The 113794-nt window shown below is 71.7% G+C and carries 102 protein-coding genes, 2 tRNA genes, 1 other RNA gene and 1 riboswitch (1 of these 106 only partly in view); of the genes, 64 read left to right on the top strand and 41 right to left on the bottom strand.

What is annotated here, in order from left to right; translation table 11 throughout:
- Window positions 1-366: 366 nt before the first annotated feature.
- Window positions 367-5349 carry an NAD-glutamate dehydrogenase gene (locus tag OG247_RS16730; protein ID WP_327253004.1) on the top strand — a complete coding sequence of 1661 codons (4983 nt, stop codon included), beginning with the start codon at window positions 367-369 and terminating at the stop codon, window positions 5347-5349.
- A 184-nt stretch (window positions 5350-5533) separates the two neighbouring features.
- Here the strand turns inward: OG247_RS16730 and OG247_RS16725 are convergent, their stop codons facing one another.
- The gene (locus OG247_RS16725; protein WP_327253003.1) at window positions 5534-6316 is read right to left on the bottom strand and encodes an ABC transporter ATP-binding protein; all 783 of its coding nucleotides are present in this window, start codon (window positions 6314-6316) and stop codon (window positions 5534-5536) included.
- Window positions 6309-7268, bottom strand: a complete 960-nt coding sequence (locus OG247_RS16720) for an ABC transporter permease (RefSeq protein WP_442813307.1) — start codon at window positions 7266-7268, stop codon at window positions 6309-6311. Before OG247_RS16720 ends, OG247_RS16725 begins: the two co-directional genes overlap by 8 nt.
- Before the next feature lie 128 nt (window positions 7269-7396).
- On the opposite strand from OG247_RS16720, the gene OG247_RS16715 reads away from it, so the two are divergent.
- Complete coding sequence (locus OG247_RS16715) at window positions 7397-8029, top strand: TetR/AcrR family transcriptional regulator (protein WP_327253002.1); 633 nt, start codon at window positions 7397-7399, stop codon at window positions 8027-8029.
- A 208-nt stretch (window positions 8030-8237) separates the two neighbouring features.
- Here the strand turns inward: OG247_RS16715 and OG247_RS16710 are convergent, their stop codons facing one another.
- The 5 genes from OG247_RS16710 to OG247_RS16690 form a co-directional block, all read right to left on the bottom strand.
- Entirely contained in the window at window positions 8238-10487 is a 2250-nt protein-coding gene (locus tag OG247_RS16710) for a bifunctional glycosyltransferase/CDP-glycerol:glycerophosphate glycerophosphotransferase (RefSeq protein WP_327253001.1), read from the bottom strand.
- 168 nt (window positions 10488-10655) lie between these two features.
- The gene (locus tag OG247_RS16705) at window positions 10656-11588 is read right to left on the bottom strand and encodes a carbohydrate ABC transporter permease (protein WP_327253000.1); all 933 of its coding nucleotides are present in this window, start codon (window positions 11586-11588) and stop codon (window positions 10656-10658) included.
- Entirely contained in the window at window positions 11585-13036 is a 1452-nt protein-coding gene (locus OG247_RS16700; RefSeq protein ID WP_442813306.1) for a carbohydrate ABC transporter permease, read from the bottom strand. Before OG247_RS16700 ends, OG247_RS16705 begins: the two co-directional genes overlap by 4 nt.
- Window positions 12940-14352, bottom strand: coding sequence for an ABC transporter substrate-binding protein (locus OG247_RS16695; protein ID WP_327252999.1), 1413 nt, complete (start codon window positions 14350-14352; stop codon window positions 12940-12942). The genes OG247_RS16700 and OG247_RS16695 overlap by 97 nt, the downstream gene beginning before the upstream one ends.
- A 161-nt stretch (window positions 14353-14513) precedes the next feature.
- The gene (locus tag OG247_RS16690; protein WP_442813624.1) at window positions 14514-18332 is read right to left on the bottom strand and encodes an FHA domain-containing protein; all 3819 of its coding nucleotides are present in this window, start codon (window positions 18330-18332) and stop codon (window positions 14514-14516) included.
- Between the two features lie 505 nt (window positions 18333-18837).
- Between OG247_RS16690 and OG247_RS16685 the strand changes: the two genes are divergently transcribed.
- Both OG247_RS16685 and OG247_RS16680 read left to right on the top strand, forming a co-directional pair.
- A complete protein-coding gene (locus OG247_RS16685; RefSeq protein WP_327252997.1) occupies window positions 18838-20610 on the top strand; it encodes a serine/threonine-protein kinase in 1773 nt (590 codons plus the stop codon).
- Window positions 20611-20806: 196 nt separating this feature from the next.
- Window positions 20807-22051, top strand: a complete 1245-nt coding sequence (locus OG247_RS16680) for a serine/threonine-protein kinase (RefSeq protein WP_327252996.1) — start codon at window positions 20807-20809, stop codon at window positions 22049-22051.
- Between the two features lie 351 nt (window positions 22052-22402).
- On the opposite strand, the gene OG247_RS16675 is transcribed toward OG247_RS16680, so the two are convergent.
- Window positions 22403-23485, bottom strand: coding sequence for an isopenicillin N synthase family dioxygenase (locus OG247_RS16675; protein ID WP_327252995.1), 1083 nt, complete (start codon window positions 23483-23485; stop codon window positions 22403-22405).
- 313 nt (window positions 23486-23798) lie between these two features.
- Between OG247_RS16675 and prfB the strand changes: the two genes are divergently transcribed.
- Window positions 23799-24908 (top strand): peptide chain release factor 2, encoded by a 1110-nt coding sequence (prfB, locus tag OG247_RS16670; RefSeq protein ID WP_327252994.1) that lies wholly within the window; start codon window positions 23799-23801, stop codon window positions 24906-24908.
- A gap of 124 nt (window positions 24909-25032) precedes the next feature.
- Here prfB and OG247_RS16665 read toward each other — a convergent pair whose 3' ends face one another.
- Window positions 25033-25227, bottom strand: coding sequence for a hypothetical protein (locus OG247_RS16665; protein WP_327252993.1), 195 nt, complete (start codon window positions 25225-25227; stop codon window positions 25033-25035).
- A gap of 225 nt (window positions 25228-25452) precedes the next feature.
- On the opposite strand from OG247_RS16665, the gene ftsE reads away from it, so the two are divergent.
- The 5 genes from ftsE to ssrA all read left to right on the top strand — a co-directional run bounded on the left by ftsE (window position 25453) and on the right by ssrA (window position 29406).
- Window positions 25453-26142, top strand: a complete 690-nt coding sequence (gene ftsE, locus OG247_RS16660; protein WP_243337359.1) for a cell division ATP-binding protein FtsE — start codon at window positions 25453-25455, stop codon at window positions 26140-26142.
- 17 nt (window positions 26143-26159) lie between these two features.
- Complete coding sequence (ftsX, locus tag OG247_RS16655) at window positions 26160-27083, top strand: permease-like cell division protein FtsX (protein ID WP_327252992.1); 924 nt, start codon at window positions 26160-26162, stop codon at window positions 27081-27083.
- A 67-nt stretch (window positions 27084-27150) separates the two neighbouring features.
- On the top strand, window positions 27151-28386 hold the full coding sequence (locus OG247_RS16650; protein WP_327252991.1) for a S41 family peptidase: 1236 nt from the start codon (window positions 27151-27153) through the stop codon (window positions 28384-28386).
- A gap of 18 nt (window positions 28387-28404) precedes the next feature.
- On the top strand, window positions 28405-28890 hold the full coding sequence (gene smpB / locus OG247_RS16645) for an SsrA-binding protein SmpB (protein ID WP_266908355.1): 486 nt from the start codon (window positions 28405-28407) through the stop codon (window positions 28888-28890).
- A 127-nt stretch (window positions 28891-29017) separates the two neighbouring features.
- Window positions 29018-29406, top strand: a transfer-messenger RNA (tmRNA) gene (ssrA, locus tag OG247_RS16640).
- A gap of 58 nt (window positions 29407-29464) precedes the next feature.
- Here ssrA and OG247_RS16635 read toward each other — a convergent pair.
- The 3 genes from OG247_RS16635 to OG247_RS16625 are packed head-to-tail and all read right to left on the bottom strand — an operon-like array spanning window position 29465 to window position 31283.
- On the bottom strand, window positions 29465-29722 hold the full coding sequence (locus tag OG247_RS16635) for a Txe/YoeB family addiction module toxin (protein ID WP_327252990.1): 258 nt from the start codon (window positions 29720-29722) through the stop codon (window positions 29465-29467).
- A complete protein-coding gene (locus tag OG247_RS16630) occupies window positions 29719-29994 on the bottom strand; it encodes a type II toxin-antitoxin system Phd/YefM family antitoxin (RefSeq protein ID WP_327252989.1) in 276 nt (91 codons plus the stop codon). Before OG247_RS16630 ends, OG247_RS16635 begins: the two co-directional genes overlap by 4 nt.
- Before the next feature lie 29 nt (window positions 29995-30023).
- Window positions 30024-31283 (bottom strand): MFS transporter, encoded by a 1260-nt coding sequence (locus OG247_RS16625; RefSeq protein ID WP_442813623.1) that lies wholly within the window; start codon window positions 31281-31283, stop codon window positions 30024-30026.
- A gap of 240 nt (window positions 31284-31523) precedes the next feature.
- On the opposite strand from OG247_RS16625, the gene OG247_RS16620 reads away from it, so the two are divergent.
- The 8 genes from OG247_RS16620 (at window position 31524) to OG247_RS16585 (ending at window position 41544) form a co-directional block, all read left to right on the top strand.
- Window positions 31524-32486 (top strand): LysR family transcriptional regulator, encoded by a 963-nt coding sequence (locus tag OG247_RS16620; protein WP_327252987.1) that lies wholly within the window; start codon window positions 31524-31526, stop codon window positions 32484-32486.
- Between the two features lie 166 nt (window positions 32487-32652).
- The gene (locus tag OG247_RS16615; protein ID WP_327252986.1) at window positions 32653-34023 is read left to right on the top strand and encodes a nitrate/nitrite transporter; all 1371 of its coding nucleotides are present in this window, start codon (window positions 32653-32655) and stop codon (window positions 34021-34023) included.
- Window positions 34024-34175: 152 nt separating this feature from the next.
- Complete coding sequence (locus OG247_RS16610; protein ID WP_327257496.1) at window positions 34176-35330, top strand: uroporphyrinogen-III synthase; 1155 nt, start codon at window positions 34176-34178, stop codon at window positions 35328-35330.
- A gap of 72 nt (window positions 35331-35402) precedes the next feature.
- Window positions 35403-35945: a GNAT family N-acetyltransferase gene (locus OG247_RS16605; protein ID WP_327252985.1), complete on the top strand. Its 543-nt coding sequence runs from the start codon at window positions 35403-35405 to the stop codon at window positions 35943-35945.
- A 106-nt stretch (window positions 35946-36051) separates the two neighbouring features.
- Complete coding sequence (locus tag OG247_RS16600) at window positions 36052-36621, top strand: CGNR zinc finger domain-containing protein (protein WP_327257495.1); 570 nt, start codon at window positions 36052-36054, stop codon at window positions 36619-36621.
- Window positions 36622-36749: 128 nt separating this feature from the next.
- Window positions 36750-39083: a HelD family protein gene (locus OG247_RS16595; protein WP_327252984.1), complete on the top strand. Its 2334-nt coding sequence runs from the start codon at window positions 36750-36752 to the stop codon at window positions 39081-39083.
- A 434-nt stretch (window positions 39084-39517) separates the two neighbouring features.
- Window positions 39518-40942 (top strand): NAD-dependent malic enzyme, encoded by a 1425-nt coding sequence (locus OG247_RS16590; protein WP_327252983.1) that lies wholly within the window; start codon window positions 39518-39520, stop codon window positions 40940-40942.
- Window positions 40943-41262: 320 nt separating this feature from the next.
- Complete coding sequence (locus OG247_RS16585) at window positions 41263-41544, top strand: HU family DNA-binding protein (RefSeq protein ID WP_007264399.1); 282 nt, start codon at window positions 41263-41265, stop codon at window positions 41542-41544.
- Window positions 41545-41783: 239 nt separating this feature from the next.
- Here the strand turns inward: OG247_RS16585 and murA are convergent, their stop codons facing one another.
- Window positions 41784-43127 (bottom strand): UDP-N-acetylglucosamine 1-carboxyvinyltransferase, encoded by a 1344-nt coding sequence (gene murA, locus OG247_RS16580; RefSeq protein WP_327252982.1) that lies wholly within the window; start codon window positions 43125-43127, stop codon window positions 41784-41786.
- A gap of 275 nt (window positions 43128-43402) precedes the next feature.
- Between murA and OG247_RS16575 the strand changes: the two genes are divergently transcribed.
- The 9 genes from OG247_RS16575 (at window position 43403) to mycP (ending at window position 55052) form a co-directional block, all read left to right on the top strand.
- Window positions 43403-43963 carry a YqgE/AlgH family protein gene (locus OG247_RS16575; protein ID WP_266908372.1) on the top strand — a complete coding sequence of 187 codons (561 nt, stop codon included), beginning with the start codon at window positions 43403-43405 and terminating at the stop codon, window positions 43961-43963.
- 63 nt (window positions 43964-44026) lie between these two features.
- Complete coding sequence (locus tag OG247_RS16570) at window positions 44027-44314, top strand: DUF3039 domain-containing protein (RefSeq protein ID WP_243337322.1); 288 nt, start codon at window positions 44027-44029, stop codon at window positions 44312-44314.
- A gap of 154 nt (window positions 44315-44468) precedes the next feature.
- A complete protein-coding gene (locus tag OG247_RS16565) occupies window positions 44469-46118 on the top strand; it encodes a beta-N-acetylhexosaminidase (protein ID WP_327252981.1) in 1650 nt (549 codons plus the stop codon).
- A gap of 414 nt (window positions 46119-46532) precedes the next feature.
- Window positions 46533-47465, top strand: a complete 933-nt coding sequence (locus OG247_RS16560) for an FAD binding domain-containing protein (RefSeq protein ID WP_374323622.1) — start codon at window positions 46533-46535, stop codon at window positions 47463-47465.
- On the top strand, window positions 47462-49516 hold the full coding sequence (locus OG247_RS16555; RefSeq protein ID WP_327252980.1) for a (2Fe-2S)-binding protein: 2055 nt from the start codon (window positions 47462-47464) through the stop codon (window positions 49514-49516). The genes OG247_RS16560 and OG247_RS16555 overlap by 4 nt, the downstream gene beginning before the upstream one ends.
- A gap of 44 nt (window positions 49517-49560) precedes the next feature.
- Window positions 49561-51846: a xanthine dehydrogenase family protein molybdopterin-binding subunit gene (locus tag OG247_RS16550; protein ID WP_327257494.1), complete on the top strand. Its 2286-nt coding sequence runs from the start codon at window positions 49561-49563 to the stop codon at window positions 51844-51846.
- Between the two features lie 132 nt (window positions 51847-51978).
- Complete coding sequence (locus OG247_RS16545; RefSeq protein WP_327252979.1) at window positions 51979-52479, top strand: hypothetical protein; 501 nt, start codon at window positions 51979-51981, stop codon at window positions 52477-52479.
- Window positions 52479-53861: a WXG100 family type VII secretion target gene (locus OG247_RS16540; protein ID WP_327252978.1), complete on the top strand. Its 1383-nt coding sequence runs from the start codon at window positions 52479-52481 to the stop codon at window positions 53859-53861. Before OG247_RS16545 ends, OG247_RS16540 begins: the two co-directional genes overlap by 1 nt.
- Window positions 53862-53993: 132 nt before the next feature.
- Window positions 53994-55052 (top strand): type VII secretion-associated serine protease mycosin, encoded by a 1059-nt coding sequence (gene mycP / locus OG247_RS16535; RefSeq protein WP_327252977.1) that lies wholly within the window; start codon window positions 53994-53996, stop codon window positions 55050-55052.
- 159 nt (window positions 55053-55211) lie between these two features.
- Here the strand turns inward: mycP and OG247_RS16530 are convergent, their stop codons facing one another.
- Both OG247_RS16530 and OG247_RS16525 read right to left on the bottom strand, forming a co-directional pair.
- Window positions 55212-56507, bottom strand: a complete 1296-nt coding sequence (locus tag OG247_RS16530; protein ID WP_327252976.1) for a hypothetical protein — start codon at window positions 56505-56507, stop codon at window positions 55212-55214.
- 211 nt (window positions 56508-56718) lie between these two features.
- Window positions 56719-56793 (bottom strand) — tRNA-Cys (locus OG247_RS16525).
- Window positions 56794-57031: 238 nt separating this feature from the next.
- Between OG247_RS16525 and OG247_RS16520 the strand changes: the two genes are divergently transcribed.
- The 6 genes from OG247_RS16520 to OG247_RS16495 all read left to right on the top strand — a co-directional run bounded on the left by OG247_RS16520 (window position 57032) and on the right by OG247_RS16495 (window position 63111).
- On the top strand, window positions 57032-58447 hold the full coding sequence (locus tag OG247_RS16520; protein WP_327257493.1) for an MFS transporter: 1416 nt from the start codon (window positions 57032-57034) through the stop codon (window positions 58445-58447).
- A 163-nt stretch (window positions 58448-58610) separates the two neighbouring features.
- Window positions 58611-58811, top strand: coding sequence for a hypothetical protein (locus OG247_RS16515; RefSeq protein ID WP_327252975.1), 201 nt, complete (start codon window positions 58611-58613; stop codon window positions 58809-58811).
- Window positions 58808-59215, top strand: coding sequence for a type II toxin-antitoxin system death-on-curing family toxin (locus OG247_RS16510; RefSeq protein ID WP_327252974.1), 408 nt, complete (start codon window positions 58808-58810; stop codon window positions 59213-59215). The genes OG247_RS16515 and OG247_RS16510 overlap by 4 nt, the downstream gene beginning before the upstream one ends.
- 172 nt (window positions 59216-59387) lie before the next feature.
- Entirely contained in the window at window positions 59388-61172 is a 1785-nt protein-coding gene (locus tag OG247_RS16505) for a DEAD/DEAH box helicase (RefSeq protein WP_327252973.1), read from the top strand.
- A 404-nt stretch (window positions 61173-61576) separates the two neighbouring features.
- Window positions 61577-62218 (top strand): IclR family transcriptional regulator, encoded by a 642-nt coding sequence (locus OG247_RS16500; protein WP_054222485.1) that lies wholly within the window; start codon window positions 61577-61579, stop codon window positions 62216-62218.
- Between the two features lie 95 nt (window positions 62219-62313).
- Window positions 62314-63111: a YlbL family protein gene (locus OG247_RS16495; RefSeq protein WP_327252972.1), complete on the top strand. Its 798-nt coding sequence runs from the start codon at window positions 62314-62316 to the stop codon at window positions 63109-63111.
- Here OG247_RS16495 and OG247_RS16490 read toward each other — a convergent pair.
- The 8 genes from OG247_RS16490 to OG247_RS16455 all read right to left on the bottom strand — a co-directional run bounded on the left by OG247_RS16490 (window position 63041) and on the right by OG247_RS16455 (window position 69639).
- Complete coding sequence (locus OG247_RS16490) at window positions 63041-64336, bottom strand: MFS transporter (RefSeq protein ID WP_327252971.1); 1296 nt, start codon at window positions 64334-64336, stop codon at window positions 63041-63043. The two genes, OG247_RS16495 and OG247_RS16490, sit on opposite strands and share 71 nt — an antisense overlap.
- The gene (locus OG247_RS16485) at window positions 64333-64578 is read right to left on the bottom strand and encodes a hypothetical protein (RefSeq protein WP_327252970.1); all 246 of its coding nucleotides are present in this window, start codon (window positions 64576-64578) and stop codon (window positions 64333-64335) included. The genes OG247_RS16490 and OG247_RS16485 overlap by 4 nt, the downstream gene beginning before the upstream one ends.
- A 64-nt stretch (window positions 64579-64642) precedes the next feature.
- Window positions 64643-65254, bottom strand: coding sequence for a helix-turn-helix domain-containing protein (locus tag OG247_RS16480; RefSeq protein WP_327252969.1), 612 nt, complete (start codon window positions 65252-65254; stop codon window positions 64643-64645).
- 85 nt (window positions 65255-65339) lie between these two features.
- Window positions 65340-66332 carry a glycine betaine ABC transporter substrate-binding protein gene (locus OG247_RS16475; RefSeq protein ID WP_327252968.1) on the bottom strand — a complete coding sequence of 331 codons (993 nt, stop codon included), beginning with the start codon at window positions 66330-66332 and terminating at the stop codon, window positions 65340-65342.
- Window positions 66333-67199, bottom strand: a complete 867-nt coding sequence (locus OG247_RS16470) for an ABC transporter permease (protein ID WP_327252967.1) — start codon at window positions 67197-67199, stop codon at window positions 66333-66335. It abuts the gene before it with no gap.
- Window positions 67196-68407 (bottom strand): betaine/proline/choline family ABC transporter ATP-binding protein, encoded by a 1212-nt coding sequence (locus OG247_RS16465; protein WP_327257492.1) that lies wholly within the window; start codon window positions 68405-68407, stop codon window positions 67196-67198. The genes OG247_RS16470 and OG247_RS16465 overlap by 4 nt, the downstream gene beginning before the upstream one ends.
- Before the next feature lie 73 nt (window positions 68408-68480).
- The gene (locus tag OG247_RS16460) at window positions 68481-69128 is read right to left on the bottom strand and encodes an ABC transporter permease (RefSeq protein ID WP_327252966.1); all 648 of its coding nucleotides are present in this window, start codon (window positions 69126-69128) and stop codon (window positions 68481-68483) included.
- Between the two features lie 40 nt (window positions 69129-69168).
- On the bottom strand, window positions 69169-69639 hold the full coding sequence (locus OG247_RS16455; protein ID WP_327252965.1) for an Lrp/AsnC family transcriptional regulator: 471 nt from the start codon (window positions 69637-69639) through the stop codon (window positions 69169-69171).
- A gap of 133 nt (window positions 69640-69772) precedes the next feature.
- Between OG247_RS16455 and hppD the strand changes: the two genes are divergently transcribed.
- A complete protein-coding gene (gene hppD / locus OG247_RS16450; RefSeq protein ID WP_327252964.1) occupies window positions 69773-70924 on the top strand; it encodes a 4-hydroxyphenylpyruvate dioxygenase in 1152 nt (383 codons plus the stop codon).
- A 95-nt stretch (window positions 70925-71019) separates the two neighbouring features.
- Here hppD and OG247_RS16445 read toward each other — a convergent pair whose 3' ends face one another.
- Window positions 71020-72510 (bottom strand): tetratricopeptide repeat protein, encoded by a 1491-nt coding sequence (locus tag OG247_RS16445; protein WP_327252963.1) that lies wholly within the window; start codon window positions 72508-72510, stop codon window positions 71020-71022.
- Window positions 72511-72606: 96 nt separating this feature from the next.
- Between OG247_RS16445 and OG247_RS16440 the strand changes: the two genes are divergently transcribed.
- On the top strand, window positions 72607-74058 hold the full coding sequence (locus OG247_RS16440; RefSeq protein WP_327252962.1) for an FAD-binding oxidoreductase: 1452 nt from the start codon (window positions 72607-72609) through the stop codon (window positions 74056-74058).
- Window position 74059: 1 nt separating this feature from the next.
- Here OG247_RS16440 and OG247_RS16435 read toward each other — a convergent pair whose 3' ends face one another.
- Entirely contained in the window at window positions 74060-74539 is a 480-nt protein-coding gene (locus OG247_RS16435; RefSeq protein WP_327252961.1) for an SsgA family sporulation/cell division regulator, read from the bottom strand.
- Between the two features lie 297 nt (window positions 74540-74836).
- Here OG247_RS16435 and OG247_RS16430 point away from each other — a divergent pair, with 297 nt between their 5' ends.
- Window positions 74837-76321: an RDD family protein gene (locus OG247_RS16430; RefSeq protein WP_327252960.1), complete on the top strand. Its 1485-nt coding sequence runs from the start codon at window positions 74837-74839 to the stop codon at window positions 76319-76321.
- Window positions 76322-76444: 123 nt separating this feature from the next.
- Window positions 76445-77218, top strand: a complete 774-nt coding sequence (locus OG247_RS16425; RefSeq protein ID WP_327252959.1) for an RDD family protein — start codon at window positions 76445-76447, stop codon at window positions 77216-77218.
- Between the two features lie 98 nt (window positions 77219-77316).
- Here OG247_RS16425 and OG247_RS16420 read toward each other — a convergent pair whose 3' ends face one another.
- A complete protein-coding gene (locus tag OG247_RS16420) occupies window positions 77317-77616 on the bottom strand; it encodes a hypothetical protein (RefSeq protein ID WP_327252958.1) in 300 nt (99 codons plus the stop codon).
- 526 nt (window positions 77617-78142) lie between these two features.
- Here OG247_RS16420 and OG247_RS16415 point away from each other — a divergent pair.
- Together OG247_RS16415 and OG247_RS16410 are read left to right on the top strand one after the other, a co-directional pair.
- A complete protein-coding gene (locus OG247_RS16415; RefSeq protein WP_327252957.1) occupies window positions 78143-80548 on the top strand; it encodes an immune inhibitor A domain-containing protein in 2406 nt (801 codons plus the stop codon).
- A gap of 111 nt (window positions 80549-80659) precedes the next feature.
- Window positions 80660-80995: a hypothetical protein gene (locus OG247_RS16410; protein WP_327252956.1), complete on the top strand. Its 336-nt coding sequence runs from the start codon at window positions 80660-80662 to the stop codon at window positions 80993-80995.
- A gap of 70 nt (window positions 80996-81065) precedes the next feature.
- Here the strand turns inward: OG247_RS16410 and OG247_RS16405 are convergent, their stop codons facing one another.
- On the bottom strand, window positions 81066-81665 hold the full coding sequence (locus tag OG247_RS16405; RefSeq protein ID WP_327252955.1) for a nicotinamidase: 600 nt from the start codon (window positions 81663-81665) through the stop codon (window positions 81066-81068).
- A gap of 257 nt (window positions 81666-81922) precedes the next feature.
- Complete coding sequence (locus tag OG247_RS16400; RefSeq protein ID WP_327252954.1) at window positions 81923-83251, bottom strand: nicotinate phosphoribosyltransferase; 1329 nt, start codon at window positions 83249-83251, stop codon at window positions 81923-81925.
- Between the two features lie 81 nt (window positions 83252-83332).
- Between OG247_RS16400 and clpS the strand changes: the two genes are divergently transcribed.
- The 7 genes from clpS (at window position 83333) to OG247_RS16365 (ending at window position 88103) form a co-directional block, all read left to right on the top strand.
- A complete protein-coding gene (gene clpS / locus OG247_RS16395; protein WP_254383268.1) occupies window positions 83333-83647 on the top strand; it encodes an ATP-dependent Clp protease adapter ClpS in 315 nt (104 codons plus the stop codon).
- Window positions 83647-84261 (top strand): DUF2017 domain-containing protein, encoded by a 615-nt coding sequence (locus OG247_RS16390; protein WP_327252953.1) that lies wholly within the window; start codon window positions 83647-83649, stop codon window positions 84259-84261. Before clpS ends, OG247_RS16390 begins: the two co-directional genes overlap by 1 nt.
- A 366-nt stretch (window positions 84262-84627) precedes the next feature.
- Window positions 84628-86049: an amino acid permease gene (locus tag OG247_RS16385; RefSeq protein ID WP_327252952.1), complete on the top strand. Its 1422-nt coding sequence runs from the start codon at window positions 84628-84630 to the stop codon at window positions 86047-86049.
- 100 nt (window positions 86050-86149) lie between these two features.
- A complete protein-coding gene (locus OG247_RS16380; RefSeq protein WP_327252951.1) occupies window positions 86150-86572 on the top strand; it encodes a M67 family metallopeptidase in 423 nt (140 codons plus the stop codon).
- Between the two features lie 99 nt (window positions 86573-86671).
- On the top strand, window positions 86672-86779 hold the full coding sequence (locus tag OG247_RS16375; protein ID WP_323182362.1) for a putative leader peptide: 108 nt from the start codon (window positions 86672-86674) through the stop codon (window positions 86777-86779).
- 86 nt (window positions 86780-86865) lie between these two features.
- Window positions 86866-87153, top strand: coding sequence for a MoaD/ThiS family protein (locus tag OG247_RS16370; protein WP_243337269.1), 288 nt, complete (start codon window positions 86866-86868; stop codon window positions 87151-87153).
- Window positions 87153-88103 carry a PLP-dependent cysteine synthase family protein gene (locus tag OG247_RS16365; RefSeq protein WP_327252950.1) on the top strand — a complete coding sequence of 317 codons (951 nt, stop codon included), beginning with the start codon at window positions 87153-87155 and terminating at the stop codon, window positions 88101-88103. Before OG247_RS16370 ends, OG247_RS16365 begins: the two co-directional genes overlap by 1 nt.
- A 464-nt stretch (window positions 88104-88567) precedes the next feature.
- Here OG247_RS16365 and OG247_RS16360 read toward each other — a convergent pair whose 3' ends face one another.
- Window positions 88568-88861, bottom strand: coding sequence for a DUF488 domain-containing protein (locus OG247_RS16360; RefSeq protein WP_442813621.1), 294 nt, complete (start codon window positions 88859-88861; stop codon window positions 88568-88570).
- A gap of 50 nt (window positions 88862-88911) precedes the next feature.
- Complete coding sequence (locus OG247_RS16355; protein ID WP_327252948.1) at window positions 88912-89331, bottom strand: hypothetical protein; 420 nt, start codon at window positions 89329-89331, stop codon at window positions 88912-88914.
- A 228-nt stretch (window positions 89332-89559) separates the two neighbouring features.
- Here OG247_RS16355 and OG247_RS16350 point away from each other — a divergent pair, with 228 nt between their 5' ends.
- Complete coding sequence (locus tag OG247_RS16350; RefSeq protein WP_327252947.1) at window positions 89560-90312, top strand: MBL fold metallo-hydrolase; 753 nt, start codon at window positions 89560-89562, stop codon at window positions 90310-90312.
- Window positions 90313-90393: 81 nt separating this feature from the next.
- Here OG247_RS16350 and OG247_RS16345 read toward each other — a convergent pair whose 3' ends face one another.
- Both OG247_RS16345 and OG247_RS16340 read right to left on the bottom strand, forming a co-directional pair.
- Window positions 90394-91665, bottom strand: a complete 1272-nt coding sequence (locus tag OG247_RS16345; RefSeq protein WP_327252946.1) for a PTS transporter subunit EIIC — start codon at window positions 91663-91665, stop codon at window positions 90394-90396.
- Window positions 91666-92066: 401 nt separating this feature from the next.
- Window positions 92067-93368 (bottom strand): PTS transporter subunit EIIC, encoded by a 1302-nt coding sequence (locus OG247_RS16340; RefSeq protein ID WP_327252945.1) that lies wholly within the window; start codon window positions 93366-93368, stop codon window positions 92067-92069.
- 174 nt (window positions 93369-93542) lie between these two features.
- Between OG247_RS16340 and OG247_RS16335 the strand changes: the two genes are divergently transcribed.
- The 4 genes from OG247_RS16335 (at window position 93543) to rdgB (ending at window position 95927) form a co-directional block, all read left to right on the top strand.
- A complete protein-coding gene (locus tag OG247_RS16335) occupies window positions 93543-93887 on the top strand; it encodes a PTS glucose/sucrose transporter subunit IIB (RefSeq protein WP_327252944.1) in 345 nt (114 codons plus the stop codon).
- A 132-nt stretch (window positions 93888-94019) separates the two neighbouring features.
- The gene (rph, locus tag OG247_RS16330; RefSeq protein WP_243337256.1) at window positions 94020-94751 is read left to right on the top strand and encodes a ribonuclease PH; all 732 of its coding nucleotides are present in this window, start codon (window positions 94020-94022) and stop codon (window positions 94749-94751) included.
- A gap of 92 nt (window positions 94752-94843) precedes the next feature.
- On the top strand, window positions 94844-95266 hold the full coding sequence (locus OG247_RS16325) for a hypothetical protein (RefSeq protein ID WP_327252943.1): 423 nt from the start codon (window positions 94844-94846) through the stop codon (window positions 95264-95266).
- Between the two features lie 43 nt (window positions 95267-95309).
- Window positions 95310-95927, top strand: a complete 618-nt coding sequence (gene rdgB, locus OG247_RS16320; RefSeq protein WP_327252942.1) for an RdgB/HAM1 family non-canonical purine NTP pyrophosphatase — start codon at window positions 95310-95312, stop codon at window positions 95925-95927.
- A gap of 57 nt (window positions 95928-95984) precedes the next feature.
- On the opposite strand, the gene OG247_RS16315 is transcribed toward rdgB, so the two are convergent.
- The 4 genes from OG247_RS16315 to bcp form a co-directional block, all read right to left on the bottom strand.
- Window positions 95985-96059, bottom strand: a tRNA-Leu gene (locus OG247_RS16315).
- A gap of 11 nt (window positions 96060-96070) precedes the next feature.
- Window positions 96071-96940 carry an HNH endonuclease gene (locus OG247_RS16310; RefSeq protein ID WP_327252941.1) on the bottom strand — a complete coding sequence of 290 codons (870 nt, stop codon included), beginning with the start codon at window positions 96938-96940 and terminating at the stop codon, window positions 96071-96073.
- On the bottom strand, window positions 96937-97560 hold the full coding sequence (locus tag OG247_RS16305) for an HNH endonuclease (RefSeq protein WP_327252940.1): 624 nt from the start codon (window positions 97558-97560) through the stop codon (window positions 96937-96939). The genes OG247_RS16310 and OG247_RS16305 overlap by 4 nt, the downstream gene beginning before the upstream one ends.
- A gap of 141 nt (window positions 97561-97701) precedes the next feature.
- A complete protein-coding gene (bcp, locus tag OG247_RS16300; protein ID WP_327252939.1) occupies window positions 97702-98169 on the bottom strand; it encodes a thioredoxin-dependent thiol peroxidase in 468 nt (155 codons plus the stop codon).
- Window positions 98170-98233: 64 nt separating this feature from the next.
- On the opposite strand from bcp, the gene OG247_RS16295 reads away from it, so the two are divergent.
- From OG247_RS16295 to OG247_RS16285, 3 genes are all read left to right on the top strand, one after another.
- On the top strand, window positions 98234-98602 hold the full coding sequence (locus tag OG247_RS16295) for a DUF3618 domain-containing protein (RefSeq protein ID WP_327252938.1): 369 nt from the start codon (window positions 98234-98236) through the stop codon (window positions 98600-98602).
- Between the two features lie 46 nt (window positions 98603-98648).
- Window positions 98649-98990, top strand: a complete 342-nt coding sequence (locus OG247_RS16290) for a GroES family chaperonin (protein WP_250741151.1) — start codon at window positions 98649-98651, stop codon at window positions 98988-98990.
- A gap of 58 nt (window positions 98991-99048) precedes the next feature.
- Window positions 99049-99142, top strand: a riboswitch (guanidine-III (ykkC-III) riboswitch).
- A gap of 31 nt (window positions 99143-99173) precedes the next feature.
- Entirely contained in the window at window positions 99174-99494 is a 321-nt protein-coding gene (locus tag OG247_RS16285; RefSeq protein ID WP_327252937.1) for a DMT family transporter, read from the top strand.
- 33 nt (window positions 99495-99527) lie between these two features.
- Here OG247_RS16285 and OG247_RS16280 read toward each other — a convergent pair whose 3' ends face one another.
- Window positions 99528-101987: a transglycosylase domain-containing protein gene (locus OG247_RS16280; protein WP_327252936.1), complete on the bottom strand. Its 2460-nt coding sequence runs from the start codon at window positions 101985-101987 to the stop codon at window positions 99528-99530.
- 186 nt (window positions 101988-102173) lie between these two features.
- Here OG247_RS16280 and OG247_RS16275 point away from each other — a divergent pair, with 186 nt between their 5' ends.
- The 5 genes from OG247_RS16275 to OG247_RS16255 all read left to right on the top strand — a co-directional run bounded on the left by OG247_RS16275 (window position 102174) and on the right by OG247_RS16255 (window position 107352).
- Window positions 102174-103010 (top strand): ABC transporter permease, encoded by an 837-nt coding sequence (locus tag OG247_RS16275; RefSeq protein ID WP_327252935.1) that lies wholly within the window; start codon window positions 102174-102176, stop codon window positions 103008-103010.
- 43 nt (window positions 103011-103053) lie between these two features.
- Window positions 103054-103920, top strand: coding sequence for an ABC transporter permease (locus OG247_RS16270; protein WP_327252934.1), 867 nt, complete (start codon window positions 103054-103056; stop codon window positions 103918-103920).
- Entirely contained in the window at window positions 103878-104900 is a 1023-nt protein-coding gene (locus OG247_RS16265) for an ABC transporter ATP-binding protein (RefSeq protein ID WP_327252933.1), read from the top strand. Before OG247_RS16270 ends, OG247_RS16265 begins: the two co-directional genes overlap by 43 nt.
- A gap of 74 nt (window positions 104901-104974) precedes the next feature.
- Window positions 104975-105802, top strand: coding sequence for a DUF1707 SHOCT-like domain-containing protein (locus OG247_RS16260; protein ID WP_327252932.1), 828 nt, complete (start codon window positions 104975-104977; stop codon window positions 105800-105802).
- A 125-nt stretch (window positions 105803-105927) separates the two neighbouring features.
- On the top strand, window positions 105928-107352 hold the full coding sequence (locus OG247_RS16255) for a DUF445 domain-containing protein (RefSeq protein ID WP_327252931.1): 1425 nt from the start codon (window positions 105928-105930) through the stop codon (window positions 107350-107352).
- 72 nt (window positions 107353-107424) lie between these two features.
- Here OG247_RS16255 and OG247_RS16250 read toward each other — a convergent pair whose 3' ends face one another.
- The 3 genes from OG247_RS16250 to OG247_RS16240 form a co-directional block, all read right to left on the bottom strand.
- Entirely contained in the window at window positions 107425-108192 is a 768-nt protein-coding gene (locus OG247_RS16250) for a class I SAM-dependent methyltransferase (RefSeq protein WP_327252930.1), read from the bottom strand.
- 147 nt (window positions 108193-108339) lie between these two features.
- Window positions 108340-108639 (bottom strand): hypothetical protein, encoded by a 300-nt coding sequence (locus tag OG247_RS16245; protein ID WP_267821242.1) that lies wholly within the window; start codon window positions 108637-108639, stop codon window positions 108340-108342.
- Between the two features lie 65 nt (window positions 108640-108704).
- Window positions 108705-108881, bottom strand: coding sequence for a hypothetical protein (locus OG247_RS16240; protein WP_327252929.1), 177 nt, complete (start codon window positions 108879-108881; stop codon window positions 108705-108707).
- A 193-nt stretch (window positions 108882-109074) separates the two neighbouring features.
- On the opposite strand from OG247_RS16240, the gene OG247_RS16235 reads away from it, so the two are divergent.
- The 3 genes from OG247_RS16235 to OG247_RS16225 all read left to right on the top strand — a co-directional run bounded on the left by OG247_RS16235 (window position 109075) and on the right by OG247_RS16225 (window position 111682).
- Window positions 109075-109617, top strand: a complete 543-nt coding sequence (locus tag OG247_RS16235) for a GNAT family N-acetyltransferase (RefSeq protein ID WP_327252928.1) — start codon at window positions 109075-109077, stop codon at window positions 109615-109617.
- A 450-nt stretch (window positions 109618-110067) separates the two neighbouring features.
- A complete protein-coding gene (locus tag OG247_RS16230) occupies window positions 110068-111201 on the top strand; it encodes a hypothetical protein (protein WP_327252927.1) in 1134 nt (377 codons plus the stop codon).
- A gap of 49 nt (window positions 111202-111250) precedes the next feature.
- A complete protein-coding gene (locus tag OG247_RS16225) occupies window positions 111251-111682 on the top strand; it encodes a very short patch repair endonuclease (protein ID WP_327252926.1) in 432 nt (143 codons plus the stop codon).
- Here OG247_RS16225 and OG247_RS16220 read toward each other — a convergent pair.
- A complete protein-coding gene (locus tag OG247_RS16220) occupies window positions 111655-112656 on the bottom strand; it encodes an SEC-C metal-binding domain-containing protein (RefSeq protein ID WP_327252925.1) in 1002 nt (333 codons plus the stop codon). The two genes, OG247_RS16225 and OG247_RS16220, sit on opposite strands and share 28 nt — an antisense overlap.
- A 56-nt stretch (window positions 112657-112712) precedes the next feature.
- Between OG247_RS16220 and OG247_RS16215 the strand changes: the two genes are divergently transcribed.
- Both OG247_RS16215 and OG247_RS16210 read left to right on the top strand, forming a co-directional pair.
- A complete protein-coding gene (locus OG247_RS16215; protein WP_327252924.1) occupies window positions 112713-113528 on the top strand; it encodes a class E sortase in 816 nt (271 codons plus the stop codon).
- Between the two features lie 76 nt (window positions 113529-113604).
- Window positions 113605-113794: the 5' portion of a DUF3311 domain-containing protein gene (locus OG247_RS16210; protein WP_327252923.1), read on the top strand. Its footprint extends 8 nt past the window's final position; the window shows 190 of its 198 coding nt (coding positions 1-190); the start codon lies at window positions 113605-113607; the stop codon falls past the right edge of the window.

The following is a 113794-nucleotide window of genomic DNA, read 5'->3' as shown; positions in this document are numbered from 1 at the left end:
CCTGGCACGCCCGGCCGGGCCCGGCCCTGTCCAGAGTGTCAAAGTTACCCCCCCTCTTTTGTACACATACAGCTCATGACGAGCCGGGGGTGGACCGAGATAGCCTGGTACCCGTGATCAGCGCGATAGTTCTCGGAGGCACTGAAGCCTCCGCCCGGCGCCCGGCGCACCAACGTGCCCGGGCCGTCGCTGATCCCCGCCCCCGGTCCCTGGACATCCTGCCGATCATGGCCGATTTCCTCCCGGTGGGCTTTCTCGACGGCATAGCGTCGATCCCGAACGGACACCGACACCCCGCCTCGCGGTGCTATGCCATTCCTTCCTTCACCTACGTCACGCAATGGCGCGCGACAGGAGCCAGAGGACATGCAGACCAAGCTGGACGAAGCAAAGGCCGAGCTGCTCGCGCGGGCGGCACGGGTAGCTGAGAACAGCCCGGCCGGGGGGCTACTTCCGACTGGGTCCGAGCAGGGGGAGCGTCCCGACCGGGACACGACTCTCGCCTACCTCCAGCGCTACTACCTGCACACCGCCCCGGAGGACCTGCTCGACCGGGACCCGGTCGACGTGTTCGGGGGCGCGCTTTCGCACTACAGGCTCGCGGCGAACCGTCCGCAGGGCACGGCGAACGTGCGGGTGCACACGCCCACGGTGGAGGAGAACGGCTGGACCTCCAGCCACTCCGTCGTCGAGGTGGTCACCGACGACATGCCGTTCCTCGTGGACTCCGTGACGAACGAGCTGTCCCGCCACGGGCGCGGCATCCACGTCGTGATCCACCCGCAGGTCGTCGTCCGCCGCGACGTCACCGGCAAGCTGATCGAGATCCTCGGCCCCGACTGCGACGCGCACGGTCCGCGCACCGCGCGCCCCCACGACTCCCTCGTCGAGTCCTGGATTCACGTCGAGATCGACCGCGAGACCGACAAGGCCGACCTCAAGCAGATCACCGCCGATCTGCAGCGCGTCCTGTCCGACGTACGCGAGTCCGTCGAGGACTGGGAGAAGATGCGCGACGCGGCGCTGCGCATCGCGCAGGAGCTGCCCGAGGAGCCGACCGCCCCGGACCTGCGCGAGTACGAGCTCGAAGAGGCCCGGGAGCTGCTGCGCTGGCTCGCCGACGACCACTTCACCTTCCTCGGCTACCGCGAGTACAACCTCGTCGACGGCGACGCCCTGGCCGCCGTGCCCGGCACCGGCCTCGGCATCCTGCGTTCCGACCCGCTGCACCACGGACAGGACGAGGCGCACCCCGTCTCCCCGTCCTTCAACCGGCTGCCGGCCGACGCCCGCGCCAAGGCCCGCGAGCACCGCCTGCTGGTGCTGACCAAGGCCAACAGCCGCTCCACCGTGCACCGCCCCTCGTACCTCGACTACGTGGGCGTGAAGAAGTTCGACGCCGAGGGCAACGTCGTCGGGGAGCGCCGCTTCCTCGGCCTGTTCTCCTCCGCCGCCTACACCGAGTCGGTGCGCCGGGTCCCGGTCATCCGCCGCAAGGTCGCCGAGGTCCTCGAAGGCGCCGGCTTCGCCCCGTCCAGCCACGACGGCCGCGACCTGCTCCAGATCCTGGAGACCTACCCGCGCGACGAGCTGTTCCAGACCCCGGTCGACCAGCTCCAGGCCATCGCCACCTCCGTCCTGTACCTCCAGGAACGCCGCCGGCTGCGGCTGTACCTGCGCCAGGACGAGTACGGCCGCTACTACTCCGCGCTGGTCTACCTGCCGCGTGACCGCTACACCACCGGCGTGCGGCTGCGACTCATCGCGATCCTGCAGGAGGAGCTCGACGGCATCAGCGTCGACTTCACCGCCTGGAACACCGAGTCGATCCTCTCCCGCATCCACTTCGTCGTCCGCGTCCCGCAGGGCACCGAGCTGCCCGTGCTCACCGACGCCGACGTCGAGCGGATCGAGGGCCGGCTGGTCGAGGCCGCCCGTTCCTGGGCCGACGGCTTCGGCGAGGCGCTCGTCGCGGAGCTGGGCGAGGAGCGCGCCGCCGAGCTGCTGCGCAAGTACGCGAACTCCTTCCCCGAGGGCTACAAGGCCGACCACTCGCCGCGCTCGGCCGTGGCCGACCTGTGCCACCTGGAGCGGCTGTCCGCCAGCGACCGCGAGTTCGCGCTGTCGCTGTACGAGCCCGTCGGCGCGGGTCCCGGCGAACGCCGGTTCAAGATCTACCGGACGGGCGAGCAGGTCTCGCTCTCCGCGGTCCTGCCGGTCCTGCAGCGCCTGGGCGTCGAGGTCACCGACGAGCGGCCGTACGAGCTGCGCTGCACCGACCGCACCAACGCGTGGATCTACGACTTCGGTCTGCGGATGCCGCTTCCGAGCGGCAACGGGGACTCCGCCGGGACCGCCAACTACCTCGGCGACGACGCCCGCGAGCGGTTCCAGGACGCCTTCTCGGCGGTCTGGCAGGGCGACGCCGAGAACGACAACTTCAACACCCTGGTGCTGGGCGCCGGACTGACCTGGCGCCAGGCCGTGGTCCTGCGCGCGTACGCCAAGTACCTGCGCCAGGCCGGTGCCACCTTCAGCCAGGACTACATGGAGGACACCCTCCGCAACAACGTCCACACCACCCGGCTGCTGGTCTCCCTCTTCGAGGCCCGGATGTCGCCGGGCCGCCAGTCCGCGGGCACCGAGCTCGTCGACGCGATGCTGGAGGAGCTGGACGGGGCCCTGGACCAGGTCGCCTCGCTGGACGAGGACCGGATCCTGCGGTCCTTCCTCACCCTCATCAAGGCGACGCTGCGCACGAACTTCTTCCAGCTCGACTCCGCGGGCGAGCAGCACTCCTACGTGTCGATGAAGTTCGACCCGCAGGCCATCCCGGACCTGCCGGCCCCGCGCCCGGCCTTCGAGATCTGGGTGTACTCCCCGCGCGTCGAGGGCGTCCACCTGCGCTTCGGCAAGGTCGCCCGCGGCGGCCTGCGCTGGTCCGACCGCCGCGAGGACTTCCGTACGGAGATCCTCGGCCTGGTCAAGGCGCAGATGGTCAAGAACACCGTCATCGTGCCCGTGGGCGCCAAGGGCGGCTTCGTCGCCAAGAACCTCCCCGACCCGTCGGTGGACCGCGACGCGTGGCTCGCCGAAGGCATCGCCTCGTACAAGATCTTCATCTCGGCGCTGCTCGACATCACCGACAACATGGTCGGCGGCGAGGTCGTGCGGCCCAAGGGCGTGGTCCGCCACGACGAGGACGACACCTACCTCGTCGTCGCCGCAGACAAGGGCACCGCGACCTTCTCCGACATCGCCAACGGGGTCGCCGAGTCCTACGGGTTCTGGCTGGGCGACGCCTTCGCCTCCGGCGGCTCGGCCGGCTACGACCACAAGGGCATGGGCATCACCGCCCGCGGCGCCTGGGAGTCCGTCAAGCGGCACTTCCGCGAGCTCGGGCACGACACCCAGACGCAGGACTTCACCGTCGTCGGCGTCGGCGACATGTCCGGCGACGTCTTCGGCAACGGCATGCTGCTCTCCGAGCACATCCGCCTGGTCGCGGCCTTCGACCACCGGCACATCTTCATCGACCCGAACCCGGACGCGGCGACCTCCTACGCCGAGCGCCGGCGCCTCTTCGAGCTGCCGCGCTCCTCGTGGGCGGACTACGACAGCTCCCTGCTGTCCGCCGGCGGCGGGATCCACCCGCGCAGCGCGAAGGCCATCCCGGTCAACGCGCAGGTCCGTGAGGCCCTCGGCATCGAGGCCGGCGTCACCAAGATGACCCCGGCCGACCTGATGAAGGCGATCCTCCAGTCCCCGGTGGACCTGCTGTGGAACGGCGGCATCGGCACGTACGTCAAGGCGACGGCCGAGACGCACGCCGACGTCGGCGACAAGGCCAACGACGCCATCCGCGTCAACGGCTCCGACGTGCGGGCCAAGGTCATCGGCGAGGGCGGCAACCTGGGCCTGACCCAGCTCGGCCGCATCGAGTTCGCGCGCGGCGGCGCCGGCGGCGAGGGCGGCAAGGTCAACACCGACGCCATCGACAACAGCGCGGGCGTGGACACCTCCGACCACGAGGTGAACATCAAGATCCTGCTGAACTCGGTGGTCACCGACGGGGACCTGACCGTCAAGCAGCGCAACAAGTTCCTCGCCGCGATGACCGACGAGGTCGGCCGACTGGTGCTGCGCAACAACTACGCGCAGAACGTGGCGCTGGCGAACGGCGCCGCCCAGGCCCCCAGCCTGCTCCACGCCCAGCAGCGCTTCATGCGCCGCCTGGGCCGTGACGGCCTGCTGGACCGCCAGCTGGAATTCCTGCCCAACGACCGGCAGCTGCGCGAGCTGCTGAACAACGGCAAGGGCCTGACCCAGCCGGAGCTGGCCGTCCTGTTCGCCTACACCAAGATCACGGTGGCGGACGAGCTCATCCACACCGAGCTCCCGGACGACCCGTACCTCGCCCGCCTGCTGCACGCCTACTTCCCGGGCGCGCTGCTCGCGAAGTTCCCCGAGCAGGTCGACGGGCACGCGCTGCGCCGCGAGATCATCACCACGGTGCTGGTCAACGACACCGTCAACAGCGGTGGCTCGACCTTCCTGCACCGCCTGCGCGAGGAGACCGGAGCCTCCCTGGAGGAGATCGTCCGGGCGCAGCTCGCGGCCCGCGAGATCTTCGGCCTGGCCGGCGTCTGGGACGCGGTGGAGTCCCTCGACAACGAGGTCGCCGCCGACGTCCAGACCCGGATCCGGCTGCACTCGCGGCGCCTGGTCGAGCGCGGTACGCGCTGGCTGCTGAACAACCGGCCGCAGCCGCTCCAGATCACCGAGACCATCGAGTTCTTCGCCGAGCGGGTGGAGCGGGTCTGGTCGGACGTGCCGAAGCTGGTGCGCGGCGCGGACCTGGAGTGGTACGAGGCGGTCATGGCCGAACTGATCGGCGAGGGCGTGCCGGAGGAACTGGCGGCCAAGGTGGCCGGGTTCTCCTCCGCCTTCCCGACGCTCGACATCGTCGCGATCTCGGACCGTACGGGCGTCGAGCCGCTGGCCGTCGCCGAGGTGTACTACGACCTCGCCGACCGGCTCGACATCACCCAGCTGATGGACCGGATCATCGAACTGCCGCGGGCCGACCGCTGGCAGTCGATGGCCCGCGCGTCCATCCGCGAGGACCTGTTCTCGGCGCACGCGGCGCTGACCGCGGACGTGCTGGCGGTCGGGAACGGGACCTCGACTCCCGAGGAGCGCTTCAAGGCGTGGGAGGAGAAGAACGCGGCGATCATCGGTCGGGCGCGGACGACTCTGGACGAGATCCAGGGGTCGGACGACTTCGATCTGGCGAACCTGTCCGTCGCCATGCGGACGATGCGCTCGCTGCTTCGGGCGCATGCGTAGCCCTGGCGGGCCGGCTTGATGGAACGGGCCGGGCCCGGGACCCCCTGTGGGGTTCCGGGCCCGGCCCGTTCGTGTTCCGGTCCGTGGTGGGCGGGTGCGGCGCCGTTGCCGGGGGCGCTGCCCCCGGACCCCCGCTCCTCAAACGCCGGAGGGGCTGGATTTTGGCTGGCGCCGCTGGATTTGGTCAGCGGCGGTTGGTGAATTCTTCGTACGCGTCGCAGACCTCTTGCGAGGGGCCGTCCATGCGCAGGACGCCCGATTCGAGCCAGATCGCGCGGTCGCAGGTTTCGCGGACCGTGCCGATGCCGTGGCTGACGAGGAAGACGGTGCCGGCCCGCTCGCGGAGTTCCTCGATGCGGGCCTTGCTGCGGCGCTGGAAGGCGGCGTCGCCGGTGGCCAGGGCCTCGTCGATCATCAGGACGTCGTGGTCCTTGGCGGCGGCGATGGAGAAGCGCAGCCGGGCGCCCATGCCGGAGGAGTAGGTGCGCATGGGCAGGGAGATGAAGTCGCCCTTCTCGTTGATGCCGGAGAAGTCGACGATCTCCCGGTAGCGCTCGCGGATCTGCCGCTTGGACATCCCCATGGCGAGGCCGCCGAGGACCACGTTGCGTTCGCCGGTCAGGTCGTTCATCAGGGCGGCGTTCACGCCGAGCAGGGACGGCTGGCCGTGCGAGAAGATCCGGCCGCGCGCGACCGGCTGGAGGCCGGCGATGGCGGACAGCAGGGTGGACTTGCCGGAGCCGTTGGTGCCGATCAGGCCGATGGCCTCGCCCTTGTACGCGGTGAAGCTGACGCCCTTGACGGCGTGCACCTCGCGGATGCCGGTGGCGGGCTTGCGGGAGAAGATCCGGCTCAGGGCCGCGGTCGCGCCGCCCTTGCGGCCGCCCGAACCCTGCACCTTGTAGATCACGTGGACGTCGTCGGCGATGACGGTCGGGGTCCGGGTCTCGGTTGCGGTGTCAGCCACGGCCGTACTCCTCCTCTGCCTTCCAGAAGAAAACGAACCCGCCGACGCCGGCGAGCAGGGCCCAGCCCAGGGCGATCGGCCAGACGTGGGGCGGGAGCTGGTGCGCCGTGTACGAGTCGATGAGCGCGAAGCGCATCAGGTCGATGTAGACGGCGGCGGGGTTGAGCTTGAGGGCCATCGAGACCCAGTGCGGCAGGTGGTCCGTCTTCAGCATCTGGTCGATCGACCACATGACGCCCGAGGCGTACATCCAGGTCCGCAGGATGAACGGCATCAGCTGGCTGACGTCCGGGCTCTTCGCGCCGATCCGCGCCATGAACATGGCGCAGCCGGCGCAGAAGACGGCCATGAGGACGAGGGTGGGGAGGGCGAGCAGCCAGCTCGGGGCGGGCGTCTGGCCGTAGATGAGCAGCAGGATGACCAGCGCGCCCATGGTGATCAGCAGCTGCTGGAAGAGCTGGACCACGGTGGACAGAGGCAGCGAGGCGCGAGGGAAGTGCAGGGCGCGGACCAGGCCGAGGTTGGACTGCACGGCGCGCGTGGAGGCGTTGACGCAGCTTCCGATGAAGTCCCAGACGAAGACACCCGTGATCAGGAACGCGATGTAGTCCGGTACGGCCCGCTGGGCGTGCATCACGATGCCGAAGATGAAGTAGTAGACGGCCGCGTTGAGCAGCGGGGTCATCAGGTGCCAGACCTGCCCGAGGCTGGCCTGGCTGTACTGGGCGTGCATCCGGGCCGTGGCGTACGAGGTCACGAAGTGGCGCCGGCCCCAGAGCTGCGCGATGTAGCGGGGGAGGGTGGGGCGGGCTCCGCTGAGGGTCAGGTCGTGGGCCGCCGCCAGCTCGGCGATGGGGTCCGGGGACTTGGCCGTGTCCTTGCCCCTGCCCTTGGCCCGGTCCTTGCGGTGCGAGGGGGAGGGGGCGGGGGGTGGCGCGGTGGTCACTGTCACGAGGGTCGCTTTCGACGGGGTCGGGGCGTCGGCTGGCGATGGGACGGGTCCGTATCGTCGCTACGGTGAGGTTAGGTCGTTCGACGTCGGAACGCAACCGTATCGTCGTCGAGGGATATGCTCTCCTCATGACCCCTGAGCCTGCCGCCGCCGCCACTGCCCCCACCCCCCGAAGAGCCCCCGCGGGGGCCGCCGTCCTGCGCGAGGACGTGACCGAGGCGATCCGGGCGGCCGTCCTCGACGAGCTGGCGACGGTGGGGTTCTCGCGGATGTCGATCGAGGGCATCGCGCGGCGGGCGGGCGTGGGGAAGACGGCCGTGTACCGCCGGTGGAAGTCCAAGCTGCACCTGGTGCTGGACCTGGTCGGCGCCTTCGCGACGGACGGCCTGCCGGTGCCGTCGACGGGGGCGCTCTACGGGGATGTACGGGCGCTGCTGGAGGTGATGACGCACGTGCTGCGGCATCCGGTGGCCTCGGCGGTGATCCCCGACCTGCTGGTGGAGGCGGCGCGGAATCCGGAGATCGCGGACGCGGTGCGGGGGGCTCTGCTGGAGGGGCAGCGGCGGATGGCGGAGGGGATCATCTCCGAGGCGGTGGCGCGCGGCGAGCTGCCCGTGGGGGTGGATGCGGGGAGGGCGCTCGATCTGGCGATCGGGCCCTTGTACTGGCGGCAGGTGGTGGTGCGGGACGCGGTGTCGCGGGGCTACCTGGACGGGCTTGCGCGGTCCGTCGTTGCCGGGCTGACGGCCGGGCCGGCCTAGGGGCTCCCGCTGCGCGGGGTGGAGTCCCCTACCCGCCCTTCCTCCGTTCCCAGGGCTCTGCCCTGGCCCGGTCCTCAAGCGCCGGACGGGCTGGAGGGGTGCCGGGCTGTGCCCGGGCCCCCTGGGGCTCCGCCCCAGACCCCGGTCCTCAAACGCCGGACGGCTGGGAGGGGCGGGCGGGTGGGAGGGGTGGGCGGGGTGGGAGTGGTTACGGCCAGCGGGACGTGGTCAGGTGGGCCAGGGTGGGTTCCGGGGTGGCTGAGGGGGCCGCGGGGGTGGGGCGGCGGTCTTCCAGGGGGGTGACGGGGGCGGTCGGCTGGCTCAGGAAGACGCGGCGGACCACGCGCTCCGCCGCCTGGCCGTCGTCGTGCGTGCAGAACCGGGTCCGGAAGGACGCGCGGAGCTGAGCCGAGCGCGAGCCCTGCCAGTGGCCGGTGGAGAAGATGTCCACCAGCTCGTCCTCGGTGCGGGCGATCGCTCCCGGGGGGAAGGCGCGGAGGTCGAAGTACGTGCCGCGGGAGGCCTCGTACGCCTCCCAGTCGTCCGCGTGGATGACGATCGGGCGGTCCAGGGACGCGTAGTCGAACATCAGGGACGAGTAGTCCGTCACCAACGCGTCCGAGGCCAGGCAGAGTTCCTCGACGGAGGGGTGGGAGGAGACGTCGAGGAGACGCGGGTGCGGTTCGGGGGAGGGCGAGCCCGCGTAGGTGAGGTGGGTGCGGGTCAGGATCGTGTAGCGGGGGCCCAGGTCGCGCAGGATCCGGTCGAAGTCCGGGTGGGCGGGGCGGCTGCGGCGGTAGTCGCGGTGGGTCGGCGCGTACAGGATCGCGGTGGAGCCCGGCGGGATGCCGAGGCGTTCGCGCAGTTCCAGGACGTCCGCCTGGGTGGCCCGGTGGTACACGTCGTTGCGGGGGTAGCCGTACTCGAGCGTGGTGTAGGAGGCGGGGACCGCCTTCTCCCAGACGAGGGTGGAGTGGCGGTTGGAGGACAGCAGGTAGTCCCACTGGTCCGCGCCGCGGAGCAGGCCCGCGAAGTCCGTCGTGGGGGTGGCCGCCGGGCGGTCCTGGAGGTCGAGGCCGACCCGCTTGAGCGGGGTGCCGTGCTGCGTCTGGACGAGGATCTGGCCGGGGCGCTTGACCAGCGCACGGTCGAAGTTGACGTTCGTGACGAGGTAGGTGGCACGGGCCAGGGCCGCCCAGTACGCCGCCGAGCCCGGGCGGAGGAAGGTGGTTTCGCGCGGGAGGGTCGCGGCGTGCGCCGGGTCGCAGATCCATGCCGTCCGCATGCGCGGGGCGAGTTCGCGCAGCTTGGCCTCGATGGCCGCCGGGTTGCAGGCGTAACCGCCGTGCCAGTACGCGGAGAAGACCGCCAGCTCCGGGCGGAGCGGGAGCAGGCGCTGCGCGCGGTAGTGCAGGCGCAGGACGGTCTCGCGCAAGCCCCGGCCCAGGGTCATCCCGGTGCGGCCCGCCGTGAGCGAGCCCGAGCGGAGCAGGGACAGGACGCGGTACGCGCGCCGCGTGCCCAGCCGCATCAGGAGGTGGCGGGTGCGGTCCGTCCGGCTCAGGGACAGCGGACGCGGGCCCGGCACCCGGTAGCGGCGCAGCAGGGCCGAGGCCCGGGCGAAGAACTCGGCGCGGGCGGCGCGCGGGAGCCGGCGCGGATCCGCGTACAGGGCGCAGAAGTGCTCGGCCATCCGCCGGTGCACGGCGGGCCGCCAGCGCTCCAGCTCGGGGCGGGTGGCGAGGTAGCCGAAGACGCGGTCGTACTGGTCGAAGACGTCCAGGTGGCGGCGGGTGGACGTGGTCAGGATCGAGCCGGTGCGGCGCTGGCGGTAGTGCACGCAGACCCGGTCGAGGACGGCGACCGACTCCGCCGCCAGGAGCGCCGGGTAGGTCCAGGGGGTGTCCTCGTAGAAGCCGGGCGGGAAGGAGAGGCCCTCGCGCTCCACGTACTCGCGGCGGTAGGTCTTGTTCCACACCACCATCAGCATGCCGAGGAGGGCGGGGCGGTCGGCGAGCCGGAAACTCGCCGGGCCCTCCTCGCGGAGGCGGTGGGAGAGGCTGTTGCGGATCGTCTCGCCGGTCCAGTAGGTGCGCGCGTAGTCGTAGACGAGCACGTCCGGGGAGCCGGTGGCCTTCAGCCGGTCGGTGATGGCCTGCAGGGCGCCGGGGGCGAGGGTGTCGTCGCCGTCGAGGAAGACCAGGTAGTCGCCGGTGGCCCGGGACAGGCCCGCGTTGCGGGCCGGCCCCAGGCCGAGGTTGTGCGCCAGGTGCACGGCGGTGACCCGGGGGTCGCGGGCCGCGTAGTCGTCGATGATCGAACCGCAGGCGTCCGGGGAGGCGTCGTCGACCACGATCAGTTCGAGATCCGGGTACGACTGGGTCAGGACCGAGTCCAGACTCTCCTGGAGGTACGCCTGGACCTTGTACGCGGGCACGATGACGCTGAACCGGGGCACGGCACATCCAGGGGTCGGCGCGGGCATATGGCCCAGGAACCCCCGGCGTGGTGATCGGGTTACGCAGGGTGCGGCATTCGGGTTACGCAGCGTCAACCCGGCACGTCAACACCATGATCAGAGGCTGATCGCTTGCGCGATCGGCTACTTGCTCGGCTACTTGCTCGACTACTTGATCGCTCCCGCCATCACCCCCGAGACGAACTGCCGCTGGAAGGCGAAGAAGACGACGAGCGGCACCACCATCGACAGGAAGGCGCCGGGCGCCAGCACGTCGATGTTGTTCCCGAACTGCCGCACCTGCTGCTGGAGCGCGACCGTGACGGGCGGGTGCGCCGAGTCCGCGAAGACCAGGGCGACCAGCATGTCGTTCCACACCCACAGGAACTGGAAGATGCCGAGCGAGGCGATCGCCGGACCGCCCAGCGGCAGCACCACCCGCGTGAACAGCCGCAGTTCGCCCGCCCCGTCGAGACGGGCCGCCTCCAGCAGCTCGCGCGGGATCTCCGCGAAGAAGTTGCGCAGCAGGAACACGGCGAACGGCAGCCCGAAGGCGGTGTGGAAGAGGACCACGCCCGCCGTGGTCTCGAACAGGCCGATGGAGCCGAAGAGTTCGGAGACCGGGATCAGCGCCACCTGGACGGGTACGACGAGCAGCGCGACCACGATCAGGAACAGCCAGTCGCGGCCCGGGAACTCCAGCCAGGCGAAGGCGTATCCGGCGAACGCCCCCAGCGCCAGGACGAGCAGGGTCGCCGGGACGGCGATGGCCGCCGTGTCGATCAGCGAGCCCGTGACGGTCTCGTTGGCCAGCAGCCGCTCGTAGTTGCCGGCCGTGAGGCGGGAGGGCGCCGTCAGCGCCTGCCACCACCCGCCGTCGTTCAGCGCGGTGGGGGAGAGGAAGGAGGAGACCAGCAGCCCGAGCGTGGGCAGCAGCCAGAACAGGCCCGCGAGGATCAGGAAGACGCGCAGCGCCCCGCCGGCCGCCCGGGCGGCGAGGGACCGCGCGGTGGCGACCGGGCCGAGGGGTGAGGTGGGGGACTGCGCACGGGACGGCGTAGGGGACGGCGTACGGGACGGGGCGCGCGGCGCTGTGCTCATCGGCGGGCCTCCCGGCGCATCCGGCGGATGTTGTAGACCATGACGGGAGCCACCAGGACCAGCAGCAGCACCGCGATGGCGCTGCCCAGCCCCGGATCGGCGTCCGTACCGAAAGAGGTCCGGTACAGCTGGAGCGCCAGGACGTTGGCGTCGTCCTGCACCGCGCCCGGCGCGATCACGAAGACCAGGTCGAAGACCTTCATGACGTTGATGACGAGGGTGACCAGCACGACGGCCAGGACGGGCGCCAGCAGCGGCACCGTGATCCGGCGCAGCACCTGCCACTCGCTCGCCCCGTCCACCCGCGCCGCCTCCAGCAGTTCGCGCGGTACGGCGGCCAGCCCGGCCCCGATCAGCACCATCGCGAACCCGGCCCACATCCACACGTAGGCCCCGATCACCGCCGGGGTCACCAGGGTCGGCCCGAGCCACTCGACGCCGGCGTACGCCTCCCGGAAGTTCGAGGCGGGCAGCCGCAGCACTGCGCCGTCGGCCGCGGCGGACAGGGTGAAGGTGCCGTCGGCCCGGGTCCTCGCCGAGTCGACCACCCGGCCGTCCTTGACCGCCTCGACGCGCAGCCCCGACAGGGCGGACTCGGTGGTGTCGACCGTGTTCGTCGTACCGCCCCCGCCCCGGGTGAAGTCCTGCCAGGCGGTACCGGTGACCTTCCCCGGCTCGGTGGCGGCCGCCCGCGCCGTACGCGTTCCCGGCGGAAGGGCCTCGGGGGCGATGCCGACCAGCGGGAGCGGCGCGGGCACGCCCGCCCGTACCGGATCGCGGGTCACGTACGCGCCCCCGTCGGCCGGGACCAGCGGCGAGTCCCGGCCGGGGCGGGCCTTGGGGAAGGCGGAGGACTCGGCGAAGGTGTCGTGGACGCCGACCCAGACGGCGTTGGCCACGCCCCGGTCGGGATCGGCGTCGTAGACGAGCCGGAAGATGATGCCCGCGGCGAGCATCGAGATGGCCATCGGCATGAAGACGATCAGTTTGAAGGCCGTTCCCCAGCGCACCCGTTCGGTCAGCACGGCGAAGAGCAGCCCGAGCGCGGTGGCGGTGACCGGGGCCAGCACCACCCAGATCGCCGTGTTGCCCAGCGCGGTGCGGATCGTGTCGTCGCGCAGGATCTCCCCGTAGTTCCCGCCGCCCACGAACTTTTCGCCGGAGCGGTCGAAGAAGCTGCGGTAGAGCGAGTAGCCGATGGGATGCACGACGAGCGCGCCGAGCAGGACGAGGGAGGGGAGGAGGAACGCCGCGGCGGTCAGTCGGCGGCGCCGGGTCTCCTTGCCCTTGGGGGATCGCGCCCCGGCGGCGGGGCGCGCCGCCGGGGCGGTGGCGGGGGAGGCCACCGGGATCAGTTCCCGTAGGCCTTGGCCGCGTCCGCCTCCAGCCTCGCCTGCGTCCCCGCGATGTCGGCCGGGTTCGCCAGGAAGTCCTGGAGCGCCTTCCATTCGCCCGCGCCCGGGGTCCCGCCGAAGGCCGACGGGGCCTGGTCCGACATGTCGAAGCGGAAGTTGTCGCCCGCCGCGATCAGGGCCTCGGCGATGCCGCGCTGGATGTCGTTCGGGTAGGCGTCCGGTTCGAGCGCCTTGTTCGGGGAGAGGAAGCCGCCCTCACGGGCATGGATCCGAGCCGAGTCCACCGAAGCCAGGAACGTCAGCAGTGCCTGCGCGCCCTTCGAGTCCTTCAGCGCGACCGCCACGTCCCCGCCCGAGACCACCGGAGACTTGGCGCCGACCGCCGGGAAGGGGAAGACCTTCGCGTCGGTGCCCACCTTCGCCTCCGTCTGGGCGATGTTGACCGCCACGAAGTCGCCCTCGAAGACCATCGCGGCGGCCGGCCGGTCGCCGCCGGTGAAGGTCTGCGTCACCGACTTCGGGAACTCGGTCGCCAGCGCCCCGCTCTGGCCGCCCGCCAGGAAGTCCTTGCGGCCGAACAGCTCGGCGAGCGAGGTCAGCGCCTGCTTGACGCTGTCGTCAGTCCACTTGATCTCGTGCTTCGCCAACTGGTCGTACTTCTCCGGGCCCGCCTGCGAGAGGTAGACGTTCTCGAACCAGTCGGTCAGGGTCCAGCCGTCGGCCCCGGCCACCGAAACCGCCGGAGTACCGGACGCGGACAGGGTGTCGGCCGCCGTGAGGAGTTCCTTCCAGGTCGCCGGGGGGCGTACGCCCGCCGCCTCGAAGGCCTTCGCGTTGTACCAGATCAGCGACTTGTTGGCGGCCTTGTAGTAGACGCCGTACTGGGTGCCGTCGACCGCGCCCAGCGTCTTCCAGCCGGGCGAGTAGTTCTGGTCGAGCTGCGCCTGCGCGTCGGCGCCCACCGGCTTCGCCCACTTGTTCTTGACCGCCGAGACCAGCGCCCCGACCTGCGGGAGCAGTGCCACGTCCGGCGGGGCGCCGCCCGCGATCTTCGAGCCGAGGAAGGTGACGATCGGGTCCTGGGCCGGAACGAAGGTGACCGTGGAGCCCGTCCGCCGCTCGAACTCCTTCAGGACTTTGACGAAGTTCGCCTGCTCCGCGCCCGTCCAGACGGCGGCGACCTCCAGCTTCTCCCCGTCGAGACGGGGTAACGCGACGACCGGCCCGCCCGGGGTGCCGGAGCTGTCCGTGCCCTTCGCGGGCTCCTTGCCGTCGCTGCCGCTGCCGCAGGCGCTCAGCGCCAGCGCGCCGGCCAGGGCCAGCGCGGCCCAGGTGTGCCGTCGGCTGTGTGGTGTCCGGGGTGTCCGGGGTGTCCCGGGTGTCGTGCGGCTCGTTCCGTGCGTGCGCATGGCGGTGCCCCCGATGCCTCGCTGGCGATGGTGTGTCCCGTGCCACAAGGTCTACGCCGCCCCGCGCACCCCCGCAATACCGCCTCACGGCGTACGGGGGTGTGCGGAGGACCGCTCGGGGGCCTACCCGGGGGTCCGGGAGGGGCCCGTCGGGGGCCGGGTCAGGGGGCCGGCGGGAACAGCACCGGGACCGCCGACACCAGGTGCGAGGCCCGGTCCAGGGCGCTGGCCAGCAGCGCCAGGTCGGTCGGGCCGTTGCCCAGCTCGCGGACCGGGCGACGGGCCGGCGGATCGCCCATCCGCTCCCACTCCACCGGCACCACCGTCGGCCGCAGCGTCGCCGTCCGGGGGATCCGGCCGGTCACCCGGCCGCCCTGGAACGGGACCGTGCGCCCGTCGGCGTACCGGAGCACGCCCCGGCCGGGGCCCGGCTGGTCGGGGGCGTCGAGCTCCACGCGCAGGGTCGTGAGCCGGGCCAGCTCGGTGTCGGCCGTCCGGTCCGGGCGGGCGCTGGTGGCCGCCAGGTGCACCCCGAGGCGGGCTCCCTCGCGGGCCACCGCCTCCAGCGCGCGGACCACCGAACCGGCGGCGGGCCGGCCCGTGCTGCCCAGGCCCGGCGCGACCAGCGCGTCGAAGTCGTCCACGAGCACGACGAGGCGGGGCAGCGGGCTGGGCCCGGCCGCCGGATCGGTACGGGTGGCCGAGGCGCGCAGCCGCAGGGTGCCGGAGCGCTGGGGTTCGAGATCGCCGCGCAGCTCCCCGGGGGTGGGCTGGCGGGGCGAGACCATCCGGTCGGAGACCTCGCGCACGGCGTGCCACTCGGAGAACGGCACCCCGTCCAGGAGCTCGGCCCGCCGCTTGAGCTCCGCACCGAGCGCCTGCGCGAACTCCCGCATCCGCAGCGGGTCCGAGGCGATCAGGTGCGCCGAGACGTGGGGCAGCTCCGTACAGGGCAGCAGGCCGTCGCCGCGCTCGCCGCCGGCCCCGTCGAGCAGGACCAGGCCGAGCCGGTCGGGCCGGGCGGCGGCCGACAGGGAGGCGGCCACGGAACGCAGCAGTTCCGTACGGCCGCTTCCGGCGGGCCCCTCGATCAGCACGTGCGGCCCGTCGGTGACCAGTTCGGCGCCCACCGGCCCGCGCCGGCCGGTGCCGAGGACTATCTCCGCGAGCCCGCCGACGCGCTGCCCCTGGTCGGTGGAGGCGGCCCAACGGGCCATCAGGGACGCCGGGGTGGCCCGGGCCAGCCCCAACTCGTCCAGCAGCCGGGAGGTCTGGGGCAGGTTGGCGACGGCCGGCCGGTAACCGCCCTCGATGACGGGGGAGTCGGCCTTCAGCGGGGCCAGGGCGCGGGCGAACCGCTCCGCCCAGGCCGCCGATACGGCGTCCGCCGTGGCCGTCCCGCCGGAGGCGGCCGGTCTGCCGCCCGCGACCGCGAAGGTCCGTACGGTCGTGGCCACATCACCGCTGAGCAGGGCCGCGGTCCGGCAGTCCCGGAAGGCGGGGGCGGCCGCGCAGGCCGCCTCGTAGGTCTCGGCGACCGGTGAGGCGGGCGTCGCGGCCGGCGCCTCGGCCAGGGCCAGCACGTGGATCCCGGCGGCCGGGCCGTGCGAGGCCAGCCGGCTGGTGATGTCCCGCAGCGCCCCGGGACCGGGGTCCCCGTCGAGGACCAGGAGGGTGTACGGACCCCGGTAGGCGTACGAGGCCTCGCGCACCGCGTCCGGTCCGGCGGCGGCCCAATGGGTGCCGAGGGGGCCGTCGTCGAGCCGCCGGGTCAGCTCCCCGGTGCGGGCGGCCGCCTGATCGCGGTCGTACGCGAGCAGCAGCCGGCAGTCCTGCCCGTGCGCGGGGCGTACGTGGGGCAGCCAGCCGAGCCAGCCCCAGTCGCGGCGGCGTTCGGCGAGCGGACGGGCCCGGTCGGTGGCGATCAGCACGATCTCCAGGCGCTGGCCGGGGGCGTGCAGGGCCGCGAGCCGCGCGATGACGGAGCGGGCCACACCGGTCAGCCGGGCCCGGGGTCCGGCGATGCCGAGCGCGCCGGTCTCGCGGAGCGCGACCTCGCTGCCCGCGCCGAGCGTGACATCGAGCCCGGGAGGCCCGGCCCACAGTCGCGGGGCCGGCCCGAGGGCGGTGAGCAGCAGGGTCGCGGGATCGTCGGAGCCGGGCCGCACCGTGACGGCGGCCTCGGCCTCGGCGACCACCTCCACCTCGGCGGCCTCCGCCCCGCGCACCCATTTCCGCGCCCAGGCCCCGATCCCGCGACGTGCCCCACGGCGGGGCTCGGCCCCGCCCTCGGCCGCGCGGGCCGGCTCGGACTCCTCCCAGCCCTCCGCGCCGTGATGCTCGACCCCGGTCCGCGGCGACGACCCCGCCCCGGCGTGGCCGTAGGGGCCGGGGGCACCACCCGCGTGTGCGGCTCCGGCGTACGGGTCGGGCGCCCCGGCGTGCTGCCCGGAGGCGCCCGCGCCGTACTGTCCGGCGGCTCCGCCGTCTCGTGCTGCTCCGGCGTGCCCGCCGGGGTGGCTGCCGGGGTGTTCTGCCGCGGCGTGCCGGCCGGGGGCCGCCCCGGGGTGGGCGGGTTCCGTGTACCGGCCCGGGGCTGCGGCCGGGTGTGCCGGTCCGCCGTACTGCCCGGCGGCTCCGCCCTCGTGGGGTGCTCCGCCGTACTGTCCGGCGGCGGGCCGGTCGGGAAGCGAAGGGTGTCCGGCGCCCGCGGTGCCGGACCCGGCGGCGGGCCTGGCGATCCGGCCCGCGCGGAGGGAGCCGGCGGCGTCGCCGTCCCGGCCGGTCTCCCCGTAGGGCCAGGGGTCCGGGGAAGCGGAGCCGGACGCGTCGCCGCGGCCGCCTCCGGTGTGGTGCTCGGTGCCCCGGGCGGCGGGGACCGTTCCGGCGCCGCCGTCCCGGTGAGCCCCGGGCGCGCCCGCGGCGCCGTGCCCGGGCCTGACGGGGTCGGGGGCGGAGCCCCCGTTCCGGGAAGGGGCGGGGTGCGGGATCTGCCCCTGTGCCCCCCGGCTCCCCGCGCCGGGGTACGCCGCTGCGGCCCGGGCGCCGCCGCCGGGGTGTGACCCCGTGGCGGTGTCCGGCGCAGCGCCGGTCCACGCTCCGCTGGAAGCGCCGCCGCCTTGGTGTGACCCCGCCGGGCTGCCGGGCGTAGCGCCGGTCCGGGCTTCGCCGGAGGCCCCGCCGCCGGGGTGTGATTGCGCCGCCGAGCCCGGCGTGGCGCCCGCGCGGACGGAATCGGGGTGGCCGGGGGGCGCGTCGGGGTGGGGTCCCGGGAGGGGGACGGAGAGGTGGCCCTCCAGGTCAGGGGTGAGGGGGAGGGGAGCGGGGGCCGGGCCCACGGCCAGGCGGAGGGTGGATTCTCCGACCCGCAGCAGCGCCCCCGGCGCGAGCGCCACCCGCTCCGCGCCGACCACCGCGCCGTCGAGCGTCGTACCGTTCGTCGACCCGAGGTCGGCCACCGCCACCCGCCCGTCGGGCAGCACCGTCACGGTGCAGTGCAGGCGCGATACGTCGGGATCGTCCAGCGGGACGTCCGCGTCGGCGGAGCGCCCGATCCGGATCGCCCCCGGGTGCAGCAGGTGCACCCCGCCGGCGTCCGGGCCGGCCACGACGTGCAGCTGCGGCCCGTCGCCGAGGGCGGTCGCGGCCGCGGTCCCGTCCGTCCGGACGTCGGGGCCGGGCACGTTCAGCGACAGCACCGCCCCGTCCACGAGCGGCGGCTCGCCGAGCGCGCACCGCGAAGGGTCCAGGCGCTCCGTACCGGCGTACAGCACCACCGTGCCACCGGTGTCGGGTCCGCCGACGGTCGCCGCGAGCCCGGAGGCCACCGCGGACAGCGCGGTGCCGACGGGCGCGGTGACGAGTACGTCACAGCTCGCCGGCGTGCCTCCTCCGCCGGTACCCCCGCCGGAGGCGGTCGCGGTGGAGGTCTGGTGGCCGCTGCGCGACCCCGACCCAAGGACGGTCAGCCGGATCTGCATCGCCGTCAGCGGTCCCTTCTGCGCGGTGCGCGGTGTGTGCGCCCGGCAGGGACCCGCGGGAGGGATCACCCATGCCGTCGGCATGTGGTGCCCGTCCGTCCGCCCCCACCCGGCACGGACGCGTCGTCCGGTCAGGTCTGCCCGGAAGGCGGGGCTCCCGTCCCGGCCGTTCCGTACGGGTGCATCCTCGCACCTGTCGTCTTCGACACGCCCGCCACCCACCGGCAAGTGATCTTGATCGGTCGCGGACCGGCACCGGACCTGCAAGCGGGCCGATCGGATATCGACAGGATGGCCGGGAAAATCGCCCCCGGCATACGCCGCAAACATCACCCTTAGTGCATATGTGCGGCAACCAACCTCCCTCACCCCGCGTCTTCCCTCGGGACAAGCCCTAGAGTGGGCCGGAAAACCATTTCGCAGATCAGGCGTGGACCAAGCGTGGACCAAGCGCGACCGTGCGCGGATCACTCGCCGGAATCGACGACAGCAGGGAGCGCGCGACGTGCGGCCAGTCGGCAGCAAGTACCTGCTCGAGGAGCCGCTCGGGCGCGGCGCCACGGGCACCGTCTGGCGCGCCCGCCAGCGTGAGGCGGCGGGTGCGGAGGCGGCCGTGGCCGGCCACCCCGGCGAGACCGTGGCCATCAAGGTCCTCAAGGAGGAGCTGGCCCAGGACCCGGACATCGTCATGCGCTTCCTGCGCGAGCGCTCGGTCCTGCTGCGCCTGACCCACCCCAACATCGTGCGCACCCGCGACCTCGTCGTCGAGGGCGATCTCCTCGCGCTGGTCATGGACCTCATCGACGGCCCGGACCTGCACCGGTACCTGCGCGAGAACGGCCCCTTCACCCCGGTCGCGGCGAGCCTGCTGACCGCGCAGATCGCGGACGCGCTCGCCGCCAGCCACGCCGACGGGGTGGTCCACCGCGACCTGAAGCCCGCCAACGTCCTGGTCGACGAGCGCGACGGCCAGATGAAGCCGATGCTCACCGACTTCGGCATCGCGCGCCTGGCCGACTCCCCGGGCCTGACGCGCACGCACGAGTTCGTCGGCACCCCGGCCTACGTCGCCCCCGAGTCAGCCGAGGGCCGCCCGCAGACCTCCGCCGTCGACATCTACGGCGCCGGCATCCTGCTGTACGAGCTCCTCACCGGCCGGCCGCCCTTCGCCGGCGGCACCGCGCTGGAGGTCCTGCACCGCCACCTCAGCGAGGATCCGCAGCGCCCGCCGAACGTGCCCGAGCCGCTGTGGACGGTCATCGAGCGCTGCATGCGCAAGGAACCCAATGAGCGCCCGAGCGCGGAGACCCTGGCGCGCGGCCTGCGCGTCGTCGCCTCCGGCATCGGCGTGCACTCCACGGTCGTCGAGGTCGAGGCCGCCCTCGGCGTCGGCGCGCTCCTCGCGCCCGACCCCTCGCCCGCGCCGGTGCCCGCGACCCCGGGCGCCGCGGACGCCACGCAGATGCTGCCCGGAGGGTCCGCCGGGGCCTCCCCGATGGGGGCCTACGACCCCAACGCCATGACCAGCGTGATGCCGCCGGTCGGCGCGGCCGACGCCACGTCGGTGCTCCCGAGCACGGGGGCGCCCGGGGCCGACCCGACCTCCGTGATGCCGCCCGTGCAGCGGCCGGACTCGCCGCACCCGTGGCAGTCGCAGATGCAGGCCGCCCGTGACCGCAACGAGCAGACGCAGATGCAGTACCTGGACCCGAGCGAGGACCCCCTGCGCCGCAGGCCGCAGCGCCAGGGCCCGCCGCCGCAGCAGCAGCAGCAGCAGTACCAGCAGCAGCCTCAGCGACCGCAGCAGCCTCCGCAGCAGCAGCCGTACCGTCAGGCCCCGCCGCCGCAGCAGTACCAGCAGCCCCAGCAGTACCAGCAGCAGCAGTACGCGCCGCAGCCGCCGCCGCAGCACTACCAGCAGCCGCAACAGCCCCAGCAGTACCAGCCGCAGCAGCAGCCCCAGTACCGCCAGCCCCAGCCGCCGCCCCAGCAGCAGCCCCCCCAGGGGCCGCCGCCGGCCCGCCGGGAGCCCCGCGAGCCGCGCCGCAGCGCGAACCCGGTGAGGATCCCGGGGCTGGGCTGCCTCAAGGGCTGCCTGGTGATGATCCTGGTGTTCTTCGTCGCGGGCTGGCTGGTCTGGGAGTTGACCCCGCTCCAGGAGTGGGTCGGCACCGGCCGGGGCTGGTGGGACCAGGTGTGGACCTGGGGCACGGGCGTCGTGGACTGGGTCACCGAGATCGGCGATGCCACCAGCGGTACGGGCGGTACGGGCTCCTGATCCTTCCCGCCCCGACCGGGCGCGCAGTACCGGCACAATCGGCCCGAACCGGGCCTTGTACCGGTGACTTCGTGGATTTGTCGACTTCCAGGACGTGATTTCGCCCGCAGAAGTGAAGGTCGCCGCGATCCGTGGACTCCAACACCCACCTGGCCGCGTAGCTTTGGTGCGTACGCCAGCCGCTGAGGGAGCAGTTGTGGCACGGAAGATCGGCAGCCGGTACACCGCGCACCAGATCCTTGGACGCGGCAGCGCGGGCACGGTGTGGCTGGGCGAGGGGCCTGACGGCCCCGTCGCCGTCAAACTGCTGCGCGAGGACCTCGCGTCCGACCAGGAACTCGTCGGACGGTTCGTCCAGGAACGCAGCGCGCTCCTGGGCCTGGAACACCCGCACGTCGTCTGCGTCCGCGACCTCGTCGTGGACGGCAACGACCTCGCCCTCGTCATGGACCTCGTCCGCGGTACGGACCTGCGCACGCGCCTCGACCGCGAGCGGCGGCTCGCCCCCGAGGCGGCCGTCGCCATCGTCGCGGACGTCGCCGACGCGCTGGCCGCGGCGCACGCGGCCGGGGTCGTGCACCGGGACGTCAAGCCGGAGAACGTCCTGCTCGACATGCAGGGACCGCTCGGCCCGGGCGGCGCGCATCCGGCGCTGCTCACCGACTTCGGCGTGGCCAAGCTCATCGACTCGCCGCGGCGGGCCACCGGCGGCCGGGCCTCGGCCCCCACCACCCGGATCATCGGCACGCCCGACTACCTGGCGCCGGAGATCGTGGAGGGGCTGCCGCCGCGCGCGGCGGTGGACATCTACGCCCTGGCCACCGTGCTGTACGAACTCCTCGCCGGTTTCACGCCGTTCGGCGGCGGGCATCCCGGGGCGGTGCTGCGGCGCCACGTGACGGAAACCGTCGTCCCGCTCCCCGGCATCCCCGACGAGCTGTGGCAGCTGATGGTCCAGTGCCTCGCGAAGGCCCCCGCCTCGCGGCTCCGGGCCTCGGAGCTCTCCCTGCGCCTGCGCGACCTGCTGCCGCTGCTGGCGGGGATGCCGCCGCTGGACGTGGACGAGCCGGACGAGCCGGAGCAGGCGGAGTTCCCGGAACCGGAGGCGATCGCCGATCCGGTGCGCCGCCGGGGCGTTGTCCCGCTGGTCCCCGGCTCCTCCACCGACTCCAACCGGGACACCCACACCTCGATGAGGGTGCCGGGGCCGGACGAGCTGGCGGGCGGCGCCCTGGGCACGGCCCGCGTTCCGCGTCCCGCCGGGGGGCACCGGCCCGGGTCCGCGCGGCACCGGGCGGAGACCGTCCGCAAGCGGAGGCTCGCGCTGTCCGCTGCCGCGGTCGCGCTGGTCGCGGCGGTGGGTGTCGGCGGCTGGCTGGCCGTCTCCTCCGACTCGGCGCCGCCGCAGGACGACAAGCAGTCGGGCTCGACGGCCCCGTAGCCGGGGGAGCGGGAGGCTCGGCCCTGCGGGGCGAAGTCCCCTACCCGCCCTTCGCCCGTTCCCCGGGGCTCGGCCCCGGACCCCGCGCCTCAAACGCCGGCGAGGCTGAAATGGCGCTCCGCGTCACCCGGCCCACACCGGCCAAACCCAGCCCACATCGGCCAAACCCAGCCCCTCCGGCGTTCGAGGAGCGGGGGTCCGGGGGCCGGCCCCCGGGAACGGCGCCGCACCCGGCAACGGGTCCGGGCGGAGCCCGGGGAACGGTGGAAGGGCGGGTAGGGGACTCCGAGCCGCGCAGCGGCCAGGGCCCAGCCGCGCAGCGGCCCGACCCCGCCCCGCAGAGCTCTGCGGCTACGCCCCGGTCAGCTCCGGATGCCAGCGCCGCGCCACCGCCGGGTGGGCCCGGACCCAGCCCTTCAGCTCGTTGCGGCCGTACTCCGCGTGCAGCGGGTTCGACGCGTCGTGCGCTATCCCAGGCGCCGTGTCCAGGTAGTCGCCCGGGACCGTCTCGATGACGGCGTCCAGGCGCGGGTTGTAGAAGAACGGCACGGAGAACCGCTCCACGGCCCCCGCCGGGCTCACCACGCGGTGGTCCGTCGCCGTCAGGTACCCCTCCGTCGCGATCTCCAGCAGTTCGCCCAGGTTGACCACGAAGGCCCCCGGCAGCGGAGGGACGTCCAGGAAGGCCCCGTCCCGGACCACCTGGAGCCCGCCCACCGAGTCCTGGAGGAGGAGGGTGAGGAAGCCGTAGTCCTTGTGCACCCCGACCCCCTGGTCGGTGCCCGTGGGGGCGGATCCCGGGTAGCGGATCAGCTTCGTGTGCAGGTGGGGCCGGTCCGCGAAGGCCGCGTCGAAGAAGTCCGCCGGGGCGCCGATCGAGGCGAGCAGCTCCTGGAGCAGGCGGTGCGCCACCGCCGCCAGCCGGGACTGCCACCCCAGCACCGCGTCCCGCAGTTCCGGCAGCGCGGCGGGCCACTGGTTCGGGCCCTCCAGCCACAGGTACGCCGGGTCGTCCGGTCCGACCTCCCGCGCCTCCCGCTCCGCGCCCACGTCGAGCTGGTCGCGCCAGTCGGAGGCGCCGCCGGTCAGCTCGTGCCCGATACGGGTGTAGCCCCGGAAGTGCGGGGAGTTGAGATTGCTCACGGCCAGCCGGTCCGCCTCCGGGAGGGCGAAGAACGCCCTGGTCAGCTCCAGGATGCGGGCGGTCTCGGCGGCGGTGATCCCGTGCCCGGTGAGGTGCAGGAAGCCGCTGTCCCGGGCGGCCGCGTGCAGTTCCTTGCGGAAGGAGTCGCGCAGCGCCGGATCGTCGGCCTGGGACAGGTCCAGGACCGGAAGGGAGGGCGAAGGCGGAGGGGAAGCAGAAGCAGAAGCAGAAGCAGAAGGGGAAACAGAAGGAGATGGAGAGGGCGCAGGAGAAGGGTGCGCGGACGGCATGACGGCTCCGTTTCGGGATGTCACGGGGTCCTGTCCCCGGGGGTGGCGGGGGCCGCGGCTGGGGAGGGCCGCCGGCAAGGTTGGCGCCGGGACCGCGAGGCCGCGTACAGGACCAAGTCGGATCGGGGTGGATCAGGCTTGGGGATGGTCCGGCGGCAGACAGCTCGTCGTCGTGACACGCATGTGGTCCACATGGCGGCGCTTGACGAGGAAGACGGTCATATCGTGAGCGTACGCCCGTGCGACCCGTCATTAGTACGGGGGATTCGGCCTGGCCGGAGAGCGTCCCCCGGGGACCGGCTACGCTGGACCCGTGGCAGTCGTCGATGTTTCCGAAGAGCTGAAGTCCCTCTCCTCGACCATGGGGTCGATCGAGGCCGTCCTGGACCTCGACAAGCTGAGGGCAGATATCGCCGTGCTCGAGGAGCAGGCCGCCGCGCCGTCCCTGTGGGACGACCCGGAGGCCGCTCAGAAGATCACGAGCAAGCTTTCGCACCTCCAGGCGGAGGTCCGTAAGACCGAGAGCCTGCGCGGGCGCATCGACGATCTCGCGGTGCTGTTCGACCTCGCCCAGGAAATGGACGACGCGGACACCCTCGCCGAGGCGGAGATCGAGCTGGTCTCCGTGCGCAAGGCGCTGGACGAGATGGAGGTCCGCACCCTGCTCTCCGGCGAGTACGCCGAGCGCGAGGCGCTGGTCAACATCCGGGCCGAGGCCGGCGGCGTGGACGCCTCCGACTTCGCCGAGCGCCTCCAGCGCATGTACCTGCGCTGGGCCGAGCGTCACGGCTACCCGACCGAGATCTACGAGACCTCGTACGCGGAAGAGGCCGGCATCAAGTCGACCACCTTCGTGGTCAAGGCCCCGTACGCCTACGGCACCCTCTCCGTCGAGCAGGGCACGCACCGCCTCGTCCGGATCTCGCCCTTCGACAACCAGGGCCGCCGCCAGACCTCCTTCGCGGGTGTCGAGGTGCTGCCGGTCGTCGAGTCCAGCGACCACGTCGAGATCGACGAGGGCGAGCTGCGCGTGGACGTGTACCGCGCTTCGGGCCCCGGCGGTCAGGGCGTCAACACGACCGACTCCGCGGTGCGCATCACGCACCTGCCGACCGGCATCGTGGTCTCCTGCCAGAACGAGCGCTCGCAGATCCAGAACAAGGCCAGCGCGATGAACGTCCTCCAGGCCAAGCTGCTCGAGCGGCGCCGGCAGGAGGAGAAGGACAAGATGGACGCCCTCAAGGACGGCGGAAGCTCCTGGGGCAACCAGATGCGCTCCTACGTCCTGCACCCGTACCAGATGGTCAAGGACCTCCGGACGGAGTTCGAGGTCGGCAACCCGCAGGCGGTGCTCGACGGCGAGATCGACGGCTTCCTGGAGGCCGGGATCCGCTGGCGCAAGCAGCAGGAGCAGACCGCGTAGGTCCGTACGGCTGTCGCAGGCAGTCGCGAGCAATCGCAAGCAAGCAGTCGGAAGGGCCCGGACGCCGTTGAGGTGTCCGGGCCCTTCCGTATGTGTGTCTGATCGGGACGTGGCGGCTGAGGAACTACGCCGTCTGCTGAGCCACCAGTGCCAGCGCGGCCACCAGGATCACCAGTAGCGCGATGAGCGCCACGGGGTTGAGACCGCCGGAGAAGGGGTCCTCCTGCTGGAGGCGCCCCCGGTTCGCCCGGCACACCGGGCAGCGGCCCTGGTTGACGGGTGCGGCGCAGTTCGCGCACACGAGCCGGTCATATGTCATGCGCTCCTCCTTTCGTCCCCTCGGTTACAACGGTCGCGGGAACCGGTCCGTTCCCCCTCCCACTGTGCCAGCTTCGATGACATTCGGCGCGGCCCCTCCGGGCAATCACGGTCGAGCACCTCTCGGACCAGGGGATATATCGGGCAACTCCGGACGCCGGGTCCACACCTCGCGCCTGTTCGCGTATGGTCACGCACACCTACTCCCGGCGACCGTGGTGCACCCGTGATCCGATTCGACAACGTCTCCAAGTCCTACCCGAAGCAGAGCCGCCCCGCACTCAGAGATGTCTCTCTGGACATTGCGAAGGGCGAGTTCGTCTTCCTGGTCGGCTCCTCCGGCTCCGGCAAGTCCACCTTCATGCGGCTCATCCTGCGCGAGGAGCGGGCGAGCCACGGCCAGGTGCACGTCCTGGGCAAGGACCTCGCCAAGCTCTCCAACTGGAAGGTCCCGCAGATGCGGCGCCAGCTGGGGACCGTCTTCCAGGACTTCCGCCTGCTGCCGAACAAGTCGGTGGCCGACAACGTGGCCTTCGCCCAGGAGGTCATCGGCAGACCGCGCGGCGAGATCAAGAAGGCCGTTCCCCAGGTACTGGAACTCGTCGGCCTCGGCGGCAAAGAGGACCGGATGCCCGGCGAGCTCTCCGGCGGTGAGCAGCAGCGCGTGGCCATCGCCCGTGCCTTCGTCAACCGGCCGGCGCTGCTGATCGCGGACGAGCCCACCGGCAACCTGGACCCCCAGACCTCCGTCGGCATCATGAAGCTGCTGGACCGGATCAACCGGACCGGCACCACCGTGATCATGGCGACCCACGACCAGCAGATCGTCGACCAGATGCGCAAGCGCGTCATCGAACTCGAGCAGGGCCGTCTCGTCCGCGACCAGTCGCGCGGCGTCTACGGCTACCAGCACTGAAAGGCTCCTGAGACGCGATGCGCGCCCAGTTCGTCATGTCGGAGATCGGGGTCGGTCTCCGCCGCAATCTGACCATGACCTTCGCGGTCATCATCTCCGTGTCCCTGTCGCTGGCCCTGTTCGGCGGGTCCCTGCTCATGCGCGACCAGGTGAGCAAGATGAAGGGGTACTGGTACGACAAGGTCAACGTCTCCATCTACCTCTGCAACAAGAGCGACGCCGAGGCCACCAACGGGGCCTCCTGCTCCAAGGGCGCGGTGACCCCGGAGCAGAAGCAGGCCCTGGAGACCGAGCTCAAGGGCATGGACCTCGTCGAGGCCGTCACCTACGAGTCCTCCGACGAGGCCTTCAAGCACTACAAGGAGCAGTTCGGGCACACCGCCCTGGCCGCGTCCATCACCCCGGACCAGATGCCCGAGTCCTTCCGAGTGAAGCTCAAGCAGCCGGAGAAGTACAAGGTCATCACGACCTCGTTCTCCGGGCGTGACGGGGTCCAGTCGGTGGAGGACCAGCGCACCGTGCTGGACAACCTCTTCAGACTCCTCGGCTACCTCAACATCGCCGCGCTCGGCATCATGCTGATCATGCTGGTGGTGGCCCTGCTGCTGATCGTCAACACGGTGCGCGTCTCGGCCTTCAGCCGTCGGCGCGAAACCGGGATCATGCGCCTGGTGGGCGCCTCCAGCTTCTACATCCAGGTGCCCTTCATCATGGAGGCGGCTTTCGCCGGCCTGATCGGCGCGCTGCTCGCCTGCGGGATGCTCGGCGCGGGCCAGTACTTCGTGATCGACCACGGTGCCGCCCTGCGCGACAAGATGGAGCTCATCAACTTCATCGGCTGGGACTCGGTCCTGACCAAGCTGCCCCTGGTGCTCGTGATCGGTGTGCTGATGCCCTCGCTGGCCGCCTTCATCGCGTTGCGCAAGTACCTGAAGGTGTGACGAGCGCCCCGTGAGCGGTACGGCCAACCACCCGTACCGCTGCGGGCCTTGTCCTAGACTCGGCGCCATGCCGGGACTGCCCGCCTTCTGTCTCCGGCCCCGCGACGTGCGTCGCGGGGCCGTTTTGACGCTGGCCTTCCTCGCCGCCGTGGGCGCCGGCGCCAGCACCGGGAGCTGGGGCCACCCGGGCCCCGGTGGATCCGCGGGCCCCGCCGCCCTGGTGGCGGGTACGGAGCCCTCCGCGGCCGTAGGTGCCGCACCCGAGGCCCTGCCCGGGCCGCGGGCACCGGCGCACCGCGAGGCGGGCACGGCCGACCGGGACGCGGTGGCCCGCGCGGCCGCCGAGGCCGTCGCCGAGGGCAAGTCCGCGAAGTCGGCGGCCCAGGAGGTGGTCAGCCGCAGCGGGGACCGCTGGGGCGCGGTGTACGACCAGGGGGAGTACGAGGCGTTCGCCGACGACCTGGACGGCCGCTGGACGGGCGTCGGCCTGTGGGCCGGGCGGCTGCGCGACGGCCGCATCGAGGTCGACCGGGTCCAGCCGGGCAGCCCCGCGGCGCGGGCCGGGATGCGCGCCGGGGACCGGCTGCTCAGCATCGACGGGCAGGTCGTGACCGGGCTCAGGGTGGCCGAGGTGGTGGCCCTGCTGCGCGGCGAGGCCGGCACCCCCGTGGTCCTCAAGCTGACGCGCGGCGGGGCCGACCTCACGCAGACCGTGCGGCGCGAGCAGCTGCGCAGCGAGCCGGTGACGGTACGGGAACTGCCCGGCGGGATCACGGTCATCAAGGTCGCCTCCTTCACGCGGGGTTCCGGCGAGCGGGTCCGTACCGCGGTCCGCGCCGCCCCGCCCGGCGGCGGGGTCATGCTCGACCTGCGCGGCAACACCGGCGGCCTGGTCACCGAGGCCGTGACGGCCGCCTCCGCCTTCCTGGACGGCGGGCTGGTGGCGACGTACGACGTGCGCGGCGCACAGCGCGCCCTGTACGCGTCCCCGGGCGGCGATACGGCCCGGCCGCTGGTGGCGCTGATCGACGGCGGCACGATGAGCGCGGCCGAGCTGGTCACCGGAGCCCTCCAGGACCGCGGCCGCGCGGTGGCGGTCGGTACCCGCACCTTCGGCAAGGGCTCGGTGCAGATGCCGACGGAGCTGCCGGACGGATCGGTGGCGGAGCTGACGGTGGGCACGTACCGCACTCCGGCGGGCCGCAGCCTGGACGGTGCGGGCATCACCCCGGACCTGGCGGCGGCGGACCGGGTCGAGGAACGGGCCCGCACGGTATTGGGTGGCATCGGGGTGGGTCCGTAGTGCGAAAATGACCGCACTATGGCTAAGGAAACAGGGCGCAAGCTGATCGCCCAGAACAAGAAGGCGCGGCACGACTACACGATCATCGACACCTACGAGTGCGGCCTCGTGCTCACGGGTACCGAGGTCAAGTCCCTGCGCCAGGGCCGTGCCTCGCTGGTGGACGGCTTCGTGTCGGTGGAGAGCGGCGAGGCCTGGCTCTACAACGTGCACGTGCCGGAGTACAGCCAGGGCACCTGGACCAACCACAGCGCGCGGCGCAAGCGCAAGCTGCTGCTGCACCGCGAGGAGATCGACAAGCTGGACTCGAAGACGGGGGAGACGGGCAACACGATCGTGCCGCTCGCCCTGTACTTCAAGGACGGCCGGGCGAAGATCGAGATCGCGCTGGCGAAGGGCAAGAAGGAGTACGACAAGCGGCAGTCGCTGCGCGAGAAGCAGGACACGCGCGAGACGAACCGGGTGATCTCGGCCGTGAAGCGCAAGGAGCGCGGCCAGCTTTAATGTCCTGGCAGAGTGTGGTCCACGTCGCGTACCATGGCGTCAGCACCACGCGCTTGCGAGTGGCGCCGGTCGAGCGGGACGCATGGAGAGCGCCTGCTGGATCTCATAACTGAACAGCGTGAAACATGGGGATGATCGGTTTCGACAGCGGATGTCGATGTAGGGGAAGCGAGCCGAGAAAGCGGCAATGATCTCGTTAACCATATGTCGCAAACAATAATCGCCAACTCCAAGAGCGATAACTCCCGCTTCACCCTCGCTGCCTAATAACAGTGAGCTGAAGCCTCTGTGAGGAGCGTCAGCCCGGAAGTGGTCCCGGTCCGGATCCTGGCGTCAATTAGGGATCTAAACCTCTAACTCCGGTCACGGGGGATAGAGGGAAATCAAACAGTGACTGAGCCCGTCGGAGACTTGTCCGTGTGATCTCCGGGGCTGAGAAAAGCGCAGCGGAATGCGCTCGGAGAAGCCCTACTTCTGCACCGTTGGACGCGGGTTCGATTCCCGCCATCTCCACAACCCCCATGTTGGGCAAAGGCCCCGCAGCCGTCAGGCTGCGGGGCCTTTGTCGTGCCCGTCAGTAGTGGTAGCGGGCCTTCAGGATCTTCACTTCCTTCTCGTCGGCCCGGTAGACGAGCCGGTGTTCGTCGTCGATCCGGCGGGACCAGTAACCCGACAGCTCGCCCTTCAGGGGTTCGGGTTTGCCGATCCCGCCGAAGGGGTCGCGCTGGATTTCGCCGATCAAGCGAGTGATCCTGCGGGCCATCTTCCGGTCCGACGCAAGCCGGAAGAGGAAGTCGTCCCAGGCCGCGGGGTCGAAGTGGACGCTCCTCACTCCTCGCCCCCGGCCATCTCCTTCAGCTCATCCAGTGTCCTGGCGACGGTGGCTGCGCCCTCGCGGTCGCGGGCGACCGCTTCCATCAGGCGCTTCGCGTTCTCCGGCGACCGGAGGAGGTAGACGGTCTCCTGCCAGGAGTCGTAGTCGTCGGCGGCCATGAGGACGGCGTCGCCGCTCTTGGAGGTGATGCGCACCGGAGTGTGATCGGTGTTGACGCGCTCGATGAGCGGGAACAGGGTCGCTCGTGCCTCACTGGCGCTTATGGACATGGCGTCTCTCCATTCTCGACGGTACTTGACTACGGTACCAGTGTTGTACGAGAAACTGGTACCAATCTTGCCCTCCCCAGGAGGAGCGCGAGCAGCGCCGCCGCCGCCGGGAGGGCGTACGGGGTCGTCGTGCCCCAGTGGTCGATCGCGGCGCCGGCCGTCGCGGAGCCCGCCGCGATGCCCGCGAAGAGGGCGGTGACGGCGAGGGTCATGCCCTCGTTGAGGCGGCCCGGCGGGGTCACGGCGTGGACCCGGGACATCGCGGTGACCATGACCGGGGCCGTGGCCATGCCGGCCAGCAGGAGGGCCGGGGCCAGGGCGAGCAGGGAGCCGGTGGCGGCCGCCGCCCAGGGCAGCGCCATGGCGGCGGCGAGGGCGGTCAGGCAGGCCGGGAGCGTGCGCGGGCGCAGGGTGCCGTAGAGCAGGCCGGCGGCGAAGGAGCCGGCCGCCTGGAGGGCGAGGACCGGGCCCGAGAGCCCGCCGAGGCCGTGGGCGCCCAGGTGGGCGATGGAGGTGATCTCCATGGAGCCGAACATCGCGCCGAGGGCGAGGAAGAGCGGCAGCAGCCCTCCCAGGGCGCGGAGCGGGGAGGACCCCCGGACCGCGGGCGCCGGCGGGGGTTCGGTGGCGCGGTGGGCCGTGAAGACCAGCATCCCGGTGAGGAGCAGTACGGCCCCGGCGAACGTGCCCGCCTCCGGGAAGGCGGCGGTGCACAGGAACGCGGCGGCCACCGGCCCGAGCATGAAGGCCAGTTCGTCCGCGGCCTGCTCGAAGGACATCGCGGTGTGCCGGGAGGCCGGGTCGTCCCGCAGTAGGTGGGTCCAGCGGGCGCGGGACATGCCGCCGATGTTGGGGGTGGTCGCGGTGGCGGCGTAGGAGGCGAAGAGGGTCCACGCGGGGGCCCCGGTACGGACGCACGCGATCAGGGAGAGCGAGCCGAGGACCGCGATCAGGGTGGCGGGCACGGCGACCCGGGCCTGCCCGTGCCGGTCGACCAGCCGGGCCGTCCAGGGCGCCACGACGGCGGTGGCGGCCAGACCCACCGCCACGACCGCGCCGGCGAGGGCGTAGGAGCCGCGCTGCCCGGCGATCATCATCACGGCGCTGACGCCGAACATGCCCATGGGGAGCCGGGCGATGAGGTTCCCGGCGGTGAACCCGCGGGTGCCGGGGAGCGCGAAGAGCCGGCGGTACGGGCCCGGGACGCGGGTCGGCCGCGCCGCGCGGGACGTGTGCTCCCGCGATGCCGGGGCCGCGGCGAGCACCAGCGTGCTGCCGGAGACGGCCATGAGCGGGCCGCGCGCGGCCGGGGCGGCGCGGCGGACGGCGCCGCCGCCGGACCGGGCGACCGGCGGAGTGCCCGCGGCGGGGGCGGCGGACGGCGGGGAGGCGGCGACCGGGACGGCGGAGGGGATGGTGGCGGGCGGCGGGGTGGCGGTGGGCATGGGTCCAGGCTCGGGCCCGGGGCCGTCGGCGGTCCAACACCTGTTCGGGGGTCATTCACCGCCCCCTGTTGTTAGTCTCCGCAGGTGACGCCCCGAGACGTGGAACCCCGCCTGCTGCGCTCCTTCCTCGCCGTCGCCGAGGAGCTGCACTTCACCCGCGCCGCCGCCCGGCTCTACGTGGCCCAGCAGGCCCTCAGCCGGGACGTGCGCCGGCTCGAACAGACCCTGGGCACGGCCCTCTTCGTCCGCACCACCCGCGCCGTCGAGCTGACCCCGGACGGGGAGCGGCTGCTGCCCCTGGCCCGGGGCGTGCTGCGGGCGCACGAGGAGCTGGCCGGGGTGTTCACGGGGCCCCGGCCGCTGCTCGTCGACCTCAACACCGACGGCCCCGGCACCGCGCGCACCGTGCTGGACCGGGCGCGCGAACTCGCCCCCGACTGCGAGCTGATGGCCCGCTTCGAGTCCGGGCTCACCCACGCCGCCGCCGAGGTCGCCGCGGGCCGCCTCGACGTCTCCTTCGGGTACGCCGACGGCCTCGCCCCGGCGCTGCGGGCCCGCCTGGCGCGGATGCCCGTACGGTACGAGCCGCTCGCCGTGCTGCTGCCCGAGGGGCACGCGCTGGCCGGGCTGGACGCCGTACCGCTGGACGCACTGCGCGGGGAGACGGTGTACGCCGGGGCCGGGAACCCGCGGACCCTGGAGTGGACCGGGCTGGCGCGCGAGCTGTTCGCCGGGCGGGGCATCGAGCCCGCGCCGCCCGCGCCGGTGGCGATGGGCAAGGACGAGTTCCGCCGGGTCATGGCCAAGACCGGGAATCCGGTCCTCGCCACGGTGGACTTCGTCGACCTCCCCGGCAGCGTCAAGCGGCCGCTGACCGCGCCGGTACCGCTGTCGCCGCTCTCCATGGTGTGGCGCAAGGGGCTGAGCCATCCCGGGCTCGACGCGCTGCGCTCCGCCGCCGCGGAGCTCGGGGCCGGGCGCGGCTGGCTCCAGGTCCCCCCGGACAGCTGGCTGCCCGCGCTCACACCGGCCCCGGACGGCGGGTGAGTGCAAGGTTTCCCGCCGGTCATCCGGCGGGGACCGGGGCTGAAACGAGCCCTTCCTACGGTCATCACCACGAAGGACGCGACGGGCGCGAAGACGCGACGGGTGCGGCCAGACGCGACGGGACGCGACGAGCGCGACGTGATCGCAGCAGCTGTGGAGGCGTGTGATGACCAGTACGACCGCACCGCGCAAGGGTGGCCGCTGGATCGAGCGGTGGGACCCCGAGGACGAGACCTTCTGGCGGGAGACGGGTGAGAAGACCGCCCGCCGCAACCTGATCTACTCCGTGCTCTCCGAGCACATCGGGTTCTCGATCTGGTCCCTGTGGTCCGTGATGGTGCTCTTCATGGGCCCGAAGTACGGGATCGACCCCGCCGGGAAGTTCTTCCTCATCGCCACCGCCACCTGCGTGGGCGCCCTGGTCCGCGTCCCGTACACCTTCGCAGTGGCCCGCTTCGGCGGCCGCAACTGGACGGTCGTCAGCGCCCTGCTGCTGCTCGCGCCGACGGTCGCCGCCTGGCTGGTGATGGAGCCCGGGACCTCGTACAACACGTTCCTGCTGGTGGCCGCGCTGACCGGGGTCGGCGGCGGCAACTTCGCCTCGTCGATGACGAACATCAACGCCTTCTTCCCGCTGCGCAAGAAGGGCTGGGCGCTCGGCCTCAACGCGGGCGGCGGCAACATCGGCGTCCCCGTCGTCCAGCTCGTCGCCCTGCTGGTCATCGGCACGGCCGGGGCCGGCCACCCGCGGCTGCTGCTCGGCGCCTACATCCCGCTCATCGTGCTCGCCGCGGTGCTCGCCGCCGTGCGGATGGACAACCTGGCGCCCGTGCGCAACGACACCGGAGCCGTCCGCGACGCGGCCCGCGACGGGCACACCTGGATCATGTCGTTCCTCTACATCGGCACCTTCGGCTCCTTCATCGGCTACAGCTTCGCCTTCGGGCTGGTGCTCCAGACGCAGTTCGGCCGCACCCCGCTCCAGGCGGCCTCGCTCACCTTCATCGGACCGCTGCTCGGCTCGCTGATCCGGCCCGTCGGCGGGGCCCTCGCGGACCGCTTCGGCGGCGCGTGGATCACCCTGGGCACCTTCGTGTCGATGGCGGCGGCGACCGGAGTGGTGATCCTGGCCTCCGTACGGGAATCCCTGCCGGTGTTCCTGGTCGGCTTCGTGGGGCTCTTCGTCCTCAGCGGGCTCGGCAACGGCTCCACCTACAAGATGATCCCCGGCATCTTCCAGGCGAAGGCGCTGGCCCGCGGGATGAGCGGCGAGGACGCGGCCGCCTACGGCCGACGGCTGTCCGGCGCCTCCATGGGACTCATCGGCGCGGTCGGCGCGCTCGGCGGGCTCGGCATCAACCTGGTCTTCCGGGAGGCGTTCCTGAGCTCCGGCTCGGGCACGGCGGCCTTCGTGACCTTCCTCGGCTTCTACGCGGTGTGCTGCGCCGTCACCTGGGCGGTATACCTTCGCCGGCCCGCCCAGGTGATGATCCCCACGGCCGGTGCGGAAGCGAAGCCGCAGCTCACCTCGGTGTAACGGCCGGAACACGCCGGTTAACGGCACCGAAATACGCGTGAACCGAGCCTGATACGCCCCCAGGGCAGGCTCGGTTCACGCGAACCTCACGAGTGCGTGTGAACGCGACACCGGACCCCGACACCGGACCCCACTGCGCGAGGCAGGTCACCATGCACCACACCCACACCGGTCCGCCGGCCGGTCCGCTCGCCGGATTCACCGTCGGGGTCACCGCAGCCCGCCGGGCGGACGAGCTCATCGCCCTGCTGCGCCGCCGCGGGGCCACCGTGCTGCACGCGCCCGCCCTGCGGATCGTGCCCCTCGCCGACGACGCCGAGCTGCTGTCCGCCACCAAGGAACTGATCGGCTGCGCGCCCGACGTGGTGGTGGCGACCACCGCCATCGGCTTCCGCGGCTGGATCGAGGCCGCCGACGGGTGGGGGCTCGGCGAAGAACTCCTCGGGCGGCTGCGGGAGACCGAACTGCTGGCGCGCGGACCGAAGGTGAAGGGCGCGATCCGGGCCGCCGGGCTCGTGGAGACCTGGTCCCCGCGGTCGGAATCGCTCGCCGAGGTACTGGACCGGCTGCTCACGGCCGGGGTGGCCGGCCGGCGCATCGCCCTCCAGCTGCACGGGGAGCCGCTGCCCGGGTTCATCGAGGCCCTGCGGGCGGGCGGGGCCGAGGTGGTCGGCGTACCCGTCTACCGGTGGATGGCGCCGGAAGACCTCGGGCCGCTGGACCGGCTGCTCGACGCGGTGGCCTCGGGCGGCGTCGACGCGGTGAGCTTCACCTCCGCGCCCGCGGCGGCCTCCCTGCTGACGCGGGCCGCGGAGCGGGGCGTACGGGAATCCGTGCTCGGGGCACTGACCGGCGGATCGGTCCTCTCCGCCTGCGTGGGACCGGTGACGGCCCTGCCCCTGCAGGCGGAAGGAGTGCCCACGGTGCAGCCCGAGCGCTTCCGGCTCGGCCCCCTCGTGCAGCTCCTGTGCCAGGAACTCCCGAGCCGGGCCCGTGTCTTCCCGGTGGCCGGACACCGGCTGGAACTGCGCGGCCACGCGGTCCTCGTCGACGCCGAGCTGCGCCCCGTCCCGCCGGCCGGGATGGCCCTGCTCAGGGCCCTGTCCCGGCGCCCGGGCTGGGTCGTGGCCCGCTCCGAGCTGCTGCGCGCCCTCCCCGGCGCGGGCCGCGACGAGCACGCGGTGGAAACGGCGATGGCCCGCCTGCGCGTGGCCCTGGGCGCGCCGAACCTCATCCAGACCGTCGTCAAGCGCGGCTACCGGCTGTCGCTGGACATGGCCGCCGACACGAAGTACGCGGACGCCTGACACCCCCCGGCGGCCGGAAGCCGACGGGGCGCCGGTCTGGCCGGAGGCCGAGCCGTCCGTTAGCGTGCCCGGATGATCATTGACGGGGTGGAGATGCGGGAGATCCGGACGGCCGACGCCGCCGGGGTCGCCGAGGCATTGGACCGGAACCGGGCGTACATGGCCCCCTACGAGCCCCGCCGGGCCGAGGAGTTCTACACCGAAGCCGGGCAGCGGGGACGGATCGAGGAGCTGCTCACGGCCCGGGCGGACCGGCGGGCGCGGCCGTTCGTGCTGCTCGCCGCCGACGGGGTGGCCGGGACGATCACCCTCCAGAACATCGTGCGCGGGGCGCTGTCCAGCGGCGCCATCGGCTACTGGGTGGACCAGGCCTGGGCCGGCAAGGGGCTGGCCACCGCCGCCCTGCACGAGGTCTGCCGCATCGCCCGCGACGAGGAGCGGCTGCACCGGGTCGAGGCGGGCACCCGGGCGGAGAACCTGGCCTCGCAGCGGGTGCTCGCGAAGGCGGGCTTCGAGCAGTACGGGCTCGCGCCCCGTTACCTCCACGTCGGCGGGGACTGGCGGGACCACCGCCTCTTCCAGCTGCTCCTGAACGACGAGCCGCCCGCCCTCTAGCCGCCGGCCCTCCGGACGCCCCGTGATCCGGCCGCCCGCCCTCTAGCCGCCGGCCCCGGAGACGGGCACTCTGGGGGCACGCCCCGAGAGGGAGGCGGTGACGGGCATGTGGTTCGACTCCGGGCGGGTCTGCCTGGACCTGGTGGCTACTTTTTCGCCCCTCGCGCACACGGAGGGCATCCGGGACGGAGACGGGCTGCGGCTGTGGCTCACCGGAGCCGGGCTGGTGCCCGACCGGACGCCGCTCGGCCGCGTCGGGGACGACTGGGTGCGGGCCTTCCGGGTGCTGCGCGCCGACGTCGAGAGCCTCGTACGGGCCGAGCTGGCCGGAGCCGCGCCGCCCGGGGCCGCACTGGCCCGGGTCAACGCGGCGGCCGCCGGTCCACCCCCGGGACTGTGTGCCGTACAGGACCAAGAAGGGCACCTCGTCCGCGAGTTGTGCGGCGGCGTCGGATGCGCCGGGCTGCTCGCCGCCGTGGCCCGGGACGCCGTCGAACTGCTCACCGACCCCGGCGAACGGGCACTGCTGCGCACCTGCGAGGGCGACGGCTGCGCCCGGGTCTACCTCGACACCTCGCGCGGACACCGCCGCCGCTGGTGCTCCAGCGAGCTCTGCGGCAACCGCGAGCGCGTGGCCCGCCACCGGCGGCGCGTCCTCGAATCCCGCCCCGGCTGACGACGCCGGCGGCGCCCGCCGGGCGTGATCTTCGTCCTGATCCGCGAGCCGTCCCGGAAGGGGCGTGCGCACACGGGCCCCTTCGCGTACGGTTGACGGCTGCCCATGCACGTCAGAAAGGGGCCTTGGTGGCCGCGCAGAATGCCGCTGTCGACAGCACGGCGGATTCCGTCCGCGATCGGGAGATCGCGGTCGAGCAGACGCATCTCGATCACGTGTACCGACGCCTTGAGGAGAAGATCCACGAGGCGGAGTTCCTGATGAACGACGCCGCCAAGCGTGGCCAGGTCGGCACGCCCGGCGCCCTCGCGGAACGGGACGCGCAGGTGTTCCGTGCCGGGATCCACCTCAACCGTCTCAACAACGAGTTCGAGGACTTCCTGTTCGGCCGCATCGACCTGGTCCTCGGCAAGGACGGGGAGCGGGGCCCCGACGGAGCCTTCACCTCCGTCGAGCCCGCCGACGACGCGATCCGTACCGACCTCACGGCCGATATCGCCGAGACGCTCCACATCGGCCGCATAGGAGTCCTCGACTCCGACTACGCGCCGCTCGTCATCGACTGGCGCGCCCCCGCGGCCGCGCCGTTCTACCGATCCACCCCCAAGGAGCCCGGCCGCGTCGTACGCCGCCGCGTCATCCGCTCCAAGGGCCGCAAGGTGCTCGGGGTCGAGGACGACCTGATGCGCCCCGAGGTGACCGCCTTCCTCGACGGGAACGAGCTGCCCGTCATCGGCGACGGCGCCCTGATGGCCGCCCTCGGGCGGGCCCGGACCCACTCGATGCGCGACATCGTCTCCTCCATCCAGGCCGAGCAGGACCTCGTCATCCGGGCGCCCGCCGCCTCGGTCGCCGAGGTCGCGGGTGGACCCGGCACCGGCAAGACCGCCGTCGCCCTGCACCGTGCCGCCTACCTGCTCTACCAGGACCGCCGGCGCTACTCCGGCGGCATCCTGATCGTCTCCCCGACCCCGCTGCTGGTGGCCTACACCGAGGGCGTCCTGCCCTCCCTCGGCGAGGAGGGCCAGGTCGCCATCCGGGCGCTCGGCTCGCTCGTCGACGGGGCCGAGGCGACCACGTACGACGACCCGTCCACGGCACGCGTCAAGGGCTCGTCCCGGATGCTGAAGGTGCTGCGCAAGGCCGTACGGGGGGCGCTGGAGTTCGGCGGTCCCGGCGGGGCCCCCGCCCCCGACCGGCTGCGCGTGGTGGCCTTCGGGGGCCGCCAGGAGCTGGAGGCCCCCGACCTCGACCGGATCCGGCAGAACGTCCTGTCCGGCACCGCCCCGGTCAACCTGCTGCGCCCGCGCGCCCGCAAGCTCCTGCTGGACGCGCTGTACTCCAAGTCCGGCGGGGCCGGCCGGCACAGCGACCCGGAGCTGGCGGCCGAGCTGCGCTCCGCCTTCGACGAGGACATCTCGACGGAGGACGCGTTCATCGACTTCCTGAACGCCTGGTGGCCCGAGCTGACCCCGCGCGGGGTGCTGGCCTCCATGGCCGACGAGCGGCGCCTGTCGCGCTGGTCGCGCCGGGACCTGAACCCCCGCGAGACCCGTCAGGTGGCGCGCTCCCTGCGCCGGGTGGGCCCGGACGGCAAGGGCGCCCTGTCGGTGCACGACGTGGCGCTGCTGGACGAGCTCCACCAGCTGCTGGGCGCGCCCGCGCGGCCCAAGAAGAAGCGGCAGATGGATCCGCTCGACCAGCTGAGCGGGCTGGAGGAGCTGATGCCCACCCGCGAGGAGACCCAGTGGGAGCGGGCCGAGCGGCTCGCGGCGGAGCGCACCGAGTACGCGCACGTCATCGTCGACGAGGCGCAGGACCTGACGCCGATGCAGTGGCGGATGGTCGGCCGCCGCGGCCGGGGCGGCACGTGGACGGTGGTCGGTGACCCGGCGCAGTCCTCGTGGACCGATCCGCAGGAGGCGGCCGCCGCGCGCGACGAGGCGCTGGGCACGCGGCCGCGGCGCAAGTTCACCCTGACGGTGAACTACCGCAACCCGGCCGAGGTCGCCGAGGTCGCCTCGCGGGTGCTGAAGCTGGCGGCGCCGGGCACGGAGCCGCCGACGGCGGTGCGTTCCACGGGCCTGCAGCCGCGCTTCACGGCGGTGACGCAGGATCTGCGCTCCACCGTCGTGGAGGAGACCCGGCGGCTGCTGGAGCAGGTCGACGGCACGGTCGGCGTGGTCGTGGCCATGGACCGGCGCGCGGAGGCCGCGGGCTGGCTCGCGGACCTGGGGGAGCGGGCGGTCGCGCTGGGCAGCCTGGAGGCGAAGGGCCTGGAGTACGACGCCACGGTGGTCGTCTCCCCGGCGGAGATCGCGGACGAGTCCCCGGCCGGTCTGCGGGTGCTCTACGTGGCCCTGACCCGTGCGACGCAGCAGCTGACGGTGATCTCCACGGACCGGGACGCCCCGGACGCCGAGGGGGTCGCGGCGCTGTTGCAGCCCTCGGGCCCGTCATAGGGCCGGTTGGTCGGCGGCCAAAGGCGTGGTCCCCGCAACCGGTCTCCGGTGGGGGGATCACTTCGGGCGAACCTTTGTTAGCCTGGGTTACGGCACCGACTCGATCCAAGCCCCCGGGCCCAACCTTAGTCGCCTAGAGCGACCACTTGCCGCGAGGCGAGCATGGCGGGTCGGTGTCATAGACGTAGGAAGCACCAGGTCCGCGTCCTCCACTCAGTGGGGGGCGCGGACCTTTTTTGTATGGGCCACCCATTCCCCAGACCCGGGAAATCTCGTATGGTGGAAGAGTTCTTCCGAAATTTGTAGCTGGTTACCTTGTACCGGCTGGTAGGTGGGACGATCGGACAACAGGTCCTGCCAGTCCTGCCAAGTACTCGGCGGCGCGGCGCGGGACCCTGTGTGTACAGAACCAGGGACAGAAGAGGAACACGGCCATGGCAACGGCGCCCAGCGTCTCGTACTCGATGACGGTCCGCCTGGAAGTCCCCGCGAGCGGTACCGCGGTCTCCCAGCTCACCACCGCCGTGGAGTCCTCCGGTGGCTCGGTCACCGGCCTCGACGTGACCGCATCCGGCCACGAGAAGCTCCGTATCGACGTCACCATCGCCGCGACGTCCACGGCGCACGCCGACGAGATCGTCGAGAAGCTCCGCGGGATCGAGGGAGTCAGCCTCGGCAAGGTCTCCGACCGCACCTTCCTGATGCACCTCGGCGGCAAGATCGAGATGCAGTCGAAGCACCCCATCCGCAACCGCGACGACCTCTCGATGATCTACACCCCGGGCGTGGCCCGGGTGTGCATGGCGATCGCCGAGAACCCCGAGGACGCCCGCCGTCTGACCATCAAGCGCAACTCCGTCGCAGTCGTGACGGACGGCAGCGCCGTGCTGGGCCTCGGCAACATCGGCCCGATGGCCGCGCTGCCCGTCATGGAGGGCAAGGCGGCCCTCTTCAAGCGCTTCGCCGGCATCGACGCCTGGCCGATCTGCCTGGACACCCAGGATCCCGACGAGATCGTCGCCGTCGTCAAGGCGATCGCGCCGGGCTTCGCGGGCATCAACCTCGAGGACATCTCCGCGCCGCGCTGCTTCGAGATCGAAGCCCGGCTGCGCGAGGCCCTCGACATCCCCGTCTTCCACGACGACCAGCACGGCACCGCCATCGTGGTCCTCGCCGCCCTCACCAACGCACTGCGCGTGGTGGGCAAGGCCGTTGGCGACGTCAAGGTGGTCATGTCGGGCGCCGGCGCCGCCGGTACGGCCATCCTCAAGCTGCTCCTCGCCGCGGGCGTCAAGAACGCCGTCAGTGCCGATATCCACGGCGTGGTGCACGCGGACCGCCCCGACCTCGTCGACGCGGCCGCGGACTCCCCGCTGCGCTGGATCGCCGACAACACCAACCCCGAGGGCTACACGGGCACCCTGAAGGAGGCCGTGGTCGGCGCCGACGTGTTCATCGGCGTCTCGGCCCCCAACGTGCTCAGCGGCGATGACGTGGCCGCCATGGCGGAAGGCGCGATCGTGTTCGCGCTCGCGAACCCGGACCCCGAGGTGGACCCGGCCATCGCCCGCCAGACCGCCGCCGTCGTGGCCACCGGCCGTTCCGACTTCCCGAACCAGATCAACAACGTGCTGGTCTTCCCGGGTGTCTTCCGCGGCCTGCTGGACGCCCAGTCGCGCACCGTCAACACCGACATGATGCTGGCCGCCGCGAGCGCCCTGGCCGACGTGGTCGGCGAGGACGAGCTGAACGCGAACTACATCATCCCGTCGGTCTTCAACGACAAGGTCGCGGGCGCGGTCGCCGGAGCCGTCCGCAAGGCGGCCTCCGCGGCTGTGACGCCGCCCACCTCCGTCTGATCCCCGGCGCGTCGCGGGATGCGGGCCCCCCGGGCCGCCCATAGGGTTGCGGGGATGCCCGCGTGGCCCGCGGTCCGCGTCTCCGGACACCCATCCGGACGCCTTCTGGTGCGGACGGAGCGTCACCGCGGCGTGACTGTGGCGCTTTTCGTGTGACCCCGGTGGGTGCCGGATTGGCTTTCCCGCCGGTGGTGGGGGCAGGATGCGTAACCGGGCGAGAGGGTCTGACGTCAGACCCGGGTCCGGGGACTGTCCTAGGGCCCTGGCAGCATCGGCTTCGATCTCACGCCTCTAAGGCACGTTGAACACGGGAGTACAACATGAACCGCAGTGAGCTGGTGGCCGCTCTGTCCGAGCGCGCCGAGGTGACCCGCAAGGACGCCGACGCCGTTCTGGCCGCGCTCGCCGAGACCGTCGGCGAGATTGTCGCCAAGGGCGACGAGAAGGTCACCATCCCCGGCTTCCTGACCTTCGAGCGCACCCACCGTGCCGCTCGCACCGCGCGCAACCCGCAGACCGGCGACCCCATCCAGATCCCGGCCGGCTACAGCGTGAAGGTCTCCGCGGGCTCCAAGCTCAAGGAAGCCGCCAAGGGCAAGTAGTCCGCCCTTGTGCCGAGGGCCCCACCGGCCCCCGGGACGGCAGGAGTACGCAGTAGTACGTAGTACGCGAGAGGCGGCCACCCGGCACCGGGTGGCCGCCTCTCGGCGCTCCCGGCACCGCGAGTGGCCCCCGGGAGCCAGAACGCCCCCACAGGCCCTGTACGGGGCCTGTGGGGGCGTTCTGGGCCGGTCTGCGTGGATCTATGGCGTACCGGCGTACCGGAGCGCCGGTCAGCCGGTCAGACGAGGTCGCCGCCCGGGAGCTCGACCTTGGCGCCCAGTTCCACGAGCTTCTCCATGAAGTTCTCGTAGCCCCGGTTGATCAGGTCGATCCCGTGCACCCGCGAGGTGCCCTCGGCGGCGAGCGCCGCGATCAGGTACGAGAACCCGCCGCGCAGGTCCGGGATGACCAGGTCGGCGCCCTGGAGCTTGGTGGGCCCCGAGACGACGGCCGAGTGCAGGAAGTTGCGCTGGCCGAAGCGGCAGGCGCTGCCGCCCAGGCACTCCCGGTAGAGCTGGATGTGCGCACCCATCTGGTTGAGCGCGGAGGTGAATCCCAGGCGGGACTCGTAGACCGTCTCGTGGACGATCGACAGGCCGGCGGCCTGGGTCAGCGCCACGACGAGCGGCTGCTGCCAGTCCGTCTGGAAGCCGGGGTGGACGTCCGTCTCCAGCGCGATGGCGTTGAGCGGGCCGCCCGGGTGCCAGAAGCGGATGCCGTCGTCGTCGATCTCGAACGCCCCGCCGACCCGGCGGAAGGTGTTCAGGAACGTCATCATCGAGCGCTGCTGGGCGCCGCGCACGTAGATGTTGCCGCCGGTGGCGAGGGCCGCGGACGCCCAGGAGGCGGCTTCCAGCCGGTCCGGGAGCGCCTTGTGGTTGTAGCCGCCGAGGCGGTCCACACCGGTGATCCGGATGGTCCGGTCGGTGTCGACGGAGATGATCGCGCCCATCTTCTGCAGGACGCAGATGAGGTCTTCGATCTCCGGTTCGACGGCGGCGTTGCTGAGCTCGGTGACGCCCTCGGCCAGGACGGCCGTCAGCAGCACCTGCTCGGTCGAGCCGACCGACGGGTAGGGCAGGCGGATCTTGCAGCCGCGCAGTCGCTGCGGGGCCTCCAGGTACTGACCGCCCTCGCGCTTCTCGATGGTCGCGCCGAACTGGCGGAGCACCTCGAAGTGGAAGTCGATCGGCCGGCCGCCGATGTCGCAGCCGCCGAGGCCGGGGATGAAGGCGTGGCCGAGGCGGTGCAGCAGCGGGCCGCAGAACAGGATCGGGATCCGCGAAGAGCCCGCGTGCGCGTCGATGTCCGCGACGTTCGCGCTCTCGACGTGCGAGGGGTCGAGCACCAGCTCGCCCGGCTCGTCACCGGGGCGGACGGTCACCCCGTGCAGCTGGAGCAGCCCGCGCACGACCCGGACGTCCCGGATGTCGGGGACGTTGCGCAGCCGGCTGGGCTCGCTGCCGAGCAGGGCCGCGACCATCGCCTTGGGTACGAGGTTCTTCGCGCCGCGGACACGGATCTCGCCCTCGAGCGGAGTTCCGCCGTGGACAAGCAGTACATCGTCACTGATGCCGGTCATGAATCTCGCGTTCCGGAGAGGGGGTGGGCAGGGGGGCCAGTGAAAAGGGTAAGGGGCATGACCCCCCTGTTCGTAAGGCTGACGGGGCCGTAGGACTGTCATGAATTCGGTACAACACCCTGGGTGCCCGCCAGGTGGCGGAGCGTCTCCTTCCGCCGGGGGTCCGCGCGGCGGCCCGTACGCGCCCCGAATTGCCGCCGTGCGCCCTGAGCTGCGTAGGTTCCGGACGCGCCGCCCACTCCCCCTCGCGGGCGAATGTGCGAGACCATGGCGCCATGACCGAGGTGTCCTCCCTCACAGGGCGGTTGCTCGTGGCCACCCCCGCCCTCGCGGACCCGAATTTCGACCGTGCGGTGGTACTGCTGCTCGACCACGACGAGCAGGGCTCGCTCGGCGTCGTCCTCAACCGCCCCACCCCGGTGGGCGTCGGTGACGTCCTGCTGCCCTGGGCTCCGCTGGCCAAGGACCCCGGAGTGGTCTTCCAGGGCGGCCCGGTGGCGCTGGACTCCGCGCTGGGCCTGGCCGTCATCCCGGGCGAGGAGGGGCCGCTCGGCTGGCGCCGCGTGCACGGGGCGATCGGCCTGGTGGACCTGGAGGCCCCGCCGGAACTCCTCGCGGCGGCCCTGGGCGGCCTGCGCATCTTCGCCGGGTACTCGGGCTGGGGCCCGGGGCAGCTGGAGGAGGAACTGGGCGTGGGCGCCTGGTACGTGGTCGACTCCGAGCCGGGCGACGTCTCCTTCCCGGACCCCGAGCGGCTCTGGCGCGCGGTGCTGCGGCGCCAGCGCAGCGAGCTGGCCATGGTGGCCACGTACGCGGACGACCCGTCGCTGAACTGAGCCCGCGGCCGGGGCGCCCGCCGCGGATCCCTCGCGCGCGAGGGACTCGGTACCCTGGCAGTCATGAGCACTCTTGAGCCCGATCGCGGGACTGGTACGGGGACCCTCGTAGAGCCGACGCCGCAGGTGTCCCACGGCGACGGCGACCACGAGCGCTTCGCCCACTACGTCCAGAAGGACAAGATCATGGAGAGCGCGCTCGGGGGCACCCCCGTCGTCGCGCTCTGCGGCAAGGTCTGGGTGCCGGGCCGGGACCCGAAGAAGTACCCGGTCTGCCCCATGTGCAAGGAGATCTACGAGTCCATGGGTCCCGGCGGGGACAAGGACAAGGGCGGCAAGGACGGGAAGTAGTCGTCCGGCCCTCCTGAAGCGGGACGAAGGCCCTCGGTGCGCAGATGTGCGTACCGGGGGCCTTTTCCGTGCCCTCGGGGCGGGTTAGGGTCGCCGCGTCAGCGCCCTGTGAAACGTACGTTGCACCTGGTGCAACGCTGAAGGAGTCGAGGCCATGCCCGAGTTGATCCCGCGGCCGCGGTACGCGCGATTCCCGCCCGACGGCGGCACCTGCGAGCTCGCCGACCCGCTCCTCGACGCCCCGCCCGGCACCGAGGACGCGGCCCGCCGGCTGCGCCGCGAGCTCGGCGCCGCCACCGGCTGGGCGCTGCCGGCCCCGATCCGCGGGGAGGCGTACGGCGAACGCCCGGTGATCCGGCTCGCGCTGCGCCCCGAGATCGCGCGGGGGACCGGGGCGGAGTCGTACGAGCTCCACGTCGCGCCCGGGTTCGTCCTCCTGGAGGGCGCCGACCCGGCGGGCCTCTTCTACGCCGCCCAGACGCTGCGTCAGCTGCTCGGGCCCGACGCCTTCCGGCGGGCGCCGCTGCCCGGCGCGGTGTGGCGGCTGCCGGTCGGGGACCTCCTGGACGGCCCCCGCTTCGGCTGGCGCGGGCTGATGCTCGACGTGGCCCGGCACTTCATGCCCAAGGACGGGGTGCTGCGGTACATCGACCTGCTCGCCGCCCACAAGCTCAACGTGCTGCACCTGCACCTGACGGACGACCAGGGCTGGCGCGTGCGGATCGAGCGCTACCCGAAGCTCACCGAGGTCGGCGCCTGGCGGGCCCGCAGCCGGCGGGGCCACCGGGCCTCGCCGCTGTGGAACGAGACCCCGCACGGCGGCTTCTACACCCAGGACGACATCCGCGAGATCGTCGCCTACGCCGCCGAGCGGCACGTGCGGGTGGTGCCCGAGATCGACGTGCCGGGGCACTCGCAGGCCGCGATCGCCGCGTACCCGGAGCTCGGGAACACCGACGTGGTGGACACGGCCGCGCTCGGGGTGTGGGACGACTGGGGCGTCAACGAGAACGTGCTCGCGCCCACCGAGGCCGTCCTGCGGTTCTACGAGGGGGTCTTCGAGGAACTGCTGGAGCTGTTCCCGGCCGAGGTCTCGCCCTTCGTGCACATCGGCGGCGACGAGTGCCCCAAGGCGCAGTGGAAGGCCTCCGCGGTCGCGCAGGAGCGGATCCGCGAGCTGGGGGTCGACGGCGAGGACGGTCTGCAGTCCTGGTTCATCCGGCACTTCGACGGCTGGCTCGCCGAGCGCGGCCGCCGGCTCATCGGCTGGGACGAGATCCTGGAGGGCGGACTGGCCCCCGGAGCGGCCGTGTCCTCCTGGCGCGGCTACGCGGGCGGCATCGCCGCCGCCGAGGCCGGCCACGACGTGGTGATGTGCCCCGAGCAGCAGGTGTACCTGGACCACCGTCAGGCGGGCGGCGAGGACGAGCCGATGCCCATCGGGTACGTACGGACATTGGAGGATGTGTACCGGTTCGAGCCGGTACCGCCGAAGCTGTCCGAAGAGGCCGCCACCCACGTGCTGGGGGCGCAGGCCAACGTGTGGACCGAGGTGATGGAGGACCAGAGCCGCGTCGACTACCAGACGTTCCCGCGCCTGGCGGCCTTCGCCGAGGTGGTGTGGTCCCGGCTGCCGCGGCCCGAGGAGCGGGACTACGCGGACTTCGAGGCGCGGATGACGGCGCACTACCGACGCCTGGACGCCCTCGGGGTCGACTACCGGCCGCCGGGCGGCCCGTTGCCGTGGCAGCGCAGGCCCGGAGTCCTCGGACGCCCGATCGAGGGAGCGCCCCCGAACGTGTGACGAGCCCCCCGCGGGGATGAGCCGGGTGGTGGCGGGCGACGGCGCCGGGGCGTCGGCCCGGCGCCGTCGGAGCGCTGGCACCGGGGCGGGAACGCGGCGCCGCCCGCGCGGGATCGAGGCCGGAGCGATGCCGGGGCGATGCCGGAGCGAGACCCGATCACGGCTGGATCGCGGCCCGGTCGCGGCCGGATCACGGTGGTGGTGCACGGGTGGTGCACGGGTGGTGCGGGGGCCGTACGGGGGGCCGCACACGGGGCTGCGCGGGCGGTGTCGCCGGTGGTGCGCGGGCGGTGGACCCTCGCGTCCGGTGCTCCGGAAGATGTGCCAGAGTTGCCACGTCCCGGCGGTGAGCACGTACCGTACGGCGGACAGGCGTGAGCGCCGGGACCGGGACATCGGGAAGGGGCAGCTGGGTTGACCACGCACGCACCGCACGCACCGCAGGCACGGGACTCGTCCCAGGGGCCCCGCAGCGACCCGCGGGCGGGGAACGCGGAGCAGTCCGTGACGCTGCCGGCCTCGCTCGACGAGGCCGTGGCGGCGCTCGCGGCCATGCCCGCCGCCGTCCCCGTGGCGGGCGGCACCGACCTCATGGCCGCCGTCAACGCGGGACTCCTGCGCCCCGCCGCACTCGTGGGCCTCGGCCGGATCAACGAGATCCGCGGCTGGCAGTACCAGGACGGCCACGCGCTGCTCGGCGCCGGCCTCACGCACGCGCGCATGGGCCGGCCGGACTTCGCCGCCCTGATCCCGGCCCTGGCCGCCGCCGCACGCGCCGCGGGCCCGCCGCAGATCCGCAACGCCGGCACCCTGGGCGGCAACATCGCCACGGCCGCGCCGACGGGTGACGCGCTCCCCGTGCTGGCCGCGCTGGAGGCCGTACTCGTCATCGTCGGGCCCGGCGGATCGCGGCGCGAGATCCCGGTCTCGCACCTGCTGGCCGGCCGGGAGATGCTCCGCCCCGGAGAGCTGATCGGCTTCGTGCGGGTGCCGTTGCTGCACGCGCCGCAGGTGTTCCTCAAGGCCACGGGCCGTACGGGACCGGGGCGCGCGGTGGCGTCCGTCGGGCTCGTGCTGGACCCCGCGCGCCGGGGTGTGCGCTGCGCGATCGGCGCGGTCGCCCCGATGCCGCTGCGGCCGCTGGAAGCCGAGCAGTGGGTTGCTTCGTTGATCGACTGGGACGGGGACCGCAGCCTGGCCCCCGAGGCGCTGGAAGCCTTCGGCGAGTACGTCGCGGCGGCGTGCGTACCCGACCAGGGGGAGCCGGTGGCTCCCGCAGTACTGCATTTGCGGCGGACGGTGGCCGTGCTGGCACGGAGGGCCCTGGGGAGGGCGCTGAGCTCATGAGCGAGAACGAGAACACGGACCCGGCGGGTCCCACGGGATCTGCCGGACCCCACTGGGGCTGGGAGCCGGTGCCGCACGGCGGCGAGTACGACTCCGACGCGACGGCCTTCGTGAAACTGCCGCAGGACATGCTGGACGCGCTCGGCACCGGGGAGCCCCTCGCGGCCCCCGGGCACGGCTACGTGCCGCCGCCGATGATCGTGCCGCTGGGCAGCGGGAGTACGGATCCTGCGGCCACGGGCACGTGGACGATCCCGGTGCAGTGGCCGGAGGCGGGTTCGGCGGCTCCGGCGGACGCGGGTGCGGCCGCGGGAACTTCGGGGGCCGCGGCGCGGGCCCCGATCCCCGCGTCGGTGCCGATTCCGGCGTCGGTGGCCGCGGCGTTCGCGGATCCGGCGGCGGAGCCGGTGGCCGAGCCCGTCGCGGAGCCCTTCGGGCAGCCCCACGCGGAGCCTTTCGCGGAGTCCTACGCGGAGCCCTTCGGCGAGTCCTTCGCGGAACCCTTCGCGGAGCCCTTCGCGGGGAGCCGGGCCGGCGTGCACGAGCCGGGGTCCACCGCCGAGTGGCGGTTCCCCGAAGCGGTTGCGAGCGACGTGTGGACCCCGGGCGGCGCGGGCGACACGGGCAGCTTCGGGCAGCTCGCGGCCTCGGCCGACTGGAGCCAGGCCCCCGCGACGCTGCCCGGCGGGGCCGCGGCTCCGTGGGCGGCCCATCCGGACTTCGAGGGTGCGCGCGGCTACGTGGCGCAGCAGCCGGGCGGGGACGGGCCGGGCTCCGACGGGCCGGGCTCCGACCCGCTGGATTCGCCGTTGGGCTCGGACCCGCTGGCCTCGGACCCGTTGGGTTCGGACCCGCTGGGCTCCGGGGTGCTTCCCGGGGCTTTCGCGCCGGCCGGCGGACCCTTCGGCTCCACCTCGGCCCCGGGGCGCGGACCGCGCGTGCTGGGCGGCCCGGGGGTCGGTACCCCGCTGGACGGCGAGCCGGGCTACCCGGCCCCGCACGACATCGAAGCCGCCCACGGTCCGGCGCAGCTCCCGGACTCGGGGGAGCGGCAGCATCCGGGGACCGAGGGCGAAGCCCGGGGTGCTGACGAAGCCCGGGGCGATGGTGAGGCCGGGGCCCTCGAGGGGGTCGCGGGCGAAGCCGGGGATCAGGCCGGAGCCGGAGCCGGAGCCGTGGTCGTGGAGGCGGAGCAGGGTGACGGCGGAGCCGTGCCGGCCGCCGGCGGAGCCGGGGCCGCGCCCGCGCCGGGTACGGACGACGCCGACCCGGCTGTCGGGACGGCGCCGGCGGATACGGCCGAAGGGGCTCCGGGCGAGGGGGCGACGTACGAGGAAGAACCCACGGGCAGAGGGGACGGAGCGGACGCCGCGGCCGTCGCCCAGCACGAGCACCCGTCGGCCTCCTACGTCCTGCGCGTCAACGGCGCCGACCGCCCCGTCACCGGCGCGTGGATCGGCGAGTCCCTCCTCTACGTGCTGCGCGAGCGCCTCGGCCTCGCCGGCGCCAAGGACGGCTGCTCGCAGGGCGAATGCGGCGCCTGCGCCGTGCAGGTCGACGGCCGGCTCGTCGCCTCCTGCCTCGTCCCGGCGGCCACCGCGGCGGGCAGTGAGGTTCGGACCGTGGAAGGTCTCGCGACCGACGGGGAACTGTCGGACGTACAAGAGGCGTTGTGCAGGTCGGGTGCGGTGCAGTGCGGGTTCTGCGTCCCCGGCATGGCCATGACCATCCACGACCTGCTGGAGGGCAACCACGCCCCCAGCGAGCTGGAGACCCGCCAGGCCCTGTGCGGCAACCTCTGCCGCTGCTCCGGCTACTCGGGCGTCATCGAGGCCGTGCGCGAGGTCGTCGCCGAGCGCGGATCGGCGGCCGAAGCGGCCTCCGCGGCCTCCGCCGAGGCCCGGATCCCGCACCAGGCCCCGCCGGGCGAGGGCGGCGTCCACGGGATGCAGGGCGACCACGGCGACCACGGCCACCAGGGCAACCACGGGAACCACGGGATGCTCGGCCAGCAGGGCAACCACGGCAACCACGAGGGAGGCACGGCGTGAGCGCCCACGACGCGGCGACGGTCCCGGTATCGGTCACGACACCGGTGCCCGAGGGCGCGGAGCCCTCGGAGTCGGCGGTCCCGCGCGGCATCGGCGCGTCCGTACCGGCCACCGACACCCGGGCCAAGACCGAGGGCACGTTCCCCTACGCCGCCGACCTGTGGGCCGAGGGCCTCCTCTGGGCCGCCGTGCTGCGCTCCCCGCACGCCCACGCCCGCATCCTCTCCATCGACACCTCCGCCGCCGCCGAAATGCCCGGCGTGCGCGCCGTCGTCACGCACGCCGACGTCCCCGGCGCCACCACCCACGGCCGCCGCATCGCCGACCGGCCGGTCTTCGCGCACGACGTGGTCCGCCACCACGGCGAGCCCATCGCCGCCGTCGCCGCCGACCACCCGGACACCGCACGCCTCGCGGCCGCCGCGATCGCCGTCGAGTACGAGCTCCTCGACCCGGTCACCGACCCCGAGCAGGCCTTCGGCGCCCCCGACCTGCACCCCGACGGCAACCTGATCCGGCACATCCCGCTGCGCTACGGCGACCCCGAAGCCACCGGCGACGTCGTCGTCGAGGGCCTCTACCGCATCGGCCGCCAGGACCCCGCCCCCATCGGCGCCGAGGCCGGCCTGGCCGTGCCGCGCCCCGACGGCGGCGTGGAGATCTACACCGCCTCCACCGACCCGCACACCGACCGCGACCTGGCCGCCGCCTGCTTCGGCCTCGAACCGGACCGCGTACGGGTCGTGGTCACCGGGGTCCCGGGCGCGACGGCCGACCGCGAGGACGCCGCCTTCCAGCTCCCGCTGGGCCTGCTCGCCCTGCGCACCGGCTGCCCGGTCAAACTGGCCGCCACCCGCGAGGAGTCCTTCCTCGGCCACCCCCACCGCCACCCCACGCTGCTGCGCTACCGCCACCACGCGGATGCGGACGGCCGGCTGGTCAAGGTCGAGGCCCAGATCCTGATGGACGGGGGCGCGTACGCCGACGCCTCCTCGGAATCCCTCGCCGCGGCGGTCGCCTTCGCCTGCGGCCCGTACGTGGTCCCGCACGCCTTCGTCGAAGGCTGGGCGGTCCGCACCAACAACCCCCCGTCGGGGCACGTGCGCGGCGAAGGCGCCATGCAGGTCTGCGCGGCCTACGAGGGCCAGATGGACAAGCTGGCGGCCGCCCTCGGCATCGACGGCGCCGAACTTCGCCTGCGCAACGTCCTGGCCACCGGCGACCTGCTCCCGACCGGCCAGACCGTCACCTGCCCCGCCCCCGTGGCGGAACTCCTGCGCGCCGTCCGCGACTGCGAACTCCCGCCGCTCCCGAAGGACACCCCGGAGGAGGACTGGCTGCTCCCCGGCGGCCTGGAGGGCGCCGGCGAGCCGGGCGCGGTGCGGCGCGGGGTCGGGTACGGGGTCGGCATGGTCCACATGCTCGGCGCGGAGGGCACCGACGAGGTGTCCACCGCCACCGTGAAGATCGTCGGCGGTGCGGCGACGGTCATCTGCGCGGCCGTCGACACCGGCCAGGGCTTCTCCACGCTGGCCCGCCAGATCGTCCAGGAAATCCTCGGCGTGGACGAGGTCGTCACGGCCCCGGTCGACACCGACCAGCCGCCGGCGGGCCCCTCCGCCCACGGCCGCCACACCTGGGTCTCGGGCGGCGCCGTCGAACGGGCCGCGAAGATGGTCCGTACGCAGCTCCTCCAGCCGATGGCCCACAAGCTCGGCATGTCCACCGAACTCCTCCAGATCGCGGACGGCCGGATCACCTCGTACGACGGAGCCTTCTCCACGACCGTCGCGGAGGCGATGGAGGGCAAGGAACTCTGGGCCACGGCCCAGTGCCGCCCCCACCCGACGGAGCCGCTGGACGGGGACGGCCAGGGCGACGCCTTCGTGGGCCTCGCCTTCTGCGCGATCCGCGCGGTGGTCGACGTGGACATCGAGCTCGGCTCGGTACGCGTCGTGGAACTCGCGGTCGCCCAGGACGTCGGCCGCGTCCTCAACCCCCGCCAGCTGGCGGCCCGTATCGAGGCCGGCGTCATCCAGGGCGTGGGCGCGGCCCTGACGGAGAACCTCCGCACGGCCTCCGGCCTGATCCGCCACCCCGACCTCACGGGCTACGCCCTGCCCACCTCCCTGGACGCCCCGACGGTCCGCATCGTCAAACTCGTCGAGGAACGCGACGTGGTGGCCCCCTTCGGCGCCAAGCCGGCGAGCGCCGTCCCGGTGGTCACGACCCCCGCGGCGGTGGCCTCGGCGGTCCGCGCGGCGACGGGCCGCCCGGTCAACAGGCTCCCGATCCGGCCATCGGCGGCGGTGGCGTCCCCCAACGCCTGACCTCCCGGCCCTGATTGCACCCGCAACCCAGAACTTGGGTCCCGTCGGCGTCTGTCGATACAGTTCCTCTGGACGCTGGCGCGTATGCGTATGCGTGTGCGAACGGGGAGCCGGGGAGTCGGGGAGGCCATCGTGACAGTGGACTACGGGCCGGGCGTGTTAGGGCGGGACTTCGGCGTGGGCGTGGCCTCGCCGGCGACCCTGGGCGCGCTCCAGGTCGAATACGAGTCGCTGGCGGCCTACAAGAAGCGGGTCGACGGTCTCCTGGCGAAGCTGGACGGCTCTCCGGCGAGCGACAGACAACTCGCGGACGGCACCCTCCCGGAAACCTCCCTCGGCGAGGGCTTCGCCGAAGCCAAGCGGCTGTTCACGGCCTACTCGAACGTGCACGGGCAGTTGCTCGCGCTGTCGAAGGGGCTGGCGGACCAGATCGAGGGGCTGGGCATCGCGATCCAGACGGCGGGTCGGGGCTTCGGGGACGTGGACGAGGACACCAAGCGGCGGATGCTGGCGATCAGCGAGCAGGCGAAGGCCAACTACGTCCCGGAGCGGGACCCGCTCGCGCCCCCACCGCCGCACGGATCTGCCTCGCAGGGTGCAACTCTCGGTGCGAAGCAAGGCAGTGGCTTCTGATGGCGACGAACTTCGAGAGCCACACGCACCAGCAACTGCTGGCCATGCTCGCCTCGGCCAATGCGGAGACCCTCAAGGCCCGCGGCGCCCAGCTGACGGACGTCGCAGCGGCCCTGAAGGAGATCGGCGAAAGCCTCAAGGACCACCGGGCGACGGGCTGGGAAGGCGAATCGGCCACGGCCTTCCAGGACTGGGTCAGCCGCACGGGCAACGCGACGCTGCGCCTCAGCGAGTACAGCGCCGAGGGCGGCAAGCAGCTGACGCAGGCCGGCCAGGTCGTCATCGAAGTCAAGGCCAACATGCCGACGTACGACAGCGGGGCCGAGTCCAACCTGAAGGCCGCCCGCGAGTACCACAACGACCCCGACGCGCAACGGATCAGCCAGCAGGCGCACTCGAAGCTGAGCAGCGACCGAGAGCAGGCAATCCAGCAGATGACGAAGCTGGCACAGGGATATGAGGCTGCGGCTACTGGGATGGAGATGGCGGAGATTCCGACGTTTCCGGAGCCGCCAGCGGCGTTCGTCCCGCCGCACATCTTTGCGGAAGTGGAGCTCGCCCGCTCTGGAGGTGATTCACCGGGATCTGCCGGAGGGGGCGGATCTTCGTATAAGCCTGAGGCCGCCGGCCCCCGTGGTTCGTCTTCTGACTTCGGTCTCGCAACGGGGTTGGGCAGCGCTGCACCCACGCCGACGGGTTCGACACCAGGCCCCGCTCCGGTGGCCCCGGACCGCAACATCGGTACCGGTCTCGATGCCTTCGGCCCGATGCCGAATACGACTCTTTCCTCGGCCCCCGGAGGCCCGGGTCCGGTCGGGCCCGGCGGTGGCGGACCGGGTGTCATCCCCGGTGGGTTCGTCCCGTCTCTGACGCTGCCGTCGGGCGGTGGCGTACCGAAGCCGCTCGGCGGGGTTGGTCGTGGCGGGGTTGGCTGGAAGGGCAGTGGGATAGACGGTGTTGCCGGGCTGCCCCCGCGCGACAGCGGAATCACAGGCGGTCGGCCGGTCACGTCCGGCGGGCCAGGTGCCCAAGCGGCCGGGCGCGGGATGGGTGTGGGCGGCGGCATGGGTACGGGTGGTGGCGGAGCGCACGGCGGTCTCGGCAGCCCCATGCCTGGGCGCCGTCTCGCCGCCGAACCGGGCGGCGTCGTCGGTGGGCGCTCGGTTCCTGGTGGTCAGCCGTTTACCCAGGGCGGTTCCGGCCTGGTTCGCGGTGGATCGGGCTCTGCTCCGATGAGTGCCCCTATGGGTCACGGTGGCGCTGGCGCGCCTGCTTCGGGCCGACGTGGTGATGGTCGGCAAGGTGAGCGCCCTGACTACCTCGCTGAGGACGAAGAGACGTGGCAGGGCGATGGTCGTGTCGTTCCGCCGGTGATCGACTGAGTGGAGCGGACGTTGCACGGGATGCGTATGCGTAGGGGGATCGCGGCATTGACAGGCTTCCTGCTGGTTGGGATTGCCGCAACCCCGGCCCACGCGGAGACGGTTCGGTCCCAGCAATGGCATCTCACGTCTATGAAAGCCGAGGAAATCTGGAAGACCAGCACTGGGAAAGGTGTCACGGTCGCCGTTATCGATAGTGGGGTAGATCGACTCCCGGAGCTGGAAGGGCAAGTTCTCTCCGGAAAGGACTACGCGCCTTCGTCCTATAAGGGCGATGAGCGAACTGACTGGATGCCCCACGGATCGAGCATTGCGGCAATCATCGCTGGGACTGGGGAGCACCCTAGCGGCGATGGGGCGTTCGGGCTTGCGCCAGGTGTCAAGATCCTTCCGATCCGTACGCCTCAAGGTGAGAGTGCATCCAATCTGATCTGGACCGAAGCGATTCGCTACGCCGCCGACTCGGAAGCGAAGGTCATTAATATCTCGATGGCCGCACCCGCCGAGGATCCGGCGCGACTTGAAGCAGTGAAGTATGCCCTCTCTAAAGGGAAATTGATCTTCGCAGGTGTCGGCAATGACGGTGATTCAACCAATGCGACCCTGTATCCCGCGGCGACACCTGGAGTAGTTGGGGTCGGAGCTGTCGACAAGCACGGCAAAGTGACTGCGGAGTCGCAGCATGGTTCGCAGGTCGACCTGTCCGCACCGGGTGCCGACATCGTCACGGCCTGCTCGACAGGCAAAAGCGGGCTGTGCACCAGCCACGGCACGAGCGACGCCACAGCCCTCGCCTCCGCCTCGGCCGCGCTGATCTGGTCCGCGCACCCGGACTGGACCAACAATCAGGTGCTCAGGGTCCTCATGAACACCGCCGGCAAGCCCACCGACGGTGCCGCGCGCAGTGACTTCATCGGCTACGGCATCGTCCGGCCTCGCATCGCCGTGGCGACCCCCGGCGACCCCGGCCCCGCGGACGTCTACCCGCTCCCCGACCTCGCCGCAGCCGGCGGCGGGACCGGGGCGAAGGCCCCCTCCGCAGCCCCCTCCGGCCGGGCGGGCCACGCCCCCCGGGCCGGGGCGAAGGCGGAGGGGAGCGGCAGCCTCGCCTGGATCGCGCTTGGCCTAGGGGCCTGCGTGCTCATCGGTGGGGCTGTGACCGCTGTTGCCGTCCGGCGGCGGAGCCGCTGACTCGCGCGAAGCTGCCGAACCCCACCCCACCAGTGTCAGAAGGGACGGGCTCGACCATCTCGAATCCCTGAGCGTCCTCGTTTCCGGCCAGGAGCAGGACCACCGGATCGACGAGGCGACCCGACGCCTCATGGCCGCCCTCGCGCGAAGTCTCCGGCTTCAGTCCTTCTTGGAGGCTGATCGCAGCAGTTCTGCAAGCGACTTCTGCATGTAACCGCTCGGGCCGTTGGACAGCCCGTAGGTGTCCGCCATCTGTCGGCGCTCCGAGGCGGTCGGCTCCGGCCGCTCCATACCTTCCGGTCCCACGATTGCCGTCAGTTCAGGACCGAAGGGGGACTCCGATGGTGGCTCTCTCCCGACCCACCAGAGGGTTACGTAATGTGGAGGGCGGGTGTGTTCGAGCAGCGAGTTGCTCTGCTTGATGCGGGACCTGAATCGGTAGGTGATTTCGCCGGGTTGCGCAATCCAGGAGGGTGGTGCTGGAGCGCCATAGTGATGATAGGTGTCGTTCGAGACCCACAGCCTGCGTCCTGAGGTCCCGAAGTTATCGGTCAGTTTCGCTCGGTCTTTCCGCAGATAGACGATGTTCGCGGTGATTCCCAGCAGATCGTACTTCGCGCCGTACGGAAACTCGAGAACGCGCTCTGCGACAACCTCGCTACCTGGCTCGAGAACGACCACCAAACCGGACCTTCCCGTGAACTGGCCCTGGGCCAGGAGCTGATATCCCTTCTTCGGCACATCGGTATGGCGCAGTAGATCGCGCTGCCGCTCACCCCAGTCCTGGAACAGTTCGCGTTCAGTTCGGGCAGTCGCGACGAACTGGGGCTTTCTTCCGCTGACCTGATAGAGGGAGCCGAGGACGTAGACGCCCACCTTCCCGATGTTCTTGGTGCGTAGGCGCACCGTGACGACGACCTTGTCGTCTTCACGCTCGTGCGTGGCGCTGAGGAATTCCACAGAGGTGGAGAGCAGCGCGGTCGATACGTAGGGCTGGTAGACCTGGGTGTAACCAAAGTTGCCGATCGCCACCATGGCGGTGACCACCACTCCGGCAGCAAAGCCGCGGGGCCGCGATACCCCTCTCCACAGGTCCCATTCCCACCAAAGAGCCCAGAAGGCCCACAGCACCAGGAGTCCCCAGACCCAGAGGTAGTGGGTGTAGCCGCCGTCGGCCAGTTGGACAGTGAGCAGCGCAAGATTCAGCACCAGCGACACCAGGATGCCGATACCCAGCAGCGCAGCGGTACGCCTCGACGCGCCGCCCTCAAAGACAGCGACCCCAGCGAAGAACGCCGCCGACTCCAACAGCATCGCTGCCAGGAACACGACCCCGGTCATCCGGCCGGCGAAGGTCAAGGCGCTGCCTACGTCCTCGGCTCCGAAGAGCATCAGCTCGACCGCCGTCACGAACAGACCCGCCAACAGGGCCGCTCTGCAGGCGAGGCTCTTCACGCTCGACATCCGCACCCGCTCACAGTGCCACGGAGAGCACGCGTCCTGCGGGTACCGCTCCGAGCGAGGCGCATCGGCACCCACACGCTTGGATGGGAGGCCTCGGCCGGCGTGCTCGTACCGGGCAAGTAGGACAGGAATCGAGACGAACGCGTGAATGGGCGGCACCCCGGGTGGGGTGTCGCCCATTCGTTATGGCTGGTCGGGCCATTGGAAGCCGTGACCGGAATCGAACCGGCGTAACTCGCTTTGCAGGCGAGTCCCTCAACCACTCGGGCACACGGCTGGGTGGTGGTGATGTGTATGACCGTATGGGGGGTGGGGAGGGCGCGGGAAGGGGTGCGGGGGCGGTGCAATGCGACTGCCATGCCGCGTTCACAGAGGGGGCGGGTGGGACCTTCGGCCTAGGGCTGGAGGAGGGGGTGGGATCGGTCGGAATGACAGGGTTGAAATCTAGGTACGGGCCTTACTCTGGGGCGATGAGCGTCCTCCCCCAGCGAGCTGCTGCCACACCCGCCGAAGCGATGCCCGGCCACCCGAAGGGCGGGATCCTCGGGCCCGCGTACCGGACGCTCAGCATCGGGATCATCTCCGTCATTTTTCTCATCGCCTTCGAGGCGACCGCCGTCGGGACCGCCATGCCCGTGGCCGCCCGCGAGCTGAACGGGATCGGGCTCTACGCCTTCGCCTTCTCCGCCTACTTCACGACCAGCCTCTTCGGGATGGTGCTCTCCGGGCAGTGGGCCGACCGGCAGGGGCCGCTGCGGCCGCTGACCGTGGGGATCGGGTCCTTCGCCGCCGGGCTGGTGTGTTCGGGGACCGCCGGGGCGATGTGGATGTTCGTGCTCGGGCGGGCCGTGCAGGGGTTCGGGGGCGGGCTGGTCATCGTCGCGCTCTACGTGGTCGTGAGCCGGGCCTACGAGGAGCGGCTGCGGCCCGCGATCATGGCGGCCTTCGCGGCGAGCTGGGTCGTGCCGTCGATCGTCGGGCCGTTGGCGGCGGGGACGGTGACCGAGCACCTCGGGTGGCGCTGGGTCTTCCTCGGGATCCCCGCGCTGGTCTTCGTACCGCTGGCCGTGGCGCTGCCCGCGATACGGCGGAACGCGTCCGGGCCCGTGGACCCCGAGGCTCCGCCCGTGGCGTTCGACCGGCGGCGGATCCGGCTCGCCCTCGGGATCTCGGCCGGTGCGGGGCTGCTGCAGTACGCCGCCCAGGATTTGAGGTGGCTGTCGCTGGTGCCGGGGCTGGCCGGGGCCGCGCTGCTGGTGCCCGCCGTGCTGGGGCTGCTGCCGCGCGGGACCTACCGGGCGCGGCGCGGGCTGCCGTCGGTGGTGCTGCTGCGGGGCGTGGCGGCGGGATCGTTCATCGCGGCGGAGAGCTTCGTACCGCTGATGCTGGTCACCCAGCGGGGGCTGAGCCCGACGATGGCAGGGTTCTCGCTCGCGCTGGGCGGAGTGACGTGGGCGGCCGGTTCGTGGGTGCAGTCGCAGGGGCGGGTGGCGCCGTACCGGGAACGGCTGATGGTGCTGGGCATGATCATGGTCGCCGCGTCGATCGCCGGGGCGCCGGCGGTGCTCTTGGAATGGGTGCCGGTGTGGACCCTGGCACTGGTGTGGGCGCTGGGGTGCCTGGGGATGGGGCTCGTCATCGGCTCCACGAGCGTGCTGCTGCTGAAGCTTTCGGCGCCGGAGGAGGCGGGGGCGAACTCCGCCTCGCTGCAGATTTCCGATGCGCTGGCGAACGTGGTGCTGCTTGCTGCCGGGGGCGCGGCGTTCGCCGCGCTGGGTGGGGGAGCGGTGGGTGCGGCGCACTCCGTGGCGGAGGGGGGCGGGGCTTCGCACCCCGGTGCGTTCGTGGTGGTGTTCCTGCCGATGGCCTGCGTGGCGCTGGTGGGGGCGTGGGTGGCCACCCGGCTGGACGTGGAGCCCGGGCGGGGCTGAGGTCCGTTGCAGGGTGCGGCGCCGTTGCCGGGGGCCGGCCCCCGGGCCCCTGCTCCTCAAACGCCGGAGGGGCTGGATGGTCGCCGGCGTCGGCACTGCCCGGGTGGGCCCTACCAACGGAAACGCGGGCGCGGGCCGGGGTGGATCTGGCTGGCATCCGGGGATGAAAGAGCTGACCATCGTCATGCCCGACGCCGAGCGGGTGGAGCTGGACGATCTGGCCGATGCCACCGGGCAGAGCGCCGAGGACGCCGTGCTGGCGGCCGTACGGGCCTGGGTGCGGGGGGAGCGGGAGCGGGCCGGGAGCGAGGCCGCGCGGTTGGCCGGGCGGCATGCCGGGCTGTTGAGGAGGCTCGGGGAATGAGCACCGGACACCTCACCCGGCACCTGACCCTCGGAGAGGTGCTCGACCTCGCGCGGTACGCCTGCCTCGCCCAGGACCAGCCCGTGGAGCTGCGCGCCCCCGGGCTGCTCGAGTCCGCTGTGCACCGGCCGCGGGCCAGGATGTTCGGGACGTCGGCGTACGAGGACACCTACGAGCAGGCGGCCGCCCTGCTGCACGGGATCGCGACGAACCACCCCCTCGTCGACGGGAACAAGCGCACCGCCTGGCTCGCCGCCGCCACCTTCCTCGCCCTCGACGGCGTCGATCTCGGTGATGCCGATCAGGACGCGGCGTACGACCTGGTCATCGACGTGGCGGCGGGCAACGAGGAGCACACCGGACGGATCGCGGAGCGGCTGCGCACCCTCGCCCGGCGAATGTGACGCTCGCCGCACGCGCCGAGGTCACGGGCCTGTCCCTCCGCGGGGGGCGGGCCGGGGCCGGTAAGGTGGCCCGGTTGTCCTACGTACGACTGCCCGTACCGCTGGCCGTACCGATGCCCGGAATGCACGCCGCCCGGAACGGATACGCCGCCGAGAGCCCGAACCGGAGACCGTGACTACTACCGCCTCCCACCACCTCTCACCCGCCTTCCCCGGTCGCGCGCCGTGGGGTACCGCCAGCGCCCTGCGAGCTTGGCAGCAGGGTGCGCTGGACCGGTACCTGGAGACCCAGCCGCGCGACTTCCTCGCCGTCGCGACCCCCGGCGCCGGAAAGACCACCTTCGCCCTGACGCTCGCGTCCTGGCTGCTGCACCACCACGTGGTGCAGCAGGTGACCGTCGTCGCGCCGACCGAGCACCTGAAGAAGCAGTGGGCGGAAGCGGCCGCCCGGATAGGGATCCGGCTGGACCCGGACTACTCCGCCGGCCCGCTCAGCAAGGACTACCACGGGGTCGCCGTCACGTACGCGGGTGTGGGCGTGCGCCCGATGCTGCACCGCAACCGGTGCGAGCAGCGCAAGACCCTGGTGATCCTGGACGAGATCCACCACGCCGGTGACTCGAAGTCCTGGGGCGAGGCCTGCCTGGAGGCGTTCGACCCGGCGACCCGGCGGCTCGCCCTCACCGGCACGCCTTTCCGGTCCGATACGAATCCCATTCCTTTCGTCGCCTATGAGGAAGGGAACGACGGAATTCGGCGTTCCTCCGCCGATTACACGTACGGCTACGGGAACGCCTTGGGCGACGGGGTCGTGCGGCCCGTCATTTTCCTTTCCTACAGCGGCAACATGCGCTGGCGCACCAAGGCGGGCGACGAGATCGCCGCGCGCCTCGGCGAGCCGATGACCAAGGACGCCATCTCGCAGGCCTGGCGCACGGCGCTCGACGCGCGCGGCGACTGGATGCCGAACGTGCTGCGCGCCGCCGACCAGCGGCTGACCGAGGTCAGAAAGGGCATCCCGGACGCGGGCGGGCTGGTCATCGCCGCCGACCAGGACTCCGCGCGGGCGTACGCCAAGCTGATCAAGGAGATCACGGGGAGCAAGGCCACCGTCGTCCTGTCCGACGACACGGGCGCCTCGAAGCGGATCGACGAGTTCGCCGCGAGCAACGACCGGTGGATGGTCGCGGTCCGCATGGTGTCCGAGGGCGTCGACGTACCGCGGCTCGCGGTCGGCGTGTACGCCACCACCATCTCGACCCCGCTGTTCTTCGCACAGGCCGTCGGCCGCTTCGTGCGCTCGCGCCGGCGCGGCGAGACGGCCTCGGTGTTCCTGCCGACCATTCCCTACCTGCTGGGCTTCGCCAACGAGATGGAAGTCGAGCGCGACCACGTCCTCGACAAGCCGAAGAAGCAGGGCGAGGAAGACCCGTACGCCGACTCCGAGAAGGAGATGGAGGAGGCGAACAAGCAGGAGGACGAGGACACCGGCGACGAGGAGCAGATGTCCTTCGAGGCGCTGGAGTCCGACGCCGTCTTCGACCGGGTCCTCTACGACGGCGCCGAGTTCGGCATGCAGGCCCACCCGGGAAGCGAAGAGGAGCAGGACTACCTCGGCATCCCCGGGCTGCTCGAACCCGACCAGGTGCAGATGCTGCTCCAGAAGCGGCAGTCGCGGCAGATCGCGCACAGCAAGCGCAAGCCGGACTCGGAGGCGGACCTGCTGGAGCTGCCCGCCGACCGGCGGCCGGTGGTCTCCCACAAGGAACTGCTGGAGCTGAGGAAGTCGCTGAACACGATGGTGGGCGCGTACGTCCACCAGAGCGGCAAACCGCACGGCGTGCTCCACACCGAACTGCGCCGCGTGTGCGGCGGACCGCCGAGCGCGGAAGCCACGGCGGGACAGCTGCGCGAGCGCATCAAGAAGGTCCAGGAGTGGGCCACCCGGATGCGGTGATTTCCTACGGAATGCGGCGCGGGGGGCGGGGGGAGATTTGTACGGTTCCCGCTCGCCCGGGCCGTCGTGGCGGTCTCGCCGCACCCGTGGTGGGAGGCCCTGCGCGGCCGTGTGGGACCCCGCGTAGACGTGAGCCGACGCCAGGGGCCGAAGGTCACGAATTGACAGCGATGCGCGTTTTCAACCGGCATAAAACGGCAGTAGGCGCCCGGATTCTGGACGAGCCCTTCCGCTGAGCGAACCTGCTCGCTACTGTCCCCGCATCGAACGCCCCGTGGCAGCGCCGCCGCGGGAGCGCAGCCGGTGCCATGGCCGCTACCGGCGGCCTCTCCGTGCGTCGCCGAGGGACCGGCGGCGCTATCCCCAGAGAGTCACCGCCGCCCACCGAAAGAGGGAGAGGCGTCGTGACCGCGGAAACCTCCCAGACTCTCGACCGAGGACTCCGAGTTCTCAAACTGCTCGCCGACACCGACCACGGTCTGACCGTCACCGAGCTCTCCAACCGCCTCGGTGTGAACCGCACCGTCGTCTACCGCCTCCTGGCCACCCTCGAACAGCACGCCCTGGTCCGCCGCGACCTCGGTGGCCGCGCCCGCGTCGGGCTCGGAGTGCTGCGCCTGGGCCGCCAGGTGCACCCGCTCGTGCGCGAGGCGGCGCTGCCCGCGCTGCGCTCCCTCGCCGAGGACATAGGCGCCACCGCGCACCTGACCCTCGTGGACGGAACCGAAGCGCTCGCCGTGGCGGTCGTCGAGCCGACCTGGACCGACTACCACGTGGCCTACCGGCCCGGCTTCCGGCATCCGCTGGACCGCGGGGCAGCCGGCCGGGCCATCCTGGCCGCCCGTCAGGGCACGCTGATCGAGCCCGGGTACACGCTGACCCACGGTGAGCTCGAAGCGGGCGCCAGCGGTGCCGCGGCGCCCCTCGTGGGCATCACCGGGCTGGAGGGCAGCGTGGGCGTCGTCATGCTGGCCGACGCCGTGCCCGAGCGGGTCGGCCCGCGCGTGGTGGACGCCGCCCGCGAGGTGGCCGACGCCCTGCGCTGAGCCGCAAGCTCAGCACATCCGGACACCGAGCCGCGTCCCCGACCGCAGGGGGCGCGGCTCGACCCGTTCGGGGGCACCCGCGCTAGATTGGCCCGGTGCTCTCTCGCCTCACACGCCTGCCGCGTCCCGCCGCCCTCGCCGTCTGCGCCGTGCCCGTACTCGCGCTGTTCGGCGTCGCGGCCTTCGCACCGCTGCCCTTCGTGATCGCGCAGCCGGGCCTCACGGCCGACGTGCTCGGCTCCCGTGACGGCAAGCAGGTCATCTCGATCACCGGGGCCCCCACCCGCGAGACCACCGGCCAGCTGCGGATGACCACCATCCAGGCCACCGGCCCCTCCACCTCCGTCACCCTCCCCGAGCTGGTCGGCGACTGGTTCGACACCACCCGGGCGGTCATGCCCAGGGAGTCGGTGTACCCGTCGGGCGGAAGCGACAAGGAGATCCAGGAGCACAACCTGGAGGAGATGACCAAGTCGCAGTCGACGGCCTCCGAGGCCGCCCTCGGCTACCTCCGCAAGGACCCGAAGGACGTGAAGGTCGAGCTGAACCTCGCCGACGTCGGCGGTCCGAGCGCCGGACTGCTCTTCTCCCTCGGCATCGTGGACAAACTCGACGGGAACGGCAGCGGCGGCGATCTCACCGGCGGCAACACCATCGCCGGTACGGGCACCATCAGCGCGGACGGCGAGGTCGGCGCGGTCGGCGGGGTGGCCCTGAAGACTCAGGCCGCGCGGCGCGACGGGGCGAGCGTGTTCCTCGTACCGGCGGCGGAGTGCTCGGACGCCACGTCCGAACTCCCCGAGGGGCTCCGGCTGGTCCCCGTCACCTCGCTGACGGATGCGGTGAACGCGCTGCGGGCTCTGCAGAAGGGCGAATCGGTTCCGTCCTGCTGAGCCGGGGGGTCGCCTCCATGCTCCGCCAGGAGGGGAACAGCAGGGGCGAGAGCGTGGCGAGGAAGTACGCCCCGCCGAACACCAGCAGGGCCTTCGTCACCCCGAAGCCGTCGACCAGCAGGCCCGCGGCCAGCCCGCCCAGCGGCATCGTCAGCTCGCAGCCGGCCGTGGTCACGCCCGCGACCCGGCTGCGCAGGGCGTCGGGCACCTTCTCCAGCGTCACGGTGGTCAGGATCGGGTTGAGCATGCCCGCACCCAGCCCGGACAGCGCCATCGTGACCGCGAGCGGCAGCGGGGTGTCGGTGAAGGCGGCGACCACGTACCGCGGGGCCCCGGCCAGCAGGAACGCCGCGGCGAACACGGCCCTACGGGGGAACCGCTCGCCCCAGGCTCCGTAGAACAGGGCCCCCAGCAGCGCGAACCCGCCGAAGAGGGCGATCATCAGGCCGAGCGCGGCGGCTCCACCCAGGGCCTCGCGGCCGTGCACGGGCAGCAGGACCGAGGACCAGCCCTGGTCGAGGCCGTTGGTCATCATCACCATCACGGTGACGCCCAGCAGCAGCCGGGTCCGGGTCAGGAACCGCCAGCCCTCGGCGAGTTCGGCCCGGTAGCCGGCCAACGACACCTTCCCGGCGGCGCGCTGCGGCTCGGCTGCCGGTATCCCGCGCAGGAACACGGCGACCAGCAGCGCGGAGGCACCGAAGGTGGCCGCGTCGAGGAGCAGGACCGACTCGGCGCCGACCGTGGCGATCAGTACGCCGGCCAGCGCGGCCCCGATCATGCGGGCTCCGCGCGAGACGGCGTCGTAGAGGCTGGCGGCGCGGGCGACGGTGGTGCCGGCGTGCTCGGCGAGATCGGGGAGCATGACGTAGCGCGCGGTCAGTCCGGGGGTGTGGACGAGGCCGCCGACGGCCATCAGCGCGCACAGCATCCAGAACTCCAGCAGCCCGGTGTGGTGCAGCAGCGGGATCGCGCCCACGGCCAGTCCGCAGATCAGGTCGGAGACGGCGGAGACCCGGCGGCGGCCGATCCGGTCGATGACCGGGCCCCCGACGAGGGCGGCCACCGCGACGGGCAGGGTCGCGCAGAAGGCGACGATCCCGGCCCGGCCGGCGCTGTCCGTGGTCTGGAGCACGAACAGGGGCACGCCGATGAGCGACAGCGAACTCCCGGCTATCGAGATCGTGTTGGCGATCAGAACGGCGGTGAAGGGGCGACGGTTCACGCGATGCCGCCGTACGGCCGGGGGCCGTGAGCGCCGCGGATGATGCGCGCATGCAGGTGGGCGGGCTGTATGAGGTGGATGCCGGCGGCGATCAGGGCCTCGCCGACCCGGTTGCGCACGGCCAAGCCGGGGCGCCGGCACAGGTGGGGTGCGGCCTCGTGCGCACGGCGCCAGGCGGCGGCCTCGGCGGTGCGGGTGGCGTGGGTCTCGGCATGGATCTGGGCATGGCTGAAGGCGTGCACGGCAGGGCTCCTTCTGCGAAAGGGGTGCTGAGAGTGCTGAGGGTGCTGTGTGGTCGCGTGGGCGCTACTTCGTGCGGACCGGGAAGGCGTGCGTGTGGATCCGGACCGTCTCGGTGTTCTCCGAGGGCGGCAGGTCGCGGTAGCTGTTGATCAGCTCGTGCATCTTGAGGACCAGTTCGTGGCTCTGTGCGGGGGTCAGCTGCAGGGAGAAGTCGCTGAGCTCGGAACTCCGGTGCCACTCCACCGACCAGGTGTGCGCGTTGCCCAGCCAGGCGGACAGTTCCTGTCCGTGGATCTTCACGATCTCCGCCAGGAAGACCTCCGCGGCGCCGCGCGTGGCCGGGTCGGCGTCGTAGACCAGCGCCTCGTCGAAGATGGTGCCGTCCTGGGACGGCTGCCACCAGCGCTCGCGGCCCTTGCCGTGCTCGGGGGCGTCCTCGACGAACCCGTACGCGGCGAGCTGGCGCAGGTGGTAGCTGGTGGCCCCGCTCGATTCCCCGAGCTGCTCCGCGAGTTGCGAGGCGGTGGCCGGCCCGTGCAGGCGCAGGTTGCCCAGCAGGCGGATGCGCAGCGGGTGGGACAGGCCGCGCAGGGAGTGGGCGTCGAGCTTGCGGAGCTGCGGCTCGGCAGGCTTTTGGGGCTGGGGCTTCTGAGAATCTGCGTTCTTCTCGGGCATGCCTCAACTGTAGAGTTGCAAAGAACTCTATGCAAGGGTTTCTTTGCAAGTACTTCTTTGCATCCCCTCGCGGGTGGTCACGAGGTCATCCCTCCTTGATGAACCCCTCCGCCACCAGCCACTCCTTCGCCACGTCGTGCGGATCCCGCCCGTCCACGTCCACCAGCGCGTTGAGCCGCTGCGCCGTCTCCGTCGTCAGCCGCTTCGACAGGGGGTCCAGGAGGCCCGCGATCTCCGGGTACTTCTCCAGCGTCTTCGCGTGCAGCTCCGGTGCCGCGTTGTAGTTGGGGAAGAAGTGCCGGTCGTCGGCGAGGGTGTCCAGGTCCATGGCCTTGATCCGGCCGTCCGTGGTGAAGGCCTCGCCCAGCAGGCAGGAATCGGACGTGGAGACCTGGGTGTAGATGATCCCGGCGTCCATCTTCATGACGTTGCCCGCCGGGATCTTCATCCCGTACGCCTTCTCCATCCCCGGCAGCCCGTCCTCCCGCGAGGCGAACTCGTTCTCCACACAGACCGTCACCGCCTTGGGGTCGCGCTGCGACAGCGCCGCCACGTCCGACATGGTCTTCAGCCCGTACTTGGCGTTGTTCTTCTTGCTGATGGCGAGCGTGTAGGTGTTGTTGAGCGTGGAAGGCGGCAGCCATGCCACGCCGTTCTTCACGTCGGCGTCCCGCACCGCTTCCCACTGCTCGTACGGGTCGGCGATCGGCTTGTCGTTGCCCAGGTAGGTGATCCACGCCGTGCCCGTGTACTCGTACATGGCGTCCGCGTCGCCCTGGATGATCGCCTCGCGGGCGCTGATGGAACCGGGCAGGTTGGTGCGGTCCAGCACCTCCGCGCCGGCCGCCTTGAAGATCAGGCCGATCATCTGGCCGAGCACGATGTTCTCGCTGAAGTTCTTCGAGGTGACCGTGAGCGAGGCGCCCTTGAGGGGCTGTCCCTGGCCCACGGAGCCCGGTAGGACGTCGTCCACCATCGGGGACCCGCTCTTGAGCCCGCAGCCCGCGAGGGGCAGTCCGAGTGCCAGCAGGGCCGCGCAGGCCGCGGCCGTCCGTACGGAGAGGGGGAGCCGGTCCATCTACGCCTCCAGCCCGCGCGGGGTCAGGACCGTCTCGGCCAGGGAGGCCAGCCAGTCCACGAACAGCGCCAGTGCCACCGTCAGCACCGAGCCCAGCACCAGCACCGGCATCCGCTGGGTCTGGATCCCGGAGGTGATCAGGTCGCCCAGGCCCCCGCCGCCGCCGAAGGTGGCCAGGGTCGCGGTGCCGACGTTGAGGACGAGGGCCGTCCGCACGCCCGCCAGGATCAGCGGGACGGCCAGCGGCAGTTCGACCTTCATCAGGGTTCCCATGGCGGACATGCCGATCCCGCGCGAGGCCTCCACCAGCTGCGGGTCGATCCCGCGCAGCCCCGCGACGGTGTTGGACAGCACGGGCAGGACGGCGTAGGCGACCATGCCGATGATCGCCGTCGAGGGGCCGATGCCGAGCCAGATGACCAGCAGGGCCAGCAGTCCGATGGCCGGGGTGGCCTGGCCGATGTTGGCGACGGCGGTGACCAGTGGGGCGGCCCGGCGCAGACCGCGGCGGGTGAGGGCGATGCCGAGCGGGATCGCGATGATCAGCACCCAGAAGGTGGAGATCGCGGTGAGCTGGACGTGCTGCCACAGCCGGAGCTCGACGTTGCCGTCCTTGAGGGAGTTCTCGGCGATTGTGTCGAGGGTGGTGTTGGTGATCCACAGGTACGTGGCCAGTAGCACCAGCGCCAGCACGACGGGCAGGGTCACCAGCCGGGCCCAGGTGAGCCGGCTCCCGGGGCGGGGCGGCGCGATGGAGGACATGACCTCCTCGTCGGGCCCGGGCTCCTCCGGATCGCGGAAGACGTGGCCCCCCAGCTCGTGCTCGCCGGGCGGGCGCTCGGGGGAGACCGGGTTCCGCGGGCTCATGAGCCCTCCGCGGGATCCCGGAGCCCCTCCAGGTCCCGCTCGGTGCGGTGGTGGCGCAGCTCCTCGAGGTCGTGCGCGTGCTCGGCGGCCGTCAGCCGGTCGGCCTCCAGCATCTCGTGCACCGAGTTCATCAGGGTCTCCATGTCCACGACGCCGATGTACTCGCCGCGCCGCCCGGTGACGGCCACCCGGCCGCCGCTGTCGGTCAGTACGGCCTCCAGGGCGTCGTGCAGGGTCGCGTCCCGGGTCACCGTGTCGTGCACGAGCTGGCCGGCCCGGGCGAGGGAGCCCTTGGCGCGCATCAGGTCGCCGCGGCGCAGCCATTTGTACGGGCGGCCGCGCCGGTCCAGCATCAGGAGCTCGTTGCCCTGGCCGGCGCGCAGGGTGTTGAAGATCTGCTGGAGCGGGTCGTCCACGGACACGGTCGGGAATTCGGCGATCTCCACGTCCCGCACCCGGGTGAGGTTGAGCCGCTTGAGCGCGGCCCCGGCGCCGACGAACCCGGAGACGAAGTCGTCGGCGGGGTTGGTGAGGATCGCCTCGGGGGTGTCGAACTGCGCGATGTGCGAGCGCTCGCGCAGGACGGCGATCCGGTCGCCCAGCTTGATGGCCTCGTCGAAGTCGTGGGTGACGAAGACGATCGTCTTGTGCAGCTCGTGCTGGAGCCGGATCAGCTCGTCCTGGAGGTGGTCGCGGGTGATGGGGTCGACGGCGCCGAAGGGCTCGTCCATCAGCAGGACGGGCGGGTCGGCGGCGAGGGCCCGGGCCACGCCCACGCGCTGCTGCTGGCCGCCGGAGAGCTGGCGCGGGTAGCGGCCGTGGAACTCGCGCGGGTCCAGGCCGACCAGGTCGAGCATTTCCTCCACCCGGTCCTTGACGCGGGACTTGGACCAGCCGGTCATCTTCGGGACCAGGGCGATGTTCTCGGCGACCGTCATGTGCGGGAAGAGCCCGGAGGACTGGATCGCGTACCCGATCTTGCGGCGGAGTTTGACCGGGTCCATGTCGGTGACGTCCTCGTCGCCGATGCGGATCCGGCCGGAGGTGGGCTCGATCAGCCGGTTGATCATCTTGAGGGTGGTGGACTTCCCGCAGCCGGAGGGGCCGACGAAGACCACCAGCTCGCCCGCCTTGATCTCCATCGAGACGTCGTCGACGGAGGGATTGGGGTTGCCCGGGTAGCGCTTGGTGAGGTTCTCCAGCTGGATGGTGGCGCCGGAGGCGGCGGCCGGCTGCGTGTCCGCGGCCGGCTGCGGGCTGGTCGTCGGCGCGGGCGTCGGCTCAGACACGGATTCCCCTCGGGATGGTGAGACGGCCGAGCAGGACGTACGCGGCGTCGAAGAGCAGGGCGAGGATGACGACGCCGAGCGTCCCCGCCAGGACCTGGTTGATGGCGTTGGCGCTGCCGAGCGAGGCGATCCCGCGGAAGATCTCGTTGCCCAGGCCCGGCCCGGAGGCGTAGGCGGCGATGGCCGCGATGCCCATCAGCATCTGGGTGGAGACCCGGATGCCGGTCAGGATCGGCGGCCAGGCGAGCGGCAGTTCCACCTTCAGCAGTTGGGCGCTGCGCGACATCCCGATGCCCTTGGCGGCGTCGACCAGGGCGGGGTCCACCCCGCGCAGCCCCACGATGGAGTTGCGGACGATGGGCAGCAGTCCGTACAGCGTCAGGGCGATCACGGTCGGCGCGACGCCGAGGCCGACGATCGGGATCAGCAGGCCGATCATGGCGAGGGAGGGGATGGTCAGCACCGTGGAGGTGGAGGTGACCGCGAGGTTCCCGGCCCAGCCGCTGCGGTAGGTGAGGACGCCGATGACGACGCCGAGTGCGGTCGCGATCACCATGCACTGGAAGACGGCGCTGGCGTGCTGGAAGGCGTCGGTGAGGAGCTGCTGGTGGCGGTTGGACAGGTAGGACCAGAAGCTCACGCCACGTCACCTCGTCCGTCGTTGCCGCAGGCCGGTCGGGTCAGTCGTCCTCGGCCGCCTGTTCGACCAGGGGGATGATCCGCAAGGGTACGGGATTCTCCATGACAATCGCCGTCGAAGCCCGAACAATCCCATCAAACGCGACAACTCGGTCGATCACCCGCTGAAGGTCCGCGTTGGACCGGGCCACGAGCCGGCACAGCATGTCCCCGTGCCCGGTCGTCGTGTGCAGCTCCAGCACCTCCGGAACCCCGTCCAAGTGGGCCCGTACGTCCGCGCCTTGGCCCTGTTTGATCTCCAGCGTGGCGAAGGCCGTCACCGGGTACCCCAAGGCCGCCGGATCCACCTGCGGACCGAACCCCCGGATGACTCCGTTCGACTGAAGCCGGTCCAGCCGGGCCTGCGCCGTACCGCGCGCCACGCCGAGCCGGCGCGAGGCCTCCAGGACCCCGATCCGGGGCTCGCGGGCGAGCAGGACGATGAGCCGGCCGTCGAGTTCGTCGATTCCCATGGGTGCCTCCCGGGCGGTCGGTCGGTGGTCATAGTGCACAGATATCCCAGCCATGGTGCGCTGAGACTGGTCAGTCTGTACAGGAGAAATGGAAACTATTGCGCAGCTTGTGGAACGGCGGGACTCTGCCGTCATGACTGAGACCCAGCCGCTCGACACCGCACCGTCCACCGCCGCCAAGGCCGACCCCTTCCCGGTCAAGGGCATGGACGCGGTCGTCTTCGCCGTAGGCAACGCCAAGCAGGCCGCGCACTACTACTCGACCGCCTTCGGCATGAAGCTCGTCGCCTACTCCGGACCGGAGAACGGCACGCGCGAGACGGCCAGCTACGTCCTGACCAACGGCGCCGCTCGGTTCGTCCTCACCTCGGTCATCAAGGCCTCCACCGACCGCGGCCGCTTCCTCGCCGAGCACGTCGCCGACCACGGCGACGGCGTCGTCGACCTGGCGATCGAGGTCCCCGACGTGAAGGCGGCCTACGCCTACGCCGTCGAGCACGGTGCGCGCGGCCTCGACGAGCCGTACGAGCTCACCGACGAGCACGGCACGGTGCGGATGGCGGCGATCGCCACCTACGGCCAGACCCGCCACACCCTGGTCGAGCGCGGCGACTACACCGGGCCCTACCTGCCCGGCTTCGTCTCCGTCGCCCCCATGGTCGAGCCCCCGGCCAAGCGCACCTTCCAGGCCATCGACCACTGCGTGGGCAACGTCGAGCTCGGCCGGATGAACGAGTGGGTGGCGTTCTACAACAAGGTCATGGGCTTCACGAACATGAAGGAGTTCGTGGGCGACGACATCGCGACCGAGTACTCGGCGCTGATGTCGAAGGTCGTCGCGGACGGCACCCTGAAGGTGAAGTTCCCGATCAACGAGCCGGCGATCGCGAAGAAGAAGTCGCAGATCGACGAGTACCTGGAGTTCTACGGCGGCGCCGGAGTCCAGCACATCGCGCTCGCGACGAACGACATCGTCCGCACCGTGCGGGCGATGCGGGCGGCCGGCGTGGAGTTCCTGAACACCCCGGACTCCTACTACGACACCCTCGGCGAGTGGGCGGGCGAGACCCGCGTCCCCGTCGAGACCCTGCGCGAGCTGAAGATCCTCGTCGACCGCGACGAGGACGGCTACCTGCTGCAGATCTTCACCAAGCCGGTCCAGGACCGCCCGACGGTCTTCTTCGAGATGATCGAGCGGCACGGGTCGATGGGCTTCGGCAAGGGCAACTTCAAGGCCCTGTTCGAGGCGATCGAGCGGGAGCAGGAGAAGCGGGGCAACCTCTAAGGGCTTGCGTGAACCGGAGCCCCGGGTGGCGTGGCGCCGCCGCCCGGGGCTCCGCCCCGGCCCTCCCCGCGCAGCGGCTCCGGCCTGACTGCCCCCTACGGCTTCGGCTTCGGCTTGGGCACCGGCTTCGCCTTCGGGAGTTCCGGGGCCACCCACGGCTTGGTGGGCTGCATGTTTTCCGGGCCGCCCGCCGGGGGCTTGGCGATGGCCGCCAGGGCCTTCTTGGCCAGCGGGGCACGTACCGGCGAGAACCGCGGGTTCGTCCGCAGGGCCTCCTCCAGGTGCCGCCGCGCCCCGGCCACGTCGCCCAGGCCGCGCTCGATCATCGCCCGGTGGTACGAGAACTCCGCGATCCGCAGTCCCTGCTCCGTGGCCTTCTTCGCGTACTCCAGCGCCCCCGCGTCATCGCCCGTCTTGTGCAGCGCCCAGCCCAGCGCGTCCGCCACCTGCACGCTCTTGTGCCGGGCCCACTCCGCCGTGAGGCGCCGTACGGCCGCCGCCGGGTCGCCGTGGTCCGCCTCGAACCGGCCCAGGAGCAGCTCCTCGTTCACCCCGCTCCGGGCGGCCTGCGCCACGATCCCGTCGTACACCGCCTTCGCCTCGTCGCCCCGGCCCAGCGACTCCAGCAGCTCGCCCAGCTCCAGCGACAGCGCCGGCACCGAGGCCCGCCCCAGCGCCAGCCGGTAGTCCCGTACGGCCTCCCCGCCCCGCCCCAGCGCCGCCAGCACCCGTGCCCGGCCGCCCAGCGCCTGGGCCTGTGCCGGATCGGTGCGCAGCGCGGCCTCGTACTGCTTCAGGGCCTCCGCGTCGTCGCCGCGCTCCCACGCCAGCTCCCCGAGGCGGAACAGCACGTACGCCTTCTCCGCCGGGGCCTTCGCCGCGCCGCCCGCGTGCTCCATGGACATGGTCGCGTCCTCGCGCCAGCCCCGGTCCCGGTACACCTGCGAGGCCTTCATGAAGGCCGCCAGTCCCGGCCGCAGGTCCACCAGGCTCTCCATCGCCTTCTCCGCGGCCTTGTAGTCCCCGAGACCGCCGTACGCGTCCACGAGCACCGGGTACGCCGTCCACCGCTTCGGCGCCTGCGCCCGTACGAGCTCGCCCCACTTCTTCCCGGTCCCGAAGTCCCGCCGGGCGTTGGCCAGGGTGCCCATGCCCGTCATCGCGTCGAAGTTGCCCTTCTCCGCCGGGCGCAGCTCCAGCGAGCGCTTCAGCGCCCCCTCCGCCTTCGGGTACCAGCCGGGATCGGCCGTCCGCCGCGCCTGCTCCAGGTACGCCGACCCCAGCACCGCCCACGAGGCCTCGTCGTCCGGGTGCCCCGCGACCCACTTCTCCCGGTCGGCGACCAGCGCCGACAGGTCCACCGCCGCCACCGGCGCACCCATGCCGACCGCCGCGCGGGCCCGCTCGCTGGGCCCCGGCGGGCGCGCGTCGTCGCCCGAGCGGGCCGGCCGGATCAGCAGGGCCCCGGCGATCAGGACCACCAGGGCCGCCGCCGCCACGAGCGTCTTGCGGCCGGTGAAGGTCACGGGCGGGGCAGCCTGCCGCTGCCTCTCCTGAGAGACGGATGCGTCGCGCATAGGGTCCATGGAGTCACTGTGCGTCAATATGAAGAGCTCGCCGAGGTGTCCGAAGAGCGTCGCGGGCGTGTTCACACCGATGGCCCCGACTGTCACGCTGGCACCATGGCTGACGAAGTTGACGACGTTTCCGCCCCGAGCCACGTCCCGAGCCACGTCCCGAGCCGCGCCCCGCGGGACGCCCCGCTCGCCCCGCGGCTCCACGCGCTGCTCCTGGAGGGCCTCCCGCCCGAGGCCCTGCTGACGGACCCGCAGGTGACCGCCTCCTACGCCACCGACATGGCGAGCTTCTGCGCCGCCGGCACCCCGGCCGCCGTGGTCCTGCCCCGGACCGTCGAACAGGTCCGGCACGTCATGCGCACCGCCCACGCGCTCCGCGTCCCCGTGGTCCCCCAGGGCGCCCGTACGGGCCTGTCGGGCGCGGCCAACGCCTCCGACGGCTGCGTCGTGCTCTCCCTCGTGAAGATGGACCGGATCCTGGAGATCGACACCGTCGACCGGATCGCCGTCGTCGAACCGGGCGTCGTCAACGCCGTCCTCTCGCGCGCCGTAGCCGAGCGCGGACTGCACTACCCGCCGGACCCCTCCAGCTGGGAGCAGTGCACCATCGGCGGGAACATCGGCACCGCCGCCGGCGGTCTGTGCTGCGTCAAGTACGGGGTCACCGCCGAGTACGTCCTCGGCCTCGACGTGGTCCTCGCCGACGGCAGGCTCCTGCGGACCGGCCGGCGCACCGCCAAGGGCGTCGCGGGGTACGACCTCACCCGCCTGTTCGTCGGCTCCGAAGGCAGCCTCGGCGTCGTCGTCCGGGCCGTCCTCGCCCTGCGCCCGGCCCCGCCCCGCCAGCTCGCGCTCGCCGCCGAGTTCCCCTCCGCGGCGGCGGCCTGCGCGGCCGTCTGCGCCGTCATGGAGGCCGGTCTGACGCCCTCGCTGCTGGAACTGATGGACCGTACGACCGTCCGCGCCGTGAACGCGCTGGGCAAGATGGGCCTGCCCGAGACCACCGAGGCCCTGCTGCTCGCCGCCTTCGACACCCCGCACGCGCCCGAGGACCTGGCCGCCGTGGGATCGCTGTGCACCGCCGCCGGGGCGAGCGCCGTCGTACCGGCCGAGGACGAGGCGGAGTCCGAACTGCTCCTCCAGGCCCGCCGGATGGCCCTGCCGGCCCTGGAGGCCCTGCGGCCCGCGACGATGATCGACGACGTGTGCGTACCGCGCACCCGGCTCGCCGAGATGCTGGACGGGACCGCCGCCATCGCCCGTGCGCACGACCTGCTCATCGGGGTCTGCGCGCACGCGGGCGACGGGAACACCCACCCCATCGTCTGCTTCGACCCCGCCGACGAGGACGAGGCCCGGCGGGCCCGCGCGTCCTTCGAGGAGATCATGGCGCTGGGGCTGGAACTGGGCGGGACCATCACGGGGGAGCACGGGGTCGGCGTCCTGAAGAAGGACTGGCTCGCCCGCGAACTCGGCCCGGTGGGCCTGGAGATGCAGCGCGCCGTCAAGCACGCCTTCGACCCGGAGGGACTGCTCAACCCGGGCAAGCTGTTCTGAGTCACAGCTCCCCGTCCGCCGACTCGTCCGACGGCCACGGGTCGCGCATCCACAGCTCGTCGGCCGGCGTCGGGGCGAGCAGCTCGGCCAGCGCCGCGTCCAGGCCGAGCCGGTCGGCCTCGGTGCCGGGCGGCACGATCCGCAGGGTCCGCTCCAGCCAGGCCGACACCGACACGGCGGGGGCCTCCAGCAGGGCGTCGCCGTCGGGGGAGCTGAGCGCCATGCACAGGACGGCCTGCCGGCCGACCTTCGTGGGCCAGATCCGCACGTCGCCGTGGCCGCACGGGCGGAACACCCCCTCGACCAGCAGCTCGCGGGCGAAGGTCCAGTTGACCGGGGTGCTGGAGCCGGTGTGGAAGGTGATGTGCACGGCGTACGGGTCGTCCGTCAGGTACAGCAGCCGGGCGGGGACGGGGACGCTGCGCTCGGGGGACAGGACCAGCTTCAGTTCCAGCTCGCGCTCGACGACGGGGTGCTGCATGGCGGCCTCACTTCGGTACGGGGTACGTGTTCGCGTGGTGCGCGGGGCCGGAGGACCGGCCCACACCCACAGAGAGCGCCGAAGTGCCCAGGTATGACGCGACTTCGCGAGGCACATCGAGGATTGGCCGAAATCAATCGGCTGACCGAAATCTTCCGTACGGGGCCGCGCTCGTCAGGGTTCACCAGGGTTCGCCCGAACGCTTGGATTCTCCCGTTACCGGACCTGTCGGGGGGCGGTTCTTGGCTATGGTCCACCCCTGCAAGAAGCCTCAAGCCACGATCGGAGTTGGGGACATTGACGGCCTCCCCTGGTGACGGCGAGCACGCGGCCCGCGAGGGCTACTACCCCGATCCGTCCATCCCCGGGTACGTCAGGTTCTGGAACGGCCTGAACTGGGTTCCCGGTACGAGCCGCCCCGCGGCCCCTGCCGACGAGACGGGTCCCGTGTTCCTCGACCAGACGGGCATGAGCGAGGCGCTGCGCGAGCCGGAGCGCTGGCCGCAGCCCCGGCCGGAACCGGCTCCGCACCCGGCCCGCGACGCCTGGCCGGAGCCGGCCGCGCCGCGGCGGGAGCCCGAGGCCTGGCCGGAGCCCGCTCCCCGGGCGGAGTCCGGGTCCTGGTCCGAGCCCGCTCACCGGGCGGAGCCCGAGTCGTGGCGGGAGCCCGCTCCCCGGGCGGAGGCCGGGGCGTGGGGCGAGCCCGATCCCCGGGCCGAGTCCGGGCCGTGGGGCGAGTCCGGCGCGGACCCCGAGCCCGCGGGATGGCAGGTCGACCCGCTCCACCAGGCCGGGTTCGGCGGGCCGCGCGACCACCGGGTGTCCTGGGGCCACGAGGAGGCAGCGGCCGCCCGCCCCGGCGGGATCTCCCTGGCCCGCCCGCCGGTACCGGCCCCCGCTCCCCGCCCGGTGCAGGCCCAGGCGCAGGCGCATGCCCCGGCCCAGGCCCACCGCTCGGCACCGGCCCCCGCTTCGGCCGCCCTGCCCGCGCAGGTGTCCGGCTCCGCCGCCCCGGGCGGCCTCGGCATCCTGTCGGCGCCCTCCCCGGCCGGCGCGGCGGCGGCCGCGGCCGCCGCCCGCGCCGCCGCTCAGGAGCCCGCGCGGCCCGCCGCCCCGGCCGCGCCGCTCCCGGACGCGGCGCCGGCGGAGCGCGCACCCTCCGCGGAGCGCCCCGCCCCCGCCTCGGCCCCCGCCGCCCCGGCCCCGGCCGTCGCGGCGGAGTCCGCCCGGCGCGCGGCCCCCGTAGAGACCCCGAACCGCGCGGAGCGACCCGCGGGGACCGGCCGCGCGGTGTTCGAGCGGATGGCGGAGCGGGCCGTGCGCCCCGCCGGGCTCGTGCGGCGCGGGACGGCCCGGCTGCTGGACTCCCTCGTGTACGCCGCCGTCGCGACCGGGGTGGCGCTGCCCCTCGTGCCCGCGGCGACCGCGCACCTCCAGGCCAAGGTGGACGCCGCCCGGGCGGGCGGCCGGACCACCACCGTGTGGCTGCTCGACGGGACCACCGCGGGCTCGCTGGGCCTCGTACTGGGCGCCGTCCTCCTCTTCGGCGTCTTCTACGAAGCCCTGCCCACGGCCCGTTGGGGCCGCACCCCGGGCAAGAAGCTGCTCGGCGTACGGGTCCTGGCCACCGCCACGCTGCGCCCGCCCCGCTTCGGCGCGGCACTGCGCCGCTGGCTCGTGTACGCCCTCCTGGGCCTCCCGGGGGCCCTGTGGGCCCTCGCGGACCGCAGACGGCGCCGGACCCTCCACGACCGGGCCGCAGGGACGTACGTGGCCCGCTAGGGCCAGGCGTCGCGAGGCAGACGGGAGTGTGACGACAGGACCTGGGCGGGTCTCCCGCCCGCTCGTCCCCCGAATGGACGCGTTCCCGTTGCGGGCCGCTCCGAGCCGGGTTCGACTCGGGCCATGAGCACCGACCAGCCGCCGCCGGGCCAGCCGCCCGAGGACGACCCGTTCCTCAAGAAGCCCCAGGAACCGACGCCTCCGCCGTCGGGTGGTTCGCCGTACGGCTCACCGCCCGCGGGCGCCGGCGGAGGTTTCCCCCCTCCGCCCCCGACCGGGGGCGGAGGGGGCTATCCGCCGCCGCCCCCGCCCGGGGGAGGGGGCTACCCGCCCCCGCCGCCCCCGTACGGAGGCGCGGGCGGTGGCGACCCGTACGGCGGTGGTGGCGGCTACGGCATGCCCGACCCGCTCGCCGGGATGCCGCCGCTCGCCGACTTCGGCAAGCGGCTCGCCGCCCGCGTCATCGATCTGCTGATCATCGCCGTCCCGCTGTTCGTCATCCAGCTGTTCGCCGGTGACCGCAACCGCTACACGGTCGACACGAACCAGGGCGAGGACGTCACCGAGGTCATCACCAAGTCCTACAGCGGCAGCGGTCTGGTCATGACGCTGATCTCGATCGTCGCCTACGTCGGTTACGACTGGTGGTTCGTCAAGAAGAACGGCCAGACCCTCGGCAAGAAGTGGATGGGCCTGCGCGTCGCGATGCTCAACGACGGCAGCGTCCCGCAGTCCAACGCCGCTCTCAGCCGGTCGGCCGTGCTCTGGCTGCCGACGCTGATCTGCTGCTTCTGCCTGTGGCCGATCGCGCTCGTCATCTCGATGCTCGTCGACAAGCCCTACAAGCAGGGTCTGCACGACAAGGTCGCCAAGACCGTGGTGGTCCAGGCCACCTAGAGGTACCCGGTCCGAACGCGCGGGCGGTCTCCCCACGGGGGAGGCCGCCCGCCGCGGTGTGCCGTGCCGTGGTTTGGGGGCGGGCCGGTGGCGTCCGGTCAGTGGTGCACGGGGTGTTCCGCCGGGGCCGGGGCCGGGGCGGGGGCGCCCGCCGCAACGTCCTGTGGCAGGGTGTCGGGCACCGGCGATGCGGTCCTCGTGCGGGTCGCCGCGTGCCGCCCGCGCCGGCGCGGGAGCGGCACGGTGAGTGCGACCAGGAGCCCGAGGGCGAGGGCGGCGGCGGAGATGACCGCGACGCCGAGTCCCGTACTCGTCTGCGAGAGCAGCAGCATGGCGATCGTCGACACGATGACGGTGGCGGACCCGTAGGCGAGCTGTGCGGCAGTCGGACGCGGCATGGCGATTTCCGTCCTCGAAGCGGGAGGGGGACTCGGCTCGACCAGGTCTGGCGTCGAGTGACTCTACGACGGTGGATGCCCGAGCGGAACTGTCGGTAAGCGTGACCTCACTCATGCGACGGGAAGCAGCGGAGCACGGGGGGCGCACGGGGAGCACCCCTGGGGTGCGGGGGGCGGGGAGGGGCGGATGGGGCGGATGGGGCGGGTGGGGTTCGATGGCAGTCCAGCGGGGGTCCACCGCGGGTCCACCGCGAGTCCGGCACCAGTACGGTGCGAGTCCGGGGCGGGTCCGGCGCGGAGTGCGATGCCGGTCCAGAAGTACGGTTCGTCCGCTATGACCGCGGAACGTCCGAATAGCGGAACTCGATGACCGCATAGTGCAGTTGTAAGGAACAAGTCAAGGTCTGTCTTTTCTTGCGACTCTCCGGTCAAATGTCGTCACTTGAGACGCGCGCCGCACGGAACCCCCCACTCCTACGGAGAAGTTCCGCACCACTTCGCGGCCGCGGGAGGGGAACGACATCAAGTGACCAGCAACTCGGCCAGAAGACGAGCGCTGCGCGCCGCCGCAATCGGCGTGACCCTGGCAGCGACGGCGGCCACCGGCGCCGCCTTCACGATGGCCACGGCAGACCCGGGTGCGAAGGTGTCTGCCGCGGACCGCCAGGACCCGACCGCTCCTTCGAAGGAGCAGGTCAAGCACAACCTCGAAGGCCCGTTCAGCAAGCAGCAGGAGCAGGCCCGCAAGGCTGCCCTGGAGCAGGTGCTGAGCGGCAAGAAGGGCGTCGAGCAGCGGGGCGCCTCCAAGGTCGTCAAGCTCGACGACAAGAAGTACGTCGAGCTCGGCCGCGAGAAGACCGACAAGATCTTCACGATCCTCGTCGACTTCGGCGACCAGGTGGACAACACCACCACGTTCGACCCGGACGGCCCCGGTCCCAAGCCGGCCGTGCCCAAGTACGGCGGCAACCCGGGCCCGATGCACAACCAGATCGCCCAGCCCGACCGTGCGGTGAACAACAGCACGGCGTGGCGCAAGGACTTCAACCGCGCGTACTTCCAGGACCTGTACTTCGGTACCGGCAAGGGCAAGAACTCGCTGAAGACCTACTACGAGAAGACCTCCTCGGGCCGTTACTCGGTCGAGGGCGAGGTCGCCGACTGGGTCAAGGTCCCGTACAACGAGGCCCGTTACGGCTCGAACTACTGCGGCCAGAGCAACTGCGCCAACGTCTGGGACACGGTCAAGGACGGCGTGACCGCCTGGGCCGAGGCCCAGAAGAAGGCCGGCAAGACCGACGCCCAGATCAAGGCGCAGATGGCCCAGTACGACCTCTGGGACCGCTACGACTTCGACGGCGACGGCAACTTCAACGAGCCCGACGGCTACATCGACCACTTCCAGATCGTCCACGCGGGCGAGGACGAGTCGGCCGGCGGCGGCGTGCAGGGCACCAACGCTCTGTGGGCCCACCGCTGGTACGCCTACGGGACCGAGGCCGGCAAGAACGGCCCCGCGAACAACAAGGCCGGCGGCACCCAGATCGGCAACACCGGCATCTGGGTCGGCGACTACACGATGCAGCCCGAGAACGGCGGCCTCGGCGTCTTCGCGCACGAGTACGGCCACGACCTGGGCCTGCCCGACCTCTACGACACCTCCGGTGGCGGCGAGAACTCGGTCGGCTTCTGGTCCCTGATGTCGGCCGGCTCCTGGCTCGGCAACGGCAAGGACTCCATAGGCGACCTCCCGGGCGACATGACCGCCTGGGACAAGTTCCAGCTGGGCTGGCTGAACTACGACAAGGCCAAGGCCGCGACGAAGTCCACCCACAAGCTGGGCGTCTCGGAGTACAACACCAAGGACAAGCAGGCGCTCCTCGTCGACCTTCCCAAGAAGAAGGTCACCACCGACATCGTCGCTCCCGCCGAGGGTGCTTCGCAGTGGTGGAGCAACATGGGTGACGACCTCAAGAACACCCTCACCCGCTCGGTCGACCTGACCGGCAAGTCCTCCGCGGCCCTGTCCCTCAAGGGCTGGTGGGACATCGAGGCGGAGTACGACTTCCTGTACACCGAGGTCTCCACCGACGGTGGCGCCACCTGGACCGCGCTCGCCGGCACCGCCGACGGCGTGGCCATCCCGGTCGACGCTTCCAACAGCCCGTCGCTCACCGGCGTCTCGGGCAGCTGGAAGAACCTGAACTACTCGCTGAACGCCTACGCGGGCAAGAAGGTCGACCTCCGCTTCCGCTACCAGACCGACGGCGGCGCGGGCGGCAAGGGCTTCACGGGCGACGCGATCGGCATCACGGCGGACGGCTCCACGCTGTTCACCGACGGTGCCGAGAACGGCGACAACGGCTGGACCGGCAAGGGCTTCTCCCGCGTCGGCGCCGGCTTCACCAAGGAGTACGCCCAGTACTACCTGGCCGAGAACCGCCGCTACGTCTCGTACGACAAGACCCTCAAGGTCGGTCCGTACAACTTCGGCTTCGCCAACACGAAGCCGAACTGGGTCGAGCACTACGCCTACCAGGACGGTCTCCTGATCTGGCAGTGGGACACCTCCCAGAAGGACAACAACACCAGCCAGCACCCCGGCGCCGGTCTGATCCTTCCGATCGACGCCAACGCCAAGCCGATGAAGTGGTCGGACGGCACCCTGCTGCGCAACAAGATCCAGCCGTACGACGCCGCTTTCAGCGCGTACAAGACGGACGCGATCACCCTGCACAAGAACGGCCAGGAGCTCTTCCTGAAGCCCAAGCCCGCGCAGCTCGTCTTCGACGACCACAAGGGCAAGTACTTCTACGACGAGAACCCGACCGGCTCGGTGAAGACCACTGACACCAACACCAAGATCAAGATCGTGAAGGAGACCTACGACGGTCTCGTCATGACGGTCGAGGTCGGTCCGTCCGTTAAGTAATTCGGTAAAACCGCAGGTCAAAGCATGATCGGCCGTCGCCCTCTAGCGGGCGGCGGCCGTTCGCGTTTAGATGCGTGAGCTGAGTTTCTTATTGACGGGGGAGATGAAGACATGCCCGGTGGAGGTTTCGTCCGATTGCCAGGCGGCAGCGTGGTCGTCGCGCTCACGCTGCCCAGACCGTCCGTGGAAGGTGCCGTCGAGGGCGGCATCGAAGGCGGAGCCGAAGGTGGAAACGTCCGCGTGCTGGTGCACGCGGTGAACCGGGCCCGCGCCCTGACCAGGCTGCGGAACCTCGGACTGCGCGCCGTCTACCTGCGCGGCAACGCCCAGCCGCCCACCCCGGACGAGATCACGGCCGTCCTGCACCACCCCGACGGCCTGCTCTGGCGCTGCGCGCCGGACCGGGCGGCGGAGCTGTGGCACCCGATCAGGGCCCTGCTGGGCTGACCGGGCAGGGCCGAGCGGCCCCGCAGGCGCCCCGCAGGCGTCCTGCCGGGCCCCCGCCGATGTCCCGGTGTCAGCCGGCCACCACCGGGGTCCCGCTCAGCTCCACGCCGGCTTCCCGGAGCTCGGCCAGCGCACGGGTCGTGGTGTGCGGGGCCACTCCGGCCGTCAGGTCCAGCAGCACGTGCGTACGGAACCCCGCGCGGGCCGCGTCCAGGGCGGTGGCCTTGACGCAGTGGTCGGTGGCGATCCCGACCACGTCGACCTCGGTGACCTGCCGGTCGCGCAGCCACTCCGTGAGCCCGCGGCCGTTCTCGTCCGCGCCTTCGAACCCGCTGTACGCCGCTTCGTACGCGCCCTTGTCGAAGACGGCGGCCACGGCCCCCGAGGCGACGGCGGGCGCGAAGTTCGGGTGGAAGCCCACGCCCTCGGTCCCGGCGACGCAGTGCACCGGCCAGGAGGTCTCGTAGTCCGGCTGGGCCGGGGGGTGCGCGAAGTGGGACCCGGGGTCGATGTGGTGGTCGCGGGTGGCGACGACGTGCCGGTAGCCGGCGGTGGCCTGGCCGATGAGCTCGGTGATGGCGGCGGCGATGTCGGCTCCGCCGGTGACCGCGAGGCTGCCGCCCTCGCAGAAGTCGTTCTGTACGTCGACGACGATCAGTGCGCGGTGCATGTCCGGTGCCCTTCGGCTTGGTGTGTGGTGGGCGGGGACCCTGCGGGGGCTCTTCCCCCACCCCGCCCCTTCCCGAAACTGGGGGCTCCGCCCCCAGCCCCCTTTCGCGGGGCTCCGCCCCGCACCCCGCGCCTCAAACGCCGGCGGGGCTGGATTTTCCAGCCCGTCCGGCGTTTGAGGACCGGGTCTGGGCGGAGTCCAGGGAACGGTGGAAGGGCGGGTGGGGGACAAGCCCCGCAGGGCCGGCCCCCTAGGCGTTACGCGTACTCCGTCGGGATCACGGCCTCGCCCCGTGACAGCTGAGTCGCCGAGAGCGGGAGACCCGCCAGGACCTCGCGGTGGCGGTCGCGGGCCGTCTCCAGGGACTCGCGGGCCACGACCTCGCCGCCCTTGACCAGCTCCACCAGGAGCTGCTTGTCCGCCAGCGCCGCCGGCACCGGCCCGGTCCCGAGGACCTCCGCTTCCGCGACCCCCTCGGAGTCGACCCGCCGGGCCGCCCACTTGCGCCCGCCGACGGAGGTCTTGCCGCCCGATGACTTCTTCGCCACCGACACAAGCGGCGCCTTCGGATCGGCCGAGGCCGCCCGCGCCACCAGCTTGTAGACCATCGAGCACGTCGGGTGCCCGCTGCCCGTCACCAGCTGGGTGCCGACCCCGTACGCGTCCACCGGCGCGGCCGCCAGCGAGGCGATCGCGTACTCGTCGAGGTCCGAGGTCACCACGATCTTCGTCGCGGTCGCCCCCAGCTCGTCGAGCTGCTGCCGCACCCGGTGCGCGACCAGCAGCAGGTCCCCGGAGTCGATCCGGACGGCGCCGAGGTCCGTCCCGGCCACCTCCACGGCCGTCCGGACCGCCTCCGCCACGTCGTAGGTGTCCACCAGCAGCGTGGTGGAGCTGCCCAGCGAGGCGACCTGGGCGGTGAAGGCGTCCCGCTCGCTGTCGTGCAGCAGGGTGAAGGCGTGCGCGCTGGTGCCGACGGTGGGGATCCCGTACCGGAAGCCGGCCGCGAGGTCCGAGGTGGAGGTGAAACCGCCGACGTACGCGGCGCGCGCCGAGGCGACGGCCGCCAGTTCGTGCGTGCGCCGGGCGCCCATCTCGACCAGCGGCCGGCCGCCCGCGGCCGTGGCCATCCGGGAGGCGGCCGCGGCGATCGCGGAGTCGTGGTTGAGGATCGACAGGATCACGGTCTCCAGCAGCACGCACTCGGCGAAGCTGCCCTCGACGCGCAGGACCGGGGAGCCGGGGAAGTAGACCTCGCCCTCCGGGTAGCCCCAGACGTCGCCGGAGAAGCGGTAGGAGGCGAGCCAGTCGAGGGTGCGGGCGTCGACGACGTTCCGCTCGCGCAGGAACTCCAGTACGGCGCCGTCGAAGCGGAAGTTCTCCACCGCGTCGAGCACCCGGCCGGTCCCCGCGATCACCCCGTAGCGGCGCCCCTCGGGGAGCCGGCGGGTGAACACCTCGAAGACCGAGCGGCGGTCGGCCGTGCCGTTGGCCAGCGCGGCCTGCAACATCGTGAGCTCGTAATGGTCCGTGAAGAGCGCTGTCGACGGCACGTCCACCGGCAGGCCCAGGTCCGCAGGGTTCATGCGACGGATGCTAGCGCACATCTCGTCAAAGTGACGAGATGTAGGGGCCCGTTTGTGCGACGGGCCCCCGTCAGTGGCAGCATGGGACAAGTGAGTGTTGCTCCTGTTGAGATCGAACGCACCGAATCGGCCGAAGAGACCTTCGCGGTCCCCGAACCCGACGTCCCCTGGGTGACCCTGGTGCACAACGACCCGGTCAACCTCATGAGCTACGTGACGTACGTGTTCCAGGCGTACTTCGGCTATTCCAAGGACAAGGCGAACAAGCTGATGATGGACGTCCACCACAAGGGTCGGGCGGTCGTCTCCAGCGGCAGCCGCGAGGAGATGGAACGGGACGTGCAGGCCATGCACGGCTACGGCCTCTGGGCGACCATGTCCCAGGACCGCAACTGATGGGCGGCGTGTTCGAGCCCCTGAAGGCCGGCGGGGCCGCCATCGCGCTGGACGAGATCGAGATCTCGATCCTGCGCTCCCTGGCCGTGCAGCTGCTGGAGCTCATCGGCCCCGGCGAGCCGGAGCCCGATCCGGACGCCGACCCGCTGGCCGCACTCTTCGCCGCCTCCGACGGCCCGACCGAGCCCCCCTCCGACCCGGCCCTGGCCCGGCTCTTCCCCGACGCCTACGGCGGCCCGGAGACCCCTGCCAACGCCGACGCGGAGGAGCTGCGGGCCCACTCGGCCGAGTTCCGCCGCTTCACCGAGAACGACCTGCGCACCCGCAAGCGGGAGGACGCGCTGGCCGTCGTACGGAGCCTGGACGGGCTGAGCCCGGCGAGCGACGGGGCGGCCGTCCTGGAAGTCGACGGGGAGCTGCGGCTGCGCTGGCTGGGGGCCCTGAACGACCTGCGGCTCACCATCGCGGCCCGCCTCGACATCACGGAGGACGACGAGAGCGCGGTGCTGTTCCGCCTCCCGGACGACGATCCGCGCAAGCCGATGGTGATGGCGTACCTCTGGCTCGGCGGTCTCCAGGAGACCCTCATCGAGACGCTCACCGAGACCCTCTGAGGAACCTCCCGAGCAACGTCCCGAGCGACCTCCCGAGGAACCCTCTGAAGATCCTCAAGTGGGTCGGCCGTTCGCTCAGCGGACCCTCAAATCCGGATAACGATCAGATCACCACCCTGTGGTGATCTGATCCATTTCAGGACCTCTGTCCTGATTTTTTTATGCCCTGCGTCACATTTTCTTCCCTCATGCACCCATAAGCACGTGATAAATCTTCACGACCGCCGACGGGGCGCCACCCATGCCCCCCGGCTGCTTGAACCGGCTGACCGCCGGCGTGCAACTCCATCCGTATCCGGGGGGATCGAGGACCCGATCCGCTGCCAGTCGTGGCGCGGGTCGGCGTGGAGAAAGGCGCACCAAGACATGACCTCCGTACAGGTCGACGAGCAGCAGCACGACGCAGGCGAGGGCGACGGTTACCACCGCGCACTCGGCGCCCGCCAGATCCAGATGATCGCGATCGGCGGCGCCATCGGCACCGGCCTCTTCCTGGGCGCCGGCAAGGCCATCTCGAAGGCCGGACCCAGCCTGATCCTGGCCTACGCCATCGCGGGCCTGGTCATCTTCTTCATCATGCGGGCCCTGGGCGAACTGCTCATGTACCGCCCGGTGTCCGGCTCCTTCTCGGACTACGCCCGGGAGTTCCTCGGCCCCTTCTGGGGTTACGTGACCGGCTGGACCTACTGGCTCTTCTGGGTGGTCACCGGCATCACCGAAGTCACCGCCGCGGCGCAGTACATGTCGTACTGGACCCATGACAGCTTCCCGCAATGGGCGTACGCGCTGATCTTCACCGTCATCCTCTACGGCGCCAACCTGATCTCCGTGAAGCTCTTCGGCGAGCTGGAGTTCTGGTTCTCCATGGTCAAGGTCACCGCCATCGTCGGCATGATCCTGATCTGCGCCGGCATCCTCACCATCGGCTTCTCCGACGCCGCGGACACCGCCACCGTCTCCAACCTGTGGAACGACGGCGGCTTCTTCCCCAAGGGCCTCGGCGGCACGCTGATGACCCTGCAGATCGTGATGTTCGCCTTCCTCGCCGTCGAGCTGGTCGGCGTCACCGCCGGCGAGTCCAAGGACCCCGAGAAGACCCTGCCCAAGGCCATCAACACCGTGCCGTGGCGCATCGCCGTCTTCTACGTCGGCGCGCTGATCATGATCCTGTCGGTCGTCCCGTGGCGCGAGTTCCAGCCCGGCGTCAGCCCCTTCGTCGCCGCCTTCGAGAAGATGGGCCTCGGCGTCGGCGCCGCCATCGTCAACTTCGTCGTCCTGACCGCGGCCCTGTCCTCCTGCAACTCGGGCATGTACTCCACCGGCCGCATGCTGCGCGACCTCGCCCTCAACGGCCAGGGCCCGAAGTTCTTCACCAAGCTCACCAAGAGCGGCACCCCGCTGATCGGCACCACCTTCTCGGCGGCCCTGATGCTGGTCGGCGTCTGGATCAACTACGTGGCCCCCGGCAAGGCCTTCGACTACGTCGTCTCCTTCGCCACCATCTCCGGCATGTGGGCCTGGATCATGATCCTGGTCTGCCAGATCCGCTACCGCGCCGCCTCCGACCGCGGCGACCTGCCGAAGTCCCCGTTCCGCGCCCCCGGCGCCCCGTACACGAGCTACTTCGCCCTGGCCTTCATCGGCATGGTCATCGTGATGATGGGCGTCGACAAGGACGCCCGGGTCTCGCTCTACTGCGCCCCGCTGTGGGGTCTGCTGCTGGGCGTCTCCTACCTGGTGATGAAGTCCCGCGACCCGCGCGCCGCGGCCTTCACCAAGGCCTCGTAAGGCCTCGTAAGGCCCTGCACACAGGGGGCCGTGTCCATCATCCGGGCCCTCCCGTACCAGTCCTCGGTACGGGAGGGCCCGTCTGCTTATCCTGTCGCTCATGCTGACCATCACCCAGGCCCTGTACGACCAGATCGTCGCGCACGCCCGCCAGGACCACCCCGACGAGGCCTGCGGCGTGGTGGCCGGCCCGGCGGGCACCGACCGTCCGGAGCGGTTCGTCCCGATGCTGAACGCGGCCCGTTCGCCCACGTTCTACGAGTTCGACTCGAAGGACCTGCTGAAGCTCTACCGCGAACTGGACGACCGGGACGAGGAACCCGTCGTCGTCTACCACTCGCACACCGCGACCGAGGCCTACCCCTCGCGCACGGACGTCACGTACGCGAACGAGCCCGGCGCGCACTACGTGCTGGTCTCGACGGCCGACGAGGACGGCCTCGGGGAGTTCCAGTTCCGGTCGTACCGGATCGTGGAAGGCGTGATCACCGAGGAAGAAGTGCAGGTCGTAGCGGCCTACTGAGGCACCGGCACAGGGCTACTTCTCAGTATGTGAGCGATATCCGTCCACGATGCGGGATCACACTCCAAACCAGGCCCCGGGAATCGTTAACATGACCGCATGGTTTCCCACGACGTGAGCATCGAGACGCCCGGCAGGCTGCTGCTTGTGGCGCGGCTGCACGTCGACCTGTGCCGCCTCGCCAGCGCCATCTGTACTGCCGCCTGAGCCCCACCGGCCCCCTCGCGGGGCCGCGCGCTCACGCCCGCTCCGCTTCGCCCGCCTTCCCTTCACCATCCTGACTGGAGCCTGCCATGGCCATCGAGGTCCGCATCCCCACCATCCTCCGCACCTACACCAACGGCGAGAAGGCCGTCACGGGTGAGGGCGCCACGCTGGCCGACCTCTTCACCGACCTGGAGACCCGCCACAAGGGCATCCAGGAGCGCATCATCGACGAGGCCAAGGGCGGCGAGCTGCGCCGCTTCGTCAACGTCTACCTCAACGACGAGGACGTCCGCTTCCTCGACGGCATCTCCACCGCGCTCAAGGACGGCGACAACGTCACCATCCTCCCGGCCGTAGCCGGCGGATCGAAGTAATGCGCTACGACTCCCCCCTGGCCGCGGTCGGCAACACGCCGCTGGTACGCCTGCCCCGGCTCTCGCCCTCGGACGACGTCCGGATCTGGGCGAAGCTGGAGGACCGCAACCCGACCGGCTCGATCAAGGACCGCCCCGCGCTCCACATGGTCGAGCAGGCCGAGAAGGACGGCCGGCTGTACCCCGGCTGCACGATCCTGGAGCCCACCTCGGGCAACACGGGCATCTCCCTCGCCATGGCCGCGAAGCTCAAGGGCTACAACATCGTGTGCGTCATGCCGGAGAACACCTCCCAGGAGCGGCGCGACCTGCTGGCCATGTGGGGAGCCGAGATCATCCCGTCGCCGGCGGCGGGCGGCTCGAACACGGCCGTCCGCGTCGCGAAGGAACTGGCGGCGCAGAACCCCTCCTGGGTGATGCTCTACCAGTACGGCAACCCCGACAACGCGGGCGCCCACTACGCCACGACCGGCCCGGAGATCCTCGCGGACCTCCCCTCGATCACCCACTTCGTGGCGGGCCTCGGCACCACGGGAACCCTCATGGGCGTGGGCCGCTACCTGCGCGAACACGTCCCGGGCGTCAAGATCGTCGCAGCGGAACCGCGCTACGACGACCTCGTCTACGGGCTGCGCAACCTCGACGAGGGCTTCGTTCCCGAGCTGTACGACGCGTCGGTCCTGACCACCCGCTTCTCGGTGGGCTCGGCGGACGCGGTCACCCGCACCCGCGAGCTCCTCCAGCAGGAGGGCATCTTCGCGGGCGTCTCCACGGGCGCGGCCCTGCACGCGGCGATCGGCGTCGGCCGCAAGGCGGTGGCGGCGGGCGAGTCGGCCGACATCGTCTTCGTCGTGGCCGACGGCGGCTGGAAGTACCTCTCGACGGGCGTCTACACGGCGGCCACCACGGAAGAAGCCATCGAAGTCCTCCAGGGCCAACTCTGGGCGTAGCCGGCCCTTCTCGACGCGTCGCACTCCTTCTCGACGCGTCGCTCGCACCGCTGCGCGGGCTTCGCGCCGCTGCGCCGGACTCCGTCCGACGGGGGCCGGTCGGCGTGCCCGCCACGGCCGCCTGGGGCCGGTGGGTGGGTGGGGGTGTGTCGGCCCTGCGGGGCGGGGTCCCCTACCCGCCCTTCGCCCGTTCCCCGGGCTCTGCCCGGACCTGTTCCGAGGGCCGGCCCCGTACCCCCGCTCCTCAAACGCCGGAGGGGCTGGATAGACCCAGCCTCGCCGGCGTTTGAGGCGCGGGGTCTGGGGCGGAGCCCCAGGGTCTTTCGGGCTCCGGGCAGCGCCCGGGGAACGGTGGAAGGGCGGGTAGGGGACAGCCCCCGCAGGGCCTCCACCCGCACCCGCCCGCCGGCCACCGCGCCGGGGCGGCAGGGGCGAGCATCCCGACCGGCCACCCCCGGACGGGGTCAGGAAGGCGCGTCCGCCAACAGTGCGGCCAGCACTCCCGCATGACTGGCCTCCGGCTCCTTGACGGCAGTCAGCAGCGTGATCGGCCCGGCCGCAGCCACGCACCGCAGCCGCGACAGCTCCGCCACCGCCTCCTGCGAGCGGAGCTCCACCGCGTACCGCTCCCGGAACTCCGCCACCGACCCACCTCCGTGGAACCACTTCCGCAGCTCCCCCGACGGGGCAACCGCCTTCGCCCACTCGTCTACCCCCGCCGCCTCCTTCGACAGCCCCCGCGGCCACAGCCGGTCCACGAGCACCCGGACCCCGTCCAGCTCCGGCTCCGGGGGATCGTAGACCCGCTTCAGCCGGACGACCCCGGTCCTCCGAGCCCCCCGAGCCCCTTCACCTCGTCCCACACCGCCGGATCCACCGTCCCCAGCGGCCGCGCCCGCGCGAACTCCCACACCGACACCTCCACGACCCGGTCCGCCTCCAGGAACCCGCCCCGCGCCCCCACCACTCCCGGCGGCAGCGGGATCACCCCGGCGCGCCGGTCGTCGTACTTCCCGGTGATCCGCGCGATCCGTGCCCGGTGGCCCCGTACGCCCAGCACCAGGACGGGCCGTCCGTCCTCCAGGGACCACAGCTCACCGGCCTCCGGCCGCGGCAGCGGTCCCGGTCCGTGCGGTGGATCCGCGGCCCGCCGTACCCGCCGGGGCAGGAGCACCAGCAGGATCACGACCACCACCGCGGCGACCGCCGGCCACCAGGACGTGTCCATACTCCGACCGTAGTCCTGCCCGGCACCCCCGGCATGGCAGCGGCACGCACCGCAGCGGCACGCCGAACGGCAACCCGCGTCCACCCCGTCGCTCCCCCGGGTGACAGCTCAGGTGATTCGCCCCACAACGGCCCGCCGCGGAGGAGCGACCGGACGTTTCGCGCCTTACGCTCGACCCACGCACGGCCCGCATTCCGTCCACGGACCGTCCACGGAGGTTCACGCTCCATGAAGCTCACCGTCGTCGGCTGTTCGGGCTCGTTCCCGTCCGCGGAATCGGCCTGTTCGAGCTACCTCGTCGAGGCCGACGGCTTCCGGCTGCTCCTCGACATGGGCAACGGCTCCCTCGGCGAGCTCCAGCGGCACATCGGGCTCTACGATCTCGACGCGATCTTCCTCAGCCACCTGCACGCCGATCACTGCATCGACATGTGCGCGTACTTCGTCGCCCGCTTCTACCGCCACGAGGGCGGCCGCTGCGGCACCATCCCCGTGTACGGCCCCGAGGGCACCGAGAAGCGGCTGTCCACCGCCTACGAGGACGTCCCCGACGAGCGTTCCATGAGCGAGGTCTTCGACTTCCGGACCCTGAAGTCCGGAACCTTCGAGATCGGCCCGTTCCAGGTCCGCACGGAGAAGGTCTGCCACCCCGTCGAGTCCTACGGGATCCGCGTCGAGCACGGCGGCCGCGCGCTGACGTACTCCGGTGACACGGGCGCCTGCCCCGAGCTGGGCCTGCTCGCCGAGGACACGGACCTGTTCCTGTGCGAGGCCTCCTTCACGCACGGCAAGGAGGACATCCCGGACCTCCACCTCAACGGGCGCGAGGCCGGCGAGTTCGCCCGCGCCGGCCGCGCGGGCCGCCTCGTCCTGACGCACATCCCGCCGTGGACGGACGCCGAACGCAACCTGGCCGACGCCCGCGCGGTCTACGACGGCCCGGTGGAGCTGGCGTACACGGGCGCGGTGTACGAGGTCTGACGAGCCCGTCACCGGACACGCGAAAGCCCCCGCCCTCCCTTCCGGGAGAGCGGGGGCTTCCTGCGTACGGGCCCTACGTGCTTACTTGGCCTCGGCCTTGAGCAGCTCGGCGAGCTCCTCGTCGGACTCGCGGCCCGGCGTCGGCAGGTTCCACTTGGTGATGGCGAAGCGGAAGACGAAGTAGTAGACGACCGCGAAGCAGAGGCCGATGCCGACCAGGCCCCACGGGTTGTTCGCGATACCGAGGTTCAGGACGAAGTCGACCGCACCGGCGGAGAAGCCGAAGCCGTCACGCATGCCCAGGGCCCAGGTCAGCGCCAGGGAGACACCGGTCAGGACCGCGTGGATCGCGTAGAGGACCGGGGCGATGAACATGAAGGTGAACTCGATGGGCTCGGTCACACCGGTCACGAAGGCGGTGAGCGCGAGGGAGAACATCATGCCGCCGACGACCTTGCGGCGCTCGGGGCGGGCGCAGTGCACGATCGCGAGGCAGGCCGCAGGGAGGGCGAACATCATGATCGGGAAGAAGCCGGTCATGAACTGTCCGGCGGTCGGGTCACCGGCGAGGAAGCGGCCGATGTCACCGTGGACGGCACCGGTCGGGGTGTCGAAGGAGCCGGCCTGGAACCACGGGAAGGAGTTCAGCAGGTGGTGCATGCCGATCGGGATCAGCGCACGGTTGGCGACACCGAAGATGCCCGCGCCGACCGAGCCGGAGCCGACCAGCCACTCACCGAAGTTGTGCAGACCCGCGCCGAGGACCGGCCAGATGAGACCGAAGACGATGCCGGTGACCAGACCCGCGAAGGCGGAGAGGATCGGGACGAGGCGGCGGCCGCCGAAGAAGCCGGCCCAGTCGGGGAGCTTGGTCCGGTGGAACTTCTGGTAGAGCAGGGCGGCTATGACACCCATCACGACACCGCCGAGCACACCGGCGTTGACCGGGGCGTCGACCATGACGATCTTGCCGCCGGCGACCGTGGCCTTCTGCGGCAGGTTGCTGTCCGTGAAGGTGGCGAGCACCTTCTGGAAGACCAGGTAACCGGTGACGGCCGCGAGGGCGGTCGAACCGTCGGACTTCTTGGCGAAGCCGATCGCGATGCCGACGGCGAACAGCAGCGCCATGTTGTCGAGGATCGCGCCACCACCGGCGGCCATGTACCCGGCGATCTTGAGGATGAACGTCGGGAAGACGTCCTTGTCGCCGAGCATGTCGTCCGCGCCCAGGCGGAGCAGGAGCGCGCCGGCAGGCAGCACCGCAACGGGGAGCATGAGGCTCCGGCCGATGCGCTGCATGACGGCCATCACGCCAGCGCCCTTCTTCTTTTCCGCAGCGGTGGCTGTGGACATGGTCTTCCTCCAGTGGACAAGGCTCTGCCAAGACGTGGAAAACGGGGGATTGGCAGAGTCTCGGAACGGGGGACCCCGGGGCCGAAAGGCCTACGTGGTCTACACCACTCAGTGGTGTAGACCAGTTGTAGCACGGTGAGGTCCGCGTAAGGAACCCACCAATTCCGTGGTGGAAGACACACCGGTACATACATGACAAAGGCCTCCGGACCCTGTGGGTCCGGAGGCCTTCGTCTCGTATTCTTCCGCCCTGAGCAGGGCTTACGGCATGGTGCGGGAGGGCTTTCGGCGCCCCGGGAGGGGGCCGCCGACGGGTTCCGGCAGGACCTTCGCCGGGGTTCGGGGGTGCTTCGGACCCCTTCCGGCCCGCGGCTCGCACGGGCCGGAAGTCCCGGAGGGGCTCACGCCTTGGTGTTCTCCGCCTGCATCGCTTCGATCTCCTCGTCGGACTCCCGTCCGGGCGTCTTGATGTCCCACTTGGTGATGGCGAAGCGGAAGATGCCGTAATAGACGACCGCGAAGCACAGGCCGATCGGAACGATCAGCCAGGGCTTCGTCGCCAGGCTCCAGTTGATGACGTAGTCGATCAGGCCTGCCGAGAAGCTGAAGCCGTCCTTGACCCCGAACGCCCAGGTCACCGCCATCGACACACCCGTGAGCACGGCGTGGACCGCGTACAGCATCGGCGCGAGGAAGAGGAACGAGTACTCCAGCGGCTCCGTGATGCCGGTGACGAACGAGGTCAGGCCGACCGACAGCATCAGACCGCCGACCTCCTTGCGCCGGGCCGGCTTCGCGCAGTGCGTGATCGCCAGCGCCGCCGCCGGGAGGGCGAACATCATGATGGGGAAGAAGCCGGTGAGGAACTGGCCGGCGTTCGGGTCCCCCGCCAGGAACATCGGGATGTCACCGTGCACGGTCGATCCGTCCGGCTTGGTGTAGCTGCCGAACTGGAACCACACCGGCACGTTCAGGAACTGGTGCAGGCCGATCACCAGCAGCGCGCGGTTCGCGATGCCGAAGATGCCGGCGCCCACCGAGCCCAGGCTGATCAGCCAGTCCGAGAAGCTCTCCAGCGCGTCGCCGATCGGCGGCCAGATCAACAGGCACAGGACGGCGAAGGCGATCGCCACCAGGGTCATGATGATCGGGACCAGGCGGCGGCCGTTGAAGAAGCCCAGCCAGTCCACCAGCTTGACCCGGTGGTAGCGCTGCCAGAACCAGGCGGCCAGCAGACCCATGATGATGCCGCCGAAGACCCCGGGGTTCTGGAAGGTGTACTCGGCGAAGGTCTGGTCGGGCCCCAGGCAGCCACCGCCGATGTCCTTCGTCCCCGTCGGGCAGTCCTTGGGGAAGACGCGCAGCACGCTGCGGTAGACGAGGAAGCCGACCACCGCCGCGAGCGCCGTCGAGCCGTCCGCCTTCTTGGCCATGCCGATCGCGACGCCGATGCAGAAGAGCAGGGGCAGGCCGAGGTCGGCGTTGAGCAGCGCGCCGCCCGCGGCGGCCATGACCTTGGCGACGTTCGTCCAGCCCAGGCCGTCCTTGCCGAACACGTCGTCCTGGCCGAACCGGTTCAGGATGCCGGCCGCCGGCAGTACGGCGATCGGCAGCTGAAGGCTCCGGCCCATCTTCTGCAGCCCTTGGAACAAGCCGTTCCACCACTTCGGCTGTGGCACTGCTGCGGCGCTGCTCGCGCTCATCCGCGTCCTCCCTGAACGGCCCGTTTTTGGCAGTCGCAACACTTGCGGCACACTGGTGTAGACCACTTGTGTTGCGGTCGCATTTCACCTGCCTGAGGGCAGGTTGGTGCTGATCATCATCATTCGGCAGATACCGGGCATGTGCCCGCGTAGCTGGGCCAATCGTGGGCTACCGTGACGAAGCGGACCGCCCTGGTTGGTCGGTCGGTCGGGCGACAGGCGTCACAGACGCCGGACGCCGGATGTCAGTCGGACTCGTTCTTCGTAGAACTCAGGGAGAAACACATGGCCACCAAGGCTGAGAAGATCGTCGCCGGGCTCGGCGGCATCGAGAACATCGAAGAGGTCGAGGGCTGCATCACCCGCCTGCGCACCGAGGTCATCGACCCGAGCAAGGTCGACGAGGCCGCACTGAAGGCCGCCGGCGCCCACGGCGTCGTCAAGATGGGCACCGCGATCCAGGTCGTCATCGGCACCGACGCCGACCCCATCGCCGCCGACATCGAAGACATGATGTGAGCTGAGCCCACCGGCTCACGCGCGCGCCCCCGCGCGCACTCGTACGTACGACAGGACCCCGACCGGACGCACCCGGACGGGGTCTTCTCGCAGCGACACGGCCCGGGGCCCGCACCGACTAGGCTCGGTGCCATGTCTCGCATCGACGGCCGTACGCCCGAACAGCTCCGCCCGGTCACCATCGAACGCGGATGGAGCAAGCACGCAGAGGGCTCCGTCCTCGTCTCCTTCGGAGACACCAAGGTCTTCTGCACCGCCTCCTTCAGCGAAGGCGTCCCGCGCTGGCGCAAGGGCAGCGGCGAAGGCTGGGTCACCTCCGAGTACTCGATGCTGCCCCGCGCCACGAACACCCGCGGCGACCGCGAATCCGTACGCGGCAAGATCGGCGGCCGCACCCACGAGATCTCCCGCCTGATCGGCCGCTCGCTGCGCGCCGTCATCGACTACAAGGCCCTCGGCGAGAACACCATCGTCCTGGACTGCGACGTCCTCCAGGCCGACGGCGGCACCCGCACCGCGGCCATCACCGGCGCCTACGTGGCCCTGGCCGACGCCATCTCCTGGGGCCAGGGCAAGAAGCTCATCAAGGCCGGCCGCAAGCCCCTGACCGGCACCGTCGCCGCCGTCAGCGTCGGCATCGTCGACGGCGTCCCGCTCCTCGACCTCTGCTACGAGGAAGACGTGCGCGCCGAGACCGACATGAACGTGGTCTGCACCGGCGACGGCCGCTTCGTCGAGGTCCAGGGCACGGCCGAGGGCGAGCCCTTCGACCGCAAGGAACTCAACGCCCTCCTCGACCTGGCCTCCGGCGGCTGCGCCGACCTGGAAGCCCTCCAGCTCGGCGCCCTGGAGCTCACGCTCTAGCCTCGCGCACGCGGCAACCGCGCGGCCCGTCCGTGCGTCTTTCGGGATACGGGTGCACGGCGTCGAAGCCGTGCGCCCGTCCACGTATCCGCATGTTTTTTGTATCCACCATCCTCCTGGGGGCCGAAGTGAAGCCGAAGTACCGCCTGGCAGCCGTCGCCCTGACGGCAGCGCTCGCCATACCCGCGATCACCTCCTGCGACGCGATCTCGACCGCGATGGACTGCGCGAGCACGGCAGTCGCCATCACGGACGGCGCCAACGACCTCCAGCAGGCGGTCTCGCAGGCCGGCAACAGCCCCCAGGACGCCCAGAACGCGCTCAACGCGATCGAGGCCAACCTCAAGAAGGTCGGCGACCAGACGGACAACGCCGACCTGAGCAAGGCCATCTCCTCGATGAACACGGCCGTCCAGAACGTCCGCACCTCCATCGAGGGCGGCACCACGACCCCCGACGTCACCCCGGTCGCGGACGCGGCGAAGGAGATCTCGAAGGTCTGCACCCCGGGCTGAGCCCGCAGCCCGGAGGCCGGAGGGCGGCCCGGATAATGGCTGCATGACCTCCACGCAGCCCAGCCGCCTGATCCTCGCCACGCGCAACGCGGGCAAGGTCACCGAACTCCGCGCCATCCTGTCCGCCGCCGGCCTGCCGCACGAGCTGGTCGGCGCGGACGCGTACCCGGAGATCCCGGACGTCAAGGAAACCGGCGTCACCTTCGCCGAGAACGCCCTCCTCAAGGCCCACGCCCTGGCCCAGGCGACGGGCCTCCCGGCCGTGGCCGACGACTCGGGCCTCTGCGTGGACGTGTTGAACGGCGCCCCGGGCATCTTCTCGGCCCGCTGGGCCGGCGCCCACGGCGACGACGCCGCGAACCTGGCGCTCCTGTTGTCCCAGCTCGGCGACATCGACGACGAACACCGCGGCGCCCACTTCTTCTGCGCGGCCGCCCTCGCCCTCCCGGACGGCACGGAACGCGTGGTCGAAGGCCGCCTCCTGGGCACGCTGCGCCACACCCCGGCGGGCACGGGCGGCTTCGGCTACGACCCGATCCTCCAGCCCCTGGGCGAGTCCCGCACCTGCGCGGAACTCACGGCGGCAGAAAAGAACGCCATCTCCCACCGAGGCCAGGCCTTCCGCGCCCTGGTCCCGGCGGTCCGGGAACTGTTGGGCTGACGAAGCCCGGATGCGCCGACGGCCGGCCACCCCGCGAGGGGTGACCGGCCGTTGCTGTGGGCCCGGTGGGATTTGAACCCACGACACACCGGATCTAAACCGGCGCCCTCTAGCCAGCTGGGGTACGGACCCGCACCACCACCTTACTGGTCGGCGACGGTTCGTTGCGAAGGGATGGGTGTCCTTGATCGATTGGCGAAGGTCGGGGTCTGGCTGTGGCAGGAAGGGCACAAGTAGCGGAGGTTCTCACGGCGGTTGTCGAGCCGGTCGCCGTTCACGTGGTCGATCTCCAGAACGAGCCTCCGGCCCCGCCAAACGTTCCCAGTGCCGCACTCCACACACAGGTGCGGTACGCCGAGGTCGTCCAGAGCTCGGCGGAGTGTCACCGTCTTCGTGCGCGAGGAACCGGCTTCGAGGCGCCTCAGGATCTCGGCCGAGGGCATCCGCGCGGGGGAGGGGCGTCCGATGGCGTGTCCCTGGCCGGTGAAGTGCTCTGTCGACAGCCCGTATTCGCTGATGCTCCGCCTGGCCTTGGCGCGTGCGGCACCGTCGAGGGGGTGGTGTCCGAGTGTGCGCATGACCCCGGCCATGCTCATCGAGTCGGCGACGGCGTGCGCGATGTCCCCGCGGGCGAAGAGGTGACGTGATGAAGGAGCGTGTCGCGGTGGGAAGTGCGAGGTGTCTATCCCGAACCGATCGAGGAGTTTGGTGATGTGGGCGCGGGCGCTGTTGTACGGCTCGACGCCCATGTGGGCGAGCATTCCGGCGATCTCGACCGAGCATGCGGCGGCTTCGCGCAGCCTCTCCTCCGTGTAGTGCTGGCGGACCCGGTCGGGGAGCGGCTCGTCGACGAAATGGGACGTGTCGATGCCGTAGTGAGCGAGTCTGTCGCGCAGATACCTACGCGGACCTGCCAGCAGCGGGGCCTCCAGAAGCCGCATGAGGTCGACCAGGCTGGTGGCCCGTGGCGCCGTCCGGCTCAGCAGGTCCCGCGTGTACTTGACCTCGCTCATGCCGCCCTCCTGGCTTTGCGGCCCCGGTACGTGTCCGTAGCTGCATGGCAGTTGGGGCACAGGAGCCGGAGGTTTTCCTGTCGGTTGTCCCACCACTCGCCATTGATGTGATCGACCTCGTGTCGGAGGGGCTTGTCGTTCCACACCGTGCCGATGCCGCACTCGTCGCATTCCTCGGGAACACCGACCTTCCGCAACTCTCGGCGTAGCCGATCGCCAGGGATTCGGCCGTCCTGCGGATCCCTGAGTGAGAGCGCTGGTCCGAGCGACCCCTTGGGGCGCCTTCGGGTCGTGACGAAATGCGAGGTGTCGATGCCGAGAGCGGCGATCCGCCGCGAGATGTGTGTCTGGTTGCCGCCGACGTTGTTGATGCCGAGTCGGCCTATCACCTCCGAGATGGACGTGGACGCGGCCACCAGCTCGCGGAGTCGCTCCTCCGTGTGCCGTGCCCATCCCGTCGGAAAGTGGGAGCAGTCGATCCCCGCTTCCCGCATCTTCGCCTGCAGGTAGCGCCTGCTTCCACTGGTTGCCGTGCCGCCGCACCAGCGGACGGCGTCGTCCCAGGTGTTCGTCTCGCGGGCTGCTTCTTGCAGGAGCTCGCGCGTGTACCGGACTGTCATTGCCTCCCCCTATCGGCCGCGCGTGCGGCCCTCGTACGGAGTAACGGACCGATAGTCGGACAGTTACGGCTGATTTCGTCCGGAAAGCAGAGCGGCCCGCACCGGGTGGGTGCGGGCCGCTTCGGCAGGAGCGGGGCGGGATCAGATGCCCAGGTCCTTGATGATCTTGGCTACGTGGCCCGTGGCCTTGACGTTGTAGAGGGCGCGTTCGACCTTGCCCTCCTCGTCGACGATCACCGTGGAGCGGATGACTCCGGTGACGGTCTTGCCGTACAGCTTCTTCTCGCCGAACGCCCCGTAGGCCGTCAGAACCTCCTTGGAGGGGTCGCTGACCAGGGTGACCTTCAGGTGCTCCTGCTCGCGGAACTTCGCCAGCTTCTCCGGCTTGTCCGGGGAGATGCCGATGACGTCGTAGCCGGCCGTGGCAAGGACGGCCAGGTTGTCCGTGAAGTCGCAGGCCTGCTTGGTGCAGCCCGGGGTCAGGGCGGTCGGGTAGAAGTACACGATCACCTTGCGGCCCTTGTGGTCGGCGAGCGAGATCTCGTTGCCGTCCGCGTCGGGCAGGGTGAAGGCGGGGGCGATGTCGCCCGGCTCAAGTCGCTCGCTCATTCTCAACAGTCTCCTCGGGAGGGGATCGGTACGGTGTCGAGACTAAGCTGCTGACAGACTGTTCATGGTGGGCTACGCCCGCCGAGGGACCGACCACGACGACGGAGGCAGCGCGGTGCCGGAAGCCAGGACCCCCGCACAGATCGAGGCGGACATCGTCCGCCGCCGCGAGCAGCTCGCCGAGGCGCTCGACGAGATCGGGGTGCGCATGCACCCCAAGACGATCGTCGGGGACGCCAAGGCGAAGATGGTCAGCAACGTCGACCATGTCGTCGGACGTGCGGTGGCCACGGTGAACCGCCTCGTCACCGATGCGCGCGACGGGCTGCGTCACGACGACGGCGCCCCGCGCGTCGAGCGGATCGTGCCGGTCGCACTGCTCGCGGCCGGCGTCGTGGGCCTGCTGGTGATGTCGGCGCGACGCAAGCGCTGATGACCCTGGGGGGTGCGGGGCGGGTGTGGGCGGGTAGGTTCGCTCCGTGAGCGAGAACACCACCACCCACGACAAGCTGCCCATCCGCATGCTGCACGACCGCGTGCTCGTGAAATCCGATTCGCCGGAGGGTGAGCGCCGCTCGGGCGGCGGCATCCTGATTCCGGCGACGGCCGCGGTGGGCAAGCGGCTGGCCTGGGCCGAGGTGGTCGCGGTCGGGCAGAACGTACGGACGGTCGAGCCGGGGGACCGGGTGCTGTACGACCCCGAGGAGCGGGCCGAGGTGGAGGTGCGCGGGGCGACGTACCTGCTGATGCGGGAGCGGGACCTGCACGCCGTGGCCGCCGAGCGGCTGGGGTCGGAAGACTCCACGGGGCTTTATCTCTAGACCACGCGCAGATGTGGGGAATGGGCCGGTGACCATCGTCACCGGCCCTTTTCGTCGGGTTTTGCTACGGTGGGGAGGAACCCCCGACGAGACGCGCCGTACCGGGTGGCTGTCGCGCTGTTGCCGATGGCTGCATGACAAGACGACGCACCCCGTTCCGCTCTCGTTCCGGAGGTGCCCGTCATGGCCTGGATTCTGCTCATCGTCGCCGGTCTGATCGAAGTCGCTTGGTCGATCGGCATGAAGTTCACCGACGGATTCACCCGGCTCTGGCCGAGCGTGTTCACGGGCGCCGGCATCGTGGCGAGCATGGTGCTGCTGTCGATCGCGGTCAAGACCCTGCCGATCGGTACGGCGTACGGCGTGTGGGTCGGCATCGGCGCGGCCGGTGCGGCGGTGGTCGGGATGGTCGCCATGGGGGAGCCCGTCACCGCCGCCCGGATCTTCTTCATCTGTCTGCTGTTGGCCGCCGTCGTCGGGCTGAAGGCGACCTCCGGTCACTGAGTCGCTGAGTCGCTGAGTCACCGGTTCACTGGGCTACTCCAGTAGGTCCGCCGGTGGGCGTAGGCCTTCGGTGGTGCCGCCTTGGGTGCCCGTCGTGGTGCCCGTTGCGGCGCCGCCGTCGGTCTGGCCGCCGGTGTTCTGGCCGCCGTCCGTCTGGCCGCCCGTGGTCTGGCCCCCGGTGTTCTGGCCGCCGGTGGTCTGACCTCCGTCCGTCTGGCCTCCGTTGTTCTGCCCGCCCGTCGTCTGGCCGCCGTCCGTCCGGCCCCCGTCCGTCTGTCCGCCTGTGGACGGGGTCCGGGTCGGGCGGCCCGGCCGGCCCGAGGGGCGGTCGCCCGGTGTTTCCTCCTGGGAGGGGGTCGGGTCCGGGTTCACGGGCGGGGGCGGCGGGGGCTGGTTCGCGCCCGGCATGAGCTCCAGGTCGAAGTCGAGGGGGTCGCTGTCCCCCAGGGCCGTCTTCGTGTACTGGGCCCAGATCCGGGCCGGGTAGCCGCCGCCCCCGATGCGGGCCTCGCCCAGGGCTCCGTAGAGGGATTCCAGGGAGCCGGTGTCCGGGTCCTGGCCCATCATCGAGACGACGGTGACCAGGTTCGGGGTGTACGCCGCGAACCAGGCCGAGCGGTCCTGTTCGGCCGTGCCCGTCTTGCCGGCGGCGGGGTGGCCGGCGGCGAGGGCGGCCGTACCGGTGCCGTTGTCCACGACGCTGACCAGCATGGACGTGGTGGTGTCGGCGGCTTCGCGGCTGACGGCCTGGGCCGGGTCGCGCGAGGGGAGCGGGACGGTGTCCCCCGCCTTGGTGATCTTCTCGACGAAGGTGTAGGGGGTGCGGCGGCCGTGGTCGGCGAGGGTCGCGTAGGCCTGGGTCATGTCCAGGACGCTGGCCTGCATGGTGCCCAGCGCCATGGCCGGTCCCGGGTCGAAGTTCGGGGTGTTCTCGGGGATGCCGAGGGCGATGGCGGTCTGCTTGACCTTGTCGGTGCCGACGTCGACGACCATCTGGGCGAAGACGGAGTTGACGGAGAGGTCGGTGGCGGTGTTGACGGTGATGTTGCCGTAGCTGAGCTGCCCCTCGTTCTCCGGGTCGTAGGGGATGCGGCTGCCGACGACGGGCCGTTTGTTGTCGCCGTTGTAGATCGTGTACGGGGTGATCAGGCGACCGCCCTGGGTGCGGGAGTTGTTCTGGACGGCGGCGGCGAAGACGAACGGCTTGAAGGTGGAGGCCACTTGGTAGTCGTGCCGGGTGGCGTTGTTGACGTACTGCTTGGTGTAGTCGATGCCGCCGTACAGGGCGACGACCTTGCCGGTGGCCGGGTCGATGGAGACGGCTCCGGTGCGTACGACGCGGTCCGCCTTGCGCTTCTCGGGGTCGAGCTTGCTGACCATCTTGTCGTTGACGGCGTCGACCATGGCGGTCTGGCGGGTCTTGTCGATGGTCGTGGTGATGCGGTAGCCGCCCTCGGCGAGGGTCTTGTCGTCGAGGATCTTGTTCTCGGCGATGTAGTCCTTGATGGCCTCGACGAGGTAGCCGCGCTGTCCGGAGAGGCCGGCGGCCGGGCGGATCTTGCCGGGCTCGGGGAACCGGGTGGCGGCGCGTTCGGCGGGCGTCATCCAGCCCTTCTTGACCATGCCGTCGAGCACGTAGTTCCAGCGGGCGAGGGCGCGGCCGCGGCCCTGGGGGTGGGCGACGACGTCGAAGGCGCTGGGGGAGTTGAGGAGGGTGGCGAGGTAGGCGCCCTCGGCGGTGGTGAGCTTGCCGACGTCCTTGCCGTAGTAGGCCTGGGCGGCGGCCTGGATGCCGTAGGCGTTGCGGCCGAAGTAGCTGGTGTTCAGGTATCCCTCGAGGATGTAGTTCTTCGACTTCTCACGACCGAGCTTGATCGCGATGAAGAACTCCTTCACCTTCCGCTTGATCGTCTGTTCCTGGCCCAGGTAGTAGTTCTTGACGTACTGCTGGGTGATGGTCGATCCGGACTGGGTGCCCTTGCCGGTCGCGGTGTTCCAGGCGGCGCGCAGCATCGCCGCGGGGTCCACCGCCCGTTCGGAGTGGAAGTCGCGGTCCTCGGCGGCCAGTACGGCCTCTTGGACGGTCCGGGGGATCTGGGAGAGCGGCACGTTGACGCGGTTGACTTCGCCGTCGCGGGCGAGTTGGGTGCCGTCGGTGTAGAGGTAGACGTTGGACTGCGCCGTGGCGGCCGCGTTGGCGGGCGGGATGTGGACCAGCAGGTAGCCGGCCACGAGGGCGCCGCCGATGAGCAGGGCGAGCAGCAGGCACGCGCCCAGGGCCATGCGCCAGGTCGGGAGGAGGCGGCGCCAGCCGGTGCGCTTGCGCTTGGCCTTCTTGGCCGCCTTGGCCTGCTGTTTCGCCGCTCTCTTCGCGTCCTTGGCCGCGGGCGGCGCTCCGGGCTGCGGGGCCGCGCCGGTGCCGGTGGGCTGCTGCCCGTCGGGGGTGTCGGGATCGCGAGGCGTCCATCCGGGCGGTGGTGACGGGTCGCTCATCTCCGGGACTCCTCGGCGCCGTACGAAATATCCACATCTGTACCTCATGCTGTCTACCCGATGGCCGCCGGTTCCGCTCCGGACGGGCGTAAATCGTTCGCGTGGATCGCCCCTCCGCACTAAGCTCGCGCGCTTTGGCCGACGTAGGAACGACGCAGCAACGATCCGGGAAACGGAGGGGACGAGGTGCGCCAGCCGACGGCCCGGCGAGCGGGGCTCTACGGGGCGGTCGCGGCCGGGGGCTTTCGCAGGTACGCCACCTACGGGACGGCCACCGCGGCGGGGGTGTTCACCAACACCGTGTTCGGCTTCATCCTGGCCTACACGTACATCGCACTCTGGGACGAGCGGCCCGGGCTCGGAGGCTACGACCAGTCCGAGGCCCTCACGTTCATGTGGGTCAGTCAGGCGCTGCTCGCCGCCGGGGCGCTGATCGGCGGCGGCTTCCAGGAGGAGTTCCAAGAACGCGTCCGTACGGGTGACATCGCCGTCGACCTGTACCGTCCGGCCGATCTCCAGGCGTGGTGGCTCGCGGGTGACCTGGGCCGGGCGGTGTTCCAACTCCTGGGCCGTGGCGTGGTTCCGCTGGTGATCGGCGGGCTCGTCTTCCAACTGGCGCTGCCCACCGCTCCGCTGCGCTGGCTGCTCTTCCTGGTCTCCGTGTTCCTCGGGCTGGTGGTGAGCTTCGCGCTGCGCTACCTGCTGGGTCTGGCGGCCTTCTGGCTGATGGACGGGGCCGGGATCAACATGATGGCCACGGTCGTCTCCATCTTCTGCTCCGGGATGCTGCTGCCGCTGACCGTGTTCCCGGGCGGCTTCGGGGAGTTCGTCCGCGTCCTGCCCTGGGCGGCGATGCTCCAGGTGCCGGTGGACGTGCTGCTCGGCGGGGGCGGTGGGGCCGGCGGGGCCGCGCGTACGGCGGGGGCGCTGGGCTTCCAGGCCGCGTGGGCGGTGGTGCTGCTCGGGCTGGGCCGGCTGGTGCAGTCGGCGGCGACGCGGAAGGTGGTGGTTCAGGGTGGCTGAGCGGGTGGTGGAGGGAGGGGCGGGAGCGGCGGGAGGAGCCGGGGTGACTGCGCCGACCGAACGGGCGGAGGCGCCCGGGCTGGTCGTCCCGCGGCGCAGCCGGGTCCTGGAAGGGCTGCGCGGCTACCGGCTGATCGCCGCGATGTGGATCCGGTCGACGATGACGTACCGCACGTCCTTCCTCCTCTCCACCTTCGGCAACGCGGCCATCACGCTCCTCGACTTCGTCGCGATCATGATCATGTTCTCGCACGTGGACGAGCTGGGCGGTTTCACGCTGCCCGAGATCGCCCTGCTGTACGGGTCCTGCTCGGCCTCCCTGGGCCTGGCCGACCTGCTGCTCGGCAACACCGACCGGATCGGTGCCCGGATCCGCGACGGCTCCCTCGACACCATGCTGGTCCGCCCGGTCCCGGTGCTCGCGCAGGTGGCGGCCGACCGCTTCGCGCTGCGCCGGCTGGGGCGGATCGGGCAGGGGCTCGCGGTGCTGGGGTGGGCCGTCTCGGAGCTGGACCAGTTGCACTGGACGGTCGGGAAGGTCCTGATGGTGCCCGTGATGATCACGGCCGGGGCGGCGATCTTCGGCGCGGTGATGGTGGCCGGGGCGGCCTTCCAGTTCCTCGCCGGGGACGCCGCGGAGGTGCAGAACAGCTTCACCTACGGCGGCTGCACCATGCTCCAGTACCCGCCGACCGTCTTCGCGAAGGACCTGCTGCGCGGGGTGACCTTCATCGTGCCGCTCGCCTTCGTCAACTGGCTGCCCGCGCTGTACGTGCTGGGCCGGCCCGATCCGCTGGGGCTGCCGGGGTGGGTGGCGTACGCGAGCCCGCTGGTGGCCTTCCTGGTGTTCCTCCCCGCGTCGCTGGCATGGCGCGCGGGCGTTCGTTCGTACCGCAGCACGGGGAGCTAGTCGTGTCGGATGCGCTCATTTCATTGGACGGGGTCGAGAAGGTATTCGACGTACGCCGCAGGGTGGGCCTGGTGCGCCGGGAGAAACGGCAGGTCAGGGCCGTGGACGGGATCAGCTTCGAGGTGGCCCGGGGTGAGATGGTCGGCTACATCGGGCCCAATGGCGCGGGCAAGTCGACCACCATCAAGATGCTCACCGGCATCCTGACCCCGAGCGGCGGCCGGCTGCGGGTCGCGGGCATCGATCCGGCGCGGGAGCGGATGCGCCTCGCGCACCGGATCGGGGTGGTCTTCGGGCAGCGCACGACGCTGTGGTGGGACCTGCCGCTGAAGGACTCGTACGCGCTGATGCGGCGGATGTACCGGATCCCGCCGGCGCGGTTCGCGGAGAACATGGAGCGCTGCGTGGACCGGCTGGACCTCGCCGAGCTGCTCGACGTACCGGTACGGCAGTTGTCGCTGGGGCAGCGGATGCGCGGGGACATCGCGGCGGCGCTGCTGCACGACCCCGACGTGCTGTACCTGGACGAGCCGACGATCGGGCTGGACGTGGTGAGCAAGGCGAGCGTACGGGGCTTCCTGCGGCAGCTGAACGAGGAGCTCGGCACGACGGTGCTGCTGACCACGCACGACCTCCAGGACATCGAGCAGCTGTGCGAGCGGGTGATGGTGATCGACCACGGGCGGTTGGTCTACGACGGCTCGCTGGGCGGGCTGCACACGGCGGGCGGCGCGGACGGTGCGGTGGTGAGCGAGCGGACGCTGGTGGTGGACCTGGAGCGGGAGCTCCCGCCGATCGAGGTGGCGGGGGCGCGGGTGGTGAAGGTGGAGGGCGCGCGGCAGTGGCTGGCGTTCCCGGCGCGCGCTTCGGCGGCTCCGCTGGTGGCGGCGGTGGCGGCGCAGTACCCGCTGCTGGACCTGTCGGTGCGGGAGCCGGACATCGAGGACGTGATCGCGCGGATGTACGCGGGGCGGGGATAAATCAGGGACAACCCTGACCCGGAGAGGGGTTCGGGCCGTACCGCTCTCCGGGGTGACTGCATAGGCTGGTCCGCATGAGTGATGAGCGGCCCGAGAAGCCGTTGCCCGAGTCGGCGCAGTCCGAGGAGCCGCGGTCCGAGGAGCCGCGGTCCGAGACGGCCCTCCCCGGAGGACCATCGCCATCCCAGGCGCCATTGCAGGCGCAGGCGGCCTCGCCGGCGCCGCTGCCCGAGCTGCGGGCTTCGGACGCCGACCGGGAGCGGGTGGTGGACCGGCTGCGGGACGCCGTCGCCGAGGGCCGGCTCGACATGGACGAGTTCGAGGAGCGGCTGGACGCCGCCTACCGGTCCCGCACGTACGCGGAGCTCGAACCGCTGACGCGGGATCTGCCCGCGCTGGGTGCGACGGCCCCGATCGCGGTCGCCCCGGTGGCTCCGGTCGGGCTGACGAAGGCGGTGCCGGCGGGTTCGGAGGCCGCCTGGCCGGCCCGGATCGTGGGCGGCGGAGGGGCGGCGGGCGGCCCGGCCATGGCCGTCGCGGTCATGTCGGGCTTCCAGCGCAAGGGCAACTGGACCGTGCCCGCCCGGTTCCACGCGGTGGCGTTCTGGGGCGGCGGTGAGATCGACCTGCGCGAGGCGAACTTCGCGGAGCGGGAGGTGGTGATCAACTGCGTCGCCATCATGGGCGGCATCCAGATCACCGTCCCGCCGGGCATCGAGGTCGACGTACGCGGCATCGGCGTGATGGGGGGCTTCGACCAGCGCGACAGCCCCGGCCCGGTGGAGCCGGGGGCTCCGCGGGTGGTCGTGACGGGCCTCGCCTTCTGGGGCGGGGTCGAGGTGAAGGTGAAACCGCCGAAGCAGCGGGCGGTGGCGAAGCAGAAGCCGCGCAAGGAGCTGTAGAAGCGGCTGTAGAAGCGGCAGTGGAAGGAGCTCCAGGGCGACACGGTCCGGGGGACCGCGGTCCACAGACGGGGGACGAGTACGGCGCGCCGGGAACTCCCCGGGCGCCCCGGGAGTCGGATGCTATGAAGTCGGACGCTTCGCGGACGAAACCGTCGCCCGGGGGAAGGCAGGAGCACGTGGAGCAGGGCAGCACGACGGCTACGGCGGAGGCTGGATCTTCGTCGGATTCGTCGGAATCTTCGGCTTCGTCGACGAGGTCATCGACCGGGGCTACGGCACGGGGCGGCTTCGTGTTCAGCGAGGCGGACGAGGAGCGCCGGCGCGGCGTCCGCCGGATGAAGCGGACCGCCACCGGCCTGCTGGTCCTGGTCGCGCTGGTCTACGTGGCGGCGAAGTGGGCGGAGCACGCGGGCGCGGGCGGCTGGGCCGGGTACGTCGCGGCCGGGGCCGAGGCGGGCATGGTCGGTGCGCTCGCGGACTGGTTCGCCGTCACCGCCCTGTTCCGGCGGCCGCTCGGCCTGCCCATCCCGCACACCGCGATCATTCCGACGAAGAAGGACCAGCTCGGCGTCTCGCTCGGGGAGTTCGTCGGGGAGAACTTCCTCTCCGCCGACGTGGTGCGCACGAGGCTGCACGCCCTCGGCATCGGCGGCCGGCTCGGCGCCTGGCTGGCCGAACCCGCGCACGCCGACCGGGTCACGGCAGAGCTGGCCACGGCCCTGCGCGGGGCGCTGACGGTCCTGCGGGACTCCGATGTGCAGGCCGTCGTGGGCGAGGCGATCACGCGGCGGGCCGAGACGGCGGAGATCGCGCCGGGGATCGGCAAGACGCTGGAGAAGGTCGTCGCGGACGGCGGCCACCGCCGGGTCGTGGACCTGGTGTGCGCGCGGGCGTACGACTGGCTGGTCACCCATGCCGAGTCGGTGGAGGCGGCGGTGCAGGGCGGGGCCCCCGGCTGGACCCCGAGGTTCGTGGACCGCAAGATCGGCGACCGCGTCTACAAGGAACTGCTGCGCTTCGTCCAGGAGATGCGGGACATGCCGGAGCACCCGGCGCGCGGGGCGGTGGACCGTTTCCTCGCCGATTTCGCGGCGGACCTCCAGTCGGACACGGAGACGCGGGCGCGGGTGGAGCGCCTGAAGTCGGAGATCTTGCAGCGCGAGGAGATCCAGGACGTGATCGCCTCCACCTGGACGGCGGTCCGCTCGATGATCATCTCGGCGGCGGAGGACGAACGCAGTGCGCTGCGCCTGCGGGTCCGTTCCTCGCTGATGTCCCTGGGCGCCAGGCTGGCCACGGACGGCCGCCTCCAGGACAAGGTGGAGGGCTGGATCGAGGGCGCGGTGGTCTACGTGGTCACCACGTACCGCACGGAGATCACCTCGCTGATCACGGACACGGTGGCGGGCTGGGACGCGGAGCACACCTCGCGCAAGATCGAGGCCCACATCGGCCGCGACCTCCAGTTCATCCGCATCAACGGCACGGTGGTCGGCGCTCTGGCGGGCCTCCTGATCTACACCGTGTCGCGGGCCTTCGGGGCGTAGCGGGGCGATGGGGTCCGGCCGGGCACGGTGGGCGGCGCCGTACGGGGCGCCGGAGACGCCCCCCGGGCGTGGTCAGCGGCGCCGGGCGAGATGGACGACCAGGTCGGCGGCGATCTCGACGCGGGCCGGCAGGACCCGTGAGATCCGGCGGAACACGTGCTCCCTCTCGACGGCCGGCAGTGCGAGGTAGGCCGAGACGGTGGAGAGGTAGCCGAGGTAGTCGTCGGCGCTCATCGTCAAGCGCCGGTCGATCACGGCCTGCCGGACATCGGTGAACCAGGCGGAGGCTGACCGCTGGAGCTCCGTCCCCGGCCATTGCATGGCGCCCTCGGGCGGTGTCCCGTCCGGGGACGGGATCTCGTCGCTCTCCAAGAACGGCGCCCGTGCCGCACGAACGGCCTCCGTCACGGCCGGGTCGACCGGCCGTACCTGCCCGCCTGCCGAGGCGAACACTCCCGCCGACTCCAACAGGGAGGCCACCCGCGCCCACCGGCCCTCCGGTTCGGTCCAGTGCAGCGCCGCCACCGCGTAGACCAACCCGTACCGCCGACGGCCCGGCCGTAGCTCCTCGAGGGAGGCCCGCACCGTCCTGACGCTCGCCGGCACGTGCTCGCGCAGCTCGGCGAGCATGGCTCCGTCGGGTTCGGTCGCGGTGACGGCGATCCCGTGTCCGGCGAACAGACGGGTTGCCTTGCCGGTCCCGGCGCCGATTTCGAGGGCGCTCGGAACCGGACCGCCGGCGTACTCCCGCACGAGGTCGAACAGCTCCACGGGATACCCCGGCCGGAACCGCTCGTACGCCTGCGCCCTCTCTCCGAAGCTCCGTGCGCGATCAGGCATGCCGGAGATCCTGGCACGAACGGGTGCCACACGGGGCCGGGCCCGGGCGCGGCGCCGGTGCCGGACCGGCAGAGCTTCGTACGCGGTCCCGGTCCCGGGGCCCGGGACTGCCCGGACTGCCCGTGGCTGCCGGGGCTGCCGGGGCGGTCAGCCCCGGTCGGCGACTGCCCAGGACGCGGCGGCCACCACGCCCGCGGCGCCGATGACCGCCGGCCAGGCGCCGACCTTCTTCGCCAGCGGGTGCGCACCGGCGAAGCCGGCGAGGTACAGCGCACCGAGCCCGGCCGCGGCGGGGGCGCCGCCCCGCTTGTGCCACTCCCGCCCGGCCACGATCCCCGCGGCCCCGAGCACGACACCGCCGAGGGGCCGCTTCTTGGTCCACCGCGCGACGGCGTAACCCCCGACCAGACCGGCTGCCGCCACCACAGAACTCGGTACCCGTGCCATGCTGTCCAACTCCCTCACCTCATCGGTTCATCGGTTCATACGCGCACACCTACTCGCCCCCGAGGCTAACTCGACCCCTTGACCACCCGTCGGGCCCCCACCGCGCCCAACACCAGTACGGCACCGCCGATCACCGGATCCGGCACCGCGTCCCGTACACCGCGCGGCAGCACCGCCACCACGCCCAACACGAGCAGAAACGCGAGCCCACACCCGGCGGCGGCCCGAAGCAGTCTGTCCACGTGCTGCTCAACGCGGCCGCCGGGCCGCCCGACACGGACCGTGCCGAGGGGATTTGTCGCACACTCGCCGGATCCGCGCGATGTCTGCTCAGGGAACCTGATGGGCATAAATTCAATCTCCCACCCAAAGGGGCAAACCACCTCGCCCCCTTCCACCCCACCCCTCCCATCCCACATCAGGAGCCAGGACATCGTGATCTGCTACGGACAGGCCGTCCTCGACCTCGCGGACGAACTGGTCGACGCCTACGCCGACGTCTTCTCCGCCCCGCCGTGGAACGAAGACGAAGAAACCATTCGTCAGTTCGCCACCCGCCTCCCGGCCGACGCCCGGCGCCGTGGCTTCCGTACCGCCTTCATCCAGTCCGCCACCGGCATCGACGGCTTCGCCACGGGCTGGATCACCCCGGCGGCCTTTCCGAAGAACCGCGCGTACGCCCAGGTCGCGGCGCAGCTCGGCTCGGCCCGGGTGAAGGAACTCCTCACCGGGGCGCTGGAGATAGACGAACTCGCGGTACGCCCCTACGCGCGCGGCCGCGGCACCGCCCGGGACCTCCTCACCGAGATCACCACCGACGCCCCGGACCGCCGCGCCTGGCTGCTGACCAGCCGGCTGGCCAAGAACACGGTGGCCACGTACCGCCGCCTGGGCTGGCACGAGGTCGCGGCCCTGCCCGGCACGGAGACGGGCGTCATCGTCTTCCTGTCCCCGGACCACCCGAACCGAGCGGCGTAGCCCGCGGCCTGCCCTCCCGGACCCCTCCTGGACTGCCCTCGCACACCGGGCCTGCACGGCAATGCAGACGGACCCGGCGGCGCAGCCCTGCCGACCCCAGCCGGCCGCTCCCGGACTTTGCCCGGACGGCCCGCACGCAGGAAACGGGACGCACTTGACCGGCGACGGCCGGGAGGCGCTCCCCGCTCACGTCCGGCCAACGGGCCGACGGGGCCGACGAACCAGCCGACCAGCCGACCAGCCGACCGGATCCAGGAATCCCCGGGAGGACCCAAGCGCATCGGTCGTGCTCCTCCGGCGCGACCGAACTCGTCCGCCACGAGAGCGCTGTGCCTCGCCCCGGGAAGCGTCACTGGACGGCGCAGGACACGCCGCAAGGACGCCCGGAGGCAGCTCCGAAAGATCACCCAAGGGCGCGTCCGAGCCACTCGGGCGGGGCATACCGCGGCCATGAACCCCACCACAGGCACCACACGCCCCACGCACACGATGCCCCCGGCACACCCGGTGAAGCCCAGGCGGCCCGCCCGGGCCAGGCAGCCCACCCAGGCCGGGCCCAGCCCTCAGCCCACCCAAACCCGCCCCACTCCCACTCCCACCCCTACCTCCACCGCCCGCCGCCAACTCAACCTGGCCACGCGCCACCAACTCACCACCACCGCCGGCGTCCCACCCGGCACCATCGCCTCCCGCACCCGCCCCGGGGGGCCCTGGCAGCGCCTGCTGCCCCGGGTCTACCTCCTCCAGACCGGCCCTCCGGACCACCGCCAACGCGCCCTCGCAGCCGTCCTCTACGCCGCCGAGTCCGGCTCCGACCCGCTCTCCGGCGAGACCGCCGCCCTCACCGGCGGTGCGGCCCTCGCCCTGCTCGGGATCCGCGAAGCCCCGTACACCCCGGCCGACGTCCTGATCCGCGCCCCGCGCCGGCTCGCCGGATCCCCGGGGGTACGCCCGTACCCGACCACCCGCTGGCCCCGCACCATCACGGTCTCCGGCATCCCGAGCACCCGCCCGGTGCGCGCGGCCGCCGACTTCGCGGCCCGGACCGAGGAGCCGGCGGACCGGGTCCGCTCGGTCCTCGCGCACGTCGTGCAGTCCGGCTGGTGCCATCCGCACGACCTGTACGCCGAACTCCGCTCCGCCCGCCTCCTGGCCCGCCCCACGATCCGCGCGGCGGCGGCGGAACTCCTCGCCGGAGTCCGCTCGGTCGCCGAGGCCCAGGCCCGCGACACCCTCTCGGCCACGGACCTCCCGACGCCCCTGTGGAACGCCCGCCTCCATACCCCGGACGGCACCTTCCTGGCCAGTCCGGACGCCTACTGGCCCGACGAGGGAGTGGCCCTGGAGATCGACTCGGCGGAGTACCACTACACCCGCGACTCCTGGCACGCCACGCTCCACCGCCGCCTCCGCCTGGAGTCCCACGGCATCCTGGTGGTCAGCGCCACCCCCTCGATGGTCCGAGACACCCCGGCCGAAGTCATCGCAGCCCTCCGCACCCTCCTCACCCTGACCACCACCCGCCCCACCCCACCCACAGTCCTCGCCCGAGGCCACGTCCAGCTGGAGCTTCCGGTGCCCTGACAATGGCGAGGTGGAAGCCCTTGAGAGCACTCCAGGCGACCGTGCTCGTATGAGCCGGCAGAAGAGCAAGGACACCGGGGTCGAAATGGCCTTGCGGCGCACCTTGCACGCGGCGGGCTTGCGTTACCGGGTCCATCGTCGACCGGTGAAGGGGGTGCGACGCGAAGCCGACATCGTCTTCGGGCCCGCACGGGTCGCCGTCTTCGTCGACGGTTGCTTCTGGCACGGATGCCCCGAGCATGTGACGTGGCCTCGGCGGAACGCCGAGTTCTGGCGAGCCAAGATCGAGGGCAACCGGGCGCGCGACCGCGACACCGACGCGCGCCTCACCGAGTTGGGCTGGTTGTCGCTCCGCGTGTGGGAACACGAGAGCCCCGACGAGGCCGCCCCCCGCATCGCCGAGGCGGTCGCGGAACGGCGGGCCGCCCAAGGCTCCGTGGTGCGGCGAGCTGGTCAGCCCGCCCCGTGGCACTCCCCGTAAGGCCTGCCCGATGCACACCAGCACGGGGTGGTCCTCGTCGGGGGCCAGGGGGTGGCTTTGCCGCGGGCGGCCAGGGTGGTGGCGTATTCCGCCAGGAGGGACGGGGAGGACGGGGAGGTCTTCTCCGAGGCTGCGAAGGCTTCGTACGAGGGGACGCTGGCCGTGACGATGCCCAGGTTCGTCGTGCCCGAGGCGGCGAGGGTGCGGAGGGAGGCTTCGACCTGGGCCAGGTGGGCGTCGTGGGAGGGGTACTCCGCCGAGAGGGTGGGGTACGAGGTGAGGAGTTCTGCCAGCTCGCGCGCCGGCCAGTGGAGGATGGCGACGGGGAAGGGGCGGGAGAGCGCGGCGCGGCGGTCGCCGAGTTCGGCGCGCAGGCGGGCGATCTCGGCGCGGAGTTCGGCGGGGTCGTCGGAGCCGAGGGCCCAGATGCGCTTGGGGTCGTGGAGTTCGTCCAGCGGGATCGGGCCGATGTGGCGGGTGTCCGCGACCATGTCCCAGTCGTCGTGGGGGAGTCCGAGGAGGCGGCGTACGCGGTGGCGGCCCGTGAGGAGCGCGGTCGTGGCCGGGGTGAGCGGGGCGTTGTCCGGGACCAGGAGGGTGGCCGCCTCCGTGAAGCACTCGTGGGAGGCCTCGAGTTCGTCGTGGGCCTCCAGGGCTTCGGCGATGACCTCCCAGGGGGCGGGGTCCGAGGGGGCCGCCGCGCGGATGCCCTGGATGAGGGCGCGGGCCTCGGGCTCGTGGCCGTACTCCCAGAGGTTGGCCGCCTGGAGGGCCTTGATGAGGGAGGGGTCGTCGACTCTCTCGTCGGAGAGGAGTCGGTCGTAGAGGGCGCTCGCCCGCTCGCGTTCGTTGGCCAGTTCGAGGTGGGCCGCGGCCTGGAGGAGCAGGGGCTCCTGGTCCTCGGGGTAGCGGGTCGCCGTGCGGATGAGGCGCTCGGCTTCGGCGATGTGCTCGGCAGGCGTGTCGGGGCGCATGGTTTGCAGCGTACTGCCGCTGGTCAGTTGAGGGGGGAGGACTTAAGGTGCCGCCCGTGCGAGATCGCGTGCGGGTCGTGGTGCAGGGGAAGGGCCGGCGGGCCTGGCATGGTCGCCGGGCCGGTCTCGCCGGGGCGTTGTGGGCGGCCGGTGAACTGGCCGTCACGGTCGGCGTGGTGGTGATGTTGCTGGTGGTGCACCAGGTGTGGTGGACCAACCGGCAGGCGCTGAGCGCCGCGCACGAGGTGGTCAGGGAGCTCGAGGAGGGCGGGTGGCCCGCCGGTCCCGAGGAGGAGGGGCAGGGGCAGGGGACGGAGGAGGGGCCGGGCGCCGAGGCTTCCGTCGGGCCGTCCGACGGTTCGGGCGATTCCGGGTCCCCGGGTGGTGCCCCCGCCGGGAACTCCGGGCCGCGTACCGCCGATCCGCCGCGTCGGGCGTCCGCGTACGGCGTCCTGCGCATTCCGCGTCTGGGCGTCGCCGTACCCGTCGCGCAGGGCGTGGACAAGCGGTCGGTGCTCGACAAGGGGTACGCCGGGCATTACGCCGGGACCGCGCGGCCGGGGGCCGAGGGGAACTTCGCGCTCGCCGGACACCGCAACACGCACGGGGAGCCCTTCCGTTACATCAACCGGCTCAGGGCCGGGGACGAGCTGATCGTGGATGTGCGGGGGAAGCGGTACGTGTACCTCGTCGGCCAGACGCTGGCGGAGACGACCGAGCGCGACACCGGGGTGATCGCGCCCGTCCCGCGCAGCGCCGTCACGCCGGGGGCCGGCTACAGCGAGCCCGGTGCGTACATCACGCTGACCACCTGCACGCCCGAGTACAGCTCCAAGTACCGGCTCGTGGTGTGGGGGACCCTCAAGCGCTGACGGGTGGACGGGTGGACGGGTGGACGGGTGGATGGGTGGATGGGCGGATGGGCGGGCTGGATCGTAGGGTGGGGCGGTGCGTCCGAAAAGGGTGAAGCGTCCGCAGTTGTTGTGGCTTGCCGTGCCGTTCGTCTTGTTCGTCGGTGTGCTGCCGCTCGCGAACCGGGTGGAGCCGGCGCTGGGCGGCGTACCGTTCCTGCTCCTCTGGTTCGCCGGGGCGACCCTGCTGACCCCGCTCGCGGTCTGGCTGACCTGGCGCGGTGATC

The sequence above is a fragment of the Streptomyces sp. NBC_01244 genome (genome assembly GCF_035987325.1).
In the GTDB taxonomy this organism is placed as follows: Bacteria; Actinomycetota; Actinomycetes; order Streptomycetales; family Streptomycetaceae; genus Streptomyces.
This window is presented reverse-complemented; position numbering and strand designations above follow the sequence as displayed.

Bases quoted from the DNA above. Each gene is read 5' to 3' on its own strand.
- OG247_RS16280 (WP_327252936.1), bottom strand. From the start codon at position 101,987: ATGAGCGACCCGTCACCACCGCCCGGATGGACGCCTCGCGATCCCGAC.
- OG247_RS16605 (WP_327252985.1), top strand. From the start codon at position 35,403: ATGATCATTGACGGGGTGGAGATGCGGGAGATCCGGACGGCCGACGCC.
- OG247_RS16375 (WP_323182362.1), top strand. From the start codon at position 86,672: ATGGTTTCCCACGACGTGAGCATCGAGACGCCCGGCAGGCTGCTGCTT.
- OG247_RS16615 (WP_327252986.1), top strand. From the start codon at position 32,653: ATGACCAGTACGACCGCACCGCGCAAGGGTGGCCGCTGGATCGAGCGG.
- clpS (WP_254383268.1), top strand. From the start codon at position 83,333: ATGGGACAAGTGAGTGTTGCTCCTGTTGAGATCGAACGCACCGAATCG.
- OG247_RS16255 (WP_327252931.1), top strand. From the start codon at position 105,928: ATGAAGTCGGACGCTTCGCGGACGAAACCGTCGCCCGGGGGAAGGCAG.
- OG247_RS16585 (WP_007264399.1), top strand. From the start codon at position 41,263: ATGAACCGCAGTGAGCTGGTGGCCGCTCTGTCCGAGCGCGCCGAGGTG.
- OG247_RS16405 (WP_327252955.1), bottom strand. From the start codon at position 81,665: ATGCACCGCGCACTGATCGTCGTCGACGTACAGAACGACTTCTGCGAG.
- OG247_RS16570 (WP_243337322.1), top strand. From the start codon at position 44,027: ATGAGCACTCTTGAGCCCGATCGCGGGACTGGTACGGGGACCCTCGTA.
- OG247_RS16355 (WP_327252948.1), bottom strand. From the start codon at position 89,331: ATGGACACGTCCTGGTGGCCGGCGGTCGCCGCGGTGGTGGTCGTGATC.
- OG247_RS16480 (WP_327252969.1), bottom strand. From the start codon at position 65,254: ATGCCCGAGAAGAACGCAGATTCTCAGAAGCCCCAGCCCCAAAAGCCT.
- OG247_RS16370 (WP_243337269.1), top strand. From the start codon at position 86,866: ATGGCCATCGAGGTCCGCATCCCCACCATCCTCCGCACCTACACCAAC.
- OG247_RS16435 (WP_327252961.1), bottom strand. From the start codon at position 74,539: ATGCAGCACCCCGTCGTCGAGCGCGAGCTGGAACTGAAGCTGGTCCTG.
- OG247_RS16565 (WP_327252981.1), top strand. From the start codon at position 44,469: ATGCCCGAGTTGATCCCGCGGCCGCGGTACGCGCGATTCCCGCCCGAC.
- OG247_RS16470 (WP_327252967.1), bottom strand. From the start codon at position 67,199: ATGAGCCCGCGGAACCCGGTCTCCCCCGAGCGCCCGCCCGGCGAGCAC.
- OG247_RS16220 (WP_327252925.1), bottom strand. From the start codon at position 112,656: ATGCGCCCCGACACGCCTGCCGAGCACATCGCCGAAGCCGAGCGCCTC.
- OG247_RS16575 (WP_266908372.1), top strand. From the start codon at position 43,403: ATGACCGAGGTGTCCTCCCTCACAGGGCGGTTGCTCGTGGCCACCCCC.
- OG247_RS16295 (WP_327252938.1), top strand. From the start codon at position 98,234: ATGGTGGGCTACGCCCGCCGAGGGACCGACCACGACGACGGAGGCAGC.
- OG247_RS16305 (WP_327252940.1), bottom strand. From the start codon at position 97,560: ATGACAGTCCGGTACACGCGCGAGCTCCTGCAAGAAGCAGCCCGCGAG.
- OG247_RS16690 (WP_442813624.1), bottom strand. From the start codon at position 18,332: ATGCAGATCCGGCTGACCGTCCTTGGGTCGGGGTCGCGCAGCGGCCAC.
- ftsX (WP_327252992.1), top strand. From the start codon at position 26,160: ATGCGCGCCCAGTTCGTCATGTCGGAGATCGGGGTCGGTCTCCGCCGC.
- OG247_RS16455 (WP_327252965.1), bottom strand. From the start codon at position 69,639: ATGGGAATCGACGAACTCGACGGCCGGCTCATCGTCCTGCTCGCCCGC.
- OG247_RS16245 (WP_267821242.1), bottom strand. From the start codon at position 108,639: ATGGCACGGGTACCGAGTTCTGTGGTGGCGGCAGCCGGTCTGGTCGGG.
- OG247_RS16425 (WP_327252959.1), top strand. From the start codon at position 76,445: ATGAGCACCGACCAGCCGCCGCCGGGCCAGCCGCCCGAGGACGACCCG.
- rph (WP_243337256.1), top strand. From the start codon at position 94,020: ATGTCTCGCATCGACGGCCGTACGCCCGAACAGCTCCGCCCGGTCACC.
- OG247_RS16310 (WP_327252941.1), bottom strand. From the start codon at position 96,940: ATGAGCGAGGTCAAGTACACGCGGGACCTGCTGAGCCGGACGGCGCCA.
- OG247_RS16445 (WP_327252963.1), bottom strand. From the start codon at position 72,510: ATGGACCCTATGCGCGACGCATCCGTCTCTCAGGAGAGGCAGCGGCAG.
- murA (WP_327252982.1), bottom strand. From the start codon at position 43,127: ATGACCGGCATCAGTGACGATGTACTGCTTGTCCACGGCGGAACTCCG.
- OG247_RS16345 (WP_327252946.1), bottom strand. From the start codon at position 91,665: ATGTCCACAGCCACCGCTGCGGAAAAGAAGAAGGGCGCTGGCGTGATG.
- OG247_RS16365 (WP_327252950.1), top strand. From the start codon at position 87,153: ATGCGCTACGACTCCCCCCTGGCCGCGGTCGGCAACACGCCGCTGGTA.
- OG247_RS16390 (WP_327252953.1), top strand. From the start codon at position 83,647: ATGGGCGGCGTGTTCGAGCCCCTGAAGGCCGGCGGGGCCGCCATCGCG.
- OG247_RS16260 (WP_327252932.1), top strand. From the start codon at position 104,975: ATGAGTGATGAGCGGCCCGAGAAGCCGTTGCCCGAGTCGGCGCAGTCC.
- rdgB (WP_327252942.1), top strand. From the start codon at position 95,310: ATGACCTCCACGCAGCCCAGCCGCCTGATCCTCGCCACGCGCAACGCG.
- OG247_RS16410 (WP_327252956.1), top strand. From the start codon at position 80,660: ATGCCCGGTGGAGGTTTCGTCCGATTGCCAGGCGGCAGCGTGGTCGTC.
- OG247_RS16665 (WP_327252993.1), bottom strand. From the start codon at position 25,227: ATGACATATGACCGGCTCGTGTGCGCGAACTGCGCCGCACCCGTCAAC.
- OG247_RS16705 (WP_327253000.1), bottom strand. From the start codon at position 11,588: ATGAGCACAGCGCCGCGCGCCCCGTCCCGTACGCCGTCCCCTACGCCG.
- OG247_RS16420 (WP_327252958.1), bottom strand. From the start codon at position 77,616: ATGCCGCGTCCGACTGCCGCACAGCTCGCCTACGGGTCCGCCACCGTC.
- OG247_RS16325 (WP_327252943.1), top strand. From the start codon at position 94,844: ATGTTTTTTGTATCCACCATCCTCCTGGGGGCCGAAGTGAAGCCGAAG.
- OG247_RS16385 (WP_327252952.1), top strand. From the start codon at position 84,628: ATGACCTCCGTACAGGTCGACGAGCAGCAGCACGACGCAGGCGAGGGC.
- OG247_RS16225 (WP_327252926.1), top strand. From the start codon at position 111,251: ATGAGCCGGCAGAAGAGCAAGGACACCGGGGTCGAAATGGCCTTGCGG.
- OG247_RS16540 (WP_327252978.1), top strand. From the start codon at position 52,479: ATGGCGACGAACTTCGAGAGCCACACGCACCAGCAACTGCTGGCCATG.
- OG247_RS16610 (WP_327257496.1), top strand. From the start codon at position 34,176: ATGCACCACACCCACACCGGTCCGCCGGCCGGTCCGCTCGCCGGATTC.
- OG247_RS16695 (WP_327252999.1), bottom strand. From the start codon at position 14,352: ATGCGCACGCACGGAACGAGCCGCACGACACCCGGGACACCCCGGACA.
- OG247_RS16520 (WP_327257493.1), top strand. From the start codon at position 57,032: ATGCCCGGCCACCCGAAGGGCGGGATCCTCGGGCCCGCGTACCGGACG.
- OG247_RS16340 (WP_327252945.1), bottom strand. From the start codon at position 93,368: ATGAGCGCGAGCAGCGCCGCAGCAGTGCCACAGCCGAAGTGGTGGAAC.
- OG247_RS16650 (WP_327252991.1), top strand. From the start codon at position 27,151: ATGCCGGGACTGCCCGCCTTCTGTCTCCGGCCCCGCGACGTGCGTCGC.
- OG247_RS16600 (WP_327257495.1), top strand. From the start codon at position 36,052: ATGTGGTTCGACTCCGGGCGGGTCTGCCTGGACCTGGTGGCTACTTTT.
- OG247_RS16715 (WP_327253002.1), top strand. From the start codon at position 7,397: ATGACCCCTGAGCCTGCCGCCGCCGCCACTGCCCCCACCCCCCGAAGA.
- OG247_RS16730 (WP_327253004.1), top strand. From the start codon at position 367: ATGCAGACCAAGCTGGACGAAGCAAAGGCCGAGCTGCTCGCGCGGGCG.
- OG247_RS16440 (WP_327252962.1), top strand. From the start codon at position 72,607: ATGGCTGACGAAGTTGACGACGTTTCCGCCCCGAGCCACGTCCCGAGC.
- OG247_RS16350 (WP_327252947.1), top strand. From the start codon at position 89,560: ATGAAGCTCACCGTCGTCGGCTGTTCGGGCTCGTTCCCGTCCGCGGAA.
- OG247_RS16510 (WP_327252974.1), top strand. From the start codon at position 58,808: ATGAGCACCGGACACCTCACCCGGCACCTGACCCTCGGAGAGGTGCTC.
- bcp (WP_327252939.1), bottom strand. From the start codon at position 98,169: ATGAGCGAGCGACTTGAGCCGGGCGACATCGCCCCCGCCTTCACCCTG.
- OG247_RS16250 (WP_327252930.1), bottom strand. From the start codon at position 108,192: ATGCCTGATCGCGCACGGAGCTTCGGAGAGAGGGCGCAGGCGTACGAG.
- OG247_RS16630 (WP_327252989.1), bottom strand. From the start codon at position 29,994: ATGTCCATAAGCGCCAGTGAGGCACGAGCGACCCTGTTCCCGCTCATC.
- OG247_RS16515 (WP_327252975.1), top strand. From the start codon at position 58,611: ATGAAAGAGCTGACCATCGTCATGCCCGACGCCGAGCGGGTGGAGCTG.
- OG247_RS16400 (WP_327252954.1), bottom strand. From the start codon at position 83,251: ATGAACCCTGCGGACCTGGGCCTGCCGGTGGACGTGCCGTCGACAGCG.
- OG247_RS16380 (WP_327252951.1), top strand. From the start codon at position 86,150: ATGCTGACCATCACCCAGGCCCTGTACGACCAGATCGTCGCGCACGCC.
- smpB (WP_266908355.1), top strand. From the start codon at position 28,405: ATGGCTAAGGAAACAGGGCGCAAGCTGATCGCCCAGAACAAGAAGGCG.
- OG247_RS16265 (WP_327252933.1), top strand. From the start codon at position 103,878: ATGGCGCGCGGGCGTTCGTTCGTACCGCAGCACGGGGAGCTAGTCGTG.
- OG247_RS16230 (WP_327252927.1), top strand. From the start codon at position 110,068: ATGAACCCCACCACAGGCACCACACGCCCCACGCACACGATGCCCCCG.
- OG247_RS16475 (WP_327252968.1), bottom strand. From the start codon at position 66,332: ATGGACCGGCTCCCCCTCTCCGTACGGACGGCCGCGGCCTGCGCGGCC.
- OG247_RS16555 (WP_327252980.1), top strand. From the start codon at position 47,462: ATGAGCGAGAACGAGAACACGGACCCGGCGGGTCCCACGGGATCTGCC.
- OG247_RS16625 (WP_442813623.1), bottom strand. From the start codon at position 31,283: ATGGCCGTCTCCGGCAGCACGCTGGTGCTCGCCGCGGCCCCGGCATCG.
- OG247_RS16590 (WP_327252983.1), top strand. From the start codon at position 39,518: ATGGCAACGGCGCCCAGCGTCTCGTACTCGATGACGGTCCGCCTGGAA.
- hppD (WP_327252964.1), top strand. From the start codon at position 69,773: ATGACTGAGACCCAGCCGCTCGACACCGCACCGTCCACCGCCGCCAAG.
- OG247_RS16700 (WP_442813306.1), bottom strand. From the start codon at position 13,036: ATGGAAGGCGCTCCAGGACTTCCTGGCGAACCCGGCCGACATCGCGGG.
- mycP (WP_327252977.1), top strand. From the start codon at position 53,994: ATGAAAGCCGAGGAAATCTGGAAGACCAGCACTGGGAAAGGTGTCACG.
- OG247_RS16285 (WP_327252937.1), top strand. From the start codon at position 99,174: ATGGCCTGGATTCTGCTCATCGTCGCCGGTCTGATCGAAGTCGCTTGG.
- OG247_RS16675 (WP_327252995.1), bottom strand. From the start codon at position 23,485: ATGCCGTCCGCGCACCCTTCTCCTGCGCCCTCTCCATCTCCTTCTGTT.